The organism is Mesorhizobium escarrei, from assembly GCF_935825525.1.
GTDB lineage: Bacteria > Pseudomonadota > Alphaproteobacteria > Rhizobiales > Rhizobiaceae > Mesorhizobium > Mesorhizobium escarrei.
Window position 1 is genome coordinate 4,832 of sequence record NZ_CAKXZT010000132.1, and the last position, 108,931, is coordinate 113,762.

Consider the following 108,931-nt stretch of genomic DNA (forward strand, 5'->3'; position numbering starts at 1 on the left):
GGGACCCGCAAATATGTCGGCAGTGCGTTTGTGAGCGTCAATCGCGAGATGCGGGAGCGGCTGTGGAAGCGTGTCCAGGAACATGCCGGGCCACCGCCCAAGGAGATGCCAAAGCGGCCGGCAACGCAGTGGGTCAAGCCGGGTATCAAGGCCCGTGTGAAACACCTCAGGGGCGAGGAAGACCTTCGCCACGCATCGCTGCAGGACTTCTGGGACGAAGCTAGCGGTTGAAAGCCGTGGGGCGGAACTTGCCGGCGCCAACGTCAGGATTATATTCCTCCCGTTGCGGCGAGCCCTTCAACGGAGATCGCCATGCCCCAAAAGACCCTCGCCGACACTCTGGCCGCCCGCGAAACCATCTATTTCAATTGCGGACACCCGGTGTGCTGCAAATCGACGAAGCTCGACATCCAGGCGCTGATCGACAGGCTCGGCCGTGACCACGGCTCGATGCACGACGACCTGGTCGGGCTCTTTGTCTGCTCGAATTGCAAGGCTGCCGGTCGTGACTGCCGGCAGGTGTTCTTCACATGCGTTCCTGACTACGAAGGCCAGCAGCGGGCGCGCAATCGCGACTGGAAGCCAACTTTCGAACGAGGGGGCTGAAAGTGGCCAGCACCTTAGTCAAGTGATAGCTAATATAATGGACCACTTCATCCAATCGATGGACGAAACCCATCAAGGGCCGGTGCTATTTTGATGCATGTCGCGAGCTTACTTATCCCCGAGCCACCTTGCTTTCGCTGTCCTCGCGATCAGCGTCAGCTATGCCGAAGCCGCGGACCGTAAGGTCGAAACCGCGACGCTCGGTACATACGCCAATTCGAAGAATCTGCCGGTTTGCACCGCGTCAAGCTCACTCTTCGAAGTCCTCGGTGATAAGTGTTTTCTCGTCAAAGGTTCGATGATCTACGGCGACATCGCCGAACTATCCCAGATAGTCACTTTTAGTCGGTAGCCGGCGAAGGTCATGGTTATGCTGCCAGATGGTCCTCGCACGGGGCGGGCGGTTTGCTCCAGTCCGGAATTCCGATTTGGAGGCCGCCATTGCACAGCTGCCCTGCGACATGCGAGTTTGTCAACCAAATGGCTCATCATGGGAGTCTCGTCATGTCCATTCGCCGGATTGCGTTGACCTCGGCAGCGGTCACGCTTGCCTTCACAACCCTCGCCCAGGCCAGGCCGGACACCCGCGCCATGACCTGCCAACAGACGCAGGCGCTAATCCAGAACCATGGCTCGGCGGTGCTGACCACCGGCCCGAACACCTATGCCCTCTACGTCCGCCGGTACAGTAATGCGTGCGACTGGTCGTTAATCCCAGCGGTAGGGTTTGTGCCGACGCGCGATGGCCAGTGCTTGGTTCATCGATGCAGAGAGCCGCTCTACACTCCTCCCGGCTGACGGGGACGAGCATAGCTATTCTGCTGCGCCTTTCGGCAGGAAGCCCTTAGCCTCAAGGTCGTCCACTGTGAGTTTCTCGACATAGGCAGCGACCCATGCGCCTGTCTGCCTTTGGGTCCTTGGAACGGAGTCGCATAACCGGCGTTACCGGCCAACCAAACGCTGCCAACGATATGGAGGAACGCGCGTGATCGAGTTGACCGAGACGGAAAAGCGCTTTCTCAAGCGCGTTGACACCATCACTCACGTTCCCTGGTCGAACAAAGTCACAGCCGCAGATGCCAAAGGCAAGCCCATGCGTATCGCAAGGGCAACGTTTGTCCGATTAAGAGACGACGGCATCATCATCCGATCTACTAGCGACCTGACCTCGAACACCTACGTCATTAATCCTGCACCCGTGACGCCACAAGTCGAGGAAGTGCAGGAAGCGTCCTGATCGGGCGGGCACGGGCGGCGCGTCAATCCTTCTTCAGCCTCACGCCGGCGCCGCCGCCATTCTTCGGGATGAACTCGACGCCGGCGGCTTCGAGGGCTGTCTGAAGATCGAGCAATGTGCGATCATATGGCGCCCGCTTCCCGGCTTCGAAATTTGCAATTGTCGCCTTCGCCACCTTCGAAGCCATCGCCAGTTGATCTTGCGACCATCCGATAAGCGCACGGCCGGCCCGGCATTGGGCAGACGAAATTCCCATTTTAATCAAACCTCGCATTAAAGATGTTGACTTCGTTAATCGGTTCAGCCTTATATCATTAGTGTAACATTATCGCAAACGGAGGAATCTAATGCCGAACATCACCGTTCGGGCAGCCGCCGAAGGCATGCCCGCAATCAATCGCCGCCGCCTGCTTAACCTGACAGGGGCAGGCCTCGCTCTCGCCGCTACGTCTGCAGCCGTGCGCAATGTCTCAGCCGCGACCATCCCGGCCGCGTCTGCCGAGCATCCAGACGCCGAGCTGCTCGCGCTCGACAAGGAAATGGAGGCCGCTCACGCTCGGATGGTAAGGGCGTCGAAAGTCTGCAGGAAGGTCGGTAGAAAGTGCGAGAAGCTTTACCCACCAAGGCCTCCGAAGTGGGAAGATCCGGACATGCCGGACCATCTTCATGAAATGAATCTCGACAGGAGAATTCGCGACTGCCAAGAAATTCCTGAGCCTATTCGCGCATGGTTCAAGGAGCGTGGTGAGCAGAGGGCCGCGAACAAGGCCTTGCAGGACGCGTATCATGCCAAATGGGAAGAGATAAACCGCGAAGGCGGGGTGGACGCTGCCGAAGAGGCATTCAACGCGTTTGCGACGAGGAGTGGGAAGCCGGCAAGCCATCTTCGCGATCCCTGCCTACACCCTCGAAGGTATGGCGGTGAAAATCCGCGCAGGCCAGAGATTAGGACTGGAGAATTTTTCTGATCCGAGCGAAGCCTACCTTTCGATCGCCGCCGATATCAGGCGTCTTGCAACCGGCGGTGCCGCATGAACGCGCTCACTTCCGCCCCGACCGTTGAGCCGTTCTGCGTCTCTGACACGTTCGTCACTGGCGCCGGCCCGCTCCAGATCATGGGCGACAATCTCAGGCTGACGCTGCATGTCTTGCAGCGCTCGACCTATGACGGCGGCACGGAAAACGCCGTGGTCTCAAAGATTGTTGGAAGTCGCACCGACATGCTGAAGATCGCTGCCGCCATTCTTAGTGCCTGCAATTCCCGGTCAACACCCTCGGACAAGGTGGTGGAAAACTTCATGGAGTTTCTTGAGGGGCCCGCGGGACGACACTGATCAACCGAAAAAACATTTCCACTTGACAAAGCCCGCTGCCTCACGGTGGCGGGCTTATCGCCGTTTGGCCTTCGCCAGTTGCAGCCGCAACCATTGCCAGCCCCACTTCACCAGCGATCTGATGAGCCGCATAAAAGCCCCTCCCATGTCGCGTCCATGTCCCCGCGTGGACCCGATAGTCGCAGGAAACCCTTGGAAAGCAACCAGGGCGGTTCCGGCTTCACGCCGGGTCTGTTCAGGGAAATTCGCGGGGGTTTATTCGGTGGATATTCGATGAAATCAGGCTAGGGAGGCTTAAGTGCTTGATTTTGCTGGTACGCCCAAGGGGAATCGAACCCCTGTTCCCGCCGTGAGAGGGCGGTGTCCTGACCGCTAGACGATGGGCGCGTTCAAGAACCGGCGATATAGGCTGACGGCCGGGAAAAAGCAACTGGGCTTCTGGCAGTCAATGATGCCGGGAAAAATATCCGTTGCAAGCCTATCGTTTTAGCTCGATCAAGTCCCAGAGATTTCCGTGGAGATCGACGAAAACTGCCACCGTGCCATAGGCCTCATGGCGTGGCGCCTCGCGGAATTCAACGCCCTTTGCGAGCATTGCCGCGTGGTCGCGGACAAAATCGTCGGTTTCGAGAAACAAATAGACGCGGCCGCCGGTCTGGTTGCCGACGCTATTTTTTTGCGCATCATCGGCCGCTTCGGCCAGCAGCAGGCGCGCGCCTTGTCCGTTTGCCGGCGCCACCGTGACCCAGCGCTTGCCGCCGCCGAGATCGACGTCCTCGGTGAGCAAAAAGCCCAGCCTGTCGACATACCAGCAGATCGCCTCGTCGTAATTGGCGACGACAAGCGCGACGGTGGCGATGCGGCGATGTTCGGCGAAACCAGTCATTTGTTGCGGATCGAAAAGCGGCCAATGATGCGGCGCTCAGTGATGTCGTAGACAAAGATGGCGCGGCTGCCGTCGGCAAGCTCCGCATCGATGGAGACGCGATTGCCGGAAAGCGACTGGCTGATGACCTTGGCGCCGACCGGCAGCACGATGTCGCCGGTCAGCGGCTCGCCTGATGGCACCTGGATGTCGCCGGCAAGGGATGGGGCTGCCGGTGGCGCGGTGCGCGTTTTGTAGACAAGGGCTGCAATCACCACCATAAGGGCGAGGAACAGCAGGCCGAGATTGATGGCGACGAAGCGGACGAGCTTCTTGCGCACCTTTTCGACTTCGGGGTCGAGCGGCTTTTCCTCGTCTTCATCGACAGCAGCCATGGCAAAACATTCCGGAACGATTTTCGATGAGCGCTCATAACGAAGAGACCCCGATATTGATAGAGGATGGATCGAGTACGGGCCGATCGCCAGACGGGGGATCGCTAGACGGCGGATCAATAGTGCTGGAAGCAGGCCCCGATGCGGCCAGCCAGCGGCTCGACCAATGGCTGGCGGGCAAGCTCGGCCCGGACATGTCGCGCAGCCGGGTGCAGATGCTGATCAGACAGGGCGCCGTCAAGGTCGACGACCAGCCGGTCATCGAGACCAAACGCAAGATGGCAGCCGGTGAACGCGTAGCGGTCGACATGCCGGAGCCGGAGCCGGCGGAGCCGCAAGGCGAGAACATCCCGCTCGACGTCCTCTATGAAGACAATGAATTGATCGTCATCGACAAGCCGCCGGGGCTGGTCGTCCATCCCGGCGCCGGCAACTGGACCGGCACGCTGGTCAATGCGCTGATCCACCATTGCGGCGACAGTCTTTCCGGCATCGGCGGTGTGCGGCGGCCCGGGATCGTCCACCGCCTGGACAAGGAAACCAGCGGCGTCATGGTCGTGGCCAAGACCGACCGCGCCCACAAATCATTGTCGGAAGCCTTTGCCGACCATGGCCTGACCGGCGATCTCAAACGCGCCTATCTGGCGCTGGTCTGGGGCATTCCGATGAGACCGACCGGCACGGTCGACGAGCCGCTCGGTCGCGCCGCCGACCGCGTGCGCCGTGCCGTGGTGCCGGAGGGCCGTGACGATGCCCGCCACGCCGTCACCCATTTCACCGTGGTCGAGCGCTTTGGCGAGCAGCAAAAGGAGTTTGCCACGGCGAGCCTGGTCGAATGCCGGCTCGAGACCGGCCGCACCCATCAGATCCGCGTCCACATGGCTCATATCGGCCATCCGGTCGTCGGCGATCCCGATTACGGCCAAGCCTTTCGCACCAAGGCGAACCGGCTGCCCGAGCCGCTGAAAGGCCAAGTGAAGGCCTTTCCGCGACAGGCATTGCATGCCCGCCTCCTTGAGTTTCGGCATCCGACTACCCATTTACCGATGAGGTTCGAGGCACCGCTACCAAGGGACATGGAGGAACTTGTGGACGGCTTCCGCAGACTCTGAACCGGCTTCATCCATTCAAAACCAGATCGGCAAAAACCTGACCCGCGTTGTTCACTTTGGCGTGACACACTGTTTCGTGTTGAACCAAATGCTGTCCCTTCTGGTTTTGTTCCTGTATACATCCGCTGTCGCGAACGAGCCTTTTGGCGTTCGCGACATATGCCCGCCGCGTTTAGGGGGCACCACTCCAAGAGAGAGGGGCGCTATCATGGCCCAGTCACTACCCAGTATCGTTTCCGGCGAAGGCGGCCTCAGCCGCTACCTGGAAGAAATCCGTCGCTTTCCGATGCTTCAGCCGCAGGAAGAGTACATGCTCGCCAAGCGTTACGCTGAGCATGAGGACACCACGGCTGCGCACAAGCTCGTCACCAGCCATCTTCGGCTCGTCGCCAAGATCGCCATGGGCTATCGCGGCTACGGCCTGCCGATCGGCGAAGTGATCTCGGAAGGCAATGTCGGCCTGATGCAGGCCGTCAAGAAATTCGAACCGGAGCGCGGCTTCCGGCTCGCCACCTACGCCATGTGGTGGATCAAGGCGTCGATCCAGGAATACATCCTGCGCTCGTGGAGCCTGGTCAAGATGGGCACCACCGCCAACCAGAAGCGCCTGTTCTTCAACCTGCGCAAGGTGAAGGGCAAGATCCAGGCGCTCGACGACGGCGATTTGAAGCCCGAGCAGATCGCCGAGATCGCCACCCGCCTCAACGTGTCGGAAGCGGAAGTGGTGTCGATGAACCGCCGCCTGTCGGGCGACGCCTCGCTCAACGCGCCGATCCGGGCGAGCGAAGGTGAGTCCGGTGAGTGGCAGGACTGGCTGGTCGACGACCACGAAAGCCAGGAAGAGGCGCTGATCGAGCAAGACGAGCTGGAAAACCGGCGCGGCATGCTGTCCGGCGCTCTTGCCGTGCTCAACGAGCGCGAGCGGCGCATCTTCGAGGCGCGCCGCCTGGCCGAGGAGCCGCTGACGCTGGAAGAGCTGTCGGCCGAGTTCGACATCAGCCGCGAGCGCGTGCGCCAGATCGAGGTGCGCGCCTTCGAGAAGGTGCAGGACGCGGTCAAGGCCGCAGCCAAGCGCCAGATGCAGGCGCTGCGCACCATCGAGGCGCAGCCGGCGGCGTAAAGCCTTCCGACGGAAATAATGAAAACGGCGGCGTCAGGTAACTGGCGCCGCCTTAATTTTATGGGTCCTCCGACTGCCGGGAGAACTGGCCCTTGGTGCCATATTCTAGCTAGGTTGCCGGTTCCGCCGCGCCTTCGCGAAAACACCCGAACCGTCGCCACAAATCGCTCAACCATCGGTCTGATCAGCCTGGCCGACTCTAGCGGCATTATAGCAATTTTCCCCAAGCCCTGGAAACCGCAACGCTGCAAATTGTGGCGGCAATGTTCCGGCGCCGACATGGGCTTCCGTGGTGAAATTCCACAAGGCGGCGCTTGCGGCAGGCGGCCGTGACAATGGGCCGCCGCTGCGCTGGGCAGTTGAGCTCGTCTATTTGGAAACCAAAGGCAGTATGACGATGACGATTTCTCCATTTCTCACCGCTCTCGGATCCGAAGGTCCTCCAGCCAACAGAGCGAAAGACATGGACCTGTATGGATGGCTAATTGGAAGCTGGGAAATGGACACGGTCCACTTTCTGGACGACGGCACAATCCAGAAGTGGAATGGAGAATGCCATTTTGGCTGGGTGCTCGAAGGCCGGGCGATTCAGGACGTTTGGATCAGGCCCAAGCGCCCTGCGCCGTCCACGATGTATGGCACGACTTTGCGCATCTTCGATCCTGGGATCGATGGCTGGCACATCATATGGAACGACCCGCTCAACCGAGATCACTCGCGCCAGATCGGGCGGGCCGAGGGTAAGGACATTGTCCAGCTCGGCACTGACTCGCGCGGTCTGAGAACCCGATGGCGTTTCACCGAGATCACTGCCAACAGCTTCCATTGGATCGGCGAGGAAAGACCCTCCGAGAGCGACCCTTGGCAAATCACGTATGAACATCTAGCCCGCCGAACAAAACCCTGAAGCCAGACTAGCTGGCGTCTTTCTCCCCGTCGCTATACGGGGAGAAATGTCTGGCAGGACAATGAGGGGCGGCGCTGACTTCCTGGAATTGCTACAACCCCTCAAAGGCAATCCAGCGGAAACTTCAAATACCGGCGCCCGTTGGATTCCGGTTCCGGCAAGCGCCCGCCATTCATGTTGACCTGCAGCGCGTGCAGGATCAGCCTCGGCATCGGCAGCGTCCTGTCGCGCGCCTCGCGCAACGCTACGAAATCGGCCTCCGTCCTGCACGCCGCAACATGGGCGTTCTTGGATTTTTGTTCCGCGACAGTGCTCTCCCACAAGGGCTCGCGCCCCTCCGTCTGGTAGTCATGACCTACGAACAGACGCGTCTCCTCCGGTAGCGCGAGGATATTTTGGATCGATCGCCAGAGTTGCGCGGCACTGCCGCCGGGAAAGTCCGCTCTCGCCGTGCCGCTGTCAGGCATGAACAGCGTATCATGGATGAAAGCGGCGTCGCCGATCACGTAGGTGATCGAGGCCAGCGTGTGGCCCGGTGAAAAAAGCACTTTTGCCGGAATGCCGCCGACCGAAAAGGTCTCGCCGTCGGCAAACAGCCTGCTCCACTGCGATCCGTCGGCAGGAAAATCCGGCCAGTTGTAGATTGCCTTCCACAGTTTCTGGACATCGACGACCTTCTCGCCGATCGCCGTCGGCGCTCCTGTCTTCGTGCTGAGGTAGTGTGCCGCGGAGAAATGGTCGGCATGCGGGTGGGTGTCGAGGATCCATTCGACAACCAGCCGTCGATCTCTAATGAAGTCGAGCAGGGCGTCGGCATTTTTCGTGGCAGTGGCGCCGGACTTCTCGTCGAAATCGAGGACCGGATCGATGATTGCGCATCGTCGCGTCTGCGGGTCGGCGACGACATACTGGATGGACCCGCTCGGCTTGTCGTAAAAGCCTGCCACCTGCAGCTTGGCCGATGATGCGTCCAATCCCGGCTCCCTCAACTCCCACCCGGCAGGAATGGTTTTCCTGACCGGGGTAAAAGAAGAGCATGGTCATCCGCCGGCGCCGCGCCGTCAAGCACCGCATGCCTCGGGTGAGGCAAAAGGCCGAAAATCCTTCCGTGCCGCCCGCTCAGGCGGAGGGCTGCTTGGTCTTCCGGAGATACGGCAGGATCGTCTCGTAGGCGCCGAACCGCTTGACCGCATCCTCGTTGGAAACGGCGGCGGTGATGATGACGTCCTCGCCCTGCTTCCAGTTCGCCGGCGTCGCCACCTGGTGCTTGGCGGTCAACTGTATGGAATCGATCGCACGCAGGATCTCATCGAAGTTACGGCCGGTCGTCATCGGATAGGTGAGAACCAGCTTGATCTTCTTGTCGGGGCCGATGACATAAACTGAACGCACCGTCGCGTTGTCGGCGGGTGTGCGCCCTTCCGAGGTTTCGCCGGCGCCCGCCGGCAGCATCTCGTAAAGCTTGGCGACCTTCAGGTCCTTGTCGCCGATCAGCGGGTAGTTCACCGATTGGCCGGTCGCCTTCTTGATATCATCCTGCCATTTGCCATGGCTTTCGACCGGATCGACGGAAATGCCGATGATCTTGACGTTGCGCTTCTTGAACTCGCCTTCCAGCCCGGCCATCGTGCCGAGCTCGGTCGTGCAGACCGGCGTGAAATTTTTCGGATGGCTGAAAAGCACCGCCCAGCCGTCACCGATCCATTCGTGGAAGTTGATCGTCCCTTGCGTAGTTTCGGCCGTGAAATCCGGCGCGGTATCATTGATACGAAGGCTCATGATGCGTCCCTACCCTGTGATTGCAGCCGGCATTGACCATCCGCCGGCCCTGCTTCTGCCTTTTTACCACTGCGGCGTCATCCTTCATACGCCTGTTGCACCGGCACCGGGGCCGGCGGCGAAAACTTTTTCGCCTTTTGTCGTGAAAAGCAGCATTTCCCGCCCATTGATGCCGGCTCAATAGGGCGTTTGGGCACGACAGCAGTGGAAATCTAGACCTTGTTCACCGTCAGCGTCGTCGCCAGATCTTCCATGCGCTGGGCGAGCGCGCCAAGCGCATGGGTCAGCACGGTATCGTTCTTGTCAGCCTTGGTCAGCGCGTCGTCACGCGTCTTGCGCAGCGTCAGCACTTCGCTTTCCATGCCCTTGACGCGTTTTTGCAGTTCCGAAAGCTCGTCCATGACCATGATGCCGGCCATTACGGTCAGCCGCTGGTCGCCGATTTCGCCGAATGAGTCTTTCAGATGCGAGACATAGCGGTCGAAGCGCTCGGCAAGGTCGATCAGATGCTCTTCCTGGCCCTCGTCGCAAGCCATGCGATACTGCTTGCCATCGATGGAAACCGTGACTTGTGCCATTGGGCCAGCCCCTATCTGTCCAACACGGCGCGGATGGTTTCCATGGCGGTCACCAGCCGACGCGACACTTCCTTGTTGGCGTCTTCCAGCCGTTCGGCGCGCGCTTCGGAATTGTCGAGTTCCTGCGCCAGCCGCGAGCGGTCGGCGTTCATGCGCTGCACCTCCGCCTCGGCTTCCGTGTAGTCGCGCTCGTGCTCGAGCTTGGCCGCGACGGCGTTTTCCAGCCCTTCGATGGCCTTACCCAGCCTGGCGATGACTTCCTTGAGTGTCGTTTCCCCGGTCATGGCTTTCGTCCTGCGCCCTGCCCATCACCGAATCATCCACGTTCAGAACGCGTTATGTCTGAAACATTACGCGCCGTGTGAAGCCAACGTCAATAAAGCTCTCGCGACTGTCCCCTGCTAACGCTAATTTAGGCCTCCAAAGCCCTTCCGGCGCCATCGCAAGACCGGCAGAAGCGCCGGTTTACTGACTAACAAGACCGGCAAAAGCGCGCCGGTTTGTTGACTAAAAGGCCGCGCCTGCTATGTGTCGCGCACCCCTTTCCAGGGCTCTCCCAAGGCCCCGAACCCCGACACTGGAGGAAGCATGACCTCGCGCGAACAACATGACCGGATGGCCAATGCGATCCGTTTTCTTTCCATGGACGCCGTCGAGAAGGCCCAGTCCGGCCACCCCGGCCTGCCCATGGGCTGCGCCGACATCGCCACGGTGCTGTTCACGCGTTTCCTGAAATACGATGCGAAGAACCCGCATTGGCCCGATCGCGACCGCTTCATCCTATCGGCCGGCCACGGTTCGATGCTGCTCTATTCGCTGCTCTATCTGACCGGCTACGACGACATCACCCTCGACCAGATCAAGCATTTCCGCCAGGTCGGATCGAGGACGGCGGGCCATCCCGAATATGGCCATGCCGCCGGCATCGAGACGACCACCGGCCCGCTCGGCCAGGGCCTTGCCAATTCGGTCGGCTTCGCACTCGGCGAGCGCATCATGAATGCCGCCTTCGGCAACGATCTCGTCGACCACTACACCTACGCGCTGGCCGGTGACGGCTGCCTGATGGAGGGCGTTTCCCAGGAGGCCATCGCGCTTGCCGGACATCTCAAGCTGAACAAGCTGATCGTCTTTTGGGACAACAACAACATCTCGATCGACGGCCCGGTTTCGCTGGCCGACAACACCGATCAGGTCGCCCGCTTCCAGGCGTCCGGCTGGAACGCCAGCCACATCGACGGCCAGGATCCGGAAGCTATCGCCTATGCCATCGAGGCGGCCCGCCATTCCGACAAACCGACGATGATCGCCTGCAAGACGACGATCGGCTTCGGCGCGCCGACCAAGGCCGGCACCAACAAGGCGCACGGCTCGCCGCTAGGCGCCGATGAAATCGCCGGCGCGAGAAAATTCTTCGGCTGGGACTATCCGCCTTTCGAAGTTCCTGCCGACATCCTCGATGCCTGGCGCGACGCCGGCAAGACCGGCGTCAAGGCACGCGCCGACTGGGAAGGCCGCCTTGCCAAGGCCGACGCCCAATTGCGCAGCGAATTCGAGCGCCGCATCAGCGGCACGCTGCCGGCTAATTTCGACGCCGTCATCACCGACTACAAGAAGAAGCTCGCCGCAGACAAACCGAAGGTCGCCACTCGCAAATCGTCGGAAATGGCGCTCGAAATCATCAACGGCGCCGTCCCGGAAACCATCGGCGGCTCGGCCGACCTGACCGGCTCCAACAACACCAAGACCAGCCAGACCAAGAACATCACGGCAGACGATTACGGCCAGCGCTACGTTCACTACGGCATCCGCGAGCACGGCATGGCCGCCGCACTCAACGGACTGACGCTGCATGGCGGCCTCATCGCCTATGGCGGCACGTTCATGTGCTTTTCCGACTACGCCCGTCCGTCGATGCGGCTCGCCTCGCTGATGGGCATCCGCTCGATCTTCGTCATGACCCATGATTCCATCGGCCTCGGCGAAGACGGCCCGACCCATCAGCCGGTCGAGCATCTGGCCGCACTGCGCGCCATTCCGAACCACAATGTCTTCCGCCCTGCCGACGCGGTCGAGACCGCCGAATGCTGGCAACTGGCCCTCGAGCAGGAAAAGACGCCTTCGACGCTGGCGCTGACCCGGCAGAACCTGCCGACGGTGCGCAACGACTTCGTTGCGGAAAATCTCAGCCGCCAGGGCGCCTATGAGCTGGCCGCCGCCAATGGCGATGCGGCGGTGACGATCTTCGCTTCGGGCTCCGAGGTCGAGATTGCGCTGGCGGCGCGCGAGGCGCTCGAGAAGCACGGCCATCCGACCCGCGTCGTCTCTGTGCCGTGCTTCGAATTGTTCGACAAGCAGAGCGCCGATTACCGCAACAAGACGATCGGCAACGCGCCGATCAAGATCGCTATCGAAGCCGGCATCCGCCAGGGCTGGGATCATTTCATCGGCACCGACGGCATCTTCATCGGCATGACCGGCTTCGGCGCCTCCGGCACGATCGAACAGCTCTATCCGCATTTCGGCATCACCGCCGAAGCGACGGTGAAGGCGGCGGAAGCCCGCCTGCACGGCGAACCGAAACCGCACATGGCGGTTTCGCCGGCAGCCGCGACCTAATGGACTTAAATCCAACCCATCGACGGCTGGATTCTTTGCCAGCCCGCCGTTATGAAGCTGCGGACTTGATCTTCGGCCTCCAACTCCCAGGGAGAGAAAAATGACCGTCAGAGTTGCCATCAACGGATTCGGCCGCATCGGCCGCAACATCCTGCGCGCCATCCACGAATCCGGCCGCAAGGACATCGATGTCGTCGCCGTCAACGACCTCGGCCCGGTCGAGACCAACGCGCATCTGCTGCGCTACGACAGCGTGCATGGCCGCTTCCCGCATGAAGTGACGGTCGACGGTGACCAGATCACCGTCGGCACCGAAAAATTCAAGGTCACCGCGATCAAGGACCCGACGCAGCTGCCGTGGAAGGATCTCGGCATCGATATCGCGCTCGAATGCACCGGCATCTTCACCGCCCGCGACAAGGCCGCGGCGCATCTGACCGCCGGCGCCAAGCGCGTCCTCGTCTCGGCGCCGGCCGAGGGCGCCGACCTCACCGTCGTCTATGGCATCAACCATGACAAGCTGACCAAGGACCACATCGTCATCTCGAACGCCTCCTGCACCACCAACTGCCTGGCGCCGCTGGCAGCCGTGCTGCATGAGGCCGTCGGCATCGAGAAGGGCATGATGACGACGATCCACTCCTACACCGGCGACCAGCCGACATTGGACACCATGCACAAGGATCTCTACCGCGCCCGCGCCGCGGCGCTTTCGCAGATCCCGACCTCGACCGGCGCGGCCAAGGCGATCGGCCTGGTGCTGCCAGACCTCAAGGGCAAGCTCGACGGCATCTCCATCCGCGTGCCGACCCCGAACGTCTCGGTCGTCGATTTCAAGTTCATCGCCAAGCGTTCGACCACGGTGCAGGAAATCAACGAGGCGGTGATCGCCGCCTCCAACGGCAAGTTGAAGGGCGTTCTCGCCGTCACCCGCCATCCGAACGTATCGATCGACTTCAACCACGATCCGCATTCCTCGATTATGGCGCTCGACCAGACCAAGGTCATGGACGGCAATTTCGTTTCGGTGCTGTCCTGGTACGACAATGAATGGGGTTTTTCCAACCGCATGGCCGACACCGCAGTCGCCTTCGGCAAGACCATCGCCTGACAGCAGAACCATCTTCATGCGACTTGAAAATGCCCGGCCTGTCCGGGCGTTTTCATGAGAGCGCCCAGCGCCCTTTTGGATGCGCAAACGACGCTCTAAGGGTTTGTTTGGCAAGACTCGCGCCTTGAGCGCCAGAACCCTCAAAAACCAGCGGCATAGCGCAAAAAACCACCCTCACGCCTTGCACCGGTCATGTCTTCGCCTCACTCTCCCGTAAAGCGAGAGGAACACGAATTCGAGGGGCAATTGGCGGATGGAGCATGCGATCTATCTCGTGACGCTGGTCGGCGCCGCACTCGTCGTCGCCGCCGCGTTTTCGAGCCTGATAGCCTTCCGCTTCGGCGCGCCCCTCTTGCTGCTGTTTCTCTGCATTGGCCTGGCCACTGGAACCGACGGCCTCGGCATCCAGTTCGACAATGCGCGGCTGGCTTATTTTGCCGGCTCACTGGCGCTGGCGGTCATCTTGTTCGATTCCGGTTTCGGTACGCCGCTCAACGCGTTGCGCCAGGCGGCCGGACCGGCGCTGTCGCTGGCGACCATCGGCGTCCTTTTGACCACTGGACTGTTCGGCGGCGTCGCCCATTATCTGCTCGATCTCAGCTGGCTGGAATCCTTCCTGCTCGGGGCCGCTGTCGCCTCGACCGACGCCGCAGCGGTGTTCTTCCTGTTGCGCGCAGGCGAGATCAATTTGCGCGAACGCGTGCGTTCCACGCTCGAGGTGGAATCCGGCACCAATGACCCGATCGCCATCTTCCTCACCATAAGCCTGGTCGAGATCATCGCCGCCAACGCCAGCCCCGAGGCCAGGGTGCTGGTTACCGACCTGGTCCTCGGCTTCCTTCTCAACATGGGGCTTGGCGCCATCGTCGGCATTTTCGGCGGCCTCGCCATCGTGCGGCTCGTCGACCGGCTCAATCTCGACCACGGGCTGCTGCCGATCTTCGTGCTGACGCTGTCGCTGATGGTGTTCGCCGCCGCCGGCGCCATTGGCGGCTCCGGCTTTCTGGCGGTCTATCTCGCCGGCCTCGTTGCCGGCAATTCCGACATCCGCGCCGTCACCATCCTCAAGCGCTTCCAGGACGGCATGTCGTGGCTGGCGCAGATCATCATGTTCCTGATCCTCGGCCTGTTCGCGACGCCCTCGCAATTTCCGGCGATCCTGCTGCCGGCGGTGCTGCTGGGCCTGTTCCTGATATTCGTGGCGCGGCCGATCGCCGTCTGGCTTTGCCTGATGCCGTTTCGTCTGCCGCGCCCGGAAGTCGCCTTCGTCTCATGGGTGGGCCTGCGTGGCGCCGTGTCGATCCTGCTCGCCATCACGCCGCTGCTTGGCGGTCTTGAGAATGGCCGCCTCATCTTCAACACCGCCTTCATCGTCGTGCTGGTATCGCTGGTCATCCAGGGATGGACCGTCGGACCGCTGGCGCGCCGCCTCGGCCTGATCGTGCCCGCCCGCCTGGGTCCGTTGGACAAGGTCGAACTCGAATTGCCGGGCTCCGCCCATCACGAGCTTCTCGCCTACCGCGTAGCACCAGGCAGCCCGGTGGCGCGCGGCGAGCGCATTCCGCGCTGGGCGCGGCCTTCGCTGGTGCTGCGCGACGGCCGCTCGATGCGCTTCCAGGACATGGGCAGGCTCGCCGCCGGCGACCATGTCTACATCTTCGTGCCGGATCGCTATCCGGCCCTGCTTGACAAGCTGTTCGCCAGCCGCGCCGTGGTCGATCCCGAGGATGCGGACTTCTTCGGCGCCTTCGCCGTCGATCCGGCGCGCTCCGCCGCGGAACTGGAAGCCGCTTACGCGCCGGGCCTGACCGAAGAGGAACGCAAGCTGACCGTCGGCGACCTGGTGACGGCGCGGCTCGGCGGCCATGCCGAATATGCCGACCGCGTGCTGATTGGTCCGATCGAGCTGATCGTCCGCGACGTCGACGACAAGGGCAGGATCACCGGTCTCGGTCTTTCCCTCGAGCCGACCGCGCCGGTGGCGCGGGTGCCGGTGTTCCTGAGTGCCGGCGAAATCGCCGACCGCATCGCTGCCTTTGCGCGCAATTGGCGCAAGCGGAACAAAAAGCTGGATCCCGAGGCCCCGGTGGACGTGGACGCCGATGCGCGGCCGGTGGTGGAAAAGGCAACAGGCGAGGGCTGACGGCTACCGACACGGGCGCTGGTCAAATCTGTTGCGTAGCACCATTGCAGGTCTTGCATCGTCGTTGGCGCGGGTTAAGGTCCCGGCGCTTTTTTGCGAAAGGGAACAGCATGGCCGGCTTCAAGACACTGGATGACATTGGCAATATCGACGGCAAGCGCGTGCTGGTGCGCGTCGACCTCAACGTTCCCGTCGCCGACGGCAAGGTCACCGATGCCACCCGCATTGAGCGCATTGCGCCGACCATCGCCGAGCTTTCCGGCAAGGGCGCCAAGGTCATCCTGCTTGCCCATTTCGGCCGGCCCAAGGATGGACCTTCGCCCGAATTCTCGCTTGAGCCGATCGCCAAGGCGGCCGCGGAAGTGCTTGGCCGCCCGGTCGGCTTCGCGGCGGATTGCATCGGCGACAAGGCCGCAAGCGCCGTCGCCGCCATGAACAACGGCGACGTGCTGCTGCTCGAAAACACCCGCTTCTACAAGGCCGAGGAGAAGAACGACCCGGCCTTCACCGAAAAGCTGGCCGCCAATGGCGACATCTTCGTCAACGACGCCTTTTCCGCCGCCCACCGCGCCCATTCGTCGACGGAAGGGCTTGCGCAGCTGTTGCCGGCTTTCGCCGGCCGTACCATGCAAGCCGAACTCGACGCGCTGGAAAAGGGCCTCGGTAATCCCGTCCGCCCCGTCGTCGCCATCGTCGGCGGCGCCAAGGTGTCGAGCAAAATCGACCTCCTGATGAATCTGGTGAAAAAGGTCGACGCGCTGGTCATCGGCGGCGGCATGGCCAACACCTTCCTCGCCGCGCGCGGCACCGCCGTCGGAAAATCGCTGTGCGAGCATGATCTCGCCAACACCGCCAAGCAGATCATGATCGAGGCGGCCGAAGCCGGCTGCGCCGTCATCCTGCCGGTCGACGGTGTCGTCGCCAAGGAATTCAAGGCGGGCGCCGCCAGCGAAACCGTCGCCATATCGGAGGTGCCGGCCGATGCCATGATCCTCGATGTCGGCGAAAAGACCGTGAAGACCGTTGCAGACTGGATCGACCGCGCCGCGACGCTGGTCTGGAACGGCCCGCTCGGCGCCTTCGAGATCGAGCCATTCGACCGGGCGACGGTGGCGGCGGCCAGGCACGCCGCGGCCCGCACCAAGGCCGGCAAATTGATCTCGGTGGCAGGTGGCGGCGACACGGTGGCCGCCCTCAACCATGCCGGCGTCGCCGACGACTTCACCTATGTCTCGACCGCCGGCGGCGCCTTCCTGGAATGGATGGAAGGCAAGCCGCTGCCCGGTGTCGATGTGCTGAAGCGCTGAGGCCCTGGGCGACAGGCGAACGAGGGCGTTTGCGCGTTTCAATCGATTCGAGCTTTCCACTCGGAATGGTTCGACTTGAACCTGCCTTGCTCTAGTGGTCTGCTAGCCCGGATGTTTTACACTGTTGGAACAACCGGTTCAGGAGGATGCACAATGAGCGAACGTCTCGAGGACATTGCCGCTGCGATGGTGGCCGACGGCAAGGGTCTTTTGGCCGCCGACGAGAGTTCCGGCACCATCAAGAAGCGTTTCGACGTCATCGGCGTCGAATCGACCGCCGACAGCCGCCGCGACTATCGCGAGATGATGTTCCGCGCCAAGGAAGCGATGACCAGATACATCTCCGGCGTCATCCTCTATGACGAGACCATTCGCCAGAAGGCCGCCGACGGCACGCCACTGGTCGACATCATCAAGGCGACCGGCGCCATTCCAGGCATCAAGGTCGATGCCGGCGCCAAGCCGCTGGCCGGGTACCCCGGCGACACCATCACCGAAGGCCTCGACGGCCTGCGCGAGCGGCTCGCCGACTATTACAAGCTAGGCGCCCGTTTCGCCAAATGGCGTGCAGTGATCGACATCGACGTCGCCAAAGGCGTGCCCTCCGCCACGTCGATCGGCTCGAACGCCCATGCGCTCGCCCGCTATGCGGCGCTCTGCCAGGAGGCCGGCATCGTGCCGATCGTCGAGCCGGAGGTGCTGATGGACGGCGCCCACGACATCGGCACCTGCTACGAGATCAGCAAGGCGACGCTGACGAAACTCTACACCGAGCTCTACGCCGCCCGCGTCGTCCTTGAAGGCACCATCCTGAAGCCGAACATGGTTCTCGCCGGCAAGACGTCTGGCAACACCAGCAGCCCCGAGGAAGTCGCCGAAAAGACCATAAAACTGTTCCGCGAAACGGTCCCGGCAGCTATTGGCGGCATCGCCTTTCTCTCGGGTGGGCAATCGGATGAGGAGGCGACCGCCAACCTCAACGCCATCAACGCCATCGGCCCGCATCCATGGAAATTGACTTTCTCCTATGGCCGCGCCTTGCAGGCGGCGCCACAGAAGGCGTGGAGCGGCAAGGCAGCCAACGTCGCCGCTGCCCAGGCCGCCTTCGCCCACCGCGCCCACATGAACCATCTGGCAGCGCTTGGCAAATGGCAGCCGGAACTGGAACAGGCCGCCTGACCGGATTTTCCACCGATTCGAACCCGGGCCATGTGCCCGGGTTTCATCTGCTCCAAAATGCTCCAAAACAATGCGGCGCCGTGTCGGCTTGCGTTGAGCCCGAACGTCGTTTGCCCCATTAACGGTTTGCGATGCAGCGCTTTCTTGCCCTCCTCACCTGGCTCGCCTTTCCGGTCTATGTCTGGCAGGGGCTCGGCGTGCGCCGCCGCACCACCCGCATGCTGCCGGCGCAAGGTCCGGTCATGCACGAGATATCAGGCCAGGCTCCGGCGGTCTCGCTTCTGATGCTTGGCGATTCTTCCGCGGCCTCGGTCGGCATCGGCAATTCCGAGTACGGGCTGGCCGCGCAACTGGCCGAGCTGATCTCGAAACGCACTGGCCGTGCGGTGCGCTGGCGGGCAGCCGGCTTCAACTCGGCGACCTCAGGCCAGATCCGCGATCATGTGCTGCCCAACCTGTCGGCCGATCCCTGGACGCATATCGTGCTCGCCATCGGCACCAACGACACCAAGAACTTTCACTCGGTGCCACGCTTCAAAAGCGATTTTGGCGGCCTGCTCTACGCGCTGCGCGCCAAATGGCCGGAGGCGCGCGTGGTGTGGTCGCCGGTGCTGGAATTCACCCGCGCACCGGCAATGCCGCCGCTGCTCGGAAAGATCCTGGAAATCCGCGCCGCCGAGATGAACCGGATGGGCGAGCGCCTTTGCCTCGAACGCGGCGCTGTGCCGGCGCCGCGCCTGCCGATCACCGATGCCGAAGCCGGTTTTGCCTCCGACGGATTTCATGCCTCGGAAGCCGGCTACCGGGCCTGGGCGGAACATCTGGTCGATTTGGTGCTGACCAACGAACCACGCCTCGCCTAGCGGCCGCCAGTCCTATGTCCCCAGCCTTACGTCCAATGCCCCAGCGCCGCTGTTATCGAAATCGCCGCCATCGCCAGCACCGCCAGCTTCCAAAAATCGCTGCGCCGCTTCAGCCCCGGCCAGCCGAGGGGCTTGATCAGCTGGATGACCATCATGGCAATGATAACGAGCGCGAGGAGTTTCGACATGCCGCTTGTGACTAGCGCATTGGCCGGCAAATCGAAATCGATTTCAGCGGCGCTTAGCATCACGGTCGGCTGTCAAAGCGCTCCTTTCGCTCGCTCCCGATAGAGTTGCTATAACGGCTTGAGGCCGGCCTCGATCGCAGCCCGTTTCGGTTCGAGGAACGGCGGCAGGGCCAGCCTTTCGCCCAGCGTCTCCAGCGGCTCGTCGGCCGTGAACCCGGGGCCGTCGGTGGCAATCTCGAACAATATGCCGTTTGGCTCCCGAAAATAGAGCGAACGGAAGTAGTATCGTTCGACCTCACCGCTTGACGGCAGGCGGAATTCGGCCAGCCGCGCCGTCCATTGGTGCAAAATCTCCTGGTTCGGCGCCCTGAATGCCACGTGGTGGACCGCACCGGCGCCTTGCCGTGCCGGCGGAAGGCCCGGCTGCACCGCGACATGAAGCTCCGCCGCCGGGCCGCCTTCACCCATCTCGAAGACATGAACCTGGCCCTGACCATCCGGCGAGGCATAGTCCCGCGCCTTGCGCATGTTCATCACCCTGGTCAGCACGGTTTCAGTGTTGGTGATATCGGGAACGCTGATGACGATCGGCCCTAGCCCGCGTATCTGGTGCTCGATCGGGACCGGGCTTTGAGCCCAGGGGTGACTGTCGCCCTTGCCGCCATCGCTGACGAGACGCAGGCGCTGGCCTTCCGCGTCTTCGAAGTCCAGCGACGGATAGCCGCCGATATCGCCGATCTCTTCCGTCGCGACATTCTCGCCGGACAAGTTCTGCTTCCACCAGGCAAGGCTTTCAGGGCTGGCGACCCTCAGGCTGGTCCGCACGATGCTGTTGGTGCCGCGCCGTTCGCGTCCGACCGGCCAATCGAAGAAGGTAAGATCGGTGCCAGGCGTCGCCTCGGCGTCGGCATAGAAAAGGTGATAGGCTGACGTGTCGTCCTGATTGACCGTCTTCTTGACCAGTCGCAGGCCCAAGGTCCTGGTGTAGAAGCGAAGGTTTCCGGGTGCATTGGCCGTGATTGCGGTCAGATGGTGAATTCCTGTCAGTTGCAGGCTCATTGTCATCTCCCTGATCTCTGGAAAATCTCTTTCTCCTTCAATATCAGAACCCCGGCCCTATCGCTGCTGCGGATTCCGACGGTCCGTCGTTGGCAAATGAAAGACTTAATCCCGGCGACGAGAAAGCCTGCTTCTCTCGGGCAGACGGATCGGAACCGGCAAAACCTGGCACGCTCGCCAAAGACCGCTCAGCCTCCTGACAGACTGCTGTCAGGAGGGGTGTGCGATAGTGTCTCCATCGAAAGAAAGGAGACCAGCTATGAACGGTTTTACCATTCTGCGTAGCGTGCAGCACTATGTCGGCAAGATCCGGACGATGCGCAACGAGATCCGCACCCGGCGTTTCATGAACGAGTTGCCGCAGAGCATCCGCAAGGACATCGGTTGGCCGGATAATTATGAAGGCCGCCACGGCCGCGGCCATTGAGGCGATTTTTTTCGCAGCAGCAGTTGGATGCGGACGCCACGGCGCCCAGATAAATAGGTCCGGCGGATCGAAAGACGGAGCAGGAAATGTCCGAACAGAAAACTATCGGCGTTCTTTTCATCGATCGCTTCGCCGACTGGGAATACGGGCTGCTGGCGGCTTCGGCGGTCGAATGGTTCGGCGCACGCGCGGTGTCTCTGACGCCGAACGGCAAGCCGGTGACTTCGGCCAGCGGATTTATGCTGACGCCCGACCGCTCCACCGCGGTTGATGAAAACACCGATCTCGACGCCGTCGCGGTCATCGGCTCCGACCAGTGGGTCGATGCACCGCCTGACGTCTCCGCACTGCTGACAGCGGTCGCGGCGGGCGGCGGCGTGGTCGGCGGCATTTGCGCCGGCACCTTGGCACTGGCGCGTGCCGGCCTGTTCGACAAGGCCAAACACACCAGCAATGGTCGTGACTGGATCAACGAAAAGGAACCGGATTACCCGGGCGCTCAGAACTATCAGGACGTGCCGCATGCCGTCGCCGACGGTCGCATCGTGTCCGCGCCGGGTTCGGCTCCCGGCACGTTCGCTCTTGCCTTTTTGAAGACGCTCTATCCCCAGAGAAGCAGCGACCTTGCACAGATGCGCACGCTGTTCGCCAAGGAGTATGCTGAAGGGGAATATGCTGAAGCCTCCTGACAGTATGGTGTCAGGAGCGGCGTGCAATAGTGCGGCGGTATCAGGAGACAGACATGGCGTTCATCCCTGCAAAAGCTTCGGCATGGTTCGAGATTCCCGTCACCGACATGGATCGGGCGCGCGCCTTTTATGGGTCGGTGCTCCAGAACGATCTCATTCTGGAGGAGAGCGGCCCGAACCCGATAGCGATGTTCGCCGCGCAGGACCGAACGGCCTCCGGGCACATCTATCCCGGGAAGTCCGCTGCACCGGGAACCGGACCGACCATCCATCTGTCGGTTGCCGCACCGATCGAGGATGCGATGGAACGGGTGAGGCAGAACGGCGGTCAGGTCGTCTCGCCGGCAATCTCCATCCCGGCCGGCACATTCGCCTATTGCCTGGACCCCGACGGCAACAGCTTTGGGCTTTTCGTTTAGAGGTGGAAGCAACCCGAAATGGTGAAAAGCTGGAACGACAGGCTGAACACGCCAAGCAGCAACGGCATCAAGCCGACGCCGCGCACTGTTGGCGACGTCGTCGAGGGCCAGCCGATGCTGGTGCCGACGGCACGGCAGGTTGATGATTTCATCCGCTCCATTCCAAAGGGCATGGCCATGGATGTCCGCGCTTTGCGCACCGCGCTCGCCATCGAGCACGGCGCCGAAGTGACATGTCCGGTCACCATCGGCTATCATCTGCGCACTGTCGCCGAGGCCGCCAACGAGGATCTGGAGCGCGGCATGACGCTGAGCGACATCGCGCCGTTCTGGCGGGTGCTGGATGCAAAGACGCCGACAACAGGGAAATTGTCCTTCGGCGCGGCATTCGTCGCCGCGCAGCGCAAGCGCGAAGGGCTTGAGCCATAATGCATGTCGCCCAAAAGTGGGAACCGGTTTTGGGCCAACGACATGCTAAAAACAACATCGAGGGACCATACGATGCGCCGCGCCGACAGGCTCTTCCAGATCGTGCAGCATCTGCGCGGTGGCCGCCTGGTCACGGCCCAGAAGCTGGGCAATTGGCTCGAGGTTTCCGAGCGAACCATCTACCGCGACATCGCCGACCTGCAGTCGACGGGTGTGCCGATCGACGGCGAGGCCGGCGTCGGCTACATGATGAGGGAGGGTTTCGACCTTCCGCCGCTGATGTTCACGCGTGACGAGATCGTCGCGCTGGTCGCCGGCGCTCGCATGGTGCGAGCGTTTGGCGGCGCTGCCATGGCGCGGGCCGCCGACGAGGCGCTGGTCAAGATCGGCGCCGTGCTGCCCGATGCCGAAAAGGACCGCATCGCCCGCACCGAGATCCACACGCCGATGTGGGTGGTAAGCGACGCCGCCCGCGAAGCAATCGACCTGATCGAGCGCGCGGTGGAAAAACGCCAGGTGCTGACCATCGGCTACTCCGACGAAGCAGGCCGCAGCACCGCGCGCGACATCAGGCCATTGGGTCTGTGGTTCTGGGGCAAGGTGTGGACGCTGGTCGCCTGGTGCGAGATGCGCGACGATTTTCGCGCTTTCCGCATCGACCGCATCGCATCGGTGGTCATAGCCGGCCGCATCTTCAAGCCGGAGCGCGGCAAGCAGCTCGCCGATTTTTACCGTGCGGTGGAGCGCAGCGAGGACTACGGCATGGCGCCGGACCGCGCCGCGCGGACATAGGCGCTCTTACCTTCTCCCCTTGTGGGAGAAGGTGGATTGGCGCGCAGCGCCAAGACGGAAGAGGGGTGTTGGACGGAGTGCGTCGGTGCCAAGCTGGAGCACCCCTCATCCGGCCGCTTCGCGGCCACCTTCTCCAACAAGGGGAGAAGGAACAGCGCCGTCTCTTACTCCTCGTCGTCCTTATCCTCGTTCTTCGACTTCAGCGCCGAGAGCTTGGCGAAGACGGCGTTGGCGTCGAGTTCCGCATCCTCATCCTTTGGCTTCTCGGCCGCCGGCACGAGGCGCTCGGTCAATGCCGCCGGCAGCAGCGTGTCGCCGGTCGGCTGTGCCTGCTCGCGGCCGCGCGAGGCGCGGTTGACTTCCATGTCGAGGTCGATCTGCGATGTGAGGCCCAGCGTCACCGGATCCATCGGCTGCAGATTTGCGGAGTTCCAGTGCTTCCTGTCACGGATCTGGTCGATCGTCGACTTGGTGGTGCCGACGAGGCGCGCGATCTGCGCGTCCTTCAACTCGGGATGGTTGCGAACAAGCCACAGGATGGCGTTGGGCCGGTCCTGGCGCTTCGACAGCGGCGTGTAGCGCGGCCCTTTGCGCTTGGATTCCGGCACCCGCACCTTGGGGTCGGACAGCTTCAGCCGATGGTTCGGATCCTTCTCGGCGCGTGCGATCTCGTCGCGGGTCAGCTGGCCGGTCATGATCGGGTCCATACCTTTGATGCCTTGCGCCGATTCGCCGTCGGCGATCGCCTTGACCTCGAGCGGATGCAACCCGCAGAACTGCGCGATCTGCTCGAAGGAGAGCGCGGTGTTGTCGACCAGCCAGACGGCGGTCGCCTTGGGCATCAGCAGCGTATTGGCCATTGCAAAATATCCTTCTCGCTCGCCCGCGTTCCCGCGCGGGCGGTGGTTTTAGAGCCACCAAAATGGGAAAATCGCGGTTTATATAACCGCTCCGTTGCCGTTCCGCAACGTTTTTGGAAGGTACCGTCGCCTAGCTCGTCAGTGTTGCAACTTGCGCGAGAGCTTTGGTGCGTTTAGCCTCGTGACATCAGCAGGATCAAGGGCGGCCCATGGCTGACGTCACCATCGAAGCAGTATCCGCCGTTGTCGGCCAGATTTACGAAGCTGCCTATGATCAGGAACGATGGCCCGATGCGGTAACCGGTCTGCGCGACCTGTTCGGCGGCTCGCGCTCCTGTATTGTGCGCCTCGGTCCGGAAACGCTCGATGCGGTTGCATCCGACCAGGACCCGGAATTCATTTCGCAAAAGGGTATCGAGGCTGTTCTGCGCGATCCCCTGGCTGCGGCGGCAGCCGCCATACCTGTCGGCGCGGTCACTCACTGGCCAATGGGCCTCGACGCGGCGGCGTTCCGCCGCCGCGAGCTCTGGCAGGACTGGCTAAGACCGCGCGACATGTATCACGGACTGGCCTGCAACCTGCTCTCCTCCAACAGCGCAAACTGGCTGCTTAATATAGATCGCGGTTCAAGGCAGGGGGCATTCGATAACGCCGATATCGACCTTTTGCAGAAGATCGTGCCGCATATGCTGCGCGCCGGGCAGATCGGTCGACAGCTGGAGAACACCTCGGCGCTGGCATCGGCCTTCTCGCACCTGCCCTTCGGCGTGTTTCTGGTAAATGGACATCAGCACATCGCGCAGATGAATGAAGCCGCCGAGGCAATGCTGGCGCGACCCGACAGCCCGATGAAGCTGAATGGCGGCGCAATCGTCGCCTCCAATCCCAAGGACACACAGGCGCTTCAGCAACTGGTCGAGGACGCCTGTTGTTTGCGCGACGGCGCGATGCCCGGTACCGGAGGAACGCTGCTGGTGCCGTCGGATCACAAGCGCTCTGACCTGACCCGACTGGTGCTGTCGGTCGCGCCATTCGTCGATGCCCGCGCCTATGGACTGGCCTCGGAACGTTGCGCGGTGATCATGGTCACCGAGGTCGCCCGCCGCATTGCCGATGGCTTCGAACAGCATGTGCGCGGCCTGTTCGATTTGACATCGGCCGAAGCCCGGCTGGCAGCCGGTTTGGCATCCGGGAGCACTCTGAAAGAAGCCGCGGCGCGTTCGAACATAACCGTGAAGACCTGCCGCACTTATCTGGAACGGATTTTTTCCAAGACCCGCACCCGTCAGCAGAGCGAATTGGTCGCGCTGCTCAAGAGCACGGAACCGCTCAGCGGCCGCGGCCGCTAGCCCGGCAACAAAACGCCCTGATGTCGGCATTTGCCGACTGTTGGAGAAGACCCGTTTCGTCCACATTTCGCCTTGGGTGGCGGCGAGCTGCTTTGGGAGTGCAAGCTGCCGCCGATGTGGGCTGATCGATGTTGGAAACCGGGCACGCTGTCGCGGCGGGGTTGTTTCCGTTCGCCATTTCCTATGCGCTTCTGGCAATGCTGCCGGGCGCCAATTTTGCTGTCGTCGCGCAGGCTGCGCTGACCGCTTCGCGTGCCACAGCACTTTCGGCTGCCGCCGGTATTGCCTTGGGCGCGAGCTCGCTGGCGGTGGTCGTCGTGACGGGCGCCGCCGCGCTGCCGCCCGGAAGCATCGCGCACCAGATGGCCGCCAGCCTTTATGGCGCAATGCTGGTCTTCATCGGCTGGAATTCGATGCGGCGGGCGCTTTCGATCACGATCGGCGCCAACGAGCCGAAGCCGCTTCCCATCGTTCGGTACTTCCGGCTGGGATTTATCACGGCGGCGGCAAATCCGGCCACCGCGTTGTTTTTCGCATCCTCTACGCTGAGCTTAAATGCGCGTGGGGCAATTCACATATCCGTGGCAGCGCTGGTTTTTGCGATTGCAATCGCCTGGTTTGGCCTTGTCGGCCTGGCTATTTCCCGGCCAGCCATGCGCGAATTTTACAACCGTTTCCGCAAGCACCTGGACATCGTTCTGGGAGGAGCCTTGATAGCGATTGGTTTTGCCGCCCTTAGCCATTGAGCGACAAATAGACGGCATTCCACCGATTCGTCATCTGCGATTGAGCGGTTGCGTGCTCTTGAGCAAAGCGACGAGCTGGCTTTGCTGCCGGGTCCGGTCTTGACGAAAATCCGTTCGAGATAGGTCCGGCCGGTTTTTACCGTGATCTTCAAGTCGGATGCCGCATCTTTCAAGGGTCGTCCTTGAGAAAGCGCGGCCGCCAAACGTGTCTCGGAGGGCGTCAGGTCGAACAGGCCCGCGAGGAGGGTTGGTGAAGGCACGAACGGCACTGGCCCTTACCTCCGTTGCCGCAACCAGGATGTCCGCGCCGGTGAAAATGTCATGTGCGGCGCGGCGCAGTGGCAAAAGGTGGATGACCACAGCCGGCCGGCTTTCGTTGGCGGCAACAGGAATCGATCGGACCGCGAAATCGTTGCGGTTCTCGAGAATGGCCCGCTGGAAAAGCGCGTTGGCGGAGGCATTGGCGATCGCCATGCCGCCATAGGCAGTTGGCAGAAACATCTCGGTCATTTCTTCCAGCAGCCGTTGACCGTCAGCACGCGTCCCGATGCAGTCATGACCGCGGCCGGCAGCCCGAGGGCCTCGAGTGCCGAGACGGTCGCCCTGGCCTGTTCCAACCCCAATCGCGCCGAGCCGCCTCGTAGATCTTGTCCGTCAGATCGTCGAACATGGGCGCAAGCCTGTTTCAGAGTCAGCACGCTACTGGCCCGGATCGGCGCCAGCCGCCGACCTAGTCCCGCGCGATCAAAATGCCCACGCTGAAACCGGGGTCAACCACAGGTTGCGATCGAGTTGTATTCGGTTCTGGATTGTGGCGATTATCGTAGCCGCTGCTGCATGGACCTCAAAACGACAAACCCGCCGGACTGGGTCCAGCGGGCTCGGAACCGGCGGCGGGAAACCCGCCTGCCTCGGCTCTTGCTTAGCGGATCAACGCGCCTTGCGGGCGATCCTCTCGATGTCACCACGGTTGATGCCGAGGTCGTTGAGCTCACGGGCGTTCAGGCGGTTCAGTTCGCGCACGGTTTCATTGTACATGCGCCAGTTGCGGAAAGCACGGATCGGGTTCATGGTAGTCCTCCATCGTTTCTATGCCGCTGAAATAGGCACCGTTGATGAAAAGTTGAACAGACGCTTTTGCATGGCGGCAATGCGTTTGTTGCATTGCGCAATTGAGATTTTGTTCAGCTTGTTTACCGACCGTCAGCCGACGTCGAGCACGATCTTGCCGATGTGGTCGCCGTCCTCCATCCGCTCATGCGCCCGCCACGCCTCCTTGAGCGGGAAGATCATGTCCATTACGGGTGCTACCTTGCGGGTGGCGAGCAGCGGCCACACCTGCGCCTCCAGCGCTGCGGCGATTGCCGCCTTGAATTCAACGGTGCGCGGCCGCAGCGTCGAGCCGGTGTGGGTGAGCCGCTTGACCATGATCTTCGAGAAATCGGCGCTTGCCACCGCCCCGCTCTGCGTCGCGATCTGGACGATGCGGCCTTCCACCGCCGCGGCCTGGTAGTTTCGCGCCACATAGTCGCCCCCGACCATGTCGAGGATGACGTTGGCGCCCTTGCCGCCGGTCGCGTCCTTGACCGCCGCGACAAAATCCTCCTCGCGGTAGTTGATCGCCCGGTCGGCGCCGAGCTTCAGACAGGCGTCGCACTTCTCCTGGCTGCCGGCGGTGGTGATGACATAGGCGCCGAAGGCCGAGGCGAGCTGGATTGCCGTGGTGCCTATCCCGGACGAGCCGCCATGCACGAGCAGCGTCTCGCCGCGCTTTAAGGCCCCGCGCTCGAAGACATTGTGCCAGACGGTGAAGTAGTTTTCCGGTACCGCCGCCGCCTCGGTGTGGGTGAAGCCGGCGGGCAGCGGCAGCACGCTGCCGGCATGGACCTTGACGTATTCGGCATAGCCGCCGCCGGGCGTCAGCGCGCAGATCCGGTCGCCGACGCGCCAGCGCGATATCTCGTCGCCAAGAGCGGCGACTTCGCCGGACACTTCGAGACCCGGCAGGTCAGACGCACCAGGCGGCGGTGGATAGGCGCCCTTGCGTTGCTGCACATCCGGCCGGTTGATACCGGCGGCGCGCACCCGGATCAGGATTTCGCCGGGACCGGGCACGGGCACGTCGCGCGTTTCCGGTTTCAGCACCCGTGGTCCGCCGGGTTCCGAGATCGCGATGGCCGTCATCTTCGCCGGAATATTGTTCTGTTCGCTCGCCATGACTTTTCCCGTCTCGCTTCGCCAGTTTCTTGCCAGTTGCCGGTTTTCTTGTCGACTGCCGGTTTTCTTGCCGACTGCCAGTTTTCTTGCCGACTGTTTGCATCCATGCCCCTGCCCTATGTATGCTGATTGGCAAATCAGGCAAATGGCCACTGCAGCGCTCCGCGTGCGATTGGACGCGCAAAGGACGCTGTAGCAGTTCAATTTTTGCGCATGAGCGAGGAGCGACGATGGCGATCTTCGACGACGAACCCAAAAAGAAGGCGCGCCCGCATGAGATCGGGCAGGATCTGTCGCTGCTTTCCGTCGATGAACTGTCAGAGCGGATCGCCATTTTGCGCGACGAGATCGCCCGGTTGGAAGCCGAGCTCAAGACCAAGAGCACCACCAAATCAGCGGCCGAGGCGCTGTTTCGCCGCGGATAGTTTCCAGAGCCGAAGCGCCCGCCGCCGAAAAGCTCGAATGCGACTGTCTTCAGACCCTCCCCAAATTCCAGCCGGATCAGCTAAATGTTTGCAAGCTACCGACCGATCCTTTCGCTGCTTCGCGGCACCGCTTTCCTGCTGGCTGCAACCGGACTGCACGGGCTGCTGTTGCCGCTGCGCGGCCAGCTGGAGGGTTTCTCGACCGCATCGCTCGGCCTGATGGGCACGGCCTGGGCCGGCGGCTTCGTCACCGGCTGCTTCTTTGCGCCGCGCCTCGTGCGCCGCGCCGGTCACGTACGCGCTTTTGGCGCCTTTGCGGCATCGGGAGCCATCGTCGCACTACTCACCGGCCTGATCATCGACGAATATATCTGGATCCTGCTGCGCGCCTTCACCGGCTTCACCATGGCCGGCGCCTTCATGATCATCGAAAGCTGGCTGAACGAGAAGTCCACCAACGAGAACCGCGGCGCCGTCTTCGGGCTTTACATGATGGTCACCTATGCCTCGATCATGGGCGGCCAGATGATCGTTGCCGGCGGTGACGTGAAGTCGGCCTCGCTGTTCATGATCACCGGTATCCTGTTCTGCCTGTCGCTCATTCCAACCGCAGTGTCGACGGCTTCGCATCCCAAGCCGCTGCAGGACGTCTCGCTCGACGTCAAGGGGCTCTATGTCAATTCGCCGGTGTCGGCGATCGCCTGCGTTTTGATCGGTGTCGCCAACGGCGCCTGGGGCACGCTTGGCGCCGTCTATGGCGCCCGCATCGGCATTTCCACGGCCGAGATCGCGCTGATGATGAGCCTGGTGGTCGTCGCAGGCGCCGCCATGCAACTTCCGGCCGGGCGTCTCTCCGACAAGACCGACCGCCGCTTTGTGCTGGCAGGCCTGGCCTTCGGCGCGGCGCTATTCGCCGTCGCGCTGTTCCTGTTCGAGCCGCGCTCCGGCATCTTCGTCATCGTCTGCACCGCCGCCTACGGGGCCTTTGCCTACACGCTCTATTCGATCGCCGTAGCCCATGCCAACGACCACGCCCGGGCGGAAGATTTCGTCAAAGTGTCCGGCGGCCTGCTGCTGCTCTATGGTTTCGGCACGATGATCGGGCCGCTGCTGGCCGCCGGCCTGATGGGCTGGATGCGGCCGGAAAGCCTGTTCCTTGCAACGGCCCTCGCGCATCTTTGCCTGGCAGGCTATACGCTGCTGCGCATCAGCCGGCGCGCACCGGTGCCGATCGAAGATCGCGACGCCTTCAAGACGCAACCGGCCGAGCGCTCGATCACGCCGGAAGCTTTGCGGCTCGATCCGCGCAGAAAGCCTGAAACCAACGGTTGAGATTTGGAAAACTTTGCCTCACAAATAAGGCATGATGTTTTCCGACGCCTTCATGGCGATTGCCGATCCCAACCGGCGCTATCTCTTGGAAGAGCTTCGGCGCGGCCCGAAGACCGTCAACGAACTGGCCGCCGGGTTGCCGGTCTCGCGCCCGGCTGTTTCGCAGCATCTGAAAGTGCTGCTCGACGCCGGTCTGGTCAACGCCAAGCCGGAAGGGACAAGGCGCGTCTATACGGTCAGCAGTGCCGGCTTCCTGAAGCTCAACATCTGGCTCGACCAGTTCTGGGAGGTCGAGCAGCTTGGCTCGCCCGGAAGCTGAGGTGCGCCGTCGCATTCTTGCCAGTAGCGCACCAGGCGCGTCGAGCAGCTCGCATGGCGAAAGCTCCTTAGGATTCAGGTGCTTGGCGTTGAGCCGCATATCGTCCCATTGAAACAGTGTCGGGCATCGGACTAAGCGGTCCAGCTTGGACGTTCCTGAACACGGTCGAGCCAATGATGGACATTGACGAGCGAGTCCGGGATGTCGGCTCCGAAGAAGGCGCCAAGCCAGGCTGCGACGGCAGCGGTGATGTCGGCGACGGAGAACTGGTCGCCGGCGATGAACGGGCGGCCATCGGCAATCTCGCGGTCAAGCCACGCCCACTTTGCCGGAACGGCTTCGCGCTGGGTTTCGGCGAAAGCCGGGAACTGCACAAGCCGCTCCGCAAACATGGGATCGGAATGCAGGGCAATGCTGCCGATCGTTCCGAAGATCTCGATCTCGGCGCGGCGGTTCCACATCTCGACCTTGCCTTGGCTGACCGCGTCCGAGCCGAACAGTGCCGGCGTCGGATGAATCGCCTCCAGATAGCGGCAGATGGCGATGCTTTCGGTGATCACCGTGCCGTCGTCGAGCACGAGCACCGGAATCTGGCCGAGTGAGTTGAGCTCAAGGAATTGCGGGGTTTTGTGCTCGCCTTTTGTCAGATCGACATCAACCCGCGGAACGTCGATGCCTTTCTCAGCCATGAAGATGCGGACACGGTAGGAATTCGGACCAATGCCGCAGTAGAGTTTCATCATATCCTCCCGATTCTGCTGATCTTTGGCTCAGGCTGTGGCGCTCACGCGCATTCCACCCGCAGGTTGTCGAGCATCTGACTCCAGCCAGCCCGATGGTTTTCGGGCTGATCATGGCCGTCAAGAAAGGCGCCTTGCTCGGTCATCACCAGCCGGCAGCCTGTGCCTTCTGGACTGAATTCAACCGTCAGCAGGCCGACAAACAATCGCTGGCCGCTGCTTGTCATGCCGCCAGCCGAGACGATGCGCTGGTCGCGCACGATGTCGAGGTAGCGCGTCTCGTTCACATAACTCTCGCCACCTTTGGGTCCGAAACGGCTGAGCGCAATGCCGCCCACCTGGAACTCGAAGCGGTCAATGCTGCTTTCCCACCCCTCGCCGGGCGAGCCCCAGCGCTGCAATGCGGTGGGATCGGACCAGGCGGCGAACACCCGCGCCGGCGAAGCGTCGTAGCTGCGTTCAAGCACTATGGTCGAATGGACGACGGAGCGTTCGCTCATGTTGGCCTCCTCAGTTTCCTTCGGTTTTGGTTTCCGCGAGAAAGGCGCCGAGCCGGTCGAGCCGCTGTTCCCAAGCCAGGCGCCGTTCGTTGATCCAGTGTTCGGCGGTCCTCAGCGCCTTCGGCTCGAGCTGGCAGGTGCGCACCCGGCCGAGCTTTTCGGTGCGGACGAGGCCGCTCGCCTCGAGCACATTCAGGTGCTGGACGACCGCCGACAGCGACATCGCCAGCGGCTCGGCCAACTGGCTGACCGAGGCGGGGCCGCGCGACAGCCGCTCCACCATGTGCCGCCGCGCCGGGTCGGCGAGCGACTGGAACATCAGGTCGAGCTGGGCGGTATCGTGCAGCATCGGGCTTAACCGTTGTTTTAGGGGAAGAGCTTGAAATAGGGCTGCGCTTCCTCGATCACGCGGGCGACAGACGGCCGCAGCAGCAGCCGGTCGTGGTAGCGCGCGACTGTTCATTGCCGACAAATGTGAACGGCGTTCCGTTCTCATAGACCGCGATCAGTGGCTTCCAGCAGAAGGAGGCCAGCGGATGGCGATGCATCGCCAACGACATCGTTTTGCTCGTTCCCTTGATGGTTCGCCGCTGCATGATTACAGAGAGCCAAACACTAAAGCATTTACTTAACTATTGCCGCCGAGACCGTGTGTCAAGGTCCGGCTCCGCGCTTATCTGGGTTTGGCTATGGGCGACGATGGCATCAACGATCGTGGCCCAATCGTCGGGATGGAGTTCGTGGCCGCCGCCTTCAATGCGGACAAGCCTGGCGCCGGCAACTGCTTCGGCAAGAGCGGTGCCATGCTCGACCGGAAAGATCGGATCCGCGGTGCCGTGGATGACGAGGAGCGGAACCTTCAAGTCGTGCAGGCGACCCTTCCAGTCCTCGCTGCCCCGATCCTCGCCGCCCCGATCTTCACCGGACTTGAGCATGAAGTGATTGGTCGCGCTTAGAAAACCGCCGGACCGGTCGTAGTCCTGTTCGACGAACGCCCTCGTCCGCTTCTGGTCGAATGGATGCGCGGTGCCGGCGATTGCGTGCGCGTCCTTGACGATGAAGTCGACCACCTGGGCACGGTTAGACCAGTCAACCTTTGCGCCTTCGGCCGAATGCTTCATATAGGCTTCGGTCGTCCCTGGCAGATGCGACGTGTCGATCCCGATTGGCGAAGTGCTGATCGCCGTTAGCGAGAGGATCCGCGACGGATATTTCAACGCCACAAGCTGTGCGATCATGCCGCCCATCGACATGCCGACGACATGCGCTTTGGCGATGCCATAATTGTCGAGGACGCGGGTGGCGTCGTCCACCATGTCGTCGAAAGTGTAAGGCGGTTCGCCCGGCGCATATTTGGTCGAACGGCCGGTATCGCGATTGTCATAGCGGATCACGAACCGGCCGTTGCCGGCCAGTTTCCGGCAGAACGCCTCAGGCCACCAGAGCATCGAGGCCATGGCGCCCATAATCAGCAGCATCGGCGGATGCGCGGGATCGCCAAACGTCTGCGACGCGATTTCGGGTTCCGCTGCCTTGGTCATGGTCGCCGTCTCCTCTCCGCAAACCAATTGCATTTTGCAATCGGTTGTACGATAATAAAACTGATATAATAATGCAACCGGTTTCTATTGGAGAATCGCATGAGCATCGATCGCCGGTCTGGGTGCCCGATCAACCTGTCGCTTGAAGTGTTTGGCGACCGGTGGAGCCTGATCATCCTTCGCGACATGATTTTCGGCGGCAAACGCCACTTTCGCGACCTGCTCAACCGATCATTGGAACGCATCGCTTCCAACATTCTCGCCGATCGGCTGAAACGGCTGATGGAGCTCGGCATGCTGACCAGGGCTGACGACCCGACCCACAAGCAGAAGGCGATCTACAGCCTGACCGAAATGGCGATCACGCTGGTGCCGATCCTGGCGCATCTCGGCGCCTGGGGTCGCGTCTGGCTGCCGGTCAGCGAGGAGCTCTCGATCCGCGCCGAGCTTCTGGAAAAGGGCGGCCCGCCGATGTGGGAAAAGTTCATGGACGAACTGCGCCACGAACATCTGGGCACACCTTCCGACACGCCGCCGGATGCCACGGTGCGTGCGACGTTGCAGGCCGGATACGAGGCGGTTGTCGCCCGAAAGGCGCCGGGCGCCGGGTGCGATGTCGGCGCCTGACCAACTTATTTCCCCCATCGCAGGTCGGCTCTGCTATTGAAGCTATTGAAAACTATAATTTACGGGATTGGAAAAGCCCTTGGTTGAGAACTCTAAGGATACTGCCCGCGCGCGGGCCGATTTGCGTTTCAAGAAGCAGGAAGAGGCCGCCACGGTTCGACAGAAGGCGATGGCGGAATATGTCGCCGAGAGCGATGCCCGCCAGATAAAGACCAACAAGCTGAGGGCGCTCCGCCTTGCCAAGGAAGCGGAAGACCTCGCCAATGCGCCGGCTGCTCCGGTGAAGAAGCCGGCGCGCGCCAGGAAAAAATAGCGGCCCGACGTGTCGGGCGGGCCTGTCCTGCCCGTTGTCGGTAGGTGCTGACATTGAGGCGGCTGCTTCACCGCATGTCGTTATCGCAAAACCGCTGCGCACCCTCGGTTCAAGCCCTGGGTCAGGCCCGAGGGCGACATGCATTAGCCCATGTTTATGTCGCGGCTTGCTGCTCGCATCGATACTGAGAAGCCGGCGAGGACGTCGACCAGTGCGATGACCATCAAAATGAAGAAAACCGAGTGCGCCGCGCCCTTCACCAGCAGGAACTCGACCAGGAACGCCACGAAGACGAAGGTCGACAACAGGTGGTCCATGATCGAGGCGTTCGTCGTGCGCGTCGATTTCACGATTTCGACGAAGAAGAGAAGCAACCCGATCAGCACGATCAGATCGCCGAGCGTCATCGAGAACACCCCGCCCGACATCATGCGGATCGAGAACATTTGGCTTGCCCAAGGATCGTCGCCGCCGCCGAATATTCCCAGAAGCCCAAGATTGTAGAGGACGAAGGGCACGATCAGCAGCGGGATGGCACCGAACATCAGAAGGCTCCGGTTGGACAGCCTTCTCTAGTATGCGCTCGGCGTTCGCCGTCAAGAATTTTCGCACGCAACTGCAAACACGGACTAAGACGGTGCGAAATAACAGTGCCAGCCGGCCCGGCTGCCATCCGGCATGGCTGCTGGCATGTCTGAAATGACCGGTGGGCGATCATCTGCGCAAAACGCGGAAAGACCGGCGCGATGGCCGGTTCTTCGATAGTCACAAACCGTCGAAAGCGTTCTCAGCTTTCCTTCGGCTCGAGAACCTGGCGCCCGCGATACATGCCGGTCTTCAGGTCGATATGGTGCGGGCGGCGCATCTCGCCGGAATTCTTGTCCTCGACATAGGTCGGGGCCTTCAGCGCATCGGCCGAACGGCGCATGCCGCGCTTCGACGGAGAGGTTTTTCGTTTCGGTACGGCCATGGATATGCTCCACTACATGGTCAAAATGCCCCGGCTGCCCTGGTGAAAGGGCCGCGTCAGGGCCGGAATCTGAGAAAGTCGGGTGCCTATACACGCCCTGCGCCGTTTTGGCCAGCGCCGCCGCGAATTTTTTTAAGCTATCGCAGGCAGCCGACATAGGCGCCGGACCGGCCGGCGCGCCGCTCGATCAGCGAGGCCAGCCGCCTCAGTCCTGGCCCGGGCTTGGCCGGGTTGCGGGCGATCGGGTTCGGCAGGGTAACGGCAAGCAGCGCCGCCTGGCGCCGCGACAATCGTTTTGCCGAAACCCCGAAATGGTGCTGGGCGGCGGCTTCGATGCCATAGATGCCCGGCCCCCATTCGGCGATGTTGAGGTAGATTTCCATGATGCGCCGTTTCGACATCACCATGTCGACATAGACGGCCAGCGGCAGCTCGACGACTTTCCGGACCGAGCCTAGCGGCCGCGACCACAGATAGAGGTTCTTCACGGTCTGCATGGTGATGGTCGAGGCGCCGCGCGTCATCTCGCCGGCCAGCGCGTCGTCCACGACGCCCCTCAACTCGCCAAGGTCGATGCCGCGATGGAAGCAGAACTGCCCGTCCTCCGACATGATGACCGAATGCGCCAGCGTCGGCGCCACATCGTCGATCGAGACCCAGCGCCGGTCATAGCCGGAAAACGTCGCCAGATCCTTCAGCATCAGTGTCGATACCGGATGCACGAACGGCGGCAGATAGAGAAAGGTCAGCACCACCGGCATCAGCGCCAGCACCACGGCGACGGTGACGCCGCGCCGGACCCAGTGCCGGGGCCAACGTTTGAGACCGATGCGGCTGCCGCGTTTCGGCCTCACCATGTCCAGCCCTTCGGTTTCGTGATCGACGATCGGTTCCGCCAAGCCGCTCAATCCATGCTGCTCCCTGCCCCGGCATAATGGCGCTTGGCTTCTTGCGCAACGTCTGAGTGTCGGCTACCCGTCCCCGGCATGGTGAAAGACGATCAAATATCGTTCGAGGCAGCGCTTGTCGCACGCACAGGGCCGATCGAGGCGCTGCTCAGACGGCTGCTCGACGACCGCCCGCTTTCGGGCGAGATCGCGCGGCCGCAGCGTCTGATGGAGGCGATGCGCCACGGCGTGCTGAACGGCGGCAAGCGCCTGCGCCCCTTCCTGGTCATGGAAAGCGCCGCCCTGTTTTCCGCCGACGGCGAAGCGGCGCTTCGCGTCGCGGCGGCGCTCGAATGCGTGCATTGCTATTCGCTGATCCATGACGATCTGCCGGCCATGGACAACGACGATCTGCGCCGTGGCCAGCCCACCGTGCACAAGGCCTTCGACGAGGCGACCGCCATCCTCGCCGGCGACGCCTTGCTGGCGCTCGCCTTCGACATCATTGCCGACGAAGCGACAATGCTGCCGGCTGAGCGACGGGCGGCGCTGGTGCTGGCGCTGGCCCGCGCCGCCGGAGCCGGCGGCATGGTCGGCGGCCAGATGCTCGATCTCGAAGCCGAGCGTATCCGGCCGGAGGAAGCCGGCATCATCCGGCTTCAGGCGATGAAGACCGGCGCGCTGATCCGCTTCGCCTGCGAGGCGGGCGCAATCCTTGCCGGCGCGCCAGCGGCCGATCGTGAAAGACTGGCGGAATTTGGCTCGGCGATCGGGCTTGCCTTTCAACTTGCCGACGACTTGCTCGATCTGACGGCGGACGCGCGCCAGATGGGCAAGGCGACCGGCAAGGACGCAGCCGCCGGCAAGGCGACGCTGGTGGCGCTGCACGGCGCCAACTGGGCCCGGGACCAGCTTCAAGGCCTCGTCGACCAGGCCCACGCCTTGCTTTGTCCCTATGGCGAAGACGCCGTGCTTCTGAAGCAGGCAGCGGAATTCGTGGCGGCCCGCAACAGCTGACGGACGGCCGGGACGGGTTTTAGTCACGGCGTCACCATGCATGCGCCGAAGGCGATCGCGACAGGAGCTGACGCGGCCACTTTAGAGCTAGCGCAGCCGGCCGATCGGAATGATTTCCGGCGATGTCGGACAGAATGGCTCGCCACGCCAGTTGCCGAGCCATTCTTCGACGACCAGCCCGGTCTGGTCCAGCATCTGCTCAAGGCTTTCCTTTGCCACAAAGGCTATTTTCGATTCGGCGCTGAGAACGCGCCCGCTATCCGGGATTTCATAATGGGTCGAGTAAGTGACGACGACGCTAGCGGAGTCGCGCCGAAAATCGTTCCAAGCTCTTAGCGTGCCCAATCCGGGATGACTGAGTTCCCGTTGCGACCGTTCCGGCGTCCACTCGAGCCATTCCTGCGCGACTGGATTTCGCGTGTCGAAGATGAAGCGCCCATCGGCAGCCAGATGAGCGGCGATCGTGGCAAGCACCGCCTCTCGATCTTCTGGCGTGAGGAACACCTGGAAGGCGTGCCCGGTCAAAAGCACCAGATCGAAGCGTCGTCCGAGCCGGACGTTGCGCGCATCGGCCTCGACCCAGGCGACCCTCTGCCCGCCGGCTCTGCGGCGCGCAATATCGAGCATCGCCGGCGCCGGATCGACGCCGGTCACGCTGCGCCGATCGGCGAGCGCGGCGGCCAATTGCCCAGTGCCGCAGCCGAGATCGAGAACCGAGCCGGCTTCCCTGGCGAAGCCGACGCAATAGTCGAAGTCCACGCCGCCTTCGTTCTCGACATCGTAGAACTGGACAAGTTCGGGATCGCTATAGAGACGGTCGGTCATCGTGGGGCCTATAGCTGGAACTCTGCTTTTATACGCCTGGCGCACTCCAGCGGCGTCAGCGTGCTGGTGTCAATTTCGAGATCGTAGCCGACATCCTTGTGCACGCGGTAATATTGCCAGCGCGCCAGCCCTGGCAAGCGGTCGGCCCGCTGGATTTCGCGGGCCTCGAGAACGTCCAGCGGAGCGAAGACGCCTACCAGGCGTAGATCAAAGCCCGACAGCAATCTCAGATATTCGGATATTTCGCCGCCGCACAGCACGTCATCGACAATGAGGTTGTTGCCTTGTCCCGCCATCGCGGCGATGGCGTGCCGCATGCCTCGCAGGGTTCGCTCACCGACCGGCCCAATCCTGATGACGACTTTGAACTTGCCGCTTTCCTCGATCACTTCATAGGCGAAACCGGCGGCATCGTCCTGAAGGGCTTCGGGCAGCATGTCGATAAACGCATCCATCTGAACATGCAGGAAGGGCTCGGTGGTCATCGTCTGCAACGCCTTGGCGATCGAACTCTTGCCGGCGCTGCCGACGCCGTTGAGAAGGATGATCTTGGCGGTCATGTTTCCAGCACTTTCAGCGACTGCGAGGCGCCGACATATCGCCTTTACCGATTCCGCACCACAATGCATGCACCGCCGACGCTTTGCAGTTTCCGGCAGATGTTGTCGGCCTTGGCTTTGGAGTCGGCGCCGATCCGTACCGCATAGATGCCGCGCCTGCCGATCGGCGAGCGCACCCGGCTCACGACCGGATTATGCCCGCCAAGCAAGGCTGGAAACCGGCGCTTTACACCGTTCCATTGATTGAGCGCCGCGGCGCGGCGGAAATTGCCGGCCACCTGCACGCCCCACGGCTTGATGTTGATCGACGCCATCGCCACGGTTTGGGACTTGATGACCGGCAGCCTGCGGCAGGCGACCGCAAAGCTCGCCTTCTTGTCGAGCGGCTGGATGCTGCCGGCATAGGCGGTGTCGGTGAACCTGTCGGCCGGCTCGCCCATGATGTCCAGAACGTAGTTTTCGGTCTCCATCGGCAGGAAGCCACCGGAACTCAGCCAGCGCGATACCCGGCTTTCACCGGCATTGTAGGCAGCGGCGGCGAGGCCTAGATTACCAAAACCGGTTTTCATCTCGGCGAGATATTTTGCCGAGGCCGGGATGGCCTGCTCGATATCGAAGGAATTGGCGAGGCCGCGTATCTTGGCGGTGCCCGGCATGAACTGGGCAATGCCTTCGGCGCCGACCGGACTGACCGCGTTGGGATCGAAGCGGCTTTCCTTCCAGATCAGCCGGGCAAAAAAGTCCTTGGGCAAGCCGTTTTGATCGGCATGCGCCTCGATCAGATTGCAAACCCGGTCGAGCAGCCGCTGCTTGGCGGGGTGCGGCGGATCGGCGTGGACGGCCGTCGCCCAGCCCAGCCCGCCAAGCAAGACCAATCCACCAAGCAAGACTACCCCACGAAGCAAGACTGGCGTCGCCCAGCGCCGCATCGACCTACTCCGCCGCAGCCTTGCCGGATTGCCCAAACCGCTGCTCGACATAGTCGGCGACCATTTTCTCGAAGTCGGCGGCGATCGAAGGGCCGCGCAGCGTCGCCGCCTTGCTGCCGTCGACGAATACCGGCGCCGTCGGCGTCTCGCCGGTGCCGGGTAGCGAAATGCCGATATCGGCATGCTTGGATTCACCCGGACCGTTGACGATGCAGCCCATCACCGCGACCTTGAGGTTTTCGACGCCGGGGTATTTTTCACGCCACAGCGGCATGTTCTTGCGCAGATCCGCCTGGATGTTCTGGGCGAGTTCCTGGAACACCGTAGAGGTGGTGCGGCCGCAGCCGGGGCAGGCGGCGACGATCGGCACGAACTGCCGGAACCCCATGGTCTGCAGCAGTTCCTGCGACACCTGCACCTCGCGGGTGCGGTCGCCGTTCGGCTCCGGCGTCAGCGAGATGCGGATCGTGTCGCCGATGCCTTGCTGGAGAAGAATGCCCATCGCCGCGGACGAGGCGACGATGCCTTTCGAACCCATGCCGGCCTCGGTGAGGCCGAGATGCAGCGCGTGGTTGGAGCGGGTAGCAAGCTCGGTGTAGACCGCGATCAGATCCTGCACGCCGCTGACCTTGGCCGACAGGATGATCTTCTCGCGGCCAAGGCCGATCTCCTCGGCCATTTCGGCCGAAAGGATCGCCGACTGCACGATCGCCTCGCGCGTCACCTCCTGCGCGGTCAGCGGAAAGCCCTGGTGCTGGTTGTCGTCCATCAGCCTGGTCAAAAGCTCCTGGTCTAGCGACCCCCAGTTGACGCCGATGCGCACCGGCTTGTCGTAACGGATCGCCATCTCGACGATCGCCGCGAACTGCCGGTCCTTCTTGTCCTTGAAGCCGACATTGCCGGGATTGATGCGGTATTTGGCCAGCGCCTCGGCGCAGGCCGGGTGGTCGGCGAGCAGCTTATGGCCGATATAGTGGAAATCGCCGACCAGCGGCACCTTGATGCCGAGCCGTTCGAGCCGCTCGCGGATGGCGGGCACGGCGGCGGCACTCTCGTCGCGGTCGACGGTGATGCGCACGATCTCGGAGCCGGCGCGATGCAGCGCCGCAACTTGAGCGACTGTCTGGTCGACATCGGCGGTGTCGGTGTTGGTCATCGACTGAACGACGACAGGGGCGCCCCCGCCGACCATCACGCCGCCGACATCGACACCGACTGACGTGCGGCGCGGGAAGGGTGAAGAAAAATATCCGGTCATGGCCGGCTGCCCTTTGTTAGCGCCGAATTCCGGAATCGGTTTCCGGCTGCGCAAAAATCAAAATACAGCGTCCTTTGCGTGTCCGAAAGGACGCGCGGCTATAGAAGGTCCCGGCATGAGGTGGAGGAGCAAAGATGGCTTGTCAATGGCGACTGGCAGGCAGATCTGTCAAATCGACCGCCGGACAAATATGCAAATGCTCCGGCGGCATTGGGTGCCACCGGAGAAGATGGTTGCGTGAAAGCGCGCGCCTACCCCCGCGCATGACCCCGAAAATCCAATCGATTTTCGCTGGGGATCATGCGCCAAAGCAGAAGGACTACAGCGTCCTAAGGACGCGCGGCGCTGTGGAAAGCGTCAGTGCGTGGTGGGTTTCGGCTTCGCCTTCAGTTTTTCAATCTCGTCCTTGAGTGCCAGCTTGCGCCGCTTGAGATTCACGATTTCGAGGTCGTCGACCGATGGATGGTTCATCGCATCATCGATTTCGCGTTCGATGTCGCCGTGTTTCCGCTGCAGCTCATCAAGATGGGATGCAAGAGACATGATTGGTTCTCCCTTTCATGGTTTCCTCGATTGCAGCCGTCAATGCGCGCCCCGCCGCAAGTTCGCTTCTGTGACGGCATAATGACAGTGTGCCACTATCGGGCATCGATGTCGAATGCTGCGTGGTAGCATTCCACGACAATGCGAAATGTGGTATTGGCTGCGCGCCGGTGCAAGATACCTCCGGCCCCGCCCAATCAGGCCCATTGTTGGGCGCCGCAGACGTGCAGACGGTAGATAATGTCCGAACAGGAACAGGCCGACATCCGCCTCGAATATTCTCGGCTGAAGCAAGAGCACGCCGATTTTGACGCGGCGATCAACGCGATGATCGCCATGGGCTGCGACCCCCTGCAGATCCAGCGCATGAAGAAGAAAAAGCTTTTCCTGAAAGACCGGCTGATGGCGCTGGAAGACCGGATCATCCCCGACATCATCGCGTGAGCGCATCCACTTGCCGTTGCGGCAAATCCTGCTCATCCCGTGATTGAAAGCCTCGCGGCGCGTTCGCGCAGCAGGGTAATGAGATTGCCGGTCTTTTCCTCGGAAGTGTCGATGGGAACCACCAGGCATATCGTCGCCTCGACCTTGCCGGCAGCTGAAAAGACCGGCGCGGCTAGGCATTTTGTATAGGCGTCGACAAGACCGGAGGTCACACAGTAGCCGGCGGCCCCGGCCGTAGCGATATCTTCTATGAAGTCGTCCAGCAACAATCTGCGGCCGTCCGGCACGACGAGATCGTCTTCGGACACCATGTCTTCGATCACAGCCCTTTCGAAACCGGCGAGAAGCAACCGCCCGGAAGCGGTCCAGGGAAGCGGGATCTGCAGACCGGTGGCCGAACTGATCCGGAACGGCCTGGTGCCCGGACTGGAATGGACAATCGTGTAGCGGCCGCTTTGCAGCATGCACAATTCGGAGGTCTCGCCTGTCTCGCGCGAAAGATTGTCGACTTCCTGGCGCCCTCGCCTGAGCAGGTCGTTGCCGCGCACATAGTCCATTCCGTAGAGATAAAGCTTCTTGCCGAAATAGACGCGATTGCCATCGCCGGCCATTTCCAGCAGGCCCGCATCCACGAGCGAGCGCACAAGAGTGTAGATCGTCGAGCGCGGCGCATTCACTCCCTTGGCGAGATCGCCAATCCCGATCGCTCGCTGGGTCGCGTGAAGAAACTCCAGGATATGGAGCACCCGGTTGAGACCCTTCTCGCGGGAGCCCGCAATCCTGTCTTCGTCCGGACCGGCGTCCGGCCGAACTGCCAAGGCGTTACCATCTTGCATTGCTGATTCCTGATGTTAGTATCTGTCTTGTACAGGATACATGTGTCTTTTGTAAGAGACAATCCAGCAGATTACAGATGCATGTGTCGACAAAGGGGAACACAACACGAAAAGGAGGTCGCCGTGAACGACACATCCAAAAGACGTGAATTTCTGAAACTGGCCGGGCTTGCGACGGCCGGAGTGGTGGGCTCAGCAGCAACAGTCGATGTCCGGAAGGCTGCGGCGCAAGCGGCACCGGACAGCCTGCTGCGCACGGTTCTCGATCGCGGCAAGGTGATCGTCGGCACCGGCAGCACCAACGCGCCCTGGCACTTCGAAAACGATGCCGGCGAACTGGTCGGCATGGACATCACGATGGGGCGCATTCTTGCCAAGGGACTTTTCGACGATACGACCAAGGTCGAGTTCGTCATGCAGGATCCGGCTCAGCGCATTCCGAACGTGACCACCAGCAAGGTCGACATTTCGATCCAGTTCATGACCATGACGGCCCAGCGCTCGCAGCTGATCCACTTCTCCCGGCCCTATTACGTCGAAGGCATCGCCTTGCTGACCCTTCCGAACGCCGAAAACAAGACCTTCGACAAGCTGCTTGCCGGCGGTTCGGCGACGCGGATTTCCATCCTGCAGAATGTCGATGCCGAGGCAAATGTGCACATCGTCCTGCCGGAAGCGCAGGTGATGCAGATAGACACGCAGGCCAACGTGCTGCAGGCACTGGAATCGAAGCGCGTCGACGCCGCCGCCGTCGATCTGTCGACGGTTCGCTGGCTCGCCTCGCGCAATCCCGACAAATACTTCGATGCCGGCAAGAGCTGGTTCTCGATGCTTTACGGCGCCGCACTTCGGCAAGGCGACCCCGACTGGCTGACCTTCGTCAACACGACCTTCGCCACCGCCATGTTCGGCCATGAGACGGCGCTCTACGACGCTGCATTCAAGGACTATTTCGGACAGGAGCCGCCGGCGCGCCATCCCGGCTTCCCGGTCATCTGATGCAAGCCGGCGGAAGGCCCGCGCCCTTCCGCCTGCTTATCGTCGACAGCCCTCGATATGACAGGGACACATGGGCTATACCCTGAATTTCAACCTGATCTGGCGGCATTTCGACAAGCTCTGGGGCGGGCTGCTGCTCAGCCTCGAGCTGGCCGTGATCTCCATCGCGATCGGCATCCTCATCGGGTTGCTTCTGGCGGTCTGGTACGTGTCGGCCGGGCGTGCGGTGCGGACCGTCATCGCCGCCTATGTCGAGTTCATCCGCAACGTACCGCTGATCCTGCTCGTCTATCTCGTCTTCTACGGCCTGCCGACGGTGGTCGACATCGCCTACAGCGCGCAGACCTCGTTCATTGCCACGCTGTCGCTCTATAGCGGCGCCTATCTGGTCGAGGTGTTCCGCTCGGGGCTCGAAGCGGTTCCGCGCGGACAGCTCGACGCCGGCAAGGCGATCGGCCTGACGCCATGGCAAAGGCTGGTCCATGTGCGCCTGCCGACGATGCTGCGCATAACGCTGCCCGCGCTTTCCAACACGTTCCTGTCGCTGTTCAAGGACACGTCCGTCGCCTCGGTCATTTCGGTGCCCGAGCTCACCTACGGCGCCCAGTGGATCAACTTCAACACCTTCCGCATCGTCGAGGTCTACCTTGTGGTGACGGCGATGTATCTCTTGACGGGCTACGCCCTTCTTTTTGCACTTCGGCTTGTCGAGCGCCGGTTCAGGGCGGCTCACTAGAATGCTTGGCCAGATCGCCTATGCCTTGCCCTTCCTGGCCCAGGGCTTTGCCGTGACGCTATGGGTGTCGCTGCTGGTCGTGCTGTTGTCGCTCGTCGCCGGCGTAATGATGGGCGTCGGCCTTGTCTATGGCCCGGCTCCACTGCGCTGGGCGGTGCGCATTTTCAGCGATACCATACGCGGCATTCCGATCCTGGTGCTCATCTTCTTCGTCTATTACGGCCTGCCTGCCGTCGGCCTCCATCTGGAATCCTTCTGGGCAGCCGTGCTGGCGCTCACCCTGTTCAAGACGGCGCAGGTCATTGAGTATTTGCGCGGTGCGGTCGGTTCCATACCGAAGGGGCAGTCCGAAGCGGCGATGGCGATCGGGCTGACCTTTCGCCAGCGACTGGCCTACGTCATCTTCCCGCAAGCGTTCAGGCGTTTCCTGCCGCCATGGATCAATGGCGTCACCGATGCGGTGAAGGGCAGCGCGCTAGTCTCGCTGCTCGGCATCACCGACCTGATGCACGCCATCAACCAGGTCATCGGCCGCACCTACGAAGCGATGCCACTCTACATCCTCGGCGCGGTCATCTATTTCGCCGTCAATTACGCGCTCTCCCTGGCCAGCCGACGGTTGGAGCGGCGTTTCTCCTTCATCCGGGAATAGCAAGATGCCCATCGCCCCGCCCGCCACTCCGGCGCTTCTCGATGTCTCCGAGGTTTCCAAATCCTTCGGATCCGTCGCGGTCCTGCGCTCCGTCAGCTTGCAGGTGACCCGTGGCGAGGTGGTGACTGTCATCGGGCCCTCCGGCAGCGGCAAGACCACGCTGCTGCGCTGCGTCAACTTCCTGGAGAGCTACGACAGCGGCTCCATCCGAATCGACGGCAGGGAGGTCGGCTTCCGCGAGACGGGAACGCGCCAGCGCCGCAGCGAGCGCGACCTGGCGAAGATGCGGGCCGAGACCGGAATGGTGTTCCAGAGTTTCAATCTGTTTCCGCATCTGACGGCGGCCGGCAACATCATGCTTGGCCTGCGCAAGGTGCGCGGCAAGAGCAGTACCGAGGCCCGCGCCATTGCCGAGCACTGGCTCGGCCGGGTCGGCCTTGCCCACAAGGCCGACAGCCTGCCGGCCGAGCTTTCCGGCGGCCAGCAGCAGCGCGTCGGCATCGCCCGCGCGGTGGCGATGGAGCCGAAAATCCTGCTTCTCGACGAGATAACCTCCGCGCTCGATCCGGAACTCGTCGGCGAGGTGCTCGAGGTCGTGCGCAGCCTGGCCGAGGACGGCATGACGATGGTGATGGTCACGCACGAGATGGCCTTTGCCCGCGACGCCTCGAGCCGCATCATCTTCATGGCAGATGGCGGCGTCAGCGCCGCAGGCCCGCCCGCCGAGATTTTGGGCGCCGAGATAGAGAACGAACGTCTCCGCAGTTTCCTGGCGCGGTTTCGCGCCTCGCATTTCTGACATCGAACGTCCAAAGCTGCCGCAAGGAGCCCTTTTCATGACGCCTTACATCCGGCTCGCCGAATTGGGCCTGACGCTGCCCGAGCCGCCGACGCCGATCGCCAACTTCGTCACCCACGCCGAAAGCGGACGGCTGATCTTCCTCTCCGGCCAAGGGCCGCTGCGCGCCGATGGCACGCTTTGCACCGGCAAGGTGGGCGAGGACGTCACGGTTGAAGAGGCTTATAAGCATGCCCGTCTCACAGGCCTGAACCTGCTCGCCGTCATGCACGCTGCGGCAGGCGACCTCGGCCGCATCGTGCGCGTCGTCAAGCTGCTTGGCTTCGTCAACGCGATCCCGACCTTCAGCGACCATCCGAAGGTGGTGAATGGCTGTTCCGATCTTTTCGCCGCTGTCTTTGATAGTATCGGCGGGCACGCCCGTTCGGCGATCGGTGTCGGCTCCCTGCCGGGCAACATCACCGTGGAAATCGAGGCGGTCGTCGAGATCGCCGCCTGACGTCGACCAATGGGACCTCTAGAGATGAAAACCTATTCCGCAAACGGCTCCAACACGACAATCCGCGAACGGCTCGGCCTTCGCCCGATCATCAATGTCTCTGGCACGATGACGGCGCTTGGCGCCTCGATTATCGTCCCGGAAGCGATCGCCGCTATGTCCGAGATCGCCTCGCAGTGGGTGGAGATGGACGACCTGCAGCGCGCCGCAAGCACGGTCGTCGCGCGCCTCACCGGCGGCGAGGCCGGCTTCATCACCGCTTGCTGCGCCAGCGGCATCACCATGGCCATTGCCGGCACAATGACCGGCATCAACCTTCTGGCGATCGAGCGGCTGCCGGACGACACCGAGGGCCTCAAGTCGGAGGTCATCGTCCAACTCGGCCACATCGTCAATTACGGCGCGCCGATCGACCAGTCGATCCGGCTGGCGGGGGCAAAGGCCGTACCGGCCGGTACGGTCAGCGTGACGCAGGACTACCATGTGCGCGAGGCGATCCGCGACCGCACTGCGGTAGGTCTCTATGTCGTTGCGCATCACACGGTGCAATACGGCATGCTCTCGCTCGAGGAATTCTGCGAGATCTGCCACGCCAAGAGCGTCCCGGTGATCGTCGACGCCGCCTCCGAATACGATTTGCGCGGCTTTCTCGCCCGCGGCGCCGACATCGTCGTCTACAGCGGACACAAATTTCTCTCAGGACCGACAAGCGGCATCGTCACCGGGCGCAAGGATCTGGTGCGGGCCGCCTATCTGCAGGGCCGTGGCGTTGCACGGGCGATGAAGGTCGGCAAGGAAAGCATCGCCGGCACCATGGCCGCACTGGAGGCCTGGGAGCGGCGCGATCATGCCGGCATCCGCAAGGGGGAAAAAGCGGCGCTCGATCTGTGGAAGGACGCATTGCAGGGCCTGCCCGGCATCGCCGCGCATCTCATTCCCGATCCGACCGGCAATCCGCTCGACCGCCTGCAGGTGTTTGTTACGCCTGAAAGCAGGTTCACCGCCGCCGGCCTTGCGTCGGCGCTGGCGGCTGGTTCGCCTCCCATCATCGTGCGCAACCACGAAGTCGAGCGCGGTCACTTCTTCCTCGACCCGTGCAATCTTCATCCTGGCGAGGCGGAGATCGTCGCCGAGCGCCTGCGTGCCGTGCTGAGCGCGGCCGGGCGTCCAGCGGATGCGATGAAGTCGGCCCGCAAGGATAGCGCGAGCACCCTGCGCTGGCCGGATTAGGTAGAAATGGTGCCTCGCGCCCGAATGCACCGCGTCCTTGCCGTCGATCCCGAATTCCGCTAATGCGCGCCTTTGCCGCCGGGAGCAGAAGCTTGGACGACCACCGCGCCGACGTCGCCATCATCATGGGCAGCCAGTCCGACTGGGCGACGATGCGCCACGCCGCCGAAACGCTGGAGGCGCTGGGCATCCCGCACAAGCGGCTAATCGTCTCGGCTCATCGCACCCCCGACCGGCTCTATGACTTCGCCAAGGGCGCCAAAGCCGCCGGTTTTCGGGTGATCATCGCCGGCGCCGGCGGTGCGGCGCACCTGCCCGGCATGACGGCGGCGATGACGCCGCTCCCGGTTTTTGGCGTGCCGGTGGAATCGAAGGCGCTTTCCGGACAGGACTCGCTGCTCTCCATCGTGCAGATGCCGGCCGGCATTCCGGTCGGCACGCTGGCCATCGGCAAGGCGGGCGCCATCAATGCCGCCCTTCTGGCTGCGGCCGTGCTGGCGCTGACCGACGAAAAGCTCGCCGCCCGGCTCGATGGCTGGCGCGCCGCCCAGACCGCCAGGGTCGCCGCCGAGCCTACGGACACGCCATGAGCCTGCCTGCCGGATCGACCATCGGCATCATCGGCGGCGGCCAGCTCGGCCGCATGCTGGCCATGGCCGCGGCGCGCCTCGGCTACCGCACGGTCGTGCTGGAGCCCCAGCCGGATTGTCCGGCGGCACAGGTCGCCAACCGGCAGATCACTGCCGCTTATGACGACACGGCCGCGCTCGCCGAACTGGCTGCAGTCAGCGCCGTCGTCACCTACGAGTTCGAGAACGTTCCGGTCATGGCCGCCAGCGCGCTTGCCGTTTCGGTCCCGGTCTATCCGCCGGCGCGCGCGCTGGAAGTGGCGCAGGACCGGGTGGCGGAGAAGAAATTCCTCAACGGCATCGGCATTCCCACCGCGGATTTCTGCCCCGTCGACAATGACGACGAATTGACGGCGGCGCTGAAAAAGTTCGACGGCAGCGGCATACTGAAGACGCGGCGGATGGGCTATGACGGCAAGGGCCAGCGCGTGTTCCGCAACATGGAAACCGGGGGCTTTGCCGGCACCCGCGAGGCAATGGGCAACGTGCCGCTGATCCTCGAATCCTTCGTCGCCTTCGAACGCGAGATTTCGGTGATCGCGGCGCGCGGCATGGACGGTTCGCTCGCTGCCTACGATCCGGCAGAAAACGTCCACCGCGACGGCATCCTGCACAGCTCGACCCTGCCTGCCGGGATAGGGTCCGAAACCGCCGCTGCAGCGCAGGCGGCGGCGGCAAAGATACTTGCCGCGCTCGACTATGTCGGCGTCATCGGAATCGAGTTCTTTGTCCTTGCCGACGGCGCGCTGCTGGCCAATGAGATCGCGCCGCGCGTTCACAATTCAGGCCACTGGACGGAAGCCGCCTGCCTCGTCTCGCAGTTCGAGCAGCACATTCGCGCCGTCGCCGGCCTGCCGCTGGGAAATCCCGGCCGCCATTTTGACTGCGTCATGGAAAACCTGATCGGCGACGACGTCCAGCGCGTTCCGGCCCTGCTCGCCGAGCCTGATCTGATGCTGCATGTCTATGGCAAGGCCGAGGCGCGTGCCGGCCGCAAGATGGGCCATTTTACGCGAATGAGCCGCCACCGTTGAGGCTATTGGACGGCGCCGCTCTAAAGCGCGTCGGGCGAGCAGGAACTCAAAATCCGCCGCACCAGCTTCATCTATGAAGCACGCTTGCGGTTGACACGGGCAAGGCTCCTCGTTTATGAGCCACGCACAGTTGAGAGGCGCGCTTTCCGAGCGCGCCTTAATAATTCGGCCCAAGCGGGCCCAGACCGACGGGCAAGACCATGAAGATCAAGAATTCGCTCAAGGCGCTCAAGGCGCGTCACCGCGACAACCAGCTGGTTCGCCGCAAGGGCCGCGTGTACATCATCAACAAGACCGCTCCGCGCTACAAGGCGCGCCAGGGCTGAGTCTTTTTGCGTGGCGCCTGCCTCCGCGCCTGCATGATGTACCGCATCGACCCAAAAATCGGAATCGTTTCTCGGAAAGTACGATGCGAGGAATCCAAAAATGTTAGAGCGTGCTTTACGCGTCCAGAAGGACGCGTGGCGCTCTAATACCGGCCTGCCGGCCCTCTCACGCTAAATTCAGTTTGACGATCCGCTGTCCGGGGTTAGATTCCCGGCCATGCGGATTCTTTTTGCATTCTTCGCGGCGCTTTTTCTTTTCGGTTCCGCCTCGCTTCCGGCCCAAGCGGACGATGCGGTCGCCCCTCCGGTTGCCACGACCAGGGAGGCAAGGCTCGACCAGCTGTTTGTCGACCTGAAGCGCGAGCGCAATGAAAAAGCCGCCGAGCGCATCGCAGCGCGCATCTCGCACGAGTGGTCGCAATCCGGCAGCGCCTCGATCGACCTGATGATGCAATGGTCGCAAAAAGCGGCCGAAGACAAGAAGTTCGACGTGGCGCTCGACTTCCTCGACCAGGTGGTGACCTTGCAACCGGCCTATGCCGAAGGCTGGAACCGGCGCGCCACCGTACATTTCATGATGAATAACTTTGGGAAATCGATGGCGGACATCGACCGCACGCTGCAGCTCGAGCCGCGCCATTTTGGCGCACTGTCCGGCCTGGCGCAGATCATGGCGGTAACCGGCCACAAGCAGTCGGCGCTGGAAGCCTGGCAGCGCGTGCTCAGCATCTACCCGATGATGCGCAGCGCCCAGGATCAGGTCGGCACGCTTTCCGAAGAACTTGCCGGCGAAGGGATCTGAATTGCCGGTTGGCGGACAATTCCACTTGAGCGAAAGTTTTTTTAGTTAGACTGTGAACTAATTTCGCTCCGGTCCGTACATCTCCGCATGAACCTGATCTACGCCGCGCTCGCCCTCCTCATGGCGCTTGTGTTCACCCTTGCAGGTGTCACCCGCGCCGGGTCATGGCTGATCGAGCGCCGCAATCCACCGGTCGGCGACTTCGCGGATATAAACGGTGCCCGCATCCACTACGTTCACGTTCCGGCGCGGGAAAACGCCGAACTGCCGCCGATCGTCTTTATCCACGGCGCCAGCGCCAATCTCAGGGATCAGATGCTGCCGTTGAGGCCGTTGCTGGAAGGCCGTGCCGAGATGTTGTTTTTCGACCGCCCGGGTGCAGGCTGGTCGGCGCGCGGCCCCGGCAACAACGAGACCCCATCGGCACAGGCCAGCACCATCGCAGCGCTGATGGACCATCTCGGCATCAGGAAAGCTATCATCGCCGGCCATTCCTTCGGCGGCTCGGTGACCACCGCCTTCGGCAACGAGCATCCCGACAAGACGCTCGGCCTGGTGTTCATGGCGCCTGCCACCCATCCCTGGCCGGGCGGCGCGACCGCCTGGTACTACAATTTGACGACCATTCCGATCGTCGGCCGGCTTTTTTCCGAAACGCTGACCTACCCGTCGGGAACGCTGCAGATGAATACCGCCACCGCCTGCGTCTTTGCCCCCAACAAGGTGCCGGACTCCTATGTCGCTGAGGTCGCGATCCCGCTGGTGCTTCGGCCGAACGCCTTTCGTGCCAACGCCACCGATGTCGCCGGGCTTTATCGCTACACGCTAGATGCCGCACCGCACTACCACGATATCAAGGCTCCGACTGTGGTCATCTCGGGCGACCGCGACAAGGTGGTCTATGCAGCGATCCATTCGGTCGGCCTTGTCCGCGATATCGCCGGGGCCGAACTGGTCTGGGTCCGCAATCTCGGCCACAAGCCGGACTGGATAGCACCCGATCTCGTTGTCGGCGCGATCGAAAAGGTCGCCGGCAGGGACGTGGACCTTCAGGCAATGGCGAAGGCCGTGGAAGTCAGGATCGCCAACGACACCTACGGCGCCGGCAAATGCGCCGACATCAAAGCGCCGGAAGCCGAACTCGCGCCAATTTAGAGCAACCTCGCTGAAATCATTCCAAGCGACGGCCAAGCCGAGCGGCCTAGCTTCGGGCCTGCACGTCCGATCCGACATAGGCGATGCGCAGCATGTTGGTGGAGCCGGGCGTCCTCAACGGCACGCCGGCCGTGATGATGACCCGGTCGCCGGGCTTGCCGAACCCTTCATCCAAAGCGATGCGGCAGGCGCGGTCGACCATGTCGTCGAGGTCGATGGCATCGGGCGAAACCACGCAATGCGTGCCCCATAAGAGCGACAGCCGCCGCGCCGTGTTGACGATCGGCGACAGAGCGACGATCGGCACCTGGGGCCGCTCGCGCGCGGCGCGCAGGCCGGTCGTGCCCGACGCCGTATAGCTGATGATCGCCGACAGTTTCAGCGTCTCGGCGATTTCGCGGGCGGCAAGCGAGATGGCGTCGGCGCCGGTCGCTTCCGGCTCCGAGCGCTGCGCGTTGATGATGCCGGCATAGGTCGGGTCGGTTTCGACCTTGCTGGCGATGCGGTTCATCATCGCCACTGCCTCGACCGGGTAGGCGCCGGCCGCGGATTCGGCCGAGAGCATGACGGCGTCGGCGCCTTCGAACACGGCGATCGAGACGTCAGACACCTCGGCGCGGGTCGGCACGGGCGCGGTGATCATCGATTCCAGCATCTGCGTGGCGATCACCACCGGCTTGCCGGCGCGGCGCGCGGCGCGGGTGATCTGCTTCTGGATGCCGGGCACGGCTTCGAGCGGCATTTCGACGCCAAGATCGCCGCGGGCAACCATCAGTGCGTCCGAAAGTTCGATGATCTCGGCCAGCCTGGCGACTGCCTGGGGCTTTTCGATCTTGGCCATGATCAGCGCCCGGCCGCGCGCGATCTTGCGCGCTTCCGCCAGATCCTCGGGCCGCTGCACGAACGACAGCGCCACCCAGTCGACGCCGGTGGCCAGCACAGCATCGAGATCGCTGCGGTCCTTTTCGGTCAGCGCGCCGACCGGCAGGTCGGTGTCGGGCAGGCTGACGCCCTTTTTGTCGGAGATGCTGGTGCCGGCGACGACGGTGCAGACGATCGCCTTGCCGTCGCTCTTCACCGCCTTCAGCTCGAGCTTGCCGTCGTCGATCAAAAGGCGGTCACCGGCCTCGACCGATCTCAGGATTTCCGGATGGGGCAGATAGACCCTGGTCGAGTTGCCCGGCTCGGGACTGTCGTCGAGCGTGAAGGTCTGGCCGGGTGTCAGCGTCGCCTTGCCGTTGGCAAACTTGCCGACCCGAAGCTTGGGTCCCTGCAGGTCGGCGAGAATGCCGATCGGCCGGCCGACCGCTTTCTCGACGGTGCGGATGCGACCGACAAGTGTGCGCATCAATTCATGATCGGTGTGGCTCATATTAATGCGAAACACATCGGCGCCGGCTTCGAAGAGCTTCTTCAGCATGTCCTCGGAGGAGGAGGCCGGACCGATAGTGGCGAGTATCTTGACCTTGCGGCTGCGTCTCATTGACTGTTCGTTCCCGGGGCGGCTGGAACGCCCCCCGTTGCGGGGTCATCGGTCAGCTGGACCATCCAGCTTGCCTGCTCGCCCGTGTCATATTCCTGGAATCCTGCGCGCTGGAAGCCCCGGGCGACACAATCGCTAACGCCGGCGATCTTGAACTCTTTTTCGGCCACGCACATGTTGATCGGACCATCCCAGCGCCCGCCGCGCTCGGCGTCTTCTGCATAAAGATAGTAAAATCTTGATGACAGCGGGCCGTCAATCAGCGTCTTGCAGCTCGATCCCTCGATGTGCCACCAGCCTTCGGTGATCCAGCCGGCCTTGGCGCGATAGCCGATGCCGACGCCGACCAGGTTCTGCGTGGCGTTGCAGACACGGAAATCGGCGCGCGCCGGCGAGGCAGCAACCATCGCGGCGAGGCCCACAGCAAAGGTCAGGAGCGGCATGGCGAAGCCATAGCGCAGGCGCGGCCTGCCGGCGGAACCCATCCTGAAACCTCTCAAGAACCACATTTGCATCTCTCAACGCCCCTTTTCGGAAAAGTCGGGGCGCATGTCAACGCGCCCTTTTGCTCAATTCCAATCGATTTAGAAAAGCCTCTAGCGCACGCTCTGTCGCCTTCCGCCAGATTTCCGCAGAAACCGTGGCCAAACGACGGCATTGCGTAATCGTCCCCTTCGTGGAATGACGATACCATCCTCCCCGGAAGCCAGCGAACAGACCATTTCCCGCCGATGACCCGATCCACAGTTTTCGCGCCTTTCGACATCGTCGAGGGCGACCGCAAGCGAGGCATCGTGCTCCTGGCCGATCACGCCCGTCGCGACCTGCCGGAAGAGTATGGCAGCCTCGGCCTGCCGGCGGCGGAATTCGACCGCCATATCGCCTATGACATCGGTGTCGAGACGGTGACGCGCGAACTGGCCGCTTTGCTCGGCGTGCCGGCGGTACTCGCCAATTTTTCGCGGCTTCTGATCGATCCCAATCGCGGTGAGGATGATCCGACGCTGATCCGCCAACTCTATGACGGCACCGTCATTTCGGGAAACTATCCACTCGCTCTGAAAGAACGTGAAAGGCGGCTCGACCGCTTCTATCGGCCCTACCACGATGCCGTCGGCGCCATGATCGCCTCGGTGGCGCAGGCCTGCGCAAGCGCCCCTTTTATCTTGTCGGTACATTCCTTCACCCCGTTCATGCAGGGGTTCGTGCGCCCTTGGCATGTTGGTATCTTGTGGGATCGCGACGACCGGGTGGCGCGACCGCTGATCGACATGCTCGCCGAGGCCAAAAGCCTTATCGTCGGCGACAACGAGCCCTACGACGGCGCGCTGCGTGGCGACACCATGTTCAGGCATGCCATCGTCAACGGCTTTGCCCATGCGCTGATCGAAATCCGTCAGGACCTGATCGCCGCTCGGCAGGATGCGGTCGCCTGGGCCGAACGGCTGGCCCCGATCGTTGACGCGATCAACCGCCGTCCCGATATACATCAGGTCAGACGATTCGGCTCGCGCACCGGGCCGCTCTAAGGAGGCCTAAGGAGGCCAAGATCACATGACCGAACTCAGCGACGAGCAAAAACGCGATTTCGAAGCCGCCGCCTTCCGCCGGCTGGTCGCGCATCTGCGCGAACGCACGGACGTGCAGAACATTGACCTGATGAACCTAGCCGGCTTCTGCCGCAATTGCCTCTCCAACTGGTATCGCGACGCCGCGGAGGCCGAGGGTGTCGATCTCAGCAAGGACCAGTCGCGCGAGATCATCTACGGCATGCCCTATGCCGAATGGCAGGCGCTCAACCAGACCGAGGCCTCCGATGCCAAGAAGGCGGAGTTCGAGGCAAGACGCCCCAGGGATCACTGAGTCTCCCCCCAGGAGAGGCGCGAACGGACGGCCCTATTTCGCTTTTTGGCCCAAGCACTTTCAAGAACGAGCGCTTGACTGAGGATTGAATCGATCTAATTTGCCGCGCGAAGTTATTTTCGCATCGGATTCTACACGATGGACACGCTAAACCGCATGCAGGCCGCCATTCGTGGACGATGGGCCGTGGCGGCGATCTTCCTGGCCAATGGCTTTCTGACCGGCGCCTGGGCGCCGCAGATCCCGGTGGTCCTGACCCGGCTGGATATCAGCAAGTTCACGCTTGGCCTGCTGATCCTGCTGTTCGGCGCCGGCGCGGTCACAGCGATGACCTGGTGCGGCCACCTGATCTCCAGGCATGGGTCGCGCACCGTGCTGCGCTGGTTCGGTCTCATCGGAAGCTTCGGCCTGCTGGTTGTGGCGCTGGCTCCAAACGTGCCGCTGGCGGCCATCGCCATGTTCATCTTTGGCGGTTCGATCGGCGGCATGGATGTCGCCATGAACGCCAATGCGGTCACGGTGGAGCGGCGCTTGTCCCGGGCCATCATGTCGTCCTCGCACGGCTTCTGGAGTCTTGGCGGTTTCGCCGGCGGCGCTCTCGGTGGCCTCGCCATACAAAATTACGGTCATCTCGCCCATGCGACGGTGGTGACGGCGCTCGCTTTCGCCGTGATTGCAGTGGCAGTGCGCTACCTGATTGCCGAGGACAAGCCGCCCCAAACGTCCTCGGGGGTCATCGGGCATCGCAAATTCGCGCTGCATGGAAAGCCGCTCGTGTATCTGGTCGGGCTAATGGCGCTGATGACGATGATCTCCGAGGGTGCGGTGCTCGACTGGGCCGCGCTTTACCTGCAACAGGAACTCGGCACCGACCTCGCTGTAGCTGGTTTGGCCTATGCCGCCTTTTCCGCCGTCATGGCCGTCATGCGCTTCTTTGGCGACGGCGTCCGCAACCGTTTCGGCGCCGTGACGACGCTGCGCGTCTCGGCGCTTGTCGCCGCCGCCGGCATGCTGGTGGCGGGGCTGGCGCCCTCGCCCTGGCTCGCCATCTCAGCTTTTGCGCTTTGCGGCTTCGGCATCGCCAATATGGTGCCGATCCTGTTTTCGGCCGGCGGCAACCAGGAAGGCATGTCGTCCGGCACCGGCATGAGTGTCGTCACCACAATGGGCTATTCCGGCATCCTGGTGGCGCCGTCGGCAATCGGATTCATCGCCGAGCACTCGAGCTTCGGTCCGATCTTCGTCGCCTTGTCGGGACTGCTGGTCGTCGTATTCTTGATGGCCGGGCTCGCTCACCGCGCCGAATTCGCTCCTGACGCGGCCCCGGCCGAATAGCGCTTCAACTCCTCGTAGAGGAAATCCGCGGCACGGCGAATGCGCACGCTGGTGCGCACGTCGCGGTGCATGACCAGCCATACCGGCAGTGTCGGCAGCGCCAGGCCTGGCAGCACTGTCGCCACCAGCGGATCGCGATCGGCCAGCGGCTCCTGGCCAAAGCCGATCCCGTTTCCCGCCCGCACCGCCTCCCACAGCACGATTTGGTTGTCGGTCCTGAAGCGGAAGGCATTGCGGGTGAGCGGGACACCGAATTGGGCAAAGCCGCGAATGATCTCATCGCTGCGGTCGAAGCCGATCAGATCGTGGCCGGCAAGATCGCCGGGTTCGCGCGGACGGCCACGGCGGTCGAGATAGGATTTTGCCGCGCAGGCGCGGAGCGGAATGTCTGCCACTTTACGCGCCACCAGCTCGTTCTGTGCCGGCTTGACCATGCGGATAGCGATGTCGGCATCGCGGCGCAAAAGATTCTCAACCTGGTTCGACGCGACGATCTCGACCTCGATGCCGGGCTCCTCGGCGCCCAGCCGAGCCGTCATCTCTGGCAGGACATAGGCCGCCACCACCTCGCTGGCGGCAATGCGCACCGTGCCCTCGATCGCCTCCACCGATCCCAGCGCCAACAGCGAAAAGGCGCTCGCCTGCTCGCTCACCGCCCGGCCGCGTTCATAGAGCGTGCTGCCGGCTTCCGTCAGGGCGTAGCCGCGCCGCCCGCGCCGGAACAGGGTGACACCTAGCGCCTGCTCCAACTCCGCGATATGGCGGCCGAGCGTCGGCTGGCTTGCAGCCAGCTTGCGCGCGGCAGCGGACAGGCTACCGGTTTCCGCCACGGTGACGAAACTCTTGATCAGGTTCCAGTCGATTTCCATTCAAAAATGAATATCACAACGCCAACTTCAGTCAATTTCCATTCGTTTGCGGGTGGACCATGTTGTGACCGCAACGCAAACACGGAGACGAAAAATGACCAAGATCGCAATTCTGGGCGCCAATGGCCGGCTCGGCCGCGTGGTGGCCAAGGCCTTCATCGACGCTGGCTATGATGTCCGCGCCATCACCCGCAGCGGCAAAATACCGGCAGAACTCACCGGCGCCACCGCCGTCGCCGGCGACGGGCTCGATCGCGAAGCGCTTCTCCGCGTCACCGAAGGCGCCGACATTATCTTCAACGGTCTCAACCCGATCTACACCGACTGGGGCAAGTGCCTGCCGATGGCCGAGAACGTCATGGCCGCGTGCCGGGCGAACCACGCATTGCACCTCGCTCCAGGCAGCGTTTACAATTACGGCTCGCCGATGCCGGCGGTCATCACCGAAGACACGCCATTCCACCCGACGACGGAAAAGGGCCGCATCCGCGTCGCCATGGAAGACCTCTTTCGCCGCGAGGCCGAAGCGGGTCGAGTGCGCACCATTCTGCTGCGGGCCGGCGATTTTTTCGGCGGCACCGGCACCGGATCGTGGTTCGATCTGGTCGTCGCCGCCAAGATGGAGAAGGGCGTCTATACCGCCGCCGGGCCGGCCGATCTCGTGCATGAATGGGCCTATCTGCCTGATATGGCCAAGGCCTTCGTTGGACTGACCGAGAATCTCGACAAGCTCGGCGCCTACGAGGCGCTTAACTTTCCCGGCCACGCCGTCACCGATCTGGAGATCAGGGCCGCCGCGGAGCAGGCGCTCGGGCGGACGTTGAAACTCACGACGATGCCGTGGTGGGTGCTGCGCGCCGGCAGTCCGTTCGTGGCAATGTGGCGCGAGCTCGTCTCGATGTCCTATCTCCGCTTCGAGCCACACCAACTGGTCTCGGCAAGGCTGGCAGGCATCATCGGCACGGTCCCGCAAACGCCGCTGGATAGGGCGGTGGCAGAGGCTCTCGATGATATCGGTGTCACCACGATTGATGACGTTTCGAAAGCTGCCTGAAACGGAAACCGGCTACTCCCCAACAAGGTCCGAACCGAAGGCCAGGAAGGAAAAAATCAAATGCTACAGCGCTGCGCCCGCAACAGGCGCGCAGCGCTGTACTTTGTTGCACCAATCTACGGTCAAATCCTGCCCATCAGCAGCAACACCAGCAGCACGATCAGGATGACGCCAACGATGCCGGAGGGACCATAACCCCAGGAACGCGAATGAGGCCATGTCGGCACCGCGCCGATCAGAATGAGGATCAGAATGATGATGAGAATGGTGCTGAGCGTCATGAGAAACTCCCCGCTTTGAGGTGTCGCATGACAAGACAATGCAAAAGGCCGCTGGGTTGTTCCCGGCGGCCTTTTCTACCCTGGGGCTGAAATGGGTCTGAAGCGAGCGACCTATTCGGCGGCCTTCGGGAAGGCGATTTCCGGCTCGTCGAGCAAGCCCGGTTTTGCGGATGTCTCCACAGTCGCACCGACTGTCTTGCCGCGCCGGAGCACCCGACGGAAGAATGCATAGAAGCGGCTGTCCTTGCTACGCGTGAACACCATCAGCATCGACGGTGTCACCACCAGCGTCAGCAAGGTGGCGAAGGACAGGCCGAAGACGATCGCCGACGACAGTGAAATCCACCATTGCGTCGACGGCGCGTTGATTGTCGTCTCGTGATGGAAGATTTCGAGACCGAGGCCGAAAGCGATCGGCAGCACGCCGAGGATTGCCGACACCGCCGTCAGCACGACCGGGCGGGCGCGTTCGCGGCAGGTCTGCAGCACCGCGTCCATCTTGTCCCAGCCTTCTTCGCGCAGCCGGTCATAGGTGTCGATCAGCACGATGTTGTTGTTCACCACCACGCCGGCCAGCGCGATGACGCCGATACCCGACATGACGATGCCGAACGCCTCTCCGGTCAACAGCAATCCCAGGAACACGCCGACCGTCGCCATGACCACGCAGGACAGCACCAGCCAGACGCTGGTGAACTTGTTGAACTGCATCAGAAGCACCAGGAAGATCAGGAAGATCGCCGCGCCGAAGGCCTTGCTAAGGAAGGCACTGGCCTCGGCGCTGTCCTCGTTCGAGCCGGCAAGCTTCCAGCGTATGCCGCTGCCGAGATCCATGTCGGCGACAGCCTGGGTGACCTGCTGCTGGACAGAAGCGACTTGTTCGCCGGCGGCGACATTGGCCTGGACGACCACGGTGCGCGCGCCGTCGATGCGGTTGAGGATGCCGACGGTCGGCTCGGGCTTGCGCACGACGAAATTCGAGATCGGCACCGACCCTTGCGACGTCTGCACCCTGAGGTCGTCGAGCGTCGACAGCGTGCGCCGGTCCTCGGGCAGGCGCAGCCTGATGTCGACGGCGTCATCCGCCCCGGCCGGCCGGTATTCACTGAGCTTCAGCCCGTTCGTCACCAGTTGCACCACCGTTCCGACCGAGGTCGGGCTGATGCCGTATTGCGCCGCCTTGGCGCGATCGACGTCGAGCGCCCAGTCGACGCCGGGCGGCGGCAGGCCGTCGGAGATGTCGATGACGCCGGGCACCTTGGCAATGCGCGCGGCGACGGCGCGCGCCTTGTCGTCGAGGCCTTCCGGGTCGACGGCCGAAAGCCTGATCTGGATCGGCTTGCCGGTGGGCGGGCCGGCCTCGGGCACGCGAACCTCGACGTCGACGCCGGGAATGCCGGCCATGACGCCGCGCAATTCGTCCAGGATCGCGTTCGCCGATTTGCGCTCGCGCCAGTCGACGAACTCGTATTGGATCACGCCGACCACGTCTTCCGGAATATCCTGGCCGCCACCTTGCGTCTTGCCGACCCGGGTATAGACCGATTTCACGCCTGGCCAGCCGAGAAGCCGGTTTTCCGCGGTCGTTGTGGCGGCATCCATTTCGGCGAGCGAAAGGTTGCCGCGGGCGTGCACATAGAGCAGGCCGTAGTCAGGCTCGACATTCGGGAAGAACTCGACGCCGGCGCCGTATTTCGAATAGGCAAAGCCGACACCGAACAAAAGCCCGACGGTGAGCAGAAGCACGGTGAGGGGAAAGCGAACCGCCTGCTTGACCACCGCCATATACCAGCCGTCGCGGTTGTCATTCTCGTGATGCGGCGGCGCCTTGGCGAACAAGGCGCCCAGCGCCGGTGCAAAAACCAGTGCATAAAGCATCGAAGCCGAGAGCGTGACGATCAGCGTGATCGGCATGTATTTCATGAAGTCGCCGATGATGCCCGGCCAGAACAGCAGCGGCGAAAAGGCGGCGATGCGCGTCATCGTCGCGGCGATAACCGGACCGGCCATGCGCTTGGCGGCAAGCGCGAAGGCCTCTGCCTTGGGCATGCCTTCGCTCATCCGCCGCTCGGCGAATTCGGTGACGATGATGGCGTCGTCGACGAGCATGCCGACCGCCAGGATGAGGCTGAACAGCACGATCATGTTGATCGTGTAGCCCATCATCGCCAACAGCAGGATGCCGATCAGGAAGGAGGATGGAATGGCGAGACCAATCAGCAGCGAGGCGCGGCCCGACAGCGCGTAGAGAATGACGATGAACACCAGGATCACGGCGATCATGACGTGGTTTTGCAGATCGCCGAGCAACTGGTTGACGAAGACCGATTTGTCCTGCGTGTAGGTGACGTGCATGCCTTCCGGCATGGTCTTTATGAAGGCATCGGACACCGCCCTCACCTGGGCGATCGTGTCGATCAGGTTGGAGCCGATGCGCTTCTTCACCTCGATGGCGATCGCCGGCTTGCCGTCAAGACGGGTCACCGTCTCGGCGTCCTTGAAGGTGGAGCGGACGGTGGCGATATCCTTGGCCTGCACCACGGCATTGGGGCCGGCGACGATCGGAAGCGCCGCCACGTCCTGCGGCGTTTCGATCAGCGACGGCACCTTGACCGCGTATTTGCCCTCGGACCCTTCGATGTTGCCGGCGGCGACAAGACTGTTGGAATCGCCGACCGCACCGATCAGCTGCTCGAGCTGCAGCCCATAGGAAGACAGCTTCATCGGATCGATGACGACTTCGACGAGATCGTCGCGGGCGCCCTGCAGTGAACCCTCCAGCACGCCAGGCACTTCCTCAATGCGGTCGCGCAACTCGCGCGCCGCCGTCGTCAGGACGCGCTCGGGCACCTCGCCCGACAGCGTCACGACAAGGACGGGGAACTCGGAGACGTTGACTTCGGAGACTACAGGCTCCTCGGCTGCCTGCGGCAGGTCGGCCTTGCCATCCTGGACCTTGCTGCGCGTGTCCTGCAACGCCGTCGCCAGATCCGTCTGCGGGTGGAATTCGACCAGCACATAACCGCCACCCTGGAAGGCGGCCGAACGCATCTCCTTGAGACCTTTGAGGCTTTTCAGCTTGGCTTCCATCGGCCGCAGCAGAAGGCGTTCCGAATCCTCGGGCGAGATGCCCTGATAGATCAGGCTGACATACATCATCGGAATCGGAACGTCGGGTTCGGCTTCCTTCGGTGTCGACTGATAGGCGACCGCACCCGCAAGGATGAGGAACACCAGCACCGAAATGGTCAGCCTGGCATTGCTGATTGCGAGTTTGACGATATCCATGATTACTGCGTCCCGGCCGTCGCTTCGCCCAGCAGCTTCTGGATGGTCGCCTGGTCGGCCTCGACCGGCTTGACCACTTCGCCTTCCTTGACCAGTTCCTGGCCGGCGACGATGATGCGCGCATCGGCAGGGATGCCGCCGAGCACCAGGCCGGATGGCGTATCGTCGACCAGATCGATCGGGAAGAACACGACCTTGTCATCCTTGTCGACGGCGCGGATGCCGAGATCGCCCTTGTCGCCCAGCGTCACCACGGAGCGCGGCAGCATGACTGCGTCGGTCGGCTGCGCGCTCAGCGCGATCTCGGCGGTCATCCCGGCCGGAATAGTGCCCTCGGGGTTGGGGATTGCGATCTCGACGCGGAAGGTGCGGGTAGCGGACGAGGCGTCGCGGCTGATATAGCGCACGGTGCCCTCGACATTCTGGCCGCTGACCAACCGTACCTTCGCCTTGTCGCCGATCTTCAGATAGCCGAGATCGCGTTCGCTGACCTCGCCGCGGGCAATCACCGGATCGAGGCTCAGAATGGTCGCCACCTCGCCGCCCTGCATCACGGAACTGCCGAGTTCCACCGGCACCCGGTCGATGACGCCGTCGAACGGCGCCTTCACCTCGTTGCGGTCGAGCTCGGCCTGCGCGGCTTCCAGGTGCGACTGGGCTAGCGTCAGGTTGGAGCGAGCCGTATCGAGCTGCAGCTTGGGCAGATTGCCGGTTTTCATCAGCCGCAATGCTGCATCGAGTTCGGCCTGACGCTGGACCAGAAGCTGCTTGGCGTTGCTGACAGCCGAAAGCTTTTCCTCGGCGGCAAGCATCAGCACAAGGTCGCCGGTCTTGACCCGCTGTCCCTGCTTGACCGGCAGCTTGTCGATGACGCCGGCGACGCGCGTCGCCAGGACCGCGCGTTTGTCGGCTTCGGTCAAACCGGAAATCCGGATGGCGCGCGCATAGGTACGCCTGGGCGGAGTTATGGTCGCGACGGTGCGCAAGGTCGCCTTGGGCTGTTCTGCCGCACTGGGCTTGGCCTTGCCGGCGTCAACCGCCTTTGGCTGCTCGACCTCCCCCGCCTTGGGTTTGTCGGCGGCCGCGCTGCCGACGGATGAGAACTCGCCAGTCGCCATCCACGCAGCGAAACCGACAAGCACAACAATGGCTGCAAGCTTGTGAAACCTGTACTTCGGCATCGTCATTTTTCCAGTGCGCGGGATTCGGCCAGGCCGCGTCTTCTAACTCGGGCGTGTCGCCGATATGGGTGCGCGCAAGGCCGTGTTCAACTTGCCGTGATCGGCGAACGAGCTTCTACATCAAAGTTGCACCGCAATATAGTCAGAAATGTTGATGGGTAATACTTCGCTGGGCAGGGTGCGGCCGCCGCCATGAGGCGCGCCGGACCAGCGCAGCCGTTCGTCTGCGATAGGCAATCGGCGCAGCGCGGATACGAAAACACCGTGTCCCACTCGGGCAGGCACTTGGTTGCATTGACCGTCATCGGTGCCGTTGCCTCGCCTTGTGCCGTCACGAAAGGCACGGCCGCAAACAGGATGGCAGCAGCTGTCAGCATGGTGGGAAATATTTCATGCAAAGGTCAGCTCCTTCGATAAGGGCAGTGTCCGGATGCGCTTGCCGGTCAGTGCGAAGATGGCGTTGGCGAGTGCCGGTGCCGCCGGCGGCGTGCCGACTTCGCCGACGCCGCCCATCTTGTGAAAATTCTCCAAGATGGCGACTTCGAACGCCGGACACTGGGAGATGCGCATGGCGTCGTAGTCATGAAAATTCGACTGCTCGACCATGCCGTCGACGAAAGTGATCTCCTGACCCATCGCTGCCGACAGGCCGTAGATGGCGGCGGAGATGAGTTGCGCCTCGATGATATCGGGATCGAGCGCGGTGCCGACATCGGCGGCGATCCACACCTTCTCAATGCGGATCCCGGCCGGCGTTTCGGCGACCTGGACGATCTCGCCGACCCAACTGCCGAAGGACAGCGTGAACGCGATGCCCTTGGCCTTGCCGGCGGGCAGCGCCTCGCCCCATTTCGCCATTTCGGCGACCTTCTCGACCACCTTCACCGCTGCCGGATAGGCAGCCATCAGCTTTTTGCGCAGTTCGATCGGGTCGGTTTTCCCGGCGACTGCGATCTCGTCCAGAAATCCTTCATGGAAGAAACCGTTGATCGAACTGCCGACCGATCGCCAGGAGCCGACGGGGATCGAGACGGGTGCGGCGACGCCGGTCACCCGGTAGTTCGGGATCGTGTAGGGCTGGTTATGGGCTCCGTCGACGATGGACTTGTCGGGGCCGAGCGGCGATATCGAAGGAAACAGCCGGCGCAAGGTGCTGGCTATCATCGATGGCGAGGCGATCGTCATGTCGATGGCGATAGGCATGCCGTCGTTGCCAAGCCGCGCCTGGAATTTGCCGACGGAAGCCGGCCGATAGGCGTCGTGGCGCATGTCTTCCTCGCGCGTCCAGATCACCTTGACCGGCCGGCCTGCCGTTTCTTTCGCCATCAGCGCAGCACAGAGCGCATAATCCACCTCGACACGTCGGCCGAAGCCGCCGCCCAGGAAGGTGGTGTGGACGCTGACCTTGTCCTGCTCGATGCCGACAGCATTGGCGCAAAGCTGCCGCACCAAGGTCGGCGCCTGGTTGCCGCACCAGATGTCGAGGACGCCGTCCTTCAACCGCGCCGTGGCGTTCATCGGCTCCATCGTCGCATGTGCCAGGTAAGGCACGGCATAGTCGGCCTCGACGATCTTTTCGCGCGGCGCGTCGGCGAAGGCGGTATCGACATCGCCATCGTCACGCATCACCGACCCTTTTGTGCCGAGCGCCTGCTTCAGCACCTCTGAAATGCCGGCGCTATCCAGCGGATATTCGGGATCGGCCCATTCGGTGTCGATCGCCTCCGCAGCCTTGAACGCCGCCCAGGTGTTTTCGGCGATGATGCCGAAGCCGTGGCCGTAATTCGTGTCGATCTGCACGATCTTGATCACGCCAGGCATTTTCTCGGCGTTGGAGAAATCGGCCTTGATCGGCTTGGCCCAGAAACGCGGGCTCATCTTGACCGTGCCGTACAGCATGTCAGGCAACGTCACGTCGATGCCGAAGATCGGAGCCCCGGTGACCTTGGCCGGCATGTCGATGCGTTTTTGCGGTTTGCCGAGCAGTTTCCAGTCGGCTTTGTCTTTGAGCCTGATTTCCGCGGGCGGCGCCATCGTAGCAGCGGTCGCAGCGACCGCGCCATAGGTCAGCGACTTGCCCGACGCCTTGTGCAGGATCGAGCCATTGGCCGTTTCCAGATCGGCAGCAGCTATACCGAGCTTTTGCGCGGCCGCTGCAATAAGCATCTGCCGCGCGGCGGCGCCGGCCTGCCGCATCTTGTCGAAACCGTCGCGCGTCGAGGCCGAGCCGCCGGTGCCTTGGAGAGCGAGGAATTTTCCGACCACGCCCATGCCGGCGCGCACTATTTCCGCGGTCATGCTTTCGTCGAAGAAGGCGAACGGACCGCCCTCTTCCAGGATCGCTGAGTTGTAATAGGCGTAGGAGGCCGGGCCGTGGTCGACCTTGACCTGACCGAGCCCGACATCGAGCTCTTCGGCAACCATGGCGGCAAGCGTCGTCGAGATGCCTTGGCCCATCTCGGCGCGCGGCGCGATGATGGTGATGGTGTTGTCGGCGCCGATCTTCACATAGGGGTTGAAGGTCGCTTCATCAGCGGCGAGATCGCCTTCCAGTGGATTCGGATAGGGTTTGCGGTAGTAATAATAGCCGACGGCGACACCGCCCGCGATGGCAGCCGCGCCGATGAGAAACGTGCGCCGGGCGATCTTTGCGACACTGGCCATGGTCAGATCCCCGCCGTTTTGAGGACGACCGCTCGTTTGATCGCCGCGCGGATCTTCGGATAGGTGCCGCAGCGGCATAGATTGCCGCCCATTGCATTGTCGACGTCGGCATCGGTCGGGTCGGCAACCTGGTCGAGCAGCGCCACCGCGCTCATGATCTGGCCGGCCTGGCAGTAGCCGCATTGGGCGACCTGCTCTTCCAGCCATGCCTGCTGTACCGGATGCAGTCTGCCTTCGGTGCCGATGCCTTCGATCGTGGTGACCGCGCCGGTGACCTCACCGACCGGCAGCGAACAGGAGCGCACAGGCTGGCCGTCGACATGCACCGTGCAGGCACCGCAGGCGGCGATGCCGCAGCCGAACTTCGGCCCGGTCTTGCCCATGAGATCGCGCAGCGCCCACAGCAGCGGCATTTCGGGATCGGCATTGACGTCGAATGCCTGCCCGTCGACGGTGAGGCGCATGGGGATACCCTTTGTTGTCGTCCACAGCCCGAGGCAAAAGGCCGGTCGGCCATTTCGTCCTCATACATCTTGACAAATTACGTCATTTTGTCAACAGAGCTTTTACAGGATAAAGTCGCGCCATGATCGAGATCGAGGACATCGCCACCGACCCCAAGCGCGCCCGCATACTGGACAGCGCGATGAAGGTGTTTCTGGCCTATGGTTTCGCCCGCACCACCATGGACGACATTGCGCGTGCCGCCGACATGTCGCGGCCGGCGCTTTATCTCCAGTTCAAGAACAAGACCGATATTTATCGCGCCATTGCGTTGATGCTGCTCTCCCGCTCGCTCGAGCAGGCGAAAACGGCACTCGCCGGCGAAGAACCATTTGCCGAGCGCACGATGCGGGCCATCGACGAAGCGCTGATCTCGATGACGCGCACCGTCCACGCCTCGCCGCATGGCGCCGAACTCCTTGACATGAAGTCGAGTCTCGCCGACCTGATTGGCTGCTGGCGCAGCCGGTTTGCCGAGCTTGTCGCCGCAGCGATCCAGAGCGAGGCCGGACGCAATGGCGTCGATCTCACCGCCAAGGGCTTGGCGGCAAAATTGCTGGCCGACATGCTGCTCGACGGGCTGGAAGGCATGAAGATGCGCATCAGCGATCCGGACGAGCAGAGGCGGGCTGCGGCCGCGCTGATCAGGGTGATCGATCTAGCCTTGCAAAAAAGCTGACAAACAAAACGCCTCAGGCTTGGCGGCGCGCGGCCTGGGGCTTTATGCGGGCCGCAAGGAACTCCTTGACCCGCCGCCCCGGTGCTGGACCGCGCATCGGCTTGAAGCCGTCGTCGAGCTCGCCTGAGAGGTCAAGCGTCGCTCGCTTGCCGACGGCGTCGTAATTCTCCTCCAGCCAATCACTGGCTGCAGTGCGGCCAAGGTCGCGCAGATAGGTCAGGAACGCCCATTCGGCATTGACCTTGGACGATGCCGATAGATCCTTGAATGCCTCGTCGGCATCGATGCGGTGCATACGGATGTCGCGGTATTCGCCATGCGGTAGCCGGCCGGCTGCAATCAGCTCCTTGATGAAGGCGATCGAGCGGAATTCGCGCAAGAGTCCGGCATTGAAGGTGATCTCGTCGATGCGATTCTGGATTTCGTTGGCGCTCTTCGGCGTCCCCTCGCGGACCACCGGATTGATCTGCACCAAAAGCACGTCCTCGGTGGCAGCCGTCTTGAAGAACGGGAACAGCGCTGGATTGCCGCCATAGCCGCCATCCCAGTAGGGCACGCCCTTGATCTCGACGGCGCGGAACAGCTGCGGCAGGCAAGCCGACGCCATCACCGTGTCGAGGTCGATCTCACCATCGGAAAAGACACGCAACTGCCCGGTCTCGACATTGGTCGCGGAGATGAACAGCTCCATCGCCTTGCAGGCGCGCACATTGCCGAAATCGATCTCCTGTTCGATCACATCGCGCAGCGGATTGAGGCCGAGCGGGTTGGCGACATAGGGCGAAAACACCCGCGACATGGTGTCGAAAAAGAGATAGCCCGGCGTGTTCTCGATCGACCAGTTGCCCCAGGCCACGTCCCACGGCATGCGCTGCACCGGGCTGAACCGGCCCTTCCGCGCCACCGCGCGCCAGAAATCGTCGAGCTTCTGCCGCGCGCCCTCGACGCCGCCGCGGACGAAGCCGTCGGCCAGCGCCACCGCGTTCATGGCACCGGCGCTGGTGCCCGAAACCGCCGCGATGTCGAGCCGTCCGTCCTCCAGCAGCTGGTCGAGCACGCCCCAGGAAAAGGCGCCGTGCGAGCCGCCGCCCTGCAACGCGACATTGATCTTTTTGGGCTCCTCCGCCTTGCCGTTTGTCGTCATGGCGTTGTCCTCGATTTGTCGGCCGGATTTGTTCGCACGCTCAAATTCACTGCGCAGTCCAGCCGCCGTCGACCGAAATTTGCGTGCCGTTGATCTGCGCTGCCGCATCCGAGCACAGGAACACCGCGGCAGCGGCAACTTGCTCGACCGTGACGAATTCCTTGGTCGGCTGCTTGTCGAGCATAACCTCGCGGACCACCGTGTCGCGGTCCATTTTGTTCGCCTTCATCTGGTCGGGGATCTGCGCCTCGACCAGCGGCGTCAGCACATAGCCGGGACAGATGGCGTTGCAGGTGATCTTGTCGCGCGCCAGTTCCAAAGCGACCGTCTTGGTCAGCCCCATGATGCCGTGCTTGGCCGCGACATAGGCCGATTTGAACGGCGAGGCGACCAGCCCATGGGCCGAGGCGATGTTGACGATCCTGCCGCCGCCGGCTTCTCTCATCAGCAGGATGGCGGCGGCGATGGTATGGAAGGCCGACGACAAATTGATGGCAATGATGGCGTCCCACTTCTCGCCGGGAAATTCTTCGATCGGCGCGACATGCTGGATGCCGGCATTGTTGACCAGGATGTCGACCGAGCCGAAGCTCTCGGCTGCCTTTGCGACCAGCGCCCGGCATTCGGCCGGCTTCGACATATCTGCCTTGATGTAGACGGTCTTCACGCCATGATGCTTGGCGATCGCGTCGGTGATGGCCTGGTCGTCGGCCGTGTCGGAAAAGGAATTGACGACGATGTTGCAGCCATCGGCGGCGAGCGCATGGGCAATTGCCAGACCGATGCCCGAGGTGGAACCGGTGACGATGGCGGTTTTTCTGCTGGGCAAGGCGAAATCCTTATCACGGCGCTAACGGACCATATTGCAGTGCAGCATATATGTCTCGTGTGGCGCAAGAACAGCGGCACAGAGTGGCGATGACATGAAATTTTTGTCATGAATGAGGACACCCTCACTCGAAGCTGTGCGCCTGACACAGTGCGAAGACAGTTTTGTCAGCGATCCCCGGGGGCCACTTCAACGCGCGTTTTGGAATTTGTCATCTGGCTCATGAAAAGACGAAGAGCTTTCCGTACGGCGAGCGATGGCGGCTCGGACGGATGCCACTCCGGGAAATGACCATCGATCGCCATGCGTGCCAAGCCGTAGACAAATGCGCGGGCGGCCAGCACCAGATGATCGAAGTCGGTATCTGGGGCAACCCGACCTTGTTGTTGCGCTTGAGTCAGCAGGTCGATCATTTTCCGGCGAACGGCTTCATTCTGATCACGAAGACTATCCGATGTGTCGAAATCAATCAGCGTTCGAGAACTGATGATCTGGAAATGCGTGGGATTGCTGATCGCCCACTCCAGATAGCCTTGCCCGATCGCTTCGAAGGCCACAATGGGATCTGCGCTGTCGACTTTGGACTGTGCATCGGCAACGGCCTCAGTCAGCCGGTTCATCGCCTGTTCGGCGACGGCGGTCAGCAGTGCTGATTTCGACCGAAAATGCCGGAATGGCGCGCCGGGCGAAACGCCGGCACGTTTTGCCGCCTCACGCACCGAGACATGCTCGGCTCCCCGCTCTTCGATGATCTCCACGGTCGCAGCGATCAAGGTCTCAACCAGATTGCCGTGATGATAGCGCTTGGGGTTGGCGGCTTCGCCGGAATCCGTCGGGCTGGTCATGCCTGCCAATAGCACGACGCCGACATGTAATCACCGATTATTTTCTTGCGTCCAAGCGTTTGGTATGTAATCAATGATTACAACTTCAATGGAGGTTACCATGCTTCGCATCATCGCAACGACAGCCCTTGCTTTCTCCTTACTGTCGCTCGGGTCTGCCCAGGCCGAAGATCGGCCAACCCTGCAAATCGTCTGGCCGGCGGCCGGTTCGGTCATCGAACTCGGCAAAGATCCCGAGAGGGCGATAGGCGTCGTCGTCAGCAGCAACTTCACGCTGCTGCCAGCGGGTGAATGCGACGGCGTCAGCCAATGCGGCCACGTGCATATGAAGATCGATCCTGCCGGAGATCCCTGCAACATCCCCGGCAAGCCGTACAACAGCATGAACAGCGACTTTGGCGGCGATCTTATCAAGGCTCGTTTCGGCCATTGTCCGGATGCCGCCGGCAAGCACGTGATCGGCGTGCTACTTGCCGATGATCATCACAAGCCCATTCTTGTGGACGGCAAGCCCGTTACGGCTCTGGTGACGGTGACGACGAAATAGTACGGGTCGGGCGGCACTCATTCGAGGCGGAGATTTCTGACCCGGCCTGCTGATGAGTGATGAGCGATTTCGGCCGGGCTTAGTCCGGCCGGCGATCACGACATCGTGTCGAGCTTGCGCTGCATGGCGGCGATCTGTTCTTTCAACTCCTGAAGGTCGTCGGGTTTTTCCGACGTCTCTTTCCTGGCCGGCTCCGCCGGCGCCGCGGAAGAGCCATTCGAGCCTGCGGGTGGGAATGGCGTGAACAGGCGCATGGCATTCTGGAACATCTCCATGTTGCGGCGCGTCTGCTCTTCCAATGCCTTGATCGGCGTGGCGATCTTCATCATGTCCAGCGGCGACTTGCCCAAGGCACCCTTCATCTGCTCGCGGAAGCGTTCTTGTTCCTTCGAGAAGGCGATCATCGATTGTTCGAGGAAGCTCGGCACGATCATCTGCATCTGGTCGCCGTAAAAGGCGATCAACTGGCGCAGGAACGGAATCGGCAGCATGTTCTGCCCTTCCTTGTTCTCCAGTTCAAAGATGATCTGGGTCAGCACAGGATGGGTGATGTCGTCGCCGGTCTTGGCGTCCTGGACGGTGAACTCCTCGCCCTTCTTGACCATTTCGGCAAGGTCCTCGAGCGTCACATAGGTGCTGGTGCCGGTGTTGTAGAGGCGGCGATTGGCATACTTCTTGATGATAATCGGTTCGTCTTTCGCGGCCATCAGTATCCTCCCGGGACACCGGCGCATTTGAGTAAGCTGCCGGTAACGATTGCGCCTTTTCAAGGATATGCGCAAAAGCGTCGTAATTCCAAGCGGTTTGTGCAGTGCGGGATCAATTAATGCTGCACGGCGGGCTAAAAATGCTGCGCAGCAAAGGGCGCGCTGTTGCAATGACGATGCGCAGCCTGCTTGCGGCGCATGGCCGGCATGCCCATTTTCCGGTTTGACTTGGCTCATTGAAAGGGCAAGAAAAGCCCTGACGATACAAACTACGATACCAAAACCTCGATACCTCGAAGTCTGGAGAAGAACATGTCCGCTGCCATCGTAGTCGCCAGTGCTGCGCGCACGCCCGTCGGTTCCTTCAACGGCGCCTTCGCCGCCACGCCGGCGCATGAGCTTGGTGCCATGGTCATCAAGGAGTTGTTGTCTCGCGCCGGTCTCGATCCGGCGGAAGTCGACGAGGTCATCCTCGGCCAGGTGCTGACCGCGGCTCAGGGCCAGAACCCCGCCCGCCAGGCATCTATCGAAGCCGGCCTGCCAAAGGAAACCACCGCCTGGAGCCTCAATCAGGTTTGCGGCTCAGGTCTGCGCGCTATTGCCCTCGGCATGCAGCAGATCGCGACAGGCGATGCCAAGGTGATCGTCGCCGGCGGGCAGGAATCGATGTCGCTGGCCCCGCACGCTCAACACCTGCGTGCCGGCGTCAAGATGGGCGACTACAAGATGATCGACACCATGATCAAGGACGGACTGTGGGATGCCTTCAATGGCTACCACATGGGCAACACGGCCGAAAACGTCGCTCGCCAGTTCCAGATTACCCGCGAGGACCAGGACCGGCTCGCATTGGCCTCCCAGAACAAGGCAGAGGCCGCGCAGAAGGCCGGCAAATTCAAGGACGAGATCGTGGCCTTCACCGTCAAGGGCAAGAAGGGCGACACCATTGTCGACCAGGACGAATATATCCGCCACGGCGTCACGATCGAGGCCATGACCAAGCTGAGACCGGCCTTCGACAAGGACGGCACGGTAACCGCCGCCAATGCCTCCGGCATCAATGACGGCGCCGCCGCCGTGCTGCTGATGACCGAAGCGGAAGCCGCGAAGCGCGGCATCACGCCGCTGGCGCGCATCGTGTCCTGGGCGACCGCGGGTGTCGATCCGCAGATCATGGGCACCGGGCCTATCCCCGCCTCGCGCAAGGCGCTGGCCAAGGCCGGCTGGTCGGTCGGCGATCTCGACCTGGTCGAGGCCAACGAAGCCTTCGCCGCCCAGGCCTGCGCCGTCAACAAGGACATGGGCTGGGATCCGTCGATCGTCAATGTCAATGGCGGCGCCATCGCCATCGGCCATCCGATCGGCGCCTCCGGCGCCCGCATCTTCAACACGCTGGTTTATGAGATGAGGCGCAGAAGTGCCAGGAAAGGCCTTGCAACGCTGTGCATCGGCGGCGGCATGGGGGTTTCCATGTGCGTGGAAGCGCTGTGAAGTCATCTGCAAAGCGCCGTAAAGACGGAGCGAGCAAGCCGTGAAACAGCCGGTGGCGAACAGGCTCAACCGCCGTTAGAGCGTTCCCGTTCGTCGCCCGCCGCTCAAGAAAAAGGGAGGATATCATGACAAAGGTAGCACTCGTCACTGGTGGGTCGCGCGGTATTGGCGCCGCGATCTCGATCGGCCTGAAAACCGCCGGCTATCATGTCGCCGCGAACTATGCCGGCAATGACGAAGCGGCGCAGAAATTCAAGGCAGAGACCGGCATCCCCATCTACAAATGGTCGGTCGCCGACTACGATGCCTGCGCCGCCGGCATCAAGCAGATCGAGGCCGATCTCGGCCCGGTTTCCGTGCTGGTCAATAATGCCGGCATCACCCGCGACGCCATGTTCCACAAGATGACACGCGAGCAGTGGAAAGAGGTCGTCGACACCAATCTTTCCGGCGTTTTCAACATGACGCACCCACTGTGGGGCGGCATGCGCGACCGCAAGTTCGGCCGCGTCATCACCATCTCCTCGATCAATGGCCAGAAGGGCCAGACCGGCCAGGTCAACTATTCGGCGTCGAAGGCCGGCGATATCGGCTTCACCAAGGCGCTCGCCCAGGAAGGGGCGCGGGTCGGTATCACCGTCAATGTCATCTGCCCCGGCTACATAGCCACCGAGATGGTCAGGGCGATGGACGAGAAGGTGCTCAACGAGCGCGTCATCCCGCAGATCCCGGTAGGCCGCCTCGGCGAGCCGGAAGAGATCGCACGCTGCGTCGTCTTTCTGGCTTCAGACGATGCCGGATTCATCACCGGCTCGACCATATCAGCCAATGGCGGCCAGTATATCACCTGAGGGGTTATATCACCCCTGAGGCGGCCCGTCGCCGGTAACTGTTGCACGGGTCTAACCACCCACACGGCCGAGTTCGAGGCCGGGAATTTCGGCTGTCAGGCGACAAGCTTCAGCCCTGGTTCGACTGCCGGCTTGGTCTGGGCGACTGGACCTGGCTGGCGCGAAGGTGCCGGCAGGCGGGTAAGCGACGCCCGGCTGAGACCCGACAGTTTCAAGGCGATGCGACGCTTCAGGAATGGATTGAGGTTCAGCACCGAAAGCCCAAGATTGCGGACGAACCGCTTCACCGAATTGCGGGTAAGCGCCATCTCGGTCATCGTGCCCGCCAGTTCAAGCACCTCTTGGGCCGCCGGGCGGCGCAGCGTCTCGTAGAGGTCGAGCTCGGCTTCCGGGCGCACGCCGTTCACCACGTCACCTAGCAACTGGCCAAGCACGACCGCGTCGATGATGCCGGTATTCATGCCTTGCCCTCCCGCCGGGCTGTGCACGTGCGCGGCATCGCCCATCAGGAACAACCGGTCCTTGCGATACGAGCGGACCAAGCGGTGATGCACGCGAAAACGCGAGCTCCACGCCAGATCGAGCACCCGGGTTCTTTTCTTAGTCGGTCCACGGCTGTCGAGCAGCGCCTGGATGTCGGCGAGCGCGGGCTTTTCCGGTGCGTCATCCACTGTCGCGACGACCCGGTACGAACCGTCCGGGAGCGGCGCCACCACCACCAGCCCGGCCGGTGCAAAGAACAGCGACACTTTCGTCGGCCCAACCGGCCAGTCGAGACGAACATCGGCGAGTACGAACGAAGCGTCATAGGCGGCGCCGTCGAACTCGATGCCGGTCGACCTGCGCACCAGGCTGTGCATGCCGTCGGCACCAACGACGTAGCGTGCCGATATCAGTTTCTCGCGGCCGTTCTCGGTGACCGTCACGCGTGCACCGTCAGCGTCCTGAACGACCGCCTTGGCGTCGACGACGCGGTGAATCACGCCGCCCAGGGCGGCGATCCGTTCGGCGAACACCTGCTCGGTCAGGTTCTGAGGCAGCATCATCAGATAGGGATGCCTTGACGGCAGCTTGCTGAAATCGAGATTGAGCAGCGCCCGGTTGCGGTCGCGGATGGTGAAATTCTGCAGCTTCAGGGCAAGTTCGCTCAGCCGCTGCGCGACGCCGAGAGGCTCCAGCGTTTCCAGCGTCTGCGCGTGGATGACGCCAGCCCGCGAGGTCTGAAGGCCCTCCGCCAGCCTATCGATCAGGACATGATCGACACCGGCCTGGTGCAGCACGATGGAAAGCGCCATGCCGGTCGGGCCGGCGCCAACGATCAGGACTTCCGTGGTTTCGGGTAACATTTCTCTCTCCATTTATCAACGACCGTTGACTTCCTAGACGAAGCCATTGCATTTGTCAACGACCGTTGGCATATGGCTTTCATGACCGAGAATCCGCCGAAAAAACCCAGCAAGTCGGACCGCACGCGCGCCCAAATCCTGGAGGCCGCGAGGCTCCTGTTCGCCGAGCACGGCTATGAGGGCACTTCCATCCGCGACGTCGCGGCGCATGCCTCGATCGATCCGGCCATGGTGATCCGCTATTTCCGCAGCAAGGACGAGCTGTTCGCCAGGGCGGCGGTCGTCGACCTGAAATTGCCGGCACTGCGGGTGATCGACCGAAACGCCATCGGCGAAACGCTGATCAGGCGTTTTCTCGAAATCTGGGAAGGCCCGGCCAGCGGCCCCGGCATGGCAATTCTGCTGCGTTCGGCGACGTCGAACGAATTCGCCGCGGAAAAATTGCGCGACGTATTTGGCAACCAGGTGAGGCCGGTGATTGCGGCGGCCGCTGACCCCGCCGACGCGGGTCGACGGGCCGGGCTCGTTTCGAGCCAGCTGCTGGGTCTGGCGATGTGCCGATACCTGCTGCGGCTTCCGCCCGTCGTCGCCCTGTCCCACGACGAAATTATCCAGAACGTCGGCCCTACTTTGCAGCGCTATGCCGTGGGAGAGGCTTGAACCAAGCCGTTCTGCATTGCTGGCAGTCTGGTCCTCGTGCAGCGACTGCGAGGACCGATAGACGTGGCGCCGCTTTTGTGCCAAAGCGGCACGCAAAAATTAACGGCAGCCGCCCGGCCTGTGCAAAACCCTGTTCCCCGCCTGTTGATAACAGGTGGAAAACCTGTTCATGACACAACATATTGGGGTGAACAAACCGGGAAACATGCGCCGGCGCCGATTCGTCGCCGTTTCGTTCCGGCTTTGAGCGCAGTGTTAAACGACAAAGGCTGGAAACATCCCCAAATGGTTAAGGCGCGTTAGGAAAGATTAATTTATTCAAAATGTTGGATGACGGCCGCCGACCTGCGTCGATCGTTCAGCGGCAAAGGTTAACGGCGACGTCAGCCTTGCATGAAACGGGCCAGTTCGGCGATTCAGCATGTGGTGAGACTCGGCGGCGAAAAATCCAGATGTAGCCGTGAACAAACCCTGAATCCGCGTGAGTCAGCGATTCGTAGCCGATTCGTTCCAGACTCGTTCCAACTGTTAAATCGGAACGGCGGAACGGATTGTCGACGCTGACGGAAGGCTTCGAGGTGCCAGCGGAATATTCTGCTTTCGCTTAGCGCCCAAAATCCCTATGTGTCGGCTGTCACCCGCGCCGCCACGGGGCGCGCTCCCGACAACACGAGGCAGAGAGCCTTAATTTCCAGGTCGATGAACATCCAGCCGAAACACACTGAGCCGCTGATCCTGTCAGGCCGCGACGTGACCGCTGTGCTCGGGCCGACCAACACCGGCAAGACCCATCTCGCCATCGAGCGCATGGTGGCGCATGAAAGCGGCATTATCGGCCTGCCGCTCAGGCTGCTCGCCCGCGAAGTTTATTCACGCGTCTGCGAGAAGGTCGGCGCTCACAAGGTGGCGCTCATCACCGGTGAGGAGAAGATCCAGCCCGAAGGCGCCAGATATTCGGTCTGCACCGTCGAAGCCATGCCGCGCGAGACCGACGCCGCCTTCGTTGCTGTCGATGAGGTCCAACTGGCCGGCGATCTCGAGCGCGGCCACATCTTCACCGACCGCATTCTGCACCTGCGCGGCCGCCAGGAGACGCTGCTGCTCGGCGCAGCGACCATGCACGGCATCCTCCAGCGCCTGCTGAAGGGGGTTTCGGTGGTGACGCGGCCACGGCTGTCGCATCTCGCCTATGCCGGCTCGAAGAAGCTCACCCGCCTGCCGCGACGTACGGCGATCGTCGCCTTCTCCGCCGACGAGGTCTATGCCATCGCCGAACTGATCCGCCGCCAGCAGGGCGGTGCGGCAGTCGTGCTCGGCGCGCTATCGCCGCGCACCCGCAACGCGCAGGTGGAGCTGTTCCAGTCGGGTGATGTCGATTATCTGATCGCCACCGATGCGATCGGCATGGGCCTTAACCTCGATCTCGATCATGTCGCCTTCGCCCAGAACCGCAAGTTCGACGGCTACCAGTATCGCAACCTGACGGCGGCCGAGCTCGGCCAGATCGCCGGCCGCGCCGGCCGCCACTTGCGCGACGGAACCTTCGGCGTCACCGGTCAGGTCGATCCGCTGGACGAGGAACTGGTCAAGAAGATCGAAGCGCATGATTTCGACCCGGTGAAGGTGCTGCAGTGGCGCACCGCGCGTTTCGATTTCGCCAGCCTCGACGCGCTGAAGCGCTCGATCGAGACCAACGCGCCGGTTGAAGGCCTGACGCGCGCGCTGCCGGCGGTGGATGCGCAGGCGCTCGAGCATCTGTCCCGCGACGAGGACATCCGGGCGCTTGCCACCGACGCCAGGCGCGTGGCGCTGTTGTGGGAGGCCTGCGCCCTTCCCGATTACAGGAAGATCGCCCCGGCTCAGCATGCCGACCTGATCGCCTCGATCTACATGGACCTTGCCAGGCATGGCCATGTCGACGAGAATTACATGGCCGAGCAGGTGCGCCGTGCCGACACCACCGAGGGCGACATCGACACGCTGTCGCACCGGATCGCCCAGATCCGCACCTGGACTTTCGTTTCCAACCGGCCCGGCTGGCTGGCCGATCAGGCACACTGGCAGGAAAAGACGCGCGAAATCGAAGACAGATTGTCGGATGCGCTGCATGAGCGGTTGACGAAACGCTTCGTAGACCGCAGGACTTCCGTCCTCATGCGGCGCCTTAGAGAAAATACCATGCCTGAAGCCGAAATCAGCCCAACCGGAACCGTCCTCGTCGAAGGCCATCATGTCGGCGAGTTGCAGGGGTTCCGCTTCACCGCCGACCAGAGCGCTGGCGGCGAGGACGCCAAGGCGGTGCGCACAGCAGCCCAGAAGGCGCTTGCAGCCGAATTCGAGGCGCGGGCCGAACGCTTCGGCGCCTCGGCCAATGGCGACATCGCGCTCGGCTCCGACGGCACGCTGCGCTGGATCGGCGCGCCTATCGGTACGCTGGTCGCAGGCGACGAGCCGTTGAAGCCGCGCCTGGTGCTGCTGGCCGACGAGCAGCTCACCGGTCCCGCCCGCGACAAGGTCGCGGCGCGCGCCGAGCGCTTCGTCAATTTCCAGATCGAGTCGCTGCTGAAGCCGCTGGTCGACCTCAAGAACGCCGAGCAGATCACCGGCATCGGCCGCGGCATCGCCTTCCAGCTCGTCGAGAATTTCGGCCTCATCAACCGCCGCGACATCGCCGAGGAGATGAAGTCGCTCGACCAGGAAGGCCGCGCCGCCCTTCGCCGGCTCGGCGTGCGCTTCGGCGCCTACCACATCTTCGTGCCGGCGCTGATCAAGCCGGCCCCGGCCGGACTGGTGACGCTGTTGTGGGCGCTGCAGAACGACGGCAAGGACAAGCCCGGCTTTGGCGACGTGGTTCACGCGCTGGCCTCCGGCCGCACCTCGGTGGTCATCGATCCCACCTTCGACAAGACCTTCTACAAGCTGGCCGGCTACCGTAATCTCGGCCGTCGCGCGGTGCGCGTCGACATCCTTGAACGATTGGCCGACCTGATCCGGCCCGCGACCAACTGGAAGCCGGGCCTCGGCCAGCGCCCCGACGGCGCCTATGACGGTCAGTCCTTCATGGTGACGCCGCCGATGATGTCGATCCTCGGCGCCACGGCCGACGACATGGAAGAGATTCTGAAAGGCCTCGGCTACCGGGCCGAGCCGAAGCCGGCGGTCGAGGTGAGGGCGCGGATCGAGGCACAGGACAATGCCGCGCGTGAAGCCGCCGCGGCCAAGCAGGCGGCAGAGGCACAAGCCGAGCAGGCCAAGGCGGAAGCGGCGATTGCGGACGCAGCCGCCGAGGCGCCGGCCGACAGTTCTGAGCCGGATGCAGTGGCAGAAGCCACGACCGAAGCTCCCGCCGACCCCACCACCGGAGCGGCAGCCGAGCCCGCCACGGGAGAGCAGCCCGAAGTTGCAGCCGAAATCACGCAAGAGATTCCGTCTACAACGGAAGCGGTCGATGACAGCGCTGCTGCCGAAGGCGCCGACGCCCTCACCTCCGCATCGATGGCGGAGGTCGCGGCCCGAAGCGACGCGGGTGAGGGTGTTGGCGCCGACAATGCAGATAGGGCTGATAGCGCCGACGCTCCCCCGACCCGGGCGCTACGCGCCGACCCTCCCCACGAGGGGGAGAGTGAGGCCAGCGGGCCCGCCGCAGAGGCCGAAGAACCAAAACCCATCCTTTTGTGGCGGCAGGGCCGCTTCGACCAGCGCCCACGCCACCGCCACCACGACAACCGGCCCCGTGAGAGGGACAATCGCCCGCGCAGCGGACAAGTCACGCGCGATGGCCGCAGCAACGCGCCGGCAGAGGCCGGGCAGCAGGCCGGCGCTCCAGGCGGCCGGCCAGCCCGTGAAGGACGCCGCGACGGCGACGGCGCCGGCAAACCGCGCTTCGACCGCGGCAAGTTCAAGCCCAAGCCCCAGGGCGAGGCAGGGGAACGGCGCGACGGCAAGCCGCAAGGCGAGCGTCCCGATCGTCGCGAAAGCCGGCCCGACTGGAAAGGCGGCAGGCCGGACGGCAAGGGTGGCGCGCCTGGTGGAAAGCCCGCGTTCCAGCCGAAGCCTCGCGAGGAGCGTCCGGTGCGCTTCGACCCGGATTCCCCCTTCGCCAAGCTCGCCGCGTTGCGCGACCAGCTGAAGAAGTAAGTTCGTTCGTTCCGATGGTCGCCGAAGGCCGCCAGCGCATCGACAAATGGCTGTTCTTTTCGCGTGCGGTGAAATCGCGCTCGCTGGCAGCGAAGCTGGTGGTGGCCGGACGCGTTCGCATCAATCGCGACAAAGCAGCGCAGGCCTCCGATCTGGTCCGCGCCGGCGACGTCCTGACCATCACTCTCGAGCGGCGCATCTTCGTCTGGAAGGTGCTCGGCACCGGGAGCCGGCGCGGTCCCGCCGAGGAAGCGCGCCTGCTCTACGAGGATATCTCGCCACCGCCTACGCCAAAGGGCGAGGCCGTTCGCGACGCGATCCCCGCACTGCGCGATGCCGGCAGCGGCCGCCCGACCAAGAAGGAACGCCGGGAGACCGACCGGCTGCTCGGCGACGACTGACGCATAATCGGCTTTCGTCGCATCGCCGGCTGGAAATCCATTCCGGAAACACCGGTATCGCGCGCAATGGCTGCCCTTGCAAGCGGCGGGCAAAGACGTTACCTCACCAAAAAAGCCTGCCGCATCGGGGAAACACGATGCGTGGATTCACAGTGTTAGAGCGTACCTTATGCGTCCGTTTGGACGCACGTCGCCCTGATAAAACGGGACGTCCCGGAGCCGACTGATGACCTATGTCGTGACCGATAATTGCATAAAATGCAAATACATGGACTGCATCGAGGTCTGTCCGGTCGACTGTTTCTATGAGGGCGAGAACATGCTCGTCATCCATCCCGACGAGTGCATCGACTGTGGCGTCTGCGAACCGGAATGCCCGGCCGACGCGATCAAGCCGGACACCGAGCCAGGGCTCGACAAATGGCTGCAGATCAACACCGAATACGCCGATAAATGGCCCAACATCACCGCCAAGAAGGAGCCTCCGGCCGACGCCAAATCCTTCGATGGCGAGGCCGGCAAGTTCGAAAAATATTTCTCCCCCGAGCCCGGCCAGGGCGACTAGCGCCCTGACCCCGAAATCGGGACCGATTTTCGGAAGGACTATGCGCAAGATCAAAGCGTCACAGCGTCCCCCTTGCGCGTCCAAAACGGGCGCGTGGCACCGTAATGGCGACGCCGGTTTGATCGGCATGACGCGTCATGATAGGCACCGCGCGTTAACTGCCTCGACAGGCGGAGATCGCGCTTGACCTTCGCGCGTGCAGCAAAACCTTGATTCTTCCGACTTTTTGTGCTATATCAACCAAACATGCCGGTGACACAACGTCGATTTATGGCGCAAACGCCCCAAATCACTGAAAGGTGAATTTCTCAATCCGGACCAGAGTGATCTGGGCAGGCAGTCGCAACTATGCGGTTTGCCGACCTCGGCTTTTCCGGTGGGTTCGTCGTTGTGCGGCTAACGATCGGTTAACCGATCGCGCGAGTTCGGCCGGCAGAATGCCGGTACCACACCAAGGAGTTCATGGCGTAATGGCAACTATCACCCCGCAGAAGAAATCCAGCGCAGCGCGTCACGGTTTTAAGACCGGCGAGTACATCGTCTATCCGGCGCATGGCGTCGGCCAGATCGTCTCGATCGACGAGCAGGAAGTTGCGGGCCACAAGCTGGAACTGTTCGTCATCGACTTCCAGAAGGACAAGATGCGTCTGAAGGTTCCGGTCGCCAAGGCGACTTCCATCGGCATGCGCAAGCTGTCGGAAGAGGATTACGTCGATCGCGCGCTGAAGGTCGTGCAGGGCCGCGCCCGCGTCAAGCGCACCATGTGGTCGCGCCGCGCCCAGGAATATGATGCGAAGATCAATTCCGGCGACCTGATCTCGATCTCGGAAGTGGTGCGCGACCTCTACCGCGCCGACAACCAGCCGGAGCAGTCCTATTCCGAGCGCCAGCTTTATGAGGCGGCACTCGACCGCATGGCGCGCGAGATCGCAGCCGTCAACCGCATGTCGGAAACCGAGGCGGTGCGCCTCATCGAGGTGAACCTCAACAAGGGTCCGAAGCGCGGCGCCAAGGCCGACAACGAAGAAGCCGAGCAGGAAGAAGCAGCCTGAGCGCTTCTCGCCTTCGAATTTGGAAAAAACCCGGCCTCGCGCCGGGTTTTTTGTTTTTTGGGATCGTCCCTCCAAAACCGCTACGCACAATTTGGGCGACACGCCTTAACCTTCGCCGCCGGCTTGCTTCTCGCCCTCCTGCTTCAGCGTCGCGATAAACCGCTTGGTTCGCTGGCGCTCCGGATTGCTGAACAAAACAGCAGCGGGGCCTTTCTCGACGACGCTGCCGGCGTCGAGGAACACCACTTCCTGCGCGATTTTGGAGGCGAGGCGCAGATCATGCGTCGCCATCACCATGGTGGTGCCCTCGCTGGCGAGCTGGCCGAGCACGTCGACCACCTCCTGCGCCAGTTCCGGATCGAGCGCCGAGGTCGGCTCGTCGCACAGCAGCACTTTCGGCGATGGCGCCAGCGCCCGGGCGATCGCCACGCGTTGCTGCTGGCCGCCTGACAACGTCGCCGGCCAGGCGTCGGCCTTGTGCGCCATCCCCACTTTTTCGAGCAGAGCGAGCGCCCGCTCGCGCGCCCTCGCCGTCGGCCATTTCAACACCGTCACCAGCCCCTCCATGACGTTTTCGATCGCAGTGCGGTGTGGGAACAGCTGGAAATTCTGGAACACCATTCCGGTCTGCAGCCGCAGGCGCTGGATGGCCCTGCCGGGAACCTTGCCGCCGGGATGGAATTCGAGCGCGTCGTCGCCGATGCGCACCGTGCCCGAGGTCGGGATCTCGAGCAGGTTGATGCAGCGCAGAAGCGTGCTTTTCCCGCCGCCCGAGGGACCGACAAGGGCGGTGACGCTGCCTTCCTCGATGGTGACGGTCACGCCCTTCAGCACGAGATTGTCGCCGAAGCGCTTCTCGATGTCGGTGAGGCCGATCATGAGCGCGCCTCCAGGAAACCGCCATAGCGGTTGAGCCGCTTTTCCAGGCGCGTCTGCAACGCCGACAGCACCGAGCTCAGCGCCAGATAGAGAGCCGCCGCCTCGACATAGAGGATCAGCGGCTCATAAGTGGTGGCGACGATGCGCTGCGCCGCCTGGAACATCTCCGGCACCGTGATGGCCGCGGCCAGCGATGTATCCTTGACCAGCGAGATGAAGGTGTTGGACAGCGGCGGCACCGCGACGCGGCCGGCCTGCGGCAGTATGGTGCGTCGCATCGCCTGGCCCCAGGTCATGCCGATCGAATAGGCCGCCTCCCACTGCCCCTTCGGCACCGAGCCTATGACGGCACGGATGATTTCCGACGTATAGGCGCCGATATTGAGGGTGAAGCCGATTAACGCGGCTGAAAAGGCGTCGAGCAGGATGCCGACCGAGGGCAGGCCATAGAAGATCAGGAAGAGCTGCACCAGAAGCGGCGTGCCACGGAAGATCCAGACGTAGAAGCGGACCACGGCGACCAGCGGCTTCGGGCCGAACAGCCGGACGAGCGCTGCGACCAGTCCTACGAAGAGACCGAATGCGAACGACAGCAGCGTTAGCGGCACCGTGAAGATCAGCGCCGCCCATAGCAGCGTGGGCAACGAATCCAGCATCAATTGCAGCCAGTGCGGCACGAAAACCCTCCTTGCGAGATTGCCGCCCAAAATCGGCCCGGCAGCATCGAGGCGCGATCATACGGTCGTCATATCACGCGAAAAGCGGCGGCCGTCAAAGACAGCTCGCCGCGATACTTGCCATGCGGGCCGGCAACCGGCCCGCTCCGTGGAGTGCATTTACTTCGAAACGTCCTGGCCGAAATAGGTGTCGGCGATCTTCTGGTAGGTGCCGTCGGCCTTGATGTCGGCCAGTGCCTGATTGATGGCGGCGACCAGTTCCGGATCGCCCTTGCGCACGAGCACGCCGGAATAGTCGGCGTTTTCTTCCTGCGCGGCGATCTTCACATTGGCGTCGGGCTTTTGCTTCTTGAAGTCGAGGAAGGACAGGCTGTCGTTGATGGTGGCGTCGGCGCGGCCGGTAAGAAGCAGCTGGATCGATTGGTCGAAACCATCGGTGCCGACGAGCTCGGCGCCGTTCGTTTCGGCGAGTTTGCCGAAATTCGAAGTCAGCGACTGCGCCGCCTTCTTGCCCTTGAGGTCGGCAAAGCTCTTGATATCGGTATTGTCGCCGCGCACGATCAGCACCGCCTTGGAAGCGATATAGGGATCGGAGAAATCATACTTGGCCTTGCGTTCCTCGGTGATGCCGACCTGGTTGATGACGGCGTCATAGCGCTTGGCGTCGAGGCCGGCGATCAGCCCATCCCATTTGCCTTCGAGGAATTCGGCGTTGACGCCGAGGCGCTCGGCGATCGCCTTGGCAATCTCGACGTCGAAGCCGACCAGTGCGCCCGAGGCATCATGATAGGTGAAGGGGGCATAGGTACCTTCCGTCCCGACCTTGAAGACACCGGCCTGCTTGATCTGATCGAGATTGGCGCCGGCATGGCCTGATGTGCCTGCCAGTACCTGCAGTGTTGCGGCGACGATAAGCGATTTGAGCCATTTCATTTTTCTGTGATCCCGTCATTGGCCGGCGTCCGGCGCATTTGTCAGCGCCGGAAACTGACAGATGTAGGCTGGCGAAATAAGGAATCAGATTTCAAAAATGAGACGCTTTCGGAATCCAATTCTCAAAACTACATTGAGTCACGCCAGCCGGCCGAGGAGCGACCGCCGCATCGAGCTTTCGGACAGTGCAATCCACGCGACATCAGCGGCGGAACCATTCGCGCGCATGGCACGTTTGTTGGCTGTTGTAGGGCGCGGCGTCGCCAATTCAACCACGATGCCAGCTCAGGGTCGAGCGATCGCACCGCAACGCCCGGAACAGGGAGCGTGGCATGATGGAAGATACGGCAGGGCGAACCATGGTCCGCGCGGCGATGAAAGCCCCCTATCTCGAGCGCGACGAGGAACATGTTCTCGCGCTGCGCTGGAAGCAAAACAACGACCAGCAGGCACTGCACCAAATCGCCATGGCGCATATGCGGCTGGTCATTTCCATGGCCTCGAAGTTCCGCCACTATGGCCTGCCGCTGGGCGACTTGGTGCAGGAAGGCCATGTCGGCCTGCTGGAGGCAGCAGCCCGCTTCGAACCCGAGCGCGAGGTGCGGTTTTCGACCTATGCGACGTGGTGGATTCGTGCCTCGATGCAGGATTATATCCTGCGCAACTGGTCGATCGTGCGCGGCGGCACCAGTTCGGCGCAGAAGGCGCTGTTCTTCAATTTGCGGCGCCTGCGCGCCCGCTTGGCGAATGGTGCCGAGCCGATCTCGAACACCTCGCTCTACCGCGAGGTGTCGGTGGCGCTCGGCGTCTCCGAGGCCGACGTGGCGATGATGGATTCGCGCCTTTCGGCCCCTGATAGTTCGCTCAACCAGCCGCTCGCCGATGATTCGGGCGCCACCGAGCGGATGGATTTCCTGATTTCCGACGATCCTTTGCCGGACGAAGTCGTGGGCGACACGATCGATGTCGAACGCCGCTCTATCTGGCTGAAAACCGCGCTCGGCGCGCTCAACGCCCGCGAGCTCAGGATCATCGAGGAACGCCGGCTGAGCGACGAGGGCGCGACGCTCGAAGCCCTCGGTGAGGCGCTCGGCATCTCCAAGGAACGCGTCCGCCAGATCGAGGCACGCGCCATGGAAAAGCTCAAGGTGGCGCTGGTGAAGCAAAACCCCGAGTTTCTGGCGACCGCCGCCTAATCAGGGTGTGTTGGCCAGAAGCGCAGGAAACTGCCGTTTGCAGGCCGGCATCACCTGAATATCGACACACCCTATCTGTCGGTGATGATCTTGACCTTATCGCCGGCTGAAACGGCTGCGCCGGGCGACATCGCATTGAGCACCCTGAACAGGTCGAGCTTGCGGTCGACGCCGACCATCTGCGCCGCGAGCGAGCCCATGGTCTGTCCGGGCCGGACCGTGACGACGCGGATATGCAGCGGCTTCAGCGCCGCTTTTTCGGCCGCACTCAAGATACGGAATGAGCCGCTGACCGAGCGCGCCGCCGCGTCCAGCGAGGTGCTGGCGGAGGGGGCGGCGGTCAGCAGCCGGTAGACCTGGCCGCCGGCGCGGATCACCGCAATGCCGAACTGCCAGCCCTCGGCGCTGGCATGCGCCGTCGCCGCCTCGTTGCCGTTGATTGTTTCCTGGCGCACGCTGCTCTCGTCGAGACCGGCCACCCAGCCGCTGCGGATGTAGTCGGTCAGCGAGCGGTTCCTGTCGATCGAGACGCCGTCGAAGCGGATCGCTATGTCGCCCGGCCCGGTTGCCGTCACCGCCGCGGCCGAGTTGTCGATGATGAAGCCGTCGGGCACCGAGAACGACACGCCGAGCCCCGGATGCAGGAAGGTTTCGCCACGCACATAGCCTTCCTCCGGCGTATCGCCGTAGAGCAGGCCGTCTATGCCGGCGAGGAAGGCGTCGCGGTCGCGCGTGCCGACGCCGGGCGCGCCGAACTGGCGGGCATGGCGCTGCGCCAGATCGATTCGCTGCGGCGTGTTGGGGTGCGTTGCCAGGAAGTCGAGGCTGGCGTCGGTGGCGCCGCTGATCGAGCGGAAATCGGTGTAGGCCGACATGGATTGCAAGAAGCGGCCGGCGGCAAACGGATCGAAGCCCGCCTCGCCGATCGACTTGATGCCGATGCCGTCGGCCTCCAGCTCCTGATTGCGCGAGAACTGGGCAAGCCGCAGCTTGCCGCGGATCAGTGCCGCCTTGGCGGTCGGGCTGTCGCCGAGCACATCCGAGACGACTTTGGTCGCAAAGCCCTCCTCGGCCTCGAGCTGCTGGCGCTGCAAGCCGTGATTTGCGGTGACATGGCCCATCTCATGCGCGATGACCGCGGCGAGCTCGGCTGAATCGTTGGCCAGCGCCAACAGGCCGCGCGTGATGTAGAGATAGCCGCCCGGCAATGCGAAAGCGTTGACGTTGGGCGAATTGAGGATCGTAATGCGGTAGGTCTGGCTCGGGTTGGCCGACACCACGGTCAGGCTGCCGACGACCTTGGCCACCATGCGTTCGAGCTTGGGGTCGGAATATTCGCCACCATAGGTCGCCAGGATGCGCGGATGCTGCGCCTTGGCCATTTCGGCGAGCTTGCTGTTGGCGGCAACATTGTCGACGGTCACGGGCTTGCTGGAAGGCTGGAAGCCGGATTCCTGAACGTCCGGAGGCGTGAACATCTGGCAGCTTGCCAGCGCCATGGCAAAGCCGGCCAGCGCCAGGAAGCGCGCCAGCGGTTTCCTTCTCACTCTGTCGGTGCCGGTCGGCAGAACAGCTTCCTTTCGGGTCTAAGCACATGGCCCCGAAAATCGGGCATCGATTTTCAGAACATGCGCAAAATCAACTGCCACAGCGTCCTTCGCGCCCACGAGCACGGCCCACGAGCACGGCCCACGAGCACGGATAGCACCGTAGTGGCAAATCACAACCTATGCCGGAACAGTATCCAAGGACCTAGCCACACTACTTTGACCATGGCAAGCAAACGCCACATCGCCTGGAGCCGGTTTGGCCGTAAATTATGTCCGCTTCCGGGCAATATCTTGTGATCCTGCGCCAAACGGACCTGCACCGATATAGCGCCGGAAGGCCTCCGGTCCAGCCTTGGTAAAAAAATCGGCGACAGTCCCGGTTGCGGCAACCGTGCCATTGTCCAGGAACACCATGTCCTGGCCGATACGGTGGGCATCCTCCGGCTGATGCGTGACGAACAGCACCGTCATGCGCCGCTCCGCATGCAGGCCGGCTACCAGATCGAGCATGTCGTCGCGCAAGGCCGGTCCGAGCGAGGCGAACGGTTCGTCGAGCAAGAGCACCTGCCGGTCGCGCACCAGGACGCGGGCGAGCGCGACGCGCTGCCGCTCGCCGCCGGAGAGTTCGCGCGGCAGCCGCTGTTGCTTGCCGGCAAGGCCGACGCGCTTGAGCGCCGCGGCGATTGCAGCATGGTCGGCCTCGGTCAGCCTGAGCGACGGCGAGCGGCCAAGGCCGACATTTCGTTCGACCGAAAGATGGGCGAAGAGATTGCTTTCCTGGAACACCATCGACACTGGCCGCGCCGAAGGCGGTTTGGCGCCGACATCGCCGCCACCGATCAGCACGCGGCCCGATCGCGGCGTCTCGAAGCCGGCCACCAGATTGAGCAGCGTCGATTTTCCTGAGCCGCTCGGCCCCATGATGGCGGTGATCTTCGAGGCGGCAAACTCGACATCGAATAAGAATGGCGCTTCGCCATAGCTGAACGAGACCTTTTCCAGCCGCACAGCCGTCCCGTTTTCACTGTTGAGCGTCATGATTTTTCCCCCCGCCCCAGCCAGTCCGCGGCCAGGACAAGTGCGAGACAGACCAGCCCGAGCAGCAATGCCAGGCCGGCCGCGTCCATCGTGCGGTAGCTGCCCATGCGGGCCAGCAAGAGATAAGGCAGCGTCTGCAGGGAGTCGCTGCCAAACAGGGCAATGACGCCGAGATCGCCGAGCGACAAAGCCATGGCGAACGCGAAACCGGTGGCGAGCGGCCGCCGCAGCGACGGCCAGTCGACCAGCCGGAAACGGTTCCAGCCCGAAATGCCAAGCAGCAAACAGAGCCGTTCGTGGCGTTCACTCGCCGCATCATAGCCGGGGCGAATGGCGCGGACGGCAAACGGCATCGCCATCACCGCATTGACCGCGACGACCATGACAGGGGCGATGGCAAAGACGTCGCTGACGGAACGCAGGAGCAGGAACCAGCCGGCGCCGATGACGACGGGCGGCACGACGAGGACGAAGCCGGCGCCAGTATCGGTGGCGTATTCGAGCAGCGTCCTGGCGCCGACGCGACGCCTCAAGGCCAGCGCCCGTCGTGCCATGACCAGCGCCAGCGACAGCGCCACTGAAAGCAGCGCCGCCAGCAAGGCGAGCACGGCGCTGGTCAGCGTCGCTTGCCGCACCGCGCTCTCGCCCGCCAGCCGGCCGAGATCGGCCTCAAGGCCGGACGTCACCGTGGCCGCCATCGGCCCGGCGACGAACAGCAAAGCGAGGAGGATCAATGCTGCGTTCAGCACGGTCTCGGGGGTGCGGGCCGAAAGATACCGGCGCGAAGCCACCGGCAGGTTGGCGTCGCCGACGGTGTTGGCGCCGAGCCGCATTAATGCCAGCACGACGACGAGAGTCAGCGCGATCTGCAGCACTGTCAGCGTCACCGCGCGGGCAGGATCAAAATCGAAACGCAGCGCCTGGTAGATGGCGACCTCCAGCGTCGTCGCGCGCGGCCCGCCGCCCAGCGTGAGCACGATGGTAAAGGATGTGATGCAGAGCATGAACACAAGCCCGGCGACCCCCGGCAGCGCCGCGCGCAGCGCCGGCCATTCGATCAGCCGGAAGGCGGGTCTGGCGCCCATGCCGAGCTGGCTCGCCAACCGCCACTGGTCGTCCGGCACTGTCCCAAGCGCTTCGAGGAACAGCCGCGTAGCCAGCGGCAGATTGAAGAAGACATGGGCGACGAGTATGCCGGACAGGCCGTATATGCCCGGCCAGCCCTGACCGCCAATCGCGCTGAGCACGCCGGCGAAATAGCCGGCACGGCCATAGAGTGCCAGAATCCCGAGTGCTGCGACGATGGCCGGCAGTGCGAGCGGCACGGCGAAGAGCTGCAGGATCAGGCCGCGACCAAAGAAGCGCGGATGCCGCGACAGCGCCCGCGCCACGAACAGCGCCGGCACGACGGAAAGCAGTGTCGACAGCAATGCCTGCCACAGCGTGAAGCGGGCGACGCGGAAGAGGTAGGAATCGAAGGCCGACGCGGCGCCGGACGGATCGCGTGCGCTTTCCACGATGAGCCCGGCGAACGCTCCGCCGATCAGCAGCGCAACAGCGGCAAGCGCAATGGTGCCGGCGGTGACGCGGGGGTCAGAAGGGGGTGCGTGTAGCACTCTGCACCACCTGACTCGGGACTGATATTTGACCGGATGAAGGTCGCGTTCCTTCGCGCCCCCCTCTGTCCTGCCCTCCTTGCCAAAACTTGGCATCTCCCCCACTTGGGGGGAGATTGGCAGCTTCACCGAAAGCGCCTTTTCTCCAAGGTTGGAGATTGGCGAATGCAGAGCTGACGTCCAATCTCTCCCCAAGTGGGGGAGATGTCCGGCAGGACAGAGGGGGGCGCCGTAGGGTGATCACCTTGATCAGCTCGCCACGATTACTTGCTCATCACCGACAGCCATTCGTCGACCCAGGCCTTGCGGTTGGCAGCGACCTCTTCCGGGCTGAACAGCAACGTCTTGGTCGGCTTGACGAGCTTGTCGAAAGCCGGATTGAGCGGCTTCTCGGTCTTGCCGGCCGGGAACATCCAGTTGGTCTCGGGAATGACATCCTGGAATTTCGGCCCGGTCATGAAAGTCATGAACTGTTTCGCCAACGGGTTCTTCGCACCTGACGTGGTGATGCCGGCAACCTCGATTTGCAGATACTGACCCTCCTCGAAGGACGCCGCCTGATAGCGTTCGGTGTTTTCGGCGACCATGTGATAGGCCGGCGACGTGGTATAGGACAGCACCATCGGCGCCTCGCCCTTGGTGAACAGGCCGTAGGCCTCGCTCCAGCCCGGCGTCACGGTGAGCACCTTTGCCTTAAGCTTGGCCCAGGCTTCCGGCGCCTTGTCGCCATAAATCGACCTCACCCACAACAGCAGTCCGAGACCGGGCGTCGAGGTGCGCGGATCCTGGATGACGATCTTCTCATCGGCATTGCCCTCGATCAATTCCTTCAGGCTCTTCGGCGGCGTCTTCAGCTTTTCGGTGTCGTAGACGACGGCGAAATAGCCGTAGTCGAACGGCACGAAAATATCGTCGCTCCAGCCGCCCGGCACATTGACGTCGATGACGGCACCATGCGGCGAAAACAGGCCGGTGGCCTTGGCTTCCGCCGTCAGATTGGTGTCGAGGCCGAGCACGATGTCGGCCTTGGTCGCAGCCCCTTCCAGCCTGACGCGGTTGAGCAGGGCGACGCCGTCGGCGACCGCGACGAATTCGAGAGTACAGCCGCATTCGGCCTCGAACGCCTTCTTGACCGCCGCGCCAGGACCCCAGTCGGCGGTGAAGCTCTCATAGGTATAGACGGTGAGTTTTTCCTGCGCGGATGCCGGCCCGATGCCGGCGAGAACGGTTGCCGCAAGCAGCACTGCCGAAGCAAGGGTGTATAATAATGTGCGCATCGGCGCCTCCTTCGTTGGCGTTGAAGGGAATTGAGGCGTCGGGCTGTCCGAAACGTCTAATCCCTCCGCCGGTACAAACCGGATCAGGTTCAGCGGGTTGGCAGGTTGCCTCTCAGCTGGTCCCGCGAAGATCGCGTCCCAGCACCCCGTTAGAGCGCTTCGACACATAGGCCCGGCCCAACTGCGGCGCAAGCGTAAGTTTGTCGGGCGGAAGTTTGTCGGGCATCCGGAACGCGGCCTTCCGTTTCGCAAGCAGGGCTGGTAAGGGCCACGCATATGAGCAAATTCACCATCCTGCTTGGCGGCGACCTTATCCGCACGCCGCTGCTCGACCGCCAGGTCAAAGGCACGCGTGTCATCGCTGCCGACGCCGGCATGAGCCATGCCGGGACGCTGAGCCTGACGCCGGAACTCTGGGTCGGCGACTTCGATTCAGTGCCGGCGGATCTGCCGGACGAGCTCGCCGCCGTGCCCCGCCAAATGTTTCCGGCAGAAAAGGACAAGACCGACGGCGAACTGGCTATCGCCGCCGCGCTCGAACGCGGCGCGACCAGCCTCGTGCTGGCCGGCGCGTTCGGCGGCAAACGCACCGACCACGCCTTCCTGCACCTGGCGCTCAGCGTCCGGCTGGCTGAAGCCGGCGTAAAGGTGCTGTTGACCAGTGGCGCACAGGAAGGCGTCCCCTTGCTGCCCGGAAAGGCCTGCTTCGACTACGCCGACGGCATGCTGTTTTCGATTCTCGGCTTCTCCGACCTTGCCGGTCTGACCGTGACCGGCGCCAAATGGCCGCTGAACCATGTCGAGGTGGCGTTCGGCTCGTCGCTGACCATTTCGAATGAGGTCAAGGGCCGGCTTGAAATCGCACTGGGCAGTGGCCGGGCGCTGTTGCTCGCCCACCCATTTCCCTTACCCGAAAGCTGACATGGCGCCGCCGCTTCTCAATCTCGACGGGATAAAACTGACTTTTGGTGGCAGGCCGCTGCTCGACAGGGCGGAACTGACGGCGTCGGCGGGCGACAAGATCGCTCTGGTCGGCCGCAACGGCTCGGGCAAGTCGACGTTGCTGAAGATCGCTGCGGGATTGATCGAGCCGCAGGATGGCGAGGTGTTCCGCCAGCCTTCGGCAACAGTGCGCTACTTGCCGCAAATGCCCGACATGGATGGTTTCGCCAGCGTCCGCGCCTATGTCGAGGCGGGGCTCGGACCCGCCGACGATCCCTACCGCGCCACCTATCTGATGGAGCATCTCGGCCTGGCCGGCGAGGAACGGCCGAACGATCTCTCCGGCGGCGAAGCCCGCCGTGCTGCCCTTGCCCGCGTCATGGCGCCGGAGCCCGACATTCTCCTCCTTGATGAGCCGACCAACCATCTCGACCTGTCGGTCATCGAATGGCTGGAGGAGGAGCTTGCCCGCACCTCTTCGGCGCTGATCGTCATCTCGCATGACCGTCGCTTCCTCGAACGCGTGTCCCGCGCCACCGTCTGGCTCGATCGCGGCCAGACCCGCCGGTTGGACAAGGGCTTTGGCCATTTCGAGGCATGGCGCGACACCGTGCTGGAAGAAGAAGAGCGCGAGCAGCACAAGCTTGGCCGCCAGATCGTGCGCGAGGAGCACTGGTTGCGCTATGGCGTGACGGCAAGGCGCAAGCGCAACATGCGCCGGCTCGGCGAATTGCAGACCATGCGCCAGCGCTTTCGCGGCCATCGCGGCGCCGAGGGTGCGGCGACCATGGTGGCCAGCGACGCCGCCGAATCCGGCAAGCTGGTGATCGAGGCCAAGAACATCGAGAAGAGCTTTGGCGACCTCACTGTGGTCAAGGCCTTCTCGACCCGCATCCAGCGCGGCGACCGCGTCGGCCTGGTCGGCCCGAACGGCGCCGGCAAGACGACGCTGCTGAAGATGCTGACCGGCGAATTGAAGCCGGACTCAGGCTCGGTGCGGCTCGGCACCAATCTGGAGATCGCCACGCTCGACCAGAAACGCGATGCGGTCGATCCGCAAGAGACGCTGGCGCAGTATCTCACCGACGGCCGCGGCGAGAACCTCATCATCAATGGCGAGCAGCGCCACGTCGTCTCCTACATGAAGGACTTCCTGTTCAAGCCGGAACAGGCGCGCACGCCGGTGCGCGAGCTTTCGGGCGGCGAGCGGGCGCGGCTGCTGCTCGCCCGCGTGCTGGCGCGGCCGGCAAATCTTTTGGTGCTCGACGAGCCGACCAACGATCTCGACATGGAGACGCTGGAACTGCTGCAGGAACTGGTCGCCGGTTTTGCCGGCACCGTCATCCTGGTCAGCCACGACCGCGATTTCCTCGACCGCACGGTGACCAGCCTGATCGCGCCGGACGGCGGCGGCCGCTGGATCGAATATGCCGGCGGCTATTCCGACATGCTGGCGCAGCGCGGCGGCACCAGGCTGGACGACCGCAAGGCGCGACCGAAAGCCGAGACCAGTGAAGCGATGGCGGCAGGCAGGACCGAAGCAGCTGCGCCGAAGGGCTCGGCGAAAAAGCTGTCGTTCAAGCAAAAATTCGCGCTGGAATCGCTGCCCAAGAAGATCGAGGCGGTGACCGCCTCGATATCACGGCTGGAGGACAACATCGCCGACCCGGCCTATTACGAGCGCGACCCGGCCTCGTTCCAGAAGACTATCGCCGCCCTCGACAAGGAGCGTACCACGCTGGCAGCGCTCGAGGAGGAATGGCTGGAACTTGAAATGTTGCGCGAGGAGATGGAGGGGTAGACGACTTCGCCGTTGCTCCGACACGAAAATGCGCATACGTTATGCGCATGCTGCGGAGGTTATCATGCGAAAGATAGCTATGAATGCGGTTCGTCAGCCGGCGAATCTGTCGATCGACTCGAAGCTTATGAAGGAAGCCAAGGGGCTCGATGTGAATGTCTCGCGCGCAGCGGAAGCCGGCATTGCAGAGGCGGTGGCTGCCGAAAAAGCCCGACTATGGAAGCTTGAGAATCGCGCCACGATAGAAGCGTGGAACGAATACGTCGAAAAGCACGGTATTCCGTTGGAAGAACATCGGCAGTTCTGATGGCGCGCTATGATGTCTTCGCGGGTCGGGTCGAAGGCAGCTATTTGCTGGACGTCCAATCCGACATGCTCGACGATTTTAAAACACGGGTGGTGATCCCGCTGCTTCCGGCAACGATGACGCCGCCGCCGATGCGAAAGCTCCATCCCCTCGTCGAGATCAATGGGCGAAAATTGGTTATGGCCACCCATCTGATCGCCACGGTTCCGGCCAAGGAATTGGGCGAAAGTCGACTGAATATCTCCAGTCGTCACGACGACATCGTGGCCGCGCTCGACATGCTGTTCCAGGGCTTCTGAGCCGACGGGAGGTCGGTGAGCCGGCCTCAGCCCGCCTCTTTTGTTTGCCAGGCCTTCAGCGCCTCGTCGAACACCTTCTCGCCGGGAATGCCCTTTTCCATGGTGAGCAGCGCCCGCCGTCCGGTCTTGTAGACCACCGGCACGTCGATCCAATTCTGGCCCCGAAGCAGGGTCAGATTGGCGTCTTCGTCCGCCTTTGTGTCGTTGAGAGCGACCAGGAAGAAGCCGTCGGCGATCTTGGCCGGGATGCCGATCAGCGGACTGCCGGCATCCTGTTCAGAGCCCTTCATGGCGACGCGCAGGATGTTGTCGACACCGCCGCCGTCGAAACCATCGGGCGTCAGGAAAATCATCTCGATGATGTGGCTGGCCGGCAGCGTTTGGTCGGTGTTGCGGCGGATGGTCATGCGCAACTGCACGTCCTTACCCGGAATGCTCGCCTCGGCGCGGATTGCCGGCTCGGGCGGCAGATTGCCGCCGGGGGATTCCTGCACCAGCGACCAGACGATGCTGCCGGGCTCGGCCGAGCCTTGCGCGGTGCTGGTGCGCTCCTCGTAGAAGATCGCCTTTTGGCCGACCGCCAGCGCGGTTTCCGCAGGCGCGGCTGTCGGCGCGGCCGGCGCGACACCCGGGGCCGGCGCTGCCGGCGCGGCTGCGCTATCGGTCGGCGCCGCCGGCGCCGGCGTGGCGCCGTCGGCAGGCGGTGTTGCGGGGGCCGCACCCGGCGTGGCGGGCACATTCGTGGCTGGCGTGCCGGCAGGCGCTACAGGCGCAGGTGCGGCCGGCGGCGGCGTGGTCAGTGCTGCGACGGATTCGCCCTCTCCGATGCCACTTTGTCCCGTAGCGGGGCCGGGATCGACCTCACCGCCTTCGGGTGTCAGTCGCTGGGTGAACTTTGTGCCCTCGGCATCGGCTGGAGCCGCAGCGGCCGGAGGCCTTGCCGCGGCATCGGTAGCCGGCTCGGCCGGGGTCGGCTTCACCAGCGGCTCTATGGTTGCGACCGTCGTGCTTTTGAGACCCAGCATGTTGCTGAATGCGTCCTTGTTCAGCCAGATGCCGTAGCCGCCGCCGGCGATGACGAGCAAGGCGACGACAGCGGCGATAAGCCCGCCATAGCTGCGCCTGCGCTCGGCAGGACGCTGACGCTGAAAAGTGTCCGGCGCCGGCTCCTCGTCGTTGGGGAAGACATCGTCTCTAAAGCTATCGCTGTTCTCGTACGCCGCTGGAAGATCCGCGTCCGAAGGCTCCGCATCGGTGCCCTCTGGAGGCGGTTTTTGCCAATTCAGTGCGGCTTTGGCGGCAGGTGCCGGCTGCCATTCCGGCTCGGTCTTGGCCGGCTGCCATGCCGGCTCGGTCTTTGGCTGCCGGACATGGCTGGGTTGGTTCTTGTTGCGGTCGATGGAGGAGAAGATGTCTTCCAGCTCCGACAGCGGATCGGATGCCGGCGCAGGCTTGGCGTAGCCCCGTTCGACGCTGGCGATGGCATCTTCCAGGGTGCGCTTATGCTGGGCAACGACCGACGGCGCCAGCGGCGGTATGTTCTTCGCCAGCTTGTCCGCGATTGTCGAACGGGCCTTGTCATAGACCCTGGCGCGTATCTCCGGCGTCGGATTGCCAAGGCCGTCGAGCGTCTTTTTCAGAGCACCAACAAAATCTGCCATGCTTCAGTCGACCTGCATTTCGTTTCTGGGCCGGCCCCCGCAAATCGGCCGCGATGCCCGGAACAGCTTGGAATCTAGTCTTGAAACGGATCGGTCACAAGTATTGTGTCGTCCCGTTCAGGGCTGGTGGAAAGGAGTGCGACCGGCGCGCCGATCAACTCCTCGATGTGACGGACATATTTGACTGCCTGGGCCGGCAGATCGTTCCAGCTTCTGGCGCCGGCGCTGGTGCCTTTCCAGCCCTCCAGCGTCTCGTAGACCGGTTCGACGCGCGCCTGCGCACCCTGGCTGGCCGGCAGATAGTCGATCGCCTCGCCATCGAGGCGGTAGCCGGTGCAGACCTTGATCTCGTCCAGCCCGTCGAGCACGTCGAGCTTGGTCAGGGCGATGCCCTTGATGCCGTTGACGGCGACGGCTTGGCGAACCAGCACGGCATCGAACCAGCCGCAGCGGCGCTTGCGGCCGGTGACGACGCCGAACTCGTGGCCGCGCGTGCCCAGGAACTCGCCGATCTCGTTCTTCTGTTCGGTCGGGAACGGACCTTCGCCGACACGCGTCGTATAGGCCTTGGTGATGCCGAGCACATAACCGATGGCACCCGGGCCGACGCCGGATCCAGCGGCCGCTTGACCGGCCACCGTGTTGGACGAGGTGACGAACGGATAGGTGCCGTGGTCGATGTCGAGCAGCGTGCCCTGCGCGCCCTCGAACAGGATGCGTTCGCCGGCGCGGCGCTTGTCGTCGAGGATCTTCCAGACGCGGTCCATATAGGGCAGGATCTCGTCGGCGACCGAAATCAGCTCACTCATGATCGCGTCATGCGTGACTTCGGCGTGGCCGAGCCCGCGGCGCAGCGCATTGTGATGCGTCAGCAGCCTGTCAACCTTCAAGGGCAGCGTTTCCAAATCCGCCAAATCCATCACCCTGACCGCGCGCCGGCCCACCTTATCCTCATAAGCGGGGCCGATGCCGCGACGGGTCGTGCCGATTTTCGTTCCGGAATTGGAGGCGGCGTCTTCGCGGAATCCGTCCAGCTCCCGGTGCAAGGACAGGATAAGCGCGGTGTTTTCGGCTATTTTCAGGCGCTCCGGCGTCACCTCGACGCCTTGCGCCTGCAATTTCGCCACTTCCGCGACGAAGGCATGCGGATCGAAGACGACGCCATTGCCGATGATGGACAGCTTGCCTTGCCGCACCACGCCGGACGGCAGCAGCGACAGCTTGTAGACCTTGCCGTCGACGACCAGCGTATGGCCGGCATTGTGGCCACCCTGGAAGCGCACGACGACGTCGGCGCGTTCCGACAGCCAGTCAACGATCTTGCCTTTGCCCTCGTCGCCCCATTGCGAGCCGACGACCACCACATTGGCCATGTTTCTTTTCCCTTGAGGCGCCGCTCCGAGCGGCTTTAATGGTTCGAAACGACAGGCTTCTATCGCATCGGCCCGAAAATCGGAATCGATTTTCGGAAAGCACGATGCGAACGTCCAAAGCCTTGAGACACGTGCTTTGTGCGTCCAGGGGACGTACGTCGCTGTATAACGTCAAGACCCGGCGAGCGCGACCATTCTTTGCCGCCGAAAGCGCCCTCAGGCACAACAATTTTCGCCTTTGACATCATTTACTTGGGCGAACCACCACAATAATGCATGTCGCGCAAAGCACGCCCTCGGGCTTGAACCGAGGGTGCGCAGCGGTTTTGCGATAACGACCTGCATAAAAACAAGAACCTAGAGCGCGTCGCATATGCTCCGTTCAGACGCGACGCGCTTTAGGTCGGCAAAGACCCTTCGCCTGCCCCTCCCCGGCTGGACATTGCGAGATGCATCGAACCGCCTATCTGTTCCTGCTGTCCACCACCTTGCTGTGGGGCGGCAACTCCGTGGCCGGCAAGCTGGCAGTCGACCATGTTTCGCCGATGACGCTGGTCTTCCTGCGCTGGGTTCTGGCCGTTCTGATCATGCTGCCGATCGGCTGGCGAACGCTGCGCAAGGACTGGCCGGTAGTGCGCAGGCATTGGTTGCTGCTTGGCGGGCTCGGCGCTTGCGGCTTCACCTTTTTCAACGCGATCTTCTACACGGCGCTCAACTACACGACGGCGATCAACGTCTCGATCGAGCAGGCGGCGATACCGATCGTGATCATCCTCGCCAATTTCGTGCTGTTTCGCCTGCGTGTGAACCGGGTGCAGATCGCCGGCGTCGCGCTGACGATCGTCGGCGTCGCCCTGACCGCCAGCCACGGCGATCTGCGCCAGCTCCTCAAGCTGGATCTCAACTTCGGCGACGCCATCATGCTGATCGCGGTGCTTTGCTACAGCTTCTACTCGGTCGGGCTGCGGCTGAAGCCGGCTATACGCTGGCAAAGCCTGATGCTGGCGCTGTCGATTGCCGCACTGGTCACCTCGCTGCCTTTCTTCCTGTGGGAAGTGGCTGCAGGCAAGGTCATCGTCCCCGATGCGCGCGGCTGGGCGATAGCGTTCTACACTGCGATTGGCGCTTCGGTCGTGTCGCAGATCTTTTATATCAGGGGCAACGAACTGATCGGCGCCAACCGGGCCGGCCTGTTCATCAACCTGGTGCCGATCTTCGGCACGCTGCTGTCGGTGCTGATCGTCGGTGAGACATTCCAGCTCTATCAGGGCGTTGCACTCGTGCTGGTGCTCGGCGGCATCAGCCTGGCCGAATACAGCGGACGTAAAATGGCGATTTGACAGCCCGATCCTGTAACGGGCCGTGAAGAACTAATGCATGTCGCGCAAAAGTGTGCCGCGGTTTTGCGATAAACGACATGCATAAACAAACAACCTAAAGCGCGTCGCATGAGGCCCGGTCAAACGCGACGCGCTTTACGTCGATATTTCGAGCCATTGTCGAAACGCCCCGTGGGCTTACAAAGCCCGCGGGGCGCTCGCGCATGATTCAGGCGACGCCGACGTCGAAATGCAGCCGCTTGGCGGAGTCGATCGACTTGTGCGCCCGCACCTGTTCCAGCACCTTCTCCGGGAACGGCGCATCGAGATAGAGCAGCGCGATGGCATCGCCGCCAGGCCGGTTGCGGCCGAGTTGGAAGTTGGCGATGTTGACGCCGTTGTCGCCGCAGACCGTGCCGAGCAGGCCGATGATGCCGGGCACGTCGGCATTCGTCGTGTACAGCATGTGCTGGCCGACCTCGGCGTCGAGGTTGATTCCTTTGATCTGGATGAAGCGCGGCTTGCCGTCCGAGAAGCAGGTGCCGGCGATCGAACGCGTCTTGTGCTCGGTCTTGACCGTCAGCTTGATATAACCGTCGAACACGCCGGATTTGTCGCGCTTGACCTCGGCGACGATGATGCCGCGCTCCTTAACCATGATCGGCGCCGACACCATGTTGACGTCGGAGACCTGCGGCCGGATCAGCCCGGCAAGCGTGGCGCTGATCAGGGCGCGCGTGTTCATCGTCGCGGTCGAGCCGTCGAACAGGATCTCAACCTCCTTGATCGGATCCTCGGTGACCTGGCCGACAAAGGCGCCGAGCACTTCGGCCAGCTTGACGAAAGGTTTCAGGCGCGGCGCTTCCTCGGCGGTGATCGACGGCATGTTGATGGCGTTGGAAACGGCGCCCTTGATCAGGTAGTCGGCCATCTGCTCGGCGACCTGCAGGGCGACATTCTCCTGCGCCTCCATCGTCGACGCGCCGAGATGCGGCGTCGCCACCACATTCTCCATGCCGAACAGCTCGCTCTTCTCCGCCGGCTCGACCTCGAACACGTCGATGCCGGCGCCTGCCACCTTGCCGCTTTTTAGCGCCGCGAGCAGGTCGGCCTCGACGATCAGCCCGCCACGGGCGCAGTTGATGATGCGCACGCCGGTCTTCATTTTGGCGATCGCCGCGGCGTCGATGATGTTCCGCGTCTTGTCGGTCAAGGGCGTGTGCAGGGTGATGAAATCGGCGCGGGCGAACAGCTCGTCGAGTTCCACCTTCTCGACGCCGAGTTCCTCGGCGCGGCTGTCCGACAGGAACGGATCGAAGGCGATGACGTGCATCTTCAGGCCGACGCCGCGCGTGGCGACGATCGAGCCGATATTGCCGCAGCCGATGATGCCCAGCGACTTGCCGGTGATCTCGGTGCCCATGAAGCGGTTCTTTTCCCACTTGCCGGCATGGGTCGAAGCGTTGGCTTCCGGTATCTGGCGGGCTAGCGCGAAGATCATGGCGACGGCATGCTCGGCGGTGGTGATCGAATTGCCGAAGGGCGTGTTCATCACGATGATGCCCTTGCGGCTCGCCGCCGGGATGTCGACATTGTCGACGCCGATGCCGGCGCGGCCGACCACCTTGAGCCTTGTGGCGGCGTTGATCAGCTTTTCGGTGACTTTGGTCGCCGAACGGATGGCGAGGCCGTCATACTGGCTGATCACTTCGAGCAGCTTTTCCTTGTCCTTGCCGAGATCGGGCAGATAGTCGACCTCGATGCCGCGATCCCTGAAGATCTGCACAGCGGTGGTGGAGAGTTTGTCTGAGACGAGAACGCGGGGCATGGGCTTCATCCTTTGCGATTGGCGCCCCTCCCCCTTGAGGGGAGGGTCGGCGCGAAGCGCCGGGGTGGGGTCGTTGCGGCCGGACGCGGCCGAAATCTTTTCTTTCTGGAAGGCGAACCGTTGAGCTGGGTGGAGGCGACCCCACCCTTCCCTCAAGGGGAGGGATCAGGCGGCCGCCTTGAGCGATGCCTTTTGCGCGGCAAACGCCCAGTCGAGCCACGGCAGCAGCGCTTCGAGGTCGGAAGTCTCGACCGTCGCCCCGCACCAGATGCGCAGGCCGGGCGGCGCGTCGCGATAGGCGCCGATGTCGTAGGCGACACCCTCCTTGTCGAGCGTCGAGACGATGCCCTTGGCGAACGCCGCTTGTCCGTCGGCATCGAGCGCGGCGACGTCCGGGTCGGTGAAGGAAAGACAGACGGACGTGTTCGACCGCGTCGCCGGATCGGTCGCCAGATGGCCGAGCCATGCGGATCTGTCGACGAAACCGTCGATAGTGGCGGCATTGGCGTCGGCGCGGGCAATCAATGCGTCGAGGCCGCCGATCGACTTCGCCCAACGCAGCGCGTCGAGATAATCCTCGACGCACAGCATCGACGGCGTGTTGATGGTCTCGCCCTTGAATATCCCTTCGATGAGCTTGCCGCCCGAGGTGAGGCGAAAGATTTTCGGCAGCGGCCAGGCAGGCTTGTAGCTTTCCAGCCGCTCGACGGCGCGCGGGCTGAGGATCAGCATGCCATGCGCACCTTCGCCGCCCAGCACCTTCTGCCAGGAGAAGGTGACGACATCGAGCTTGCCAAAATCGAGCTTTTGCGCAAAGGCCGCCGACGTGGCGTCGCAGATTGTCAGGCCCTTGCGGCTGGCCGGGATGAAATCGCCGTTCGGCACACGCACGCCTGACGTCGTGCCGTTCCAGGTGAAGACCACGTCGCGGTCGAAGTCGATTTTTGTCAGATCCGGCAGCGCGCCGTAGCCGGCTTCGATCCTGCGCACATCGGCGAGCTTCAGCTGCTTGACCACGTCGGTGATCCAGCCGGAACCGAAACTCTCCCAGGCGACCATGTCGACGCCGCGTTCGCCGAGCAGCGACCACAGCGCCATCTCGACCGCGCCGGTGTCCGACGCCGGCACGATGCCGATGCGATAATCTGCCGGAACCTGGAGAATCTCCCGCGTCAGCTCGATCGCCTGTTCGAGCCTGGTCTTGCCGACCTTGGCGCGGTGCGAGCGCCCGAGCGCAGCATTGGTCAGCGCCTCGACCGACCAGCCGGGACGTTTTGCGCAGGGACCTGAGGAAAAATTGGGATTTGCCGGACGCAGTCCGGGCTTCGTAGGGGTCGTCATCGTGGTCTATCCTTCCAGATAGTGGCCCCTCGTTGGGGAGGGGTGGCCCACGGACGGCGATATGCGTTCAGGCTTCCGGCGTCAAGAGGAAAGTTTTTGTCGCTGACGGGATACTGGTTGCATGCGGCGAAAATGCCATGGCTTAAAACGCAAACGGCGGATACTTAAAATCCGCCGTTCAAGTTCTTCCGGCTTTCGCCATGCTTACCAGAGATCGTAACGCAGCCCGAGCTTGACTGTCTGGTAGTCTATGCCCTTGTGGATGTTGAAAGCGCCATCGTCATAGGCGACGTATCTTGCGTTGGGCACAGCGAAATATTCGTAGCCGAGGTCGACCGAGAAGTTCTTGGTCACCCGATAGGAAAGGCCTGCGCCGATCGAGTAGGCGAGATTGAATTTGGCTTCCGAGTCGGTCTCGCCTTCGTATCCTGCAGGGTCATCGCAAATGAAGCCACCGGTTCCGGAGGGGTTAGGGGACACCTCGACGCAATCGCGCGCGCCGACGCTCCTGTAGTATTTGTTATAGGCGACACCGAGGCCGCCGCCAATATACGGCGTTATCCCAACATACGTGCCGAGATCTACATAGCCGTTGGCCATGAGGCTGTAGCCCTTGTTGGAGGCATTGTTGGAGAGATCGCACTCCTGCGAATCGGGGACGGTTATGATTTCGCCGAGGAGATTCCTGGTGAGCGTTGAACCGTCGCAAGTGGCTGCCAGCCTCTGATGTTCCCCGAATTCGTCGGTCGGGAGAATCCCACCGTTCAGCTCGACCCTAAGATAGTCATTGACGTGATACCCCATACCGATGCTGCCTGTGAAAAGGCTGCTCTCCTCGGTAAAACTGACAAGCGGGCCAGTCACCGTTTCCTTATGTTCGAACGGATGGCTGAACGCGTAGCCGACATCGCCGCGCAGATACCATCCCGAACCGACTTCGACCGGCACGTAGTCCGGCGCCTGGTCGACATAGATCGGCGGATCGTAGTCGGCGCCAAGCGCCTGCGACAACGGCGTCAGGGCGATTGCTGCAAGCGCCAGTGCTATGCGCGATTTGACTGTCATGGTCCCCGGCTCCCGAAGGTGGCGCCATTCGCGATCGCGAGCGCCGTTTCAGGGCATTGTTAACCATAGTGGTTAAGTGGCGGTTAAGGATAACAGGGCGTTAGCGAACTGATTTGATGCGCGTTCCCGCCACAATGAGAAAAACCGCCCGGCTTTTGCCGGGCGGTCCGCAAACCTGCTCTCGAAGCGATTACTTGGTGTAAACAGGTTCGGGTTCGTAGGCGATCGGCTCCGGCTGGACGCAGTCCGAGTTGCCGAACTGGTAGCGCAGGCCGCCGCGCACTTCGTGCACATTGATACCCTTGTCATGGCCGGGACCGACATCGCTGGCGAAGTCGAACATCTTGCCGCCCTCGATATGGCTGAAGCGGTAACCGAGATCGAGCTTGACGCGATCGGTCAGGCAGTAGGAGGCGCCCGCCATGGCCGCATAGGCAAAACGCCAGCCCTTGCCGCCATTGTGGGAGAATTCGCCGTCTTCAATGGTGTTGTGGAGCTTATCCCACTTGACCCAGGCGCCGCCGATGCCGGCGCCGACATAAGGCGTGATGCCGTGCCAGGTGCCGATATCGACATAAGCATTGGCGAGCAGCAGCAGCGCCGAATAAGACGACCTGTCGGTCGAAGTACAGGGATCTCCATCGAGGCAGATGCCGGTCGTCGAGCCGCGGAAATCGGATTTGCTCATCCAGTCCACGGTCAGGTCGGTGCGGAAATGCCGGTTGATCTGGTAGCCGACGCCGGCGCCGGCCGAGAAGGCGCCGTCCAGCTTGCCGTTGTCAAAGCGGCCGGTGCCTGGATCCACCCCGTAGGTGATGTAGTCGCCGCCGCGAAACTTCGACCAGTGATAGTCGATGTCGCCGCGAATGTACCAGCCGCCATATTCGACCGGCTGCTCGTAGACGGGCGGCGGCGGGGCCGGCTCGACCACAGGCGACTCGACGAAGTCGGCGGCGAACACTGGTCCGGCCACGCCGGCGAGCAGCGCGGCAAAGAGAGCCATTCTTGCTGTATTGAACATGCTTGTCACCCCTGAGAACCCTCGGCACAGCGAACGCGTCCGAATCTGATTGGCTTCAGTCGTGGATAATGAATTGGAAAAGTTAAGGGGCGTTTAACCGTATCGCTTAACCATGAATCTCTTAATCTTTCAGGATTTTCGCATCATTTCGCGGAGAATTAGGCGTGCAACCCCGCGAAAAAAAGCCCGCCTGAAGAGGCGGGCTTTCAAGCTGGCAAAGCTCTGGGATCAGGCGGCGCTGCGCGTTTCCGAAATGACCTCGACGATGTCGTTGACGACGGCCTCGACCAGTTGCTGATCGTCGCCTTCCGCCATGACGCGGATGAGCGGTTCCGTGCCGGACGGCCGGATGACCAGGCGGCCGGCCTGGCCCAGGCGGTGGCGTCCATCTTCGATCGCCGCCTTGACCAGGGCTTCCTCGAGCGGCTTGCCGCCGGAAATATGAACGTTCTTCAGCAGTTGCGGCACCGGCGCGAATTTCTTCGACAATTCGCTGACCGGCCGGTTCTGCCGTTTGATGCAGGCGAGCACCTGGAGCGCCGAGACGAGGCCGTCGCCGGTGGTGGAAAAATCGGACAGCACGATGTGGCCCGACTGTTCGCCGCCGACATTCAGGCCGTGCGCGCGCATGTGCTCGACGACATAGCGGTCGCCGACCTTGGTGCGGTGCAACTGCAGGTTGATGTCGCCGAGGAAGCGTTCGAGGCCGAGATTGGACATCACCGTCGAGACGACGCCACCGCCGGCCAGCCGCCCGCTCTGATGCCAGGACTCGGCGATCAGCGCCATGATCTGGTCGCCATCGACGATCGCGCCATTCTCGTCGACGATAACGACGCGGTCGGCATCGCCGTCGAGCGCGATGCCGATATCGGCCCGCACTTCGTGAACCTTCTTCTGCAGGCCGGCCGGATGGGTCGAGCCGCACTCCTTGTTGATGTTGAAGCCGTTGGGCTCGACATTGATGGCGACGACCTCGGCGCCGAGTTCCCACAGCGCCTCGGGCGCCACCTTGTAGGCGGCGCCGTTAGCGCAATCAACGACGATGCGCAGGCCCGAAAGCGACATCGACCGTGGCAGCGTGCGCTTAGCAAATTCGATGTAGCGATCATGGACGCCGTCGACGCGCTTGGCGCGGCCGAGCCCGTCCGAATCCGCGAGCGCCAGGTCGATATCCTTGTCGAGCATCCCCTCGATGCGCTCCTCGATCTCGTCGGAGAGCTTGTAGCCATCGGGGCCGAACAGCTTGATGCCGTTGTCGTAGTAAGGATTGTGCGAGGCCGAGATCATCACGCCGATGTCGGCGCGCAACGAGCGCACCAGCATCGCGACGGCGGGCGTCGGAATCGGGCCGAGCAGGAACACGTCCATGCCAGCGGCGCACAGGCCCGACACCATCGCATTCTCGATCATGTAGCCGGAAAGTCTGGTGTCCTTGCCGAGCACGACGCGGTGGCGGTGGTTGCCGCGCTGGAACGAAAGGCCGGCGGCCATGCCGACCCTCATGGCGACCTCCGCCGTCATTGGAAATCTATTGGCGCGCCCCCGAATGCCGTCCGTTCCGAAATAACTTCCTGCCATGCTAGTCAGCTTCCCGATGGTTCATTGCCGGCACGTCATGCCACACATTGGCCCGAGCCCTATCATCACAATTCATGATTATAGGGCACCAATCCTTAGAAAACTGTTGTTTTGTGTGTTTTATGTCACGTCAGTGCTGTGAATTTGCCTGCCCCCGGTTGCAGCACAGCGTTCGGGAACTACTGACCGCATCTTGATTCTTTCATGTGCCAGTCGATAGGCATTGAATTCGGAACCCATAAATCGTGTTGCTCTGGACCAGACATTCAGGTCCGCCGCACTGGCCGACCCGATCGGCCCGCCATGTCAGGCAGTTCCTGAGAGTGGACAGCTCGATGCAAGTTTTCCGTGCAAACGCGCCCGGGAAAATTGCCTGGCGAACAGGATCTGGCAACGGGTTCATCAAAAATAACGCACTTTCCGACCGCTTTCACGCCATTTAGCCTCTGGCGCAACCATTCGTTGAGTGCTATTGCTTAATTGGTACATAACGTGAACATCAGAGGGCGAAGACACATGCTCATCCATCGACTTGCCACTTTGACGGGACTTGTCGTCGCGACTTTATTCCTGGCGGCGCCCGCCAATGCGCTGACCATGGCCGAATGCAGCACCAAGTATAACGCGGCAAAGGACGCCGGAACACTTGGCGGGCAGAACTGGAACCAGTTCCGCAAGGCAGAATGCGGCACCGTGGCCGCCGCAACCGACGTCACGCCAGCCAAGGCGGACAGCACCAGCGCTGCAACGCCCGATGCGGCCGCCGCAACGACAACCAAGGCAGCGGCGACTGCCAACGCAGGCAGCGGCCTCAGCAGGTCGGAGTGCGGCGCCAAATATCGGGCGGCCAAGACCGCCAATACGCTGAACGGCATGAAGTGGAACGACTTCCGCATGAGCCAGTGCGGTGCCAGTGCTTTCGACGACGACACCAAGCCGGCAGCTGATCAGGCAAGCCTCACCAGCCAGCCGAAAAAGCCGACCGTCACCGCTCCCCAGGGAGTGACGTTGCCGAAGGCGATCTCGGACAAATATAGCAGCGAAACTCCGGTCAAGGCCCGCATGTACACTTGCCGCGACCAGTACCACGCCAACAAGGGGGCCGGGACGCTGGGCGGCCTCAAGTGGATCCAGACCGGTGGCGGCTTCTACAGCTTGTGCAATGCCGCACTGAAGAGCTGATCGGCATCAACATTCGAAGAAGCCCGCGAGCCGCAAGCTTCGCGGGCCTTTTTGTTGCCGGCTGCGGACGGTCCTGCTGGCGCCGGCGAAGCCACTGCCAATCTCCCCTCAAGGGGGAGATGTCCGTAGAACAGCGGAAGGATCGCGGCATCATTCCAGCTTGGGTTCCTCGCCCCCACTGTGGGGGAGAGGTGGCTCGGCGAAGCCGACACGGAGAGGGGGAACGCGCCCTACGAAAGCCCCCTCTCCGGCCGCTTCGCGGCCACCTCTCCCCCGCTTCGCGGTGGGCGAGGAACCCAGACCTTGAGAGGTCGGCAGGACAGCGCGCCCCTCGTAACTCAACATTTGCCGAATCCAGTTGTGGGAGCGGATGCGATGGGGGTGAAAGGCTTTCGCGCCGTGATCGGCCGTCGGGCAGCTCCTGAACAGAAAACGCCGCGGTCAACCGCGGCGTTTTCGAAATCAACCTCCTCAGCCGGACCCTAGCTTGACGGCTGAGGCTCCATGCCACCCTCGGGTTCCGGGCCCTTCTTGCGGCGGCTGCCGGACTTCGGCACGGCCGAGCCGCGGCTTGGCGGCGTATCGTCGCCGAGATCCCGGGCCGGCTTATGGCCGGCGATCAGTTGCTTGATCTCGTCGCCGGACAGCGTCTCATATTCCAAAAGCCCCTGCGCCAGCGCGATCCATTCCTTCTTCTTCTTGGTCAGGATGGATTTCGCCGTCGAATAGGCCTCGTCGATCAGCCGGCGCACTTCGGCGTCGATGATCTGCGCCGTCTCTTCCGAAACGTTCTGCGTGCGCGCCACCGAATGGCCGAGGAACACTTCCTCCTGGTTGTCGCCGTAGGCGACGTGGCCAAGCTTGTCGGAAAAACCCCAGCGCGTGACCATGGCGCGCGCCAGCTTGGTTGCCTGCTCGATGTCCGAGGAGGCGCCCGAGGTGATGTTCTCCTTGCCGAACTTGAACTCCTCGGCGACGCGGCCACCCATCATTATGGCGAGGCGCGAGATCATGTATTTGTAGCTCATCGAATAGCGGTCGCCTTCCGGCAGCTGCATGACCATGCCGAGCGCCCGGCCGCGCGGGATGATCGTCGCCTTGTGCAGCGGATCGGCCGACGGCACGTTCAGCGCCAGGATGGCGTGGCCGGCCTCGTGATAGGCGGTGAGTTCCTTCTCGGCCTGGGTCATCGCCGACGAGCGGCGCTCGGCGCCCATCATGATCTTGTCCTTGGCGTCCTCGAACTCGGCCATGGTGACAAGGCGCTTGTTGCGCCGCGCCGCCATCAGGGCGGATTCGTTGACGAGGTTCATCAGGTCGGCGCCGGAAAAGCCCGGCGTGCCGCGTGCGATCACCTTGAGGTCGACATTGGGGGCCAGCGGTACGTTGCGCACATGCACCTTCAGGATCTTCTCGCGGCCGACGATGTCGGGGTTCGGCACCACCACCTGGCGGTCGAAACGGCCGGGCCTGAGCAGCGCCGGATCGAGCACGTCCGGCCGGTTGGTGGCGGCGATCAGGATGATGCTTTCGTTGGATTCGAAGCCGTCCATTTCGACCAGCAACTGGTTCAGCGTCTGCTCGCGCTCGTCGTTGCCGCCGCCGAGGCCGGCGCCGCGATGGCGGCCGACCGCGTCGATTTCGTCGATGAAGATGATGCAGGGCGCATTCTTCTTGGCCTGGTCAAACATGTCGCGGACGCGGCTGGCGCCAACGCCGACGAACATCTCGACAAAGTCCGAGCCGGAAATGGTGAAGAACGGCACGTTGGCCTCACCGGCGACCGAACGGGCAAGCAGCGTCTTGCCGGTTCCCGGAGGGCCGACGAGCAGCACGCCGCGCGGAATCTTGCCGCCAAGCCGCTGGAACTTCTGCGGATCGCGCAGGAATTCGACAATCTCTTCCAGATCTTGCTTGGCTTCGTCGACGCCGGCGACATCCTGGAAGGTGACGCGGCCATGCGCTTCAGTCAAAAGCTTTGCCTTCGATTTGCCGAAGCCCATGGCGCGGCCGGAGCCGGACTGCATCTGGCGCATGAAGAATATCCAGACGCCAAGGATGAGGATCATCGGCAGCCAGGAGATGAGATAGCTGAACAGCGAATTGGAACCGTCGGATTCGGGGCGCGCGTTGATGGTGACGTTCTTGTCCTGCAGCCTCGAAACCAGCGACGGATCACCCGGCGAATAGGTCTGGAAACCGGTAGAGGTGTCGGTATAGGTGCCCGAGATGCGGGCGCCCGCGATGGTCACCGTCTTGACCCGGCCGGCCGCAACGTCCTGCAGGAACTGCGAATAGGGGACGTCACTCGCTGCTCCGCGCGTCTGCGGCGTCTGGAACAGATTGAAGAGAGCAATGAGCAGGACCGCTATGATCGCCCAGAGCGCGAGATTGCGATAATTCGGATTCATCAATTGTCCCGTTGGCGTCCGCTGGCGGACACGCGTCGTGAGAGGAAACTTGGGTCTAACATAGGGATGGCGCCCTTCATTGCCAAGCAGAACAGCATGTCGCGGTTAAGCTTTCGCCCATGATCAACCGGCAGTGTGGCCGGCGAAAGGCGTGGCAGGAAGTCGCGGTGCGCCGATCAGCGCGGCGACAGTTCCAGCCGGCGCCAGGTCGAAGGACGGCAGCAAGCGGGCAAAGGGCGCGACAACCGGGCGTACCGCCCTTCCCGGCAAGACCGGGCCGTCCTGCGCCGAACCAGAGCATTCGCCAGGACGTTCGCTTGCGCGCCACAGCACCGGCTCGGCCGCCAGAGCCGCGCGGACAAGGCTCGGCGGCGTGCCATTTCCGGCAATTGCCTGTCTTGCGGCACCAGCCGCGCCGAGCGGCGCGATCAAAAATGCACCCGGTTTGTCGCCCAATGTGATCCTTCGGCGGCCGTCCCAGAGGGCATTGTCCACGGCAGGCGCAGCCGGCGTCAGATTGCGGGTTTCGCGACGCAGGAAGATGCCGGCACGCCGTGCATCGACCACCGTCCGCGACAAAGTAGCGCAAAACGAGGCAGCC

General features: G+C 62.8%; 115 protein-coding genes, 1 tRNA gene, 2 pseudogenes and 1 riboswitch (1 of these 119 only partly in view). Of the genes and pseudogenes, 60 read left to right on the plus strand and 58 right to left on the minus strand.

Features of this window, described 5'->3' with window-relative positions; genetic code table 11:
- The 4 genes and pseudogenes from NMG80_RS18625 to NMG80_RS18640 all read left to right on the plus strand — a co-directional run.
- A pseudogene (locus NMG80_RS18625) lies at positions 1 to 231 on the plus strand (ATP-dependent DNA ligase); the annotation flags it as partial.
- An 81-nt stretch (positions 232 to 312) separates the two neighbouring features.
- Positions 313 to 606, plus strand: a complete 294-nt coding sequence (locus tag NMG80_RS18630) for a hypothetical protein (RefSeq protein ID WP_254019450.1) — start codon at positions 313 to 315, stop codon at positions 604 to 606.
- Positions 607 to 1,110: 504 nt separating this feature from the next.
- Positions 1,111 to 1,404, plus strand: a complete 294-nt coding sequence (locus NMG80_RS18635) for a hypothetical protein (protein ID WP_254019451.1) — start codon at positions 1,111 to 1,113, stop codon at positions 1,402 to 1,404.
- Between the two features lie 187 nt (positions 1,405 to 1,591).
- Positions 1,592 to 1,843, plus strand: coding sequence for a hypothetical protein (locus NMG80_RS18640; protein WP_128171165.1), 252 nt, complete (start codon positions 1,592 to 1,594; stop codon positions 1,841 to 1,843).
- A 28-nt stretch (positions 1,844 to 1,871) separates the two neighbouring features.
- Here the strand turns inward: NMG80_RS18640 and NMG80_RS18645 are convergent.
- Positions 1,872 to 2,099: pseudogene (locus NMG80_RS18645) on the minus strand (helix-turn-helix domain-containing protein); the annotation flags it as partial.
- A gap of 91 nt (positions 2,100 to 2,190) precedes the next feature.
- Between NMG80_RS18645 and NMG80_RS18650 the strand changes: the two are divergent.
- Together NMG80_RS18650 and NMG80_RS18655 are read left to right on the plus strand one after the other, a co-directional pair.
- Positions 2,191 to 2,811 (plus strand): hypothetical protein, encoded by a 621-nt coding sequence (locus NMG80_RS18650; protein WP_254019453.1) that lies wholly within the window; start codon positions 2,191 to 2,193, stop codon positions 2,809 to 2,811.
- 63 nt (positions 2,812 to 2,874) lie between these two features.
- Positions 2,875 to 3,177 (plus strand): hypothetical protein, encoded by a 303-nt coding sequence (locus NMG80_RS18655; protein WP_254019454.1) that lies wholly within the window; start codon positions 2,875 to 2,877, stop codon positions 3,175 to 3,177.
- A gap of 312 nt (positions 3,178 to 3,489) precedes the next feature.
- On the opposite strand, the gene NMG80_RS18660 is transcribed toward NMG80_RS18655, so the two are convergent.
- The 3 genes from NMG80_RS18660 to NMG80_RS18670 form a co-directional block, all read right to left on the minus strand.
- Positions 3,490 to 3,564, minus strand: a tRNA-Glu gene (locus NMG80_RS18660).
- A gap of 91 nt (positions 3,565 to 3,655) precedes the next feature.
- Positions 3,656 to 4,063, minus strand: coding sequence for a VOC family protein (locus NMG80_RS18665; protein WP_254019455.1), 408 nt, complete (start codon positions 4,061 to 4,063; stop codon positions 3,656 to 3,658).
- A complete protein-coding gene (locus NMG80_RS18670; RefSeq protein ID WP_254019456.1) occupies positions 4,060 to 4,437 on the minus strand; it encodes a fimbrial protein in 378 nt (125 codons plus the stop codon). Before NMG80_RS18670 ends, NMG80_RS18665 begins: the two co-directional genes overlap by 4 nt.
- A 26-nt stretch (positions 4,438 to 4,463) precedes the next feature.
- Here NMG80_RS18670 and NMG80_RS18675 point away from each other — a divergent pair, with 26 nt between their 5' ends.
- The 3 genes from NMG80_RS18675 to NMG80_RS18685 all read left to right on the plus strand — a co-directional run bounded on the left by NMG80_RS18675 (position 4,464) and on the right by NMG80_RS18685 (position 7,576).
- Positions 4,464 to 5,549, plus strand: coding sequence for an RluA family pseudouridine synthase (locus tag NMG80_RS18675; protein WP_254019457.1), 1,086 nt, complete (start codon positions 4,464 to 4,466; stop codon positions 5,547 to 5,549).
- Between the two features lie 208 nt (positions 5,550 to 5,757).
- A complete protein-coding gene (gene rpoH, locus NMG80_RS18680; protein ID WP_023797074.1) occupies positions 5,758 to 6,669 on the plus strand; it encodes an RNA polymerase sigma factor RpoH in 912 nt (303 codons plus the stop codon).
- Between the two features lie 292 nt (positions 6,670 to 6,961).
- Positions 6,962 to 7,576: a hypothetical protein gene (locus NMG80_RS18685; protein ID WP_254019458.1), complete on the plus strand. Its 615-nt coding sequence runs from the start codon at positions 6,962 to 6,964 to the stop codon at positions 7,574 to 7,576.
- Between the two features lie 101 nt (positions 7,577 to 7,677).
- On the opposite strand, the gene NMG80_RS18690 is transcribed toward NMG80_RS18685, so the two are convergent.
- From NMG80_RS18690 to NMG80_RS18705, 4 genes are all read right to left on the minus strand, one after another.
- Positions 7,678 to 8,550: an MBL fold metallo-hydrolase gene (locus NMG80_RS18690; protein ID WP_254019459.1), complete on the minus strand. Its 873-nt coding sequence runs from the start codon at positions 8,548 to 8,550 to the stop codon at positions 7,678 to 7,680.
- Positions 8,551 to 8,695: 145 nt separating this feature from the next.
- Positions 8,696 to 9,355: a peroxiredoxin gene (locus NMG80_RS18695; protein ID WP_254019460.1), complete on the minus strand. Its 660-nt coding sequence runs from the start codon at positions 9,353 to 9,355 to the stop codon at positions 8,696 to 8,698.
- Between the two features lie 212 nt (positions 9,356 to 9,567).
- Positions 9,568 to 9,933, minus strand: coding sequence for a cell division protein ZapA (locus NMG80_RS18700; RefSeq protein ID WP_254019461.1), 366 nt, complete (start codon positions 9,931 to 9,933; stop codon positions 9,568 to 9,570).
- Positions 9,934 to 9,944: 11 nt separating this feature from the next.
- Complete coding sequence (locus NMG80_RS18705; protein ID WP_023797069.1) at positions 9,945 to 10,217, minus strand: DUF4164 domain-containing protein; 273 nt, start codon at positions 10,215 to 10,217, stop codon at positions 9,945 to 9,947.
- A 304-nt stretch (positions 10,218 to 10,521) separates the two neighbouring features.
- Here NMG80_RS18705 and tkt point away from each other — a divergent pair, with 304 nt between their 5' ends.
- From tkt to NMG80_RS18735, 6 genes are all read left to right on the plus strand, one after another.
- The gene (gene tkt / locus NMG80_RS18710; RefSeq protein WP_254019462.1) at positions 10,522 to 12,552 is read left to right on the plus strand and encodes a transketolase; all 2,031 of its coding nucleotides are present in this window, start codon (positions 10,522 to 10,524) and stop codon (positions 12,550 to 12,552) included.
- Between the two features lie 100 nt (positions 12,553 to 12,652).
- Entirely contained in the window at positions 12,653 to 13,663 is a 1,011-nt protein-coding gene (gene gap / locus NMG80_RS18715) for a type I glyceraldehyde-3-phosphate dehydrogenase (protein WP_254019463.1), read from the plus strand.
- A gap of 253 nt (positions 13,664 to 13,916) precedes the next feature.
- Positions 13,917 to 15,806 (plus strand): potassium/proton antiporter, encoded by a 1,890-nt coding sequence (locus NMG80_RS18720; RefSeq protein WP_254019464.1) that lies wholly within the window; start codon positions 13,917 to 13,919, stop codon positions 15,804 to 15,806.
- Positions 15,807 to 15,916: 110 nt separating this feature from the next.
- Entirely contained in the window at positions 15,917 to 17,113 is a 1,197-nt protein-coding gene (locus NMG80_RS18725; protein WP_254019465.1) for a phosphoglycerate kinase, read from the plus strand.
- Positions 17,114 to 17,266: 153 nt separating this feature from the next.
- Entirely contained in the window at positions 17,267 to 18,292 is a 1,026-nt protein-coding gene (locus tag NMG80_RS18730; RefSeq protein WP_254019466.1) for a class I fructose-bisphosphate aldolase, read from the plus strand.
- A 131-nt stretch (positions 18,293 to 18,423) separates the two neighbouring features.
- A complete protein-coding gene (locus NMG80_RS18735; RefSeq protein WP_254019467.1) occupies positions 18,424 to 19,155 on the plus strand; it encodes an SGNH/GDSL hydrolase family protein in 732 nt (243 codons plus the stop codon).
- A gap of 26 nt (positions 19,156 to 19,181) precedes the next feature.
- On the opposite strand, the gene NMG80_RS18740 is transcribed toward NMG80_RS18735, so the two are convergent.
- Both NMG80_RS18740 and NMG80_RS18745 read right to left on the minus strand, forming a co-directional pair.
- Positions 19,182 to 19,373 carry a hypothetical protein gene (locus tag NMG80_RS18740; protein ID WP_254019560.1) on the minus strand — a complete coding sequence of 64 codons (192 nt, stop codon included), beginning with the start codon at positions 19,371 to 19,373 and terminating at the stop codon, positions 19,182 to 19,184.
- Between the two features lie 78 nt (positions 19,374 to 19,451).
- Positions 19,452 to 20,402 carry a ring-cleaving dioxygenase gene (locus NMG80_RS18745; RefSeq protein WP_254019468.1) on the minus strand — a complete coding sequence of 317 codons (951 nt, stop codon included), beginning with the start codon at positions 20,400 to 20,402 and terminating at the stop codon, positions 19,452 to 19,454.
- A gap of 259 nt (positions 20,403 to 20,661) precedes the next feature.
- Between NMG80_RS18745 and NMG80_RS18750 the strand changes: the two genes are divergently transcribed.
- The 5 genes from NMG80_RS18750 to NMG80_RS18770 all read left to right on the plus strand — a co-directional run bounded on the left by NMG80_RS18750 (position 20,662) and on the right by NMG80_RS18770 (position 23,158).
- On the plus strand, positions 20,662 to 20,829 hold the full coding sequence (locus tag NMG80_RS18750; protein WP_077380489.1) for a hypothetical protein: 168 nt from the start codon (positions 20,662 to 20,664) through the stop codon (positions 20,827 to 20,829).
- Positions 20,830 to 20,915: 86 nt separating this feature from the next.
- Complete coding sequence (locus tag NMG80_RS18755; RefSeq protein WP_254019469.1) at positions 20,916 to 21,518, plus strand: DJ-1/PfpI family protein; 603 nt, start codon at positions 20,916 to 20,918, stop codon at positions 21,516 to 21,518.
- Between the two features lie 53 nt (positions 21,519 to 21,571).
- Entirely contained in the window at positions 21,572 to 21,937 is a 366-nt protein-coding gene (locus NMG80_RS18760) for a VOC family protein (protein ID WP_254019470.1), read from the plus strand.
- Positions 21,938 to 21,955: 18 nt separating this feature from the next.
- Complete coding sequence (locus NMG80_RS18765) at positions 21,956 to 22,366, plus strand: hypothetical protein (RefSeq protein ID WP_254019471.1); 411 nt, start codon at positions 21,956 to 21,958, stop codon at positions 22,364 to 22,366.
- Between the two features lie 72 nt (positions 22,367 to 22,438).
- A complete protein-coding gene (locus NMG80_RS18770) occupies positions 22,439 to 23,158 on the plus strand; it encodes a helix-turn-helix transcriptional regulator (RefSeq protein WP_254019472.1) in 720 nt (239 codons plus the stop codon).
- 164 nt (positions 23,159 to 23,322) lie between these two features.
- Here the strand turns inward: NMG80_RS18770 and NMG80_RS18775 are convergent, their stop codons facing one another.
- Positions 23,323 to 24,018, minus strand: coding sequence for a DUF1013 domain-containing protein (locus NMG80_RS18775; protein ID WP_254019473.1), 696 nt, complete (start codon positions 24,016 to 24,018; stop codon positions 23,323 to 23,325).
- Between the two features lie 209 nt (positions 24,019 to 24,227).
- Between NMG80_RS18775 and NMG80_RS18780 the strand changes: the two genes are divergently transcribed.
- Together NMG80_RS18780 and NMG80_RS18785 are read left to right on the plus strand one after the other, a co-directional pair.
- The gene (locus NMG80_RS18780) at positions 24,228 to 25,367 is read left to right on the plus strand and encodes a helix-turn-helix domain-containing protein (RefSeq protein ID WP_254019474.1); all 1,140 of its coding nucleotides are present in this window, start codon (positions 24,228 to 24,230) and stop codon (positions 25,365 to 25,367) included.
- A gap of 197 nt (positions 25,368 to 25,564) precedes the next feature.
- Positions 25,565 to 26,113, plus strand: a complete 549-nt coding sequence (locus tag NMG80_RS18785) for a LysE family transporter (RefSeq protein WP_254019475.1) — start codon at positions 25,565 to 25,567, stop codon at positions 26,111 to 26,113.
- A 30-nt stretch (positions 26,114 to 26,143) separates the two neighbouring features.
- Here the strand turns inward: NMG80_RS18785 and NMG80_RS18790 are convergent, their stop codons facing one another.
- The 3 genes from NMG80_RS18790 to NMG80_RS18800 form a co-directional block, all read right to left on the minus strand.
- Complete coding sequence (locus NMG80_RS18790; RefSeq protein ID WP_254019476.1) at positions 26,144 to 26,587, minus strand: hypothetical protein; 444 nt, start codon at positions 26,585 to 26,587, stop codon at positions 26,144 to 26,146.
- Between the two features lie 456 nt (positions 26,588 to 27,043).
- Positions 27,044 to 27,184, minus strand: coding sequence for a DUF1127 domain-containing protein (locus tag NMG80_RS18795; RefSeq protein ID WP_254019477.1), 141 nt, complete (start codon positions 27,182 to 27,184; stop codon positions 27,044 to 27,046).
- 132 nt (positions 27,185 to 27,316) lie between these two features.
- Positions 27,317 to 28,330 carry an NAD(P)H-quinone oxidoreductase gene (locus NMG80_RS18800; protein WP_254019478.1) on the minus strand — a complete coding sequence of 338 codons (1,014 nt, stop codon included), beginning with the start codon at positions 28,328 to 28,330 and terminating at the stop codon, positions 27,317 to 27,319.
- A 230-nt stretch (positions 28,331 to 28,560) separates the two neighbouring features.
- Here NMG80_RS18800 and NMG80_RS18805 point away from each other — a divergent pair, with 230 nt between their 5' ends.
- The 3 genes from NMG80_RS18805 (at position 28,561) to NMG80_RS18815 (ending at position 30,406) form a co-directional block, all read left to right on the plus strand.
- Positions 28,561 to 28,755 carry a DUF1192 domain-containing protein gene (locus tag NMG80_RS18805; protein WP_029348741.1) on the plus strand — a complete coding sequence of 65 codons (195 nt, stop codon included), beginning with the start codon at positions 28,561 to 28,563 and terminating at the stop codon, positions 28,753 to 28,755.
- An 84-nt stretch (positions 28,756 to 28,839) separates the two neighbouring features.
- On the plus strand, positions 28,840 to 30,087 hold the full coding sequence (locus tag NMG80_RS18810) for an MFS transporter (protein ID WP_254019479.1): 1,248 nt from the start codon (positions 28,840 to 28,842) through the stop codon (positions 30,085 to 30,087).
- Between the two features lie 31 nt (positions 30,088 to 30,118).
- Positions 30,119 to 30,406 (plus strand): ArsR/SmtB family transcription factor, encoded by a 288-nt coding sequence (locus NMG80_RS18815; protein WP_254019480.1) that lies wholly within the window; start codon positions 30,119 to 30,121, stop codon positions 30,404 to 30,406.
- Between the two features lie 131 nt (positions 30,407 to 30,537).
- Here NMG80_RS18815 and NMG80_RS18820 read toward each other — a convergent pair whose 3' ends face one another.
- From NMG80_RS18820 to NMG80_RS18840, 5 genes are all read right to left on the minus strand, one after another.
- Positions 30,538 to 31,146: a glutathione S-transferase family protein gene (locus tag NMG80_RS18820; protein WP_254019481.1), complete on the minus strand. Its 609-nt coding sequence runs from the start codon at positions 31,144 to 31,146 to the stop codon at positions 30,538 to 30,540.
- A 44-nt stretch (positions 31,147 to 31,190) separates the two neighbouring features.
- Positions 31,191 to 31,646 (minus strand): SRPBCC family protein, encoded by a 456-nt coding sequence (locus NMG80_RS18825; protein ID WP_254019482.1) that lies wholly within the window; start codon positions 31,644 to 31,646, stop codon positions 31,191 to 31,193.
- 10 nt (positions 31,647 to 31,656) lie between these two features.
- Entirely contained in the window at positions 31,657 to 31,995 is a 339-nt protein-coding gene (locus NMG80_RS18830; RefSeq protein WP_254019483.1) for an ArsR/SmtB family transcription factor, read from the minus strand.
- A gap of 55 nt (positions 31,996 to 32,050) precedes the next feature.
- Positions 32,051 to 32,206, minus strand: coding sequence for a hypothetical protein (locus tag NMG80_RS37900; RefSeq protein WP_436798635.1), 156 nt, complete (start codon positions 32,204 to 32,206; stop codon positions 32,051 to 32,053).
- 72 nt (positions 32,207 to 32,278) lie between these two features.
- On the minus strand, positions 32,279 to 33,187 hold the full coding sequence (locus NMG80_RS18840) for an alpha/beta fold hydrolase (protein ID WP_254019484.1): 909 nt from the start codon (positions 33,185 to 33,187) through the stop codon (positions 32,279 to 32,281).
- 99 nt (positions 33,188 to 33,286) lie between these two features.
- Here NMG80_RS18840 and NMG80_RS18845 point away from each other — a divergent pair, with 99 nt between their 5' ends.
- Together NMG80_RS18845 and NMG80_RS18850 are read left to right on the plus strand one after the other, a co-directional pair.
- Positions 33,287 to 33,814, plus strand: a complete 528-nt coding sequence (locus NMG80_RS18845; protein WP_254019485.1) for a winged helix-turn-helix transcriptional regulator — start codon at positions 33,287 to 33,289, stop codon at positions 33,812 to 33,814.
- Positions 33,815 to 33,893: 79 nt separating this feature from the next.
- Positions 33,894 to 34,127 carry a hypothetical protein gene (locus tag NMG80_RS18850; protein WP_254019486.1) on the plus strand — a complete coding sequence of 78 codons (234 nt, stop codon included), beginning with the start codon at positions 33,894 to 33,896 and terminating at the stop codon, positions 34,125 to 34,127.
- A gap of 143 nt (positions 34,128 to 34,270) precedes the next feature.
- Here NMG80_RS18850 and NMG80_RS18855 read toward each other — a convergent pair whose 3' ends face one another.
- The 3 genes from NMG80_RS18855 to NMG80_RS18865 all read right to left on the minus strand — a co-directional run bounded on the left by NMG80_RS18855 (position 34,271) and on the right by NMG80_RS18865 (position 36,005).
- Positions 34,271 to 34,672, minus strand: a complete 402-nt coding sequence (locus NMG80_RS18855; protein ID WP_254019487.1) for a hypothetical protein — start codon at positions 34,670 to 34,672, stop codon at positions 34,271 to 34,273.
- Positions 34,673 to 34,914: 242 nt separating this feature from the next.
- The gene (gene rpmF / locus NMG80_RS18860; protein WP_006203806.1) at positions 34,915 to 35,097 is read right to left on the minus strand and encodes a 50S ribosomal protein L32; all 183 of its coding nucleotides are present in this window, start codon (positions 35,095 to 35,097) and stop codon (positions 34,915 to 34,917) included.
- A 137-nt stretch (positions 35,098 to 35,234) separates the two neighbouring features.
- Complete coding sequence (locus NMG80_RS18865; protein WP_254019488.1) at positions 35,235 to 36,005, minus strand: biosynthetic peptidoglycan transglycosylase; 771 nt, start codon at positions 36,003 to 36,005, stop codon at positions 35,235 to 35,237.
- 78 nt (positions 36,006 to 36,083) lie between these two features.
- On the opposite strand from NMG80_RS18865, the gene NMG80_RS18870 reads away from it, so the two are divergent.
- Complete coding sequence (locus tag NMG80_RS18870; protein ID WP_254019489.1) at positions 36,084 to 37,001, plus strand: polyprenyl synthetase family protein; 918 nt, start codon at positions 36,084 to 36,086, stop codon at positions 36,999 to 37,001.
- 87 nt (positions 37,002 to 37,088) lie between these two features.
- On the opposite strand, the gene NMG80_RS18875 is transcribed toward NMG80_RS18870, so the two are convergent.
- The 5 genes from NMG80_RS18875 to NMG80_RS18895 form a co-directional block, all read right to left on the minus strand.
- Entirely contained in the window at positions 37,089 to 37,826 is a 738-nt protein-coding gene (locus tag NMG80_RS18875) for a class I SAM-dependent methyltransferase (protein ID WP_254019490.1), read from the minus strand.
- A gap of 8 nt (positions 37,827 to 37,834) precedes the next feature.
- Positions 37,835 to 38,386: a chloramphenicol phosphotransferase CPT family protein gene (locus NMG80_RS18880; RefSeq protein ID WP_254019491.1), complete on the minus strand. Its 552-nt coding sequence runs from the start codon at positions 38,384 to 38,386 to the stop codon at positions 37,835 to 37,837.
- A 44-nt stretch (positions 38,387 to 38,430) separates the two neighbouring features.
- Positions 38,431 to 39,315 carry a lytic transglycosylase domain-containing protein gene (locus NMG80_RS18885; RefSeq protein WP_254019492.1) on the minus strand — a complete coding sequence of 295 codons (885 nt, stop codon included), beginning with the start codon at positions 39,313 to 39,315 and terminating at the stop codon, positions 38,431 to 38,433.
- Positions 39,316 to 39,319: 4 nt separating this feature from the next.
- Positions 39,320 to 40,573, minus strand: coding sequence for a flavodoxin-dependent (E)-4-hydroxy-3-methylbut-2-enyl-diphosphate synthase (gene ispG / locus NMG80_RS18890; protein WP_254019493.1), 1,254 nt, complete (start codon positions 40,571 to 40,573; stop codon positions 39,320 to 39,322).
- Positions 40,574 to 40,930: 357 nt separating this feature from the next.
- Positions 40,931 to 41,116, minus strand: a complete 186-nt coding sequence (locus NMG80_RS18895; protein WP_023797036.1) for a YdcH family protein — start codon at positions 41,114 to 41,116, stop codon at positions 40,931 to 40,933.
- Between the two features lie 240 nt (positions 41,117 to 41,356).
- Here NMG80_RS18895 and NMG80_RS18900 point away from each other — a divergent pair, with 240 nt between their 5' ends.
- Positions 41,357 to 41,560, plus strand: a complete 204-nt coding sequence (locus NMG80_RS18900; protein ID WP_023797035.1) for a YdcH family protein — start codon at positions 41,357 to 41,359, stop codon at positions 41,558 to 41,560.
- A gap of 32 nt (positions 41,561 to 41,592) precedes the next feature.
- On the opposite strand, the gene NMG80_RS18905 is transcribed toward NMG80_RS18900, so the two are convergent.
- The gene (locus tag NMG80_RS18905; RefSeq protein WP_254019494.1) at positions 41,593 to 42,396 is read right to left on the minus strand and encodes an IclR family transcriptional regulator; all 804 of its coding nucleotides are present in this window, start codon (positions 42,394 to 42,396) and stop codon (positions 41,593 to 41,595) included.
- A 123-nt stretch (positions 42,397 to 42,519) separates the two neighbouring features.
- On the opposite strand from NMG80_RS18905, the gene NMG80_RS18910 reads away from it, so the two are divergent.
- The 11 genes from NMG80_RS18910 to NMG80_RS18960 all read left to right on the plus strand — a co-directional run bounded on the left by NMG80_RS18910 (position 42,520) and on the right by NMG80_RS18960 (position 51,257).
- Positions 42,520 to 43,395: a transporter substrate-binding protein gene (locus tag NMG80_RS18910; RefSeq protein WP_254019495.1), complete on the plus strand. Its 876-nt coding sequence runs from the start codon at positions 42,520 to 42,522 to the stop codon at positions 43,393 to 43,395.
- A gap of 70 nt (positions 43,396 to 43,465) precedes the next feature.
- Positions 43,466 to 44,131 carry an amino acid ABC transporter permease gene (locus NMG80_RS18915; RefSeq protein ID WP_023797032.1) on the plus strand — a complete coding sequence of 222 codons (666 nt, stop codon included), beginning with the start codon at positions 43,466 to 43,468 and terminating at the stop codon, positions 44,129 to 44,131.
- A 1-nt stretch (position 44,132) separates the two neighbouring features.
- Positions 44,133 to 44,783: an amino acid ABC transporter permease gene (locus NMG80_RS18920; RefSeq protein WP_254019496.1), complete on the plus strand. Its 651-nt coding sequence runs from the start codon at positions 44,133 to 44,135 to the stop codon at positions 44,781 to 44,783.
- 4 nt (positions 44,784 to 44,787) lie between these two features.
- Complete coding sequence (locus NMG80_RS18925) at positions 44,788 to 45,582, plus strand: amino acid ABC transporter ATP-binding protein (protein ID WP_254019497.1); 795 nt, start codon at positions 44,788 to 44,790, stop codon at positions 45,580 to 45,582.
- A 37-nt stretch (positions 45,583 to 45,619) separates the two neighbouring features.
- A complete protein-coding gene (locus NMG80_RS18930; protein ID WP_027152960.1) occupies positions 45,620 to 46,081 on the plus strand; it encodes a RidA family protein in 462 nt (153 codons plus the stop codon).
- A gap of 24 nt (positions 46,082 to 46,105) precedes the next feature.
- Positions 46,106 to 47,311 (plus strand): aminotransferase class V-fold PLP-dependent enzyme, encoded by a 1,206-nt coding sequence (locus NMG80_RS18935; protein WP_254019498.1) that lies wholly within the window; start codon positions 46,106 to 46,108, stop codon positions 47,309 to 47,311.
- A gap of 92 nt (positions 47,312 to 47,403) precedes the next feature.
- Positions 47,404 to 47,901 carry a 5-(carboxyamino)imidazole ribonucleotide mutase gene (gene purE, locus NMG80_RS18940; protein ID WP_254019499.1) on the plus strand — a complete coding sequence of 166 codons (498 nt, stop codon included), beginning with the start codon at positions 47,404 to 47,406 and terminating at the stop codon, positions 47,899 to 47,901.
- Positions 47,898 to 48,974, plus strand: coding sequence for a 5-(carboxyamino)imidazole ribonucleotide synthase (locus NMG80_RS18945; RefSeq protein ID WP_254019500.1), 1,077 nt, complete (start codon positions 47,898 to 47,900; stop codon positions 48,972 to 48,974). Before purE ends, NMG80_RS18945 begins: the two co-directional genes overlap by 4 nt.
- 200 nt (positions 48,975 to 49,174) lie before the next feature.
- Positions 49,175 to 49,300: a type B 50S ribosomal protein L36 gene (gene ykgO, locus NMG80_RS18950; protein WP_006327841.1), complete on the plus strand. Its 126-nt coding sequence runs from the start codon at positions 49,175 to 49,177 to the stop codon at positions 49,298 to 49,300.
- Positions 49,301 to 49,517: 217 nt separating this feature from the next.
- The gene (locus NMG80_RS18955; protein WP_254019501.1) at positions 49,518 to 50,102 is read left to right on the plus strand and encodes a tetratricopeptide repeat protein; all 585 of its coding nucleotides are present in this window, start codon (positions 49,518 to 49,520) and stop codon (positions 50,100 to 50,102) included.
- Between the two features lie 87 nt (positions 50,103 to 50,189).
- Positions 50,190 to 51,257: an alpha/beta fold hydrolase gene (locus tag NMG80_RS18960; RefSeq protein ID WP_254019502.1), complete on the plus strand. Its 1,068-nt coding sequence runs from the start codon at positions 50,190 to 50,192 to the stop codon at positions 51,255 to 51,257.
- A 46-nt stretch (positions 51,258 to 51,303) separates the two neighbouring features.
- On the opposite strand, the gene pyk is transcribed toward NMG80_RS18960, so the two are convergent.
- Positions 51,304 to 52,740 carry a pyruvate kinase gene (gene pyk, locus NMG80_RS18965; RefSeq protein ID WP_254019503.1) on the minus strand — a complete coding sequence of 479 codons (1,437 nt, stop codon included), beginning with the start codon at positions 52,738 to 52,740 and terminating at the stop codon, positions 51,304 to 51,306.
- Positions 52,737 to 53,225, minus strand: coding sequence for a DUF1036 domain-containing protein (locus NMG80_RS18970; protein ID WP_436798636.1), 489 nt, complete (start codon positions 53,223 to 53,225; stop codon positions 52,737 to 52,739). The genes pyk and NMG80_RS18970 overlap by 4 nt, the downstream gene beginning before the upstream one ends.
- A 246-nt stretch (positions 53,226 to 53,471) precedes the next feature.
- Between NMG80_RS18970 and NMG80_RS18975 the strand changes: the two genes are divergently transcribed.
- The 3 genes from NMG80_RS18975 to NMG80_RS18985 all read left to right on the plus strand — a co-directional run bounded on the left by NMG80_RS18975 (position 53,472) and on the right by NMG80_RS18985 (position 55,938).
- Positions 53,472 to 54,269 (plus strand): N-formylglutamate amidohydrolase, encoded by a 798-nt coding sequence (locus NMG80_RS18975; protein WP_254019504.1) that lies wholly within the window; start codon positions 53,472 to 53,474, stop codon positions 54,267 to 54,269.
- A gap of 25 nt (positions 54,270 to 54,294) precedes the next feature.
- Complete coding sequence (locus NMG80_RS18980; RefSeq protein WP_192360898.1) at positions 54,295 to 54,603, plus strand: DUF1244 domain-containing protein; 309 nt, start codon at positions 54,295 to 54,297, stop codon at positions 54,601 to 54,603.
- Positions 54,604 to 54,741: 138 nt separating this feature from the next.
- Positions 54,742 to 55,938, plus strand: a complete 1,197-nt coding sequence (locus tag NMG80_RS18985; RefSeq protein WP_254019505.1) for an MFS transporter — start codon at positions 54,742 to 54,744, stop codon at positions 55,936 to 55,938.
- On the opposite strand, the gene NMG80_RS18990 is transcribed toward NMG80_RS18985, so the two are convergent.
- A complete protein-coding gene (locus tag NMG80_RS18990; protein WP_254019506.1) occupies positions 55,896 to 56,807 on the minus strand; it encodes a LysR family transcriptional regulator in 912 nt (303 codons plus the stop codon). The genes NMG80_RS18985 and NMG80_RS18990 overlap by 43 nt on opposite strands.
- Before the next feature lie 94 nt (positions 56,808 to 56,901).
- Between NMG80_RS18990 and NMG80_RS18995 the strand changes: the two genes are divergently transcribed.
- Entirely contained in the window at positions 56,902 to 57,861 is a 960-nt protein-coding gene (locus NMG80_RS18995) for an NAD-dependent epimerase/dehydratase family protein (RefSeq protein WP_254019507.1), read from the plus strand.
- Positions 57,862 to 57,983: 122 nt separating this feature from the next.
- On the opposite strand, the gene NMG80_RS19000 is transcribed toward NMG80_RS18995, so the two are convergent.
- The 6 genes from NMG80_RS19000 to NMG80_RS19025 form a co-directional block, all read right to left on the minus strand.
- Positions 57,984 to 58,142 carry a DUF3309 family protein gene (locus NMG80_RS19000; protein ID WP_077375416.1) on the minus strand — a complete coding sequence of 53 codons (159 nt, stop codon included), beginning with the start codon at positions 58,140 to 58,142 and terminating at the stop codon, positions 57,984 to 57,986.
- A gap of 111 nt (positions 58,143 to 58,253) precedes the next feature.
- On the minus strand, positions 58,254 to 61,430 hold the full coding sequence (locus NMG80_RS19005; protein ID WP_254019508.1) for an efflux RND transporter permease subunit: 3,177 nt from the start codon (positions 61,428 to 61,430) through the stop codon (positions 58,254 to 58,256).
- A gap of 2 nt (positions 61,431 to 61,432) precedes the next feature.
- Positions 61,433 to 62,611 carry an efflux RND transporter periplasmic adaptor subunit gene (locus tag NMG80_RS19010; protein ID WP_254019509.1) on the minus strand — a complete coding sequence of 393 codons (1,179 nt, stop codon included), beginning with the start codon at positions 62,609 to 62,611 and terminating at the stop codon, positions 61,433 to 61,435.
- Between the two features lie 86 nt (positions 62,612 to 62,697).
- Positions 62,698 to 63,009 carry a hypothetical protein gene (locus tag NMG80_RS19015; protein WP_254019510.1) on the minus strand — a complete coding sequence of 104 codons (312 nt, stop codon included), beginning with the start codon at positions 63,007 to 63,009 and terminating at the stop codon, positions 62,698 to 62,700.
- Positions 63,002 to 65,275, minus strand: coding sequence for a xanthine dehydrogenase family protein molybdopterin-binding subunit (locus NMG80_RS19020; protein WP_254019511.1), 2,274 nt, complete (start codon positions 65,273 to 65,275; stop codon positions 63,002 to 63,004). The genes NMG80_RS19015 and NMG80_RS19020 overlap by 8 nt, the downstream gene beginning before the upstream one ends.
- A 2-nt stretch (positions 65,276 to 65,277) precedes the next feature.
- The gene (locus NMG80_RS19025) at positions 65,278 to 65,739 is read right to left on the minus strand and encodes a (2Fe-2S)-binding protein (protein ID WP_254019512.1); all 462 of its coding nucleotides are present in this window, start codon (positions 65,737 to 65,739) and stop codon (positions 65,278 to 65,280) included.
- 122 nt (positions 65,740 to 65,861) lie between these two features.
- Here NMG80_RS19025 and NMG80_RS19030 point away from each other — a divergent pair, with 122 nt between their 5' ends.
- Positions 65,862 to 66,458 carry a TetR/AcrR family transcriptional regulator gene (locus NMG80_RS19030; RefSeq protein ID WP_254019513.1) on the plus strand — a complete coding sequence of 199 codons (597 nt, stop codon included), beginning with the start codon at positions 65,862 to 65,864 and terminating at the stop codon, positions 66,456 to 66,458.
- 13 nt (positions 66,459 to 66,471) lie between these two features.
- Here the strand turns inward: NMG80_RS19030 and NMG80_RS19035 are convergent, their stop codons facing one another.
- From NMG80_RS19035 to NMG80_RS19045, 3 genes are all read right to left on the minus strand, one after another.
- On the minus strand, positions 66,472 to 67,602 hold the full coding sequence (locus NMG80_RS19035; RefSeq protein WP_254019514.1) for a patatin-like phospholipase family protein: 1,131 nt from the start codon (positions 67,600 to 67,602) through the stop codon (positions 66,472 to 66,474).
- Between the two features lie 46 nt (positions 67,603 to 67,648).
- Positions 67,649 to 68,431 (minus strand): 3-hydroxybutyrate dehydrogenase, encoded by a 783-nt coding sequence (locus NMG80_RS19040; protein WP_254019515.1) that lies wholly within the window; start codon positions 68,429 to 68,431, stop codon positions 67,649 to 67,651.
- Between the two features lie 167 nt (positions 68,432 to 68,598).
- Positions 68,599 to 69,276 (minus strand): TetR/AcrR family transcriptional regulator, encoded by a 678-nt coding sequence (locus NMG80_RS19045; RefSeq protein ID WP_254019556.1) that lies wholly within the window; start codon positions 69,274 to 69,276, stop codon positions 68,599 to 68,601.
- 100 nt (positions 69,277 to 69,376) lie between these two features.
- Here NMG80_RS19045 and NMG80_RS19050 point away from each other — a divergent pair, with 100 nt between their 5' ends.
- The gene (locus NMG80_RS19050; protein WP_254019516.1) at positions 69,377 to 69,823 is read left to right on the plus strand and encodes a hypothetical protein; all 447 of its coding nucleotides are present in this window, start codon (positions 69,377 to 69,379) and stop codon (positions 69,821 to 69,823) included.
- Between the two features lie 95 nt (positions 69,824 to 69,918).
- Here NMG80_RS19050 and phaR read toward each other — a convergent pair whose 3' ends face one another.
- Positions 69,919 to 70,530, minus strand: a complete 612-nt coding sequence (gene phaR / locus NMG80_RS19055; protein WP_123150291.1) for a polyhydroxyalkanoate synthesis repressor PhaR — start codon at positions 70,528 to 70,530, stop codon at positions 69,919 to 69,921.
- Between the two features lie 312 nt (positions 70,531 to 70,842).
- Here phaR and NMG80_RS19060 point away from each other — a divergent pair, with 312 nt between their 5' ends.
- Entirely contained in the window at positions 70,843 to 72,021 is a 1,179-nt protein-coding gene (locus NMG80_RS19060) for an acetyl-CoA C-acetyltransferase (protein ID WP_254019517.1), read from the plus strand.
- Between the two features lie 125 nt (positions 72,022 to 72,146).
- Entirely contained in the window at positions 72,147 to 72,872 is a 726-nt protein-coding gene (gene phbB / locus NMG80_RS19065; protein ID WP_254019518.1) for an acetoacetyl-CoA reductase, read from the plus strand.
- 95 nt (positions 72,873 to 72,967) lie between these two features.
- Here phbB and NMG80_RS19070 read toward each other — a convergent pair whose 3' ends face one another.
- A complete protein-coding gene (locus NMG80_RS19070) occupies positions 72,968 to 74,218 on the minus strand; it encodes an FAD-dependent monooxygenase (protein WP_254019519.1) in 1,251 nt (416 codons plus the stop codon).
- Positions 74,219 to 74,299: 81 nt separating this feature from the next.
- On the opposite strand from NMG80_RS19070, the gene NMG80_RS19075 reads away from it, so the two are divergent.
- The 5 genes from NMG80_RS19075 to NMG80_RS19095 all read left to right on the plus strand — a co-directional run bounded on the left by NMG80_RS19075 (position 74,300) and on the right by NMG80_RS19095 (position 81,033).
- A complete protein-coding gene (locus NMG80_RS19075) occupies positions 74,300 to 74,878 on the plus strand; it encodes a TetR/AcrR family transcriptional regulator (protein ID WP_254019520.1) in 579 nt (192 codons plus the stop codon).
- Positions 74,879 to 75,577: 699 nt separating this feature from the next.
- Complete coding sequence (locus NMG80_RS19080) at positions 75,578 to 79,015, plus strand: helicase-related protein (protein WP_254019521.1); 3,438 nt, start codon at positions 75,578 to 75,580, stop codon at positions 79,013 to 79,015.
- Between the two features lie 14 nt (positions 79,016 to 79,029).
- A complete protein-coding gene (locus tag NMG80_RS19085; RefSeq protein WP_077375395.1) occupies positions 79,030 to 79,416 on the plus strand; it encodes an RNA-binding S4 domain-containing protein in 387 nt (128 codons plus the stop codon).
- 226 nt (positions 79,417 to 79,642) lie between these two features.
- Positions 79,643 to 79,981, plus strand: coding sequence for a ferredoxin FdxA (gene fdxA / locus NMG80_RS19090; protein WP_023803892.1), 339 nt, complete (start codon positions 79,643 to 79,645; stop codon positions 79,979 to 79,981).
- Positions 79,982 to 80,451: 470 nt separating this feature from the next.
- Positions 80,452 to 81,033 (plus strand): CarD family transcriptional regulator, encoded by a 582-nt coding sequence (locus NMG80_RS19095; protein ID WP_027152934.1) that lies wholly within the window; start codon positions 80,452 to 80,454, stop codon positions 81,031 to 81,033.
- 105 nt (positions 81,034 to 81,138) lie between these two features.
- On the opposite strand, the gene NMG80_RS19100 is transcribed toward NMG80_RS19095, so the two are convergent.
- The 3 genes from NMG80_RS19100 to NMG80_RS19110 all read right to left on the minus strand — a co-directional run bounded on the left by NMG80_RS19100 (position 81,139) and on the right by NMG80_RS19110 (position 83,522).
- Positions 81,139 to 81,912 carry an amino acid ABC transporter ATP-binding protein gene (locus NMG80_RS19100; protein WP_254019522.1) on the minus strand — a complete coding sequence of 258 codons (774 nt, stop codon included), beginning with the start codon at positions 81,910 to 81,912 and terminating at the stop codon, positions 81,139 to 81,141.
- A complete protein-coding gene (locus NMG80_RS19105) occupies positions 81,909 to 82,589 on the minus strand; it encodes an amino acid ABC transporter permease (RefSeq protein ID WP_023803896.1) in 681 nt (226 codons plus the stop codon). The genes NMG80_RS19100 and NMG80_RS19105 overlap by 4 nt, the downstream gene beginning before the upstream one ends.
- Before the next feature lie 159 nt (positions 82,590 to 82,748).
- The gene (locus tag NMG80_RS19110; protein ID WP_254019523.1) at positions 82,749 to 83,522 is read right to left on the minus strand and encodes an amino acid ABC transporter substrate-binding protein; all 774 of its coding nucleotides are present in this window, start codon (positions 83,520 to 83,522) and stop codon (positions 82,749 to 82,751) included.
- Between the two features lie 332 nt (positions 83,523 to 83,854).
- Here NMG80_RS19110 and NMG80_RS19115 point away from each other — a divergent pair, with 332 nt between their 5' ends.
- Complete coding sequence (locus NMG80_RS19115; protein WP_254019524.1) at positions 83,855 to 84,718, plus strand: RNA polymerase factor sigma-32; 864 nt, start codon at positions 83,855 to 83,857, stop codon at positions 84,716 to 84,718.
- A gap of 71 nt (positions 84,719 to 84,789) precedes the next feature.
- On the opposite strand, the gene NMG80_RS19120 is transcribed toward NMG80_RS19115, so the two are convergent.
- From NMG80_RS19120 to thiB, 4 genes are all read right to left on the minus strand, one after another.
- Positions 84,790 to 86,217, minus strand: coding sequence for a M48 family metalloprotease (locus NMG80_RS19120; RefSeq protein WP_254019557.1), 1,428 nt, complete (start codon positions 86,215 to 86,217; stop codon positions 84,790 to 84,792).
- Positions 86,218 to 86,535: 318 nt separating this feature from the next.
- On the minus strand, positions 86,536 to 87,306 hold the full coding sequence (gene thiQ / locus NMG80_RS19125; RefSeq protein WP_254019525.1) for a thiamine ABC transporter ATP-binding protein: 771 nt from the start codon (positions 87,304 to 87,306) through the stop codon (positions 86,536 to 86,538).
- Entirely contained in the window at positions 87,303 to 88,922 is a 1,620-nt protein-coding gene (gene thiP / locus NMG80_RS19130) for a thiamine/thiamine pyrophosphate ABC transporter permease (RefSeq protein ID WP_254019526.1), read from the minus strand. Before thiP ends, thiQ begins: the two co-directional genes overlap by 4 nt.
- Positions 88,923 to 89,185: 263 nt before the next feature.
- On the minus strand, positions 89,186 to 90,199 hold the full coding sequence (gene thiB / locus NMG80_RS19135) for a thiamine ABC transporter substrate binding subunit (RefSeq protein WP_254019527.1): 1,014 nt from the start codon (positions 90,197 to 90,199) through the stop codon (positions 89,186 to 89,188).
- Positions 90,200 to 90,242: 43 nt separating this feature from the next.
- Positions 90,243 to 90,358: riboswitch (TPP riboswitch) on the minus strand.
- 117 nt (positions 90,359 to 90,475) lie between these two features.
- On the opposite strand from thiB, the gene NMG80_RS19140 reads away from it, so the two are divergent.
- The 4 genes from NMG80_RS19140 to NMG80_RS19155 all read left to right on the plus strand — a co-directional run bounded on the left by NMG80_RS19140 (position 90,476) and on the right by NMG80_RS19155 (position 93,548).
- Complete coding sequence (locus NMG80_RS19140; RefSeq protein ID WP_254019528.1) at positions 90,476 to 91,120, plus strand: thiamine diphosphokinase; 645 nt, start codon at positions 90,476 to 90,478, stop codon at positions 91,118 to 91,120.
- 1 nt (position 91,121) lies between these two features.
- On the plus strand, positions 91,122 to 92,942 hold the full coding sequence (locus tag NMG80_RS19145; protein ID WP_254019529.1) for an ABC-F family ATP-binding cassette domain-containing protein: 1,821 nt from the start codon (positions 91,122 to 91,124) through the stop codon (positions 92,940 to 92,942).
- Between the two features lie 64 nt (positions 92,943 to 93,006).
- A complete protein-coding gene (locus NMG80_RS19150) occupies positions 93,007 to 93,249 on the plus strand; it encodes a type II toxin-antitoxin system CcdA family antitoxin (protein WP_091593381.1) in 243 nt (80 codons plus the stop codon).
- Positions 93,249 to 93,548, plus strand: a complete 300-nt coding sequence (locus NMG80_RS19155; RefSeq protein ID WP_254019530.1) for a CcdB family protein — start codon at positions 93,249 to 93,251, stop codon at positions 93,546 to 93,548. The genes NMG80_RS19150 and NMG80_RS19155 overlap by 1 nt, the downstream gene beginning before the upstream one ends.
- A 26-nt stretch (positions 93,549 to 93,574) precedes the next feature.
- Here the strand turns inward: NMG80_RS19155 and NMG80_RS19160 are convergent, their stop codons facing one another.
- Positions 93,575 to 95,209 (minus strand): hypothetical protein, encoded by a 1,635-nt coding sequence (locus NMG80_RS19160; RefSeq protein WP_254019531.1) that lies wholly within the window; start codon positions 95,207 to 95,209, stop codon positions 93,575 to 93,577.
- 74 nt (positions 95,210 to 95,283) lie between these two features.
- Entirely contained in the window at positions 95,284 to 96,582 is a 1,299-nt protein-coding gene (locus NMG80_RS19165) for an adenylosuccinate synthase (protein ID WP_254019532.1), read from the minus strand.
- A 449-nt stretch (positions 96,583 to 97,031) separates the two neighbouring features.
- On the opposite strand from NMG80_RS19165, the gene NMG80_RS19170 reads away from it, so the two are divergent.
- Positions 97,032 to 97,922, plus strand: coding sequence for a DMT family transporter (locus NMG80_RS19170; RefSeq protein ID WP_254019533.1), 891 nt, complete (start codon positions 97,032 to 97,034; stop codon positions 97,920 to 97,922).
- A gap of 208 nt (positions 97,923 to 98,130) precedes the next feature.
- Here the strand turns inward: NMG80_RS19170 and serA are convergent, their stop codons facing one another.
- From serA to glmM, 5 genes are all read right to left on the minus strand, one after another.
- Positions 98,131 to 99,729 carry a phosphoglycerate dehydrogenase gene (gene serA, locus NMG80_RS19175; protein WP_254019534.1) on the minus strand — a complete coding sequence of 533 codons (1,599 nt, stop codon included), beginning with the start codon at positions 99,727 to 99,729 and terminating at the stop codon, positions 98,131 to 98,133.
- Between the two features lie 165 nt (positions 99,730 to 99,894).
- A complete protein-coding gene (locus NMG80_RS19180) occupies positions 99,895 to 101,070 on the minus strand; it encodes a phosphoserine transaminase (protein ID WP_254019535.1) in 1,176 nt (391 codons plus the stop codon).
- Between the two features lie 204 nt (positions 101,071 to 101,274).
- The gene (locus NMG80_RS19185; protein ID WP_254019536.1) at positions 101,275 to 102,135 is read right to left on the minus strand and encodes an outer membrane protein; all 861 of its coding nucleotides are present in this window, start codon (positions 102,133 to 102,135) and stop codon (positions 101,275 to 101,277) included.
- A 190-nt stretch (positions 102,136 to 102,325) separates the two neighbouring features.
- A complete protein-coding gene (locus NMG80_RS19190) occupies positions 102,326 to 103,156 on the minus strand; it encodes an outer membrane protein (protein WP_254019537.1) in 831 nt (276 codons plus the stop codon).
- 228 nt (positions 103,157 to 103,384) lie between these two features.
- Complete coding sequence (gene glmM / locus NMG80_RS19195) at positions 103,385 to 104,737, minus strand: phosphoglucosamine mutase (RefSeq protein WP_254019538.1); 1,353 nt, start codon at positions 104,735 to 104,737, stop codon at positions 103,385 to 103,387.
- Positions 104,738 to 105,253: 516 nt separating this feature from the next.
- On the opposite strand from glmM, the gene NMG80_RS19200 reads away from it, so the two are divergent.
- Positions 105,254 to 105,919, plus strand: a complete 666-nt coding sequence (locus NMG80_RS19200; RefSeq protein WP_254019539.1) for a hypothetical protein — start codon at positions 105,254 to 105,256, stop codon at positions 105,917 to 105,919.
- Between the two features lie 482 nt (positions 105,920 to 106,401).
- Here the strand turns inward: NMG80_RS19200 and ftsH are convergent, their stop codons facing one another.
- Positions 106,402 to 108,330, minus strand: coding sequence for an ATP-dependent zinc metalloprotease FtsH (gene ftsH, locus NMG80_RS19205; protein WP_023799979.1), 1,929 nt, complete (start codon positions 108,328 to 108,330; stop codon positions 106,402 to 106,404).
- Between the two features lie 123 nt (positions 108,331 to 108,453).
- Positions 108,454 to 108,931: the 3' portion of a tRNA lysidine(34) synthetase TilS gene (gene tilS / locus NMG80_RS19210; protein ID WP_254019540.1), read on the minus strand. 929 nt of this gene lie beyond the right edge of the window; 478 of the gene's 1,407 nt are visible here — the last part of the coding sequence; its start codon lies off the right edge, out of view; the stop codon is at positions 108,454 to 108,456.

What these genes read in the sequence shown, in the direction of transcription:
- NMG80_RS18985 (WP_254019505.1), top strand. Translation starts at nt 54,742, where the DNA reads ATGGACACGCTAAACCGCATGCAGGCCGCCATTCGTGGACGATGGGCC.
- NMG80_RS18760 (WP_254019470.1), top strand. Translation starts at nt 21,572, where the DNA reads ATGGCGTTCATCCCTGCAAAAGCTTCGGCATGGTTCGAGATTCCCGTC.
- NMG80_RS18795 (WP_254019477.1), bottom strand. Translation starts at nt 27,184, where the DNA reads ATGAACCCGATCCGTGCTTTCCGCAACTGGCGCATGTACAATGAAACC.
- fdxA (WP_023803892.1), top strand. Translation starts at nt 79,643, where the DNA reads ATGACCTATGTCGTGACCGATAATTGCATAAAATGCAAATACATGGAC.
- NMG80_RS18800 (WP_254019478.1), bottom strand. Translation starts at nt 28,330, where the DNA reads ATGGCGAGCGAACAGAACAATATTCCGGCGAAGATGACGGCCATCGCG.
- NMG80_RS19095 (WP_027152934.1), top strand. Translation starts at nt 80,452, where the DNA reads ATGGCAACTATCACCCCGCAGAAGAAATCCAGCGCAGCGCGTCACGGT.
- gap (WP_254019463.1), top strand. Translation starts at nt 12,653, where the DNA reads ATGACCGTCAGAGTTGCCATCAACGGATTCGGCCGCATCGGCCGCAAC.
- NMG80_RS18930 (WP_027152960.1), top strand. Translation starts at nt 45,620, where the DNA reads ATGACGCCTTACATCCGGCTCGCCGAATTGGGCCTGACGCTGCCCGAG.
- NMG80_RS18810 (WP_254019479.1), top strand. Translation starts at nt 28,840, where the DNA reads ATGTTTGCAAGCTACCGACCGATCCTTTCGCTGCTTCGCGGCACCGCT.
- NMG80_RS19085 (WP_077375395.1), top strand. Translation starts at nt 79,030, where the DNA reads ATGGTCGCCGAAGGCCGCCAGCGCATCGACAAATGGCTGTTCTTTTCG.
- NMG80_RS18650 (WP_254019453.1), top strand. Translation starts at nt 2,191, where the DNA reads ATGCCGAACATCACCGTTCGGGCAGCCGCCGAAGGCATGCCCGCAATC.
- NMG80_RS19140 (WP_254019528.1), top strand. Translation starts at nt 90,476, where the DNA reads ATGAGCAAATTCACCATCCTGCTTGGCGGCGACCTTATCCGCACGCCG.
- NMG80_RS18670 (WP_254019456.1), bottom strand. Translation starts at nt 4,437, where the DNA reads ATGGCTGCTGTCGATGAAGACGAGGAAAAGCCGCTCGACCCCGAAGTC.
- ykgO (WP_006327841.1), top strand. Translation starts at nt 49,175, where the DNA reads ATGAAGATCAAGAATTCGCTCAAGGCGCTCAAGGCGCGTCACCGCGAC.
- NMG80_RS18750 (WP_077380489.1), top strand. Translation starts at nt 20,662, where the DNA reads ATGAACGGTTTTACCATTCTGCGTAGCGTGCAGCACTATGTCGGCAAG.
- NMG80_RS18840 (WP_254019484.1), bottom strand. Translation starts at nt 33,187, where the DNA reads ATGACCAAGGCAGCGGAACCCGAAATCGCGTCGCAGACGTTTGGCGAT.
- NMG80_RS19200 (WP_254019539.1), top strand. Translation starts at nt 105,254, where the DNA reads ATGCTCATCCATCGACTTGCCACTTTGACGGGACTTGTCGTCGCGACT.
- NMG80_RS18765 (WP_254019471.1), top strand. Translation starts at nt 21,956, where the DNA reads ATGGTGAAAAGCTGGAACGACAGGCTGAACACGCCAAGCAGCAACGGC.
- NMG80_RS18735 (WP_254019467.1), top strand. Translation starts at nt 18,424, where the DNA reads ATGCAGCGCTTTCTTGCCCTCCTCACCTGGCTCGCCTTTCCGGTCTAT.
- NMG80_RS18925 (WP_254019497.1), top strand. Translation starts at nt 44,788, where the DNA reads ATGCCCATCGCCCCGCCCGCCACTCCGGCGCTTCTCGATGTCTCCGAG.
- NMG80_RS18955 (WP_254019501.1), top strand. Translation starts at nt 49,518, where the DNA reads ATGCGGATTCTTTTTGCATTCTTCGCGGCGCTTTTTCTTTTCGGTTCC.
- NMG80_RS18900 (WP_023797035.1), top strand. Translation starts at nt 41,357, where the DNA reads ATGTCCGAACAGGAACAGGCCGACATCCGCCTCGAATATTCTCGGCTG.
- NMG80_RS18770 (WP_254019472.1), top strand. Translation starts at nt 22,439, where the DNA reads ATGCGCCGCGCCGACAGGCTCTTCCAGATCGTGCAGCATCTGCGCGGT.
- NMG80_RS37900 (WP_436798635.1), bottom strand. Translation starts at nt 32,206, where the DNA reads ATGTCGTTGGCGATGCATCGCCATCCGCTGGCCTCCTTCTGCTGGAAG.
- NMG80_RS18630 (WP_254019450.1), top strand. Translation starts at nt 313, where the DNA reads ATGCCCCAAAAGACCCTCGCCGACACTCTGGCCGCCCGCGAAACCATC.
- NMG80_RS18880 (WP_254019491.1), bottom strand. Translation starts at nt 38,386, where the DNA reads ATGACCGCCAAGATCATCCTTCTCAACGGCGTCGGCAGCGCCGGCAAG.
- NMG80_RS19190 (WP_254019537.1), bottom strand. Translation starts at nt 103,156, where the DNA reads ATGTTCAATACAGCAAGAATGGCTCTCTTTGCCGCGCTGCTCGCCGGC.
- NMG80_RS18845 (WP_254019485.1), top strand. Translation starts at nt 33,287, where the DNA reads ATGAGCATCGATCGCCGGTCTGGGTGCCCGATCAACCTGTCGCTTGAA.
- rpoH (WP_023797074.1), top strand. Translation starts at nt 5,758, where the DNA reads ATGGCCCAGTCACTACCCAGTATCGTTTCCGGCGAAGGCGGCCTCAGC.
- NMG80_RS19170 (WP_254019533.1), top strand. Translation starts at nt 97,032, where the DNA reads ATGCATCGAACCGCCTATCTGTTCCTGCTGTCCACCACCTTGCTGTGG.
- NMG80_RS18995 (WP_254019507.1), top strand. Translation starts at nt 56,902, where the DNA reads ATGACCAAGATCGCAATTCTGGGCGCCAATGGCCGGCTCGGCCGCGTG.
- NMG80_RS19035 (WP_254019514.1), bottom strand. Translation starts at nt 67,602, where the DNA reads ATGACGACAAACGGCAAGGCGGAGGAGCCCAAAAAGATCAATGTCGCG.
- NMG80_RS19100 (WP_254019522.1), bottom strand. Translation starts at nt 81,912, where the DNA reads ATGATCGGCCTCACCGACATCGAGAAGCGCTTCGGCGACAATCTCGTG.
- NMG80_RS18905 (WP_254019494.1), bottom strand. Translation starts at nt 42,396, where the DNA reads ATGCAAGATGGTAACGCCTTGGCAGTTCGGCCGGACGCCGGTCCGGAC.
- NMG80_RS18635 (WP_254019451.1), top strand. Translation starts at nt 1,111, where the DNA reads ATGTCCATTCGCCGGATTGCGTTGACCTCGGCAGCGGTCACGCTTGCC.
- phbB (WP_254019518.1), top strand. Translation starts at nt 72,147, where the DNA reads ATGACAAAGGTAGCACTCGTCACTGGTGGGTCGCGCGGTATTGGCGCC.
- NMG80_RS18885 (WP_254019492.1), bottom strand. Translation starts at nt 39,315, where the DNA reads ATGCGGCGCTGGGCGACGCCAGTCTTGCTTCGTGGGGTAGTCTTGCTT.
- NMG80_RS18700 (WP_254019461.1), bottom strand. Translation starts at nt 9,933, where the DNA reads ATGGCACAAGTCACGGTTTCCATCGATGGCAAGCAGTATCGCATGGCT.
- NMG80_RS19150 (WP_091593381.1), top strand. Translation starts at nt 93,007, where the DNA reads ATGCGAAAGATAGCTATGAATGCGGTTCGTCAGCCGGCGAATCTGTCG.
- pyk (WP_254019503.1), bottom strand. Translation starts at nt 52,740, where the DNA reads ATGAGACGCAGCCGCAAGGTCAAGATACTCGCCACTATCGGTCCGGCC.
- NMG80_RS18720 (WP_254019464.1), top strand. Translation starts at nt 13,917, where the DNA reads ATGGAGCATGCGATCTATCTCGTGACGCTGGTCGGCGCCGCACTCGTC.
- NMG80_RS19020 (WP_254019511.1), bottom strand. Translation starts at nt 65,275, where the DNA reads ATGGCCAGTGTCGCAAAGATCGCCCGGCGCACGTTTCTCATCGGCGCG.
- thiB (WP_254019527.1), bottom strand. Translation starts at nt 90,199, where the DNA reads ATGCGCACATTATTATACACCCTTGCTTCGGCAGTGCTGCTTGCGGCA.
- NMG80_RS18970 (WP_436798636.1), bottom strand. Translation starts at nt 53,225, where the DNA reads ATGGGTTCCGCCGGCAGGCCGCGCCTGCGCTATGGCTTCGCCATGCCG.
- tkt (WP_254019462.1), top strand. Translation starts at nt 10,522, where the DNA reads ATGACCTCGCGCGAACAACATGACCGGATGGCCAATGCGATCCGTTTT.
- NMG80_RS18980 (WP_192360898.1), top strand. Translation starts at nt 54,295, where the DNA reads ATGACCGAACTCAGCGACGAGCAAAAACGCGATTTCGAAGCCGCCGCC.
- NMG80_RS18755 (WP_254019469.1), top strand. Translation starts at nt 20,916, where the DNA reads ATGTCCGAACAGAAAACTATCGGCGTTCTTTTCATCGATCGCTTCGCC.
- NMG80_RS18775 (WP_254019473.1), bottom strand. Translation starts at nt 24,018, where the DNA reads ATGGCCAATACGCTGCTGATGCCCAAGGCGACCGCCGTCTGGCTGGTC.
- NMG80_RS19185 (WP_254019536.1), bottom strand. Translation starts at nt 102,135, where the DNA reads ATGACAGTCAAATCGCGCATAGCACTGGCGCTTGCAGCAATCGCCCTG.
- NMG80_RS18780 (WP_254019474.1), top strand. Translation starts at nt 24,228, where the DNA reads ATGGCTGACGTCACCATCGAAGCAGTATCCGCCGTTGTCGGCCAGATT.
- NMG80_RS19165 (WP_254019532.1), bottom strand. Translation starts at nt 96,582, where the DNA reads ATGGCCAATGTGGTGGTCGTCGGCTCGCAATGGGGCGACGAGGGCAAA.
- NMG80_RS19030 (WP_254019513.1), top strand. Translation starts at nt 65,862, where the DNA reads ATGATCGAGATCGAGGACATCGCCACCGACCCCAAGCGCGCCCGCATA.
- NMG80_RS19010 (WP_254019509.1), bottom strand. Translation starts at nt 62,611, where the DNA reads ATGCCGAAGTACAGGTTTCACAAGCTTGCAGCCATTGTTGTGCTTGTC.
- ispG (WP_254019493.1), bottom strand. Translation starts at nt 40,573, where the DNA reads ATGACCGGATATTTTTCTTCACCCTTCCCGCGCCGCACGTCAGTCGGT.
- NMG80_RS18895 (WP_023797036.1), bottom strand. Translation starts at nt 41,116, where the DNA reads ATGTCTCTTGCATCCCATCTTGATGAGCTGCAGCGGAAACACGGCGAC.
- NMG80_RS18675 (WP_254019457.1), top strand. Translation starts at nt 4,464, where the DNA reads ATGAGCGCTCATAACGAAGAGACCCCGATATTGATAGAGGATGGATCG.
- NMG80_RS18945 (WP_254019500.1), top strand. Translation starts at nt 47,898, where the DNA reads ATGAGCCTGCCTGCCGGATCGACCATCGGCATCATCGGCGGCGGCCAG.
- NMG80_RS18935 (WP_254019498.1), top strand. Translation starts at nt 46,106, where the DNA reads ATGAAAACCTATTCCGCAAACGGCTCCAACACGACAATCCGCGAACGG.
- NMG80_RS18805 (WP_029348741.1), top strand. Translation starts at nt 28,561, where the DNA reads ATGGCGATCTTCGACGACGAACCCAAAAAGAAGGCGCGCCCGCATGAG.
- NMG80_RS19120 (WP_254019557.1), bottom strand. Translation starts at nt 86,217, where the DNA reads ATGGCGCTGGCAAGCTGCCAGATGTTCACGCCTCCGGACGTTCAGGAA.
- NMG80_RS19025 (WP_254019512.1), bottom strand. Translation starts at nt 65,739, where the DNA reads ATGCGCCTCACCGTCGACGGGCAGGCATTCGACGTCAATGCCGATCCC.
- NMG80_RS18915 (WP_023797032.1), top strand. Translation starts at nt 43,466, where the DNA reads ATGGGCTATACCCTGAATTTCAACCTGATCTGGCGGCATTTCGACAAG.
- NMG80_RS19180 (WP_254019535.1), bottom strand. Translation starts at nt 101,070, where the DNA reads ATGACGACCCCTACGAAGCCCGGACTGCGTCCGGCAAATCCCAATTTT.
- NMG80_RS19075 (WP_254019520.1), top strand. Translation starts at nt 74,300, where the DNA reads ATGACCGAGAATCCGCCGAAAAAACCCAGCAAGTCGGACCGCACGCGC.
- phaR (WP_123150291.1), bottom strand. Translation starts at nt 70,530, where the DNA reads ATGGCCGCGAAAGACGAACCGATTATCATCAAGAAGTATGCCAATCGC.
- NMG80_RS18820 (WP_254019481.1), bottom strand. Translation starts at nt 31,146, where the DNA reads ATGAAACTCTACTGCGGCATTGGTCCGAATTCCTACCGTGTCCGCATC.
- thiQ (WP_254019525.1), bottom strand. Translation starts at nt 87,306, where the DNA reads ATGACGCTCAACAGTGAAAACGGGACGGCTGTGCGGCTGGAAAAGGTC.
- NMG80_RS18725 (WP_254019465.1), top strand. Translation starts at nt 15,917, where the DNA reads ATGGCCGGCTTCAAGACACTGGATGACATTGGCAATATCGACGGCAAG.
- NMG80_RS18785 (WP_254019475.1), top strand. Translation starts at nt 25,565, where the DNA reads ATGCTGCCGGGCGCCAATTTTGCTGTCGTCGCGCAGGCTGCGCTGACC.
- NMG80_RS19070 (WP_254019519.1), bottom strand. Translation starts at nt 74,218, where the DNA reads ATGTTACCCGAAACCACGGAAGTCCTGATCGTTGGCGCCGGCCCGACC.
- NMG80_RS18875 (WP_254019490.1), bottom strand. Translation starts at nt 37,826, where the DNA reads ATGACCGACCGTCTCTATAGCGATCCCGAACTTGTCCAGTTCTACGAT.
- NMG80_RS18920 (WP_254019496.1), top strand. Translation starts at nt 44,133, where the DNA reads ATGCTTGGCCAGATCGCCTATGCCTTGCCCTTCCTGGCCCAGGGCTTT.
- NMG80_RS19110 (WP_254019523.1), bottom strand. Translation starts at nt 83,522, where the DNA reads ATGAAATGGCTCAAATCGCTTATCGTCGCCGCAACACTGCAGGTACTG.
- glmM (WP_254019538.1), bottom strand. Translation starts at nt 104,737, where the DNA reads ATGGCAGGAAGTTATTTCGGAACGGACGGCATTCGGGGGCGCGCCAAT.
- NMG80_RS19050 (WP_254019516.1), top strand. Translation starts at nt 69,377, where the DNA reads ATGCTTCGCATCATCGCAACGACAGCCCTTGCTTTCTCCTTACTGTCG.
- NMG80_RS18655 (WP_254019454.1), top strand. Translation starts at nt 2,875, where the DNA reads ATGAACGCGCTCACTTCCGCCCCGACCGTTGAGCCGTTCTGCGTCTCT.
- NMG80_RS18695 (WP_254019460.1), bottom strand. Translation starts at nt 9,355, where the DNA reads ATGAGCCTTCGTATCAATGATACCGCGCCGGATTTCACGGCCGAAACT.
- NMG80_RS19060 (WP_254019517.1), top strand. Translation starts at nt 70,843, where the DNA reads ATGTCCGCTGCCATCGTAGTCGCCAGTGCTGCGCGCACGCCCGTCGGT.
- ftsH (WP_023799979.1), bottom strand. Translation starts at nt 108,330, where the DNA reads ATGAATCCGAATTATCGCAATCTCGCGCTCTGGGCGATCATAGCGGTC.
- NMG80_RS18815 (WP_254019480.1), top strand. Translation starts at nt 30,119, where the DNA reads ATGATGTTTTCCGACGCCTTCATGGCGATTGCCGATCCCAACCGGCGC.
- NMG80_RS19080 (WP_254019521.1), top strand. Translation starts at nt 75,578, where the DNA reads ATGAACATCCAGCCGAAACACACTGAGCCGCTGATCCTGTCAGGCCGC.
- NMG80_RS19160 (WP_254019531.1), bottom strand. Translation starts at nt 95,209, where the DNA reads ATGGCAGATTTTGTTGGTGCTCTGAAAAAGACGCTCGACGGCCTTGGC.
- NMG80_RS18790 (WP_254019476.1), bottom strand. Translation starts at nt 26,587, where the DNA reads ATGGCGATCGCCAATGCCTCCGCCAACGCGCTTTTCCAGCGGGCCATT.
- NMG80_RS18665 (WP_254019455.1), bottom strand. Translation starts at nt 4,063, where the DNA reads ATGACTGGTTTCGCCGAACATCGCCGCATCGCCACCGTCGCGCTTGTC.
- NMG80_RS18830 (WP_254019483.1), bottom strand. Translation starts at nt 31,995, where the DNA reads ATGCTGCACGATACCGCCCAGCTCGACCTGATGTTCCAGTCGCTCGCC.
- NMG80_RS18990 (WP_254019506.1), bottom strand. Translation starts at nt 56,807, where the DNA reads ATGGAAATCGACTGGAACCTGATCAAGAGTTTCGTCACCGTGGCGGAA.
- NMG80_RS18705 (WP_023797069.1), bottom strand. Translation starts at nt 10,217, where the DNA reads ATGACCGGGGAAACGACACTCAAGGAAGTCATCGCCAGGCTGGGTAAG.
- NMG80_RS18825 (WP_254019482.1), bottom strand. Translation starts at nt 31,646, where the DNA reads ATGAGCGAACGCTCCGTCGTCCATTCGACCATAGTGCTTGAACGCAGC.
- NMG80_RS18870 (WP_254019489.1), top strand. Translation starts at nt 36,084, where the DNA reads ATGGTGAAAGACGATCAAATATCGTTCGAGGCAGCGCTTGTCGCACGC.
- rpmF (WP_006203806.1), bottom strand. Translation starts at nt 35,097, where the DNA reads ATGGCCGTACCGAAACGAAAAACCTCTCCGTCGAAGCGCGGCATGCGC.
- NMG80_RS19005 (WP_254019508.1), bottom strand. Translation starts at nt 61,430, where the DNA reads ATGGATATCGTCAAACTCGCAATCAGCAATGCCAGGCTGACCATTTCG.
- NMG80_RS19145 (WP_254019529.1), top strand. Translation starts at nt 91,122, where the DNA reads ATGGCGCCGCCGCTTCTCAATCTCGACGGGATAAAACTGACTTTTGGT.
- NMG80_RS19045 (WP_254019556.1), bottom strand. Translation starts at nt 69,276, where the DNA reads ATGACCAGCCCGACGGATTCCGGCGAAGCCGCCAACCCCAAGCGCTAT.
- NMG80_RS18745 (WP_254019468.1), bottom strand. Translation starts at nt 20,402, where the DNA reads ATGAGCCTGCAACTGACAGGAATTCACCATCTGACCGCAATCACGGCC.
- NMG80_RS18960 (WP_254019502.1), top strand. Translation starts at nt 50,190, where the DNA reads ATGAACCTGATCTACGCCGCGCTCGCCCTCCTCATGGCGCTTGTGTTC.
- NMG80_RS19115 (WP_254019524.1), top strand. Translation starts at nt 83,855, where the DNA reads ATGATGGAAGATACGGCAGGGCGAACCATGGTCCGCGCGGCGATGAAA.
- serA (WP_254019534.1), bottom strand. Translation starts at nt 99,729, where the DNA reads ATGCCCCGCGTTCTCGTCTCAGACAAACTCTCCACCACCGCTGTGCAG.
- NMG80_RS18975 (WP_254019504.1), top strand. Translation starts at nt 53,472, where the DNA reads ATGACCCGATCCACAGTTTTCGCGCCTTTCGACATCGTCGAGGGCGAC.
- NMG80_RS19155 (WP_254019530.1), top strand. Translation starts at nt 93,249, where the DNA reads ATGGCGCGCTATGATGTCTTCGCGGGTCGGGTCGAAGGCAGCTATTTG.
- NMG80_RS19000 (WP_077375416.1), bottom strand. Translation starts at nt 58,142, where the DNA reads ATGACGCTCAGCACCATTCTCATCATCATTCTGATCCTCATTCTGATC.
- NMG80_RS18730 (WP_254019466.1), top strand. Translation starts at nt 17,267, where the DNA reads ATGAGCGAACGTCTCGAGGACATTGCCGCTGCGATGGTGGCCGACGGC.
- NMG80_RS18855 (WP_254019487.1), bottom strand. Translation starts at nt 34,672, where the DNA reads ATGTTCGGTGCCATCCCGCTGCTGATCGTGCCCTTCGTCCTCTACAAT.